Origin of the sequence: Acidovorax sp. GW101-3H11, assembly GCF_001633105.1 — a bacterium.
Classification (GTDB): Bacteria; Pseudomonadota; Gammaproteobacteria; order Burkholderiales; family Burkholderiaceae_C; genus Acidovorax.
Window position 1 is genome coordinate 1 of record NZ_LUKZ01000028.1, and the last position, 91,543, is coordinate 91,543.

Annotated in this window: 72 protein-coding genes and 1 pseudogene; 33 read left to right on the forward strand and 40 right to left on the reverse strand. The window is 66.7% G+C overall.

Features of this window, described 5'->3' with window-relative positions:
• Positions 1-368: 368 nt before the first annotated feature.
• From A1D30_RS19890 to A1D30_RS19900, 3 genes are all read right to left on the reverse strand, one after another.
• Positions 369-1,148, reverse strand: a complete 780-nt coding sequence (locus tag A1D30_RS19890) for a FadR/GntR family transcriptional regulator (protein ID WP_063462464.1) — start codon at positions 1,146-1,148, stop codon at positions 369-371.
• 108 nt (positions 1,149-1,256) lie between these two features.
• Positions 1,257-2,513, reverse strand: a complete 1,257-nt coding sequence (locus A1D30_RS19895) for an alpha/beta hydrolase (RefSeq protein WP_063462465.1) — start codon at positions 2,511-2,513, stop codon at positions 1,257-1,259.
• 153 nt (positions 2,514-2,666) lie between these two features.
• The gene (locus A1D30_RS19900) at positions 2,667-3,716 is read right to left on the reverse strand and encodes an SDR family oxidoreductase (RefSeq protein ID WP_063462466.1); all 1,050 of its coding nucleotides are present in this window, start codon (positions 3,714-3,716) and stop codon (positions 2,667-2,669) included.
• Between the two features lie 145 nt (positions 3,717-3,861).
• Here A1D30_RS19900 and A1D30_RS19905 point away from each other — a divergent pair, with 145 nt between their 5' ends.
• Positions 3,862-4,494, forward strand: coding sequence for a TetR/AcrR family transcriptional regulator (locus A1D30_RS19905; RefSeq protein WP_063462467.1), 633 nt, complete (start codon positions 3,862-3,864; stop codon positions 4,492-4,494).
• Positions 4,495-4,634: 140 nt separating this feature from the next.
• Here A1D30_RS19905 and A1D30_RS19910 read toward each other — a convergent pair whose 3' ends face one another.
• The 5 genes from A1D30_RS19910 to A1D30_RS19930 form a co-directional block, all read right to left on the reverse strand.
• Positions 4,635-5,693, reverse strand: coding sequence for a patatin-like phospholipase family protein (locus A1D30_RS19910; RefSeq protein WP_063462468.1), 1,059 nt, complete (start codon positions 5,691-5,693; stop codon positions 4,635-4,637).
• Between the two features lie 130 nt (positions 5,694-5,823).
• Positions 5,824-6,312: a nucleoside deaminase gene (locus A1D30_RS19915; protein ID WP_277922024.1), complete on the reverse strand. Its 489-nt coding sequence runs from the start codon at positions 6,310-6,312 to the stop codon at positions 5,824-5,826.
• Positions 6,305-7,072: an ABC transporter permease gene (locus A1D30_RS19920; RefSeq protein WP_063462470.1), complete on the reverse strand. Its 768-nt coding sequence runs from the start codon at positions 7,070-7,072 to the stop codon at positions 6,305-6,307. The genes A1D30_RS19915 and A1D30_RS19920 overlap by 8 nt, the downstream gene beginning before the upstream one ends.
• A gap of 20 nt (positions 7,073-7,092) precedes the next feature.
• The gene (locus tag A1D30_RS19925) at positions 7,093-7,917 is read right to left on the reverse strand and encodes an ABC transporter ATP-binding protein (protein ID WP_063462471.1); all 825 of its coding nucleotides are present in this window, start codon (positions 7,915-7,917) and stop codon (positions 7,093-7,095) included.
• Positions 7,918-8,136: 219 nt separating this feature from the next.
• Positions 8,137-9,168, reverse strand: coding sequence for an ABC transporter substrate-binding protein (locus A1D30_RS19930; RefSeq protein ID WP_063462546.1), 1,032 nt, complete (start codon positions 9,166-9,168; stop codon positions 8,137-8,139).
• Between the two features lie 391 nt (positions 9,169-9,559).
• Between A1D30_RS19930 and A1D30_RS19935 the strand changes: the two genes are divergently transcribed.
• Positions 9,560-10,378 (forward strand): HDOD domain-containing protein, encoded by an 819-nt coding sequence (locus A1D30_RS19935; RefSeq protein WP_063462472.1) that lies wholly within the window; start codon positions 9,560-9,562, stop codon positions 10,376-10,378.
• 80 nt (positions 10,379-10,458) lie between these two features.
• On the opposite strand, the gene A1D30_RS19940 is transcribed toward A1D30_RS19935, so the two are convergent.
• From A1D30_RS19940 to A1D30_RS19955, 4 genes are all read right to left on the reverse strand, one after another.
• On the reverse strand, positions 10,459-12,765 hold the full coding sequence (locus A1D30_RS19940) for an NADP-dependent malic enzyme (RefSeq protein ID WP_063462473.1): 2,307 nt from the start codon (positions 12,763-12,765) through the stop codon (positions 10,459-10,461).
• Between the two features lie 179 nt (positions 12,766-12,944).
• Positions 12,945-14,432, reverse strand: a complete 1,488-nt coding sequence (locus A1D30_RS19945; RefSeq protein ID WP_063462474.1) for a nucleobase:cation symporter-2 family protein — start codon at positions 14,430-14,432, stop codon at positions 12,945-12,947.
• 200 nt (positions 14,433-14,632) lie between these two features.
• Entirely contained in the window at positions 14,633-15,319 is a 687-nt protein-coding gene (locus tag A1D30_RS19950; RefSeq protein WP_063462475.1) for a GntR family transcriptional regulator, read from the reverse strand.
• Positions 15,316-16,647, reverse strand: a complete 1,332-nt coding sequence (locus A1D30_RS19955; protein WP_063462476.1) for a C4-dicarboxylate transporter DctA — start codon at positions 16,645-16,647, stop codon at positions 15,316-15,318. Before A1D30_RS19955 ends, A1D30_RS19950 begins: the two co-directional genes overlap by 4 nt.
• Positions 16,648-16,863: 216 nt before the next feature.
• Here A1D30_RS19955 and A1D30_RS19960 point away from each other — a divergent pair, with 216 nt between their 5' ends.
• The gene (locus A1D30_RS19960; RefSeq protein ID WP_063462477.1) at positions 16,864-18,204 is read left to right on the forward strand and encodes a glycerate kinase; all 1,341 of its coding nucleotides are present in this window, start codon (positions 16,864-16,866) and stop codon (positions 18,202-18,204) included.
• 319 nt (positions 18,205-18,523) lie between these two features.
• On the opposite strand, the gene A1D30_RS19965 is transcribed toward A1D30_RS19960, so the two are convergent.
• Entirely contained in the window at positions 18,524-19,453 is a 930-nt protein-coding gene (locus tag A1D30_RS19965) for a LysR family transcriptional regulator (protein WP_063462478.1), read from the reverse strand.
• A gap of 166 nt (positions 19,454-19,619) precedes the next feature.
• Between A1D30_RS19965 and gcl the strand changes: the two genes are divergently transcribed.
• The 4 genes from gcl to A1D30_RS19985 all read left to right on the forward strand — a co-directional run bounded on the left by gcl (position 19,620) and on the right by A1D30_RS19985 (position 23,800).
• Positions 19,620-21,410 carry a glyoxylate carboligase gene (gene gcl, locus A1D30_RS19970; protein WP_063462479.1) on the forward strand — a complete coding sequence of 597 codons (1,791 nt, stop codon included), beginning with the start codon at positions 19,620-19,622 and terminating at the stop codon, positions 21,408-21,410.
• 224 nt (positions 21,411-21,634) lie between these two features.
• A complete protein-coding gene (gene hyi, locus A1D30_RS19975) occupies positions 21,635-22,414 on the forward strand; it encodes a hydroxypyruvate isomerase (protein WP_063462480.1) in 780 nt (259 codons plus the stop codon).
• A 50-nt stretch (positions 22,415-22,464) separates the two neighbouring features.
• Positions 22,465-23,379: a 2-hydroxy-3-oxopropionate reductase gene (gene glxR, locus A1D30_RS19980; protein ID WP_063462547.1), complete on the forward strand. Its 915-nt coding sequence runs from the start codon at positions 22,465-22,467 to the stop codon at positions 23,377-23,379.
• Positions 23,380-23,452: 73 nt separating this feature from the next.
• Positions 23,453-23,800 (forward strand): hypothetical protein, encoded by a 348-nt coding sequence (locus A1D30_RS19985; protein WP_131798496.1) that lies wholly within the window; start codon positions 23,453-23,455, stop codon positions 23,798-23,800.
• Positions 23,801-23,954: 154 nt separating this feature from the next.
• Here A1D30_RS19985 and ggt read toward each other — a convergent pair whose 3' ends face one another.
• Together ggt and A1D30_RS19995 are read right to left on the reverse strand one after the other, a co-directional pair.
• On the reverse strand, positions 23,955-25,739 hold the full coding sequence (gene ggt / locus A1D30_RS19990) for a gamma-glutamyltransferase (RefSeq protein WP_063462482.1): 1,785 nt from the start codon (positions 25,737-25,739) through the stop codon (positions 23,955-23,957).
• A 203-nt stretch (positions 25,740-25,942) separates the two neighbouring features.
• Positions 25,943-26,650 (reverse strand): annotated as a pseudogene (locus tag A1D30_RS19995) (GNAT family protein); the annotation flags it as partial.
• A 139-nt stretch (positions 26,651-26,789) separates the two neighbouring features.
• On the opposite strand from A1D30_RS19995, the gene A1D30_RS20000 reads away from it, so the two are divergent.
• On the forward strand, positions 26,790-28,286 hold the full coding sequence (locus A1D30_RS20000; RefSeq protein WP_063462484.1) for a PLP-dependent aminotransferase family protein: 1,497 nt from the start codon (positions 26,790-26,792) through the stop codon (positions 28,284-28,286).
• Between the two features lie 13 nt (positions 28,287-28,299).
• Here A1D30_RS20000 and A1D30_RS20005 read toward each other — a convergent pair whose 3' ends face one another.
• Genes A1D30_RS20005 through A1D30_RS20020 form a run of 4 tightly spaced genes read right to left on the reverse strand, consistent with a single transcriptional unit; the run spans position 28,300 to position 32,963 of the window.
• Entirely contained in the window at positions 28,300-29,535 is a 1,236-nt protein-coding gene (locus A1D30_RS20005; RefSeq protein ID WP_063462485.1) for an ArgE/DapE family deacylase, read from the reverse strand.
• Positions 29,532-31,310, reverse strand: coding sequence for a 2-oxo-4-hydroxy-4-carboxy-5-ureidoimidazoline decarboxylase (gene uraD / locus A1D30_RS20010; protein WP_063462486.1), 1,779 nt, complete (start codon positions 31,308-31,310; stop codon positions 29,532-29,534). Before uraD ends, A1D30_RS20005 begins: the two co-directional genes overlap by 4 nt.
• A 3-nt stretch (positions 31,311-31,313) precedes the next feature.
• Positions 31,314-32,273, reverse strand: coding sequence for an allantoinase PuuE (gene puuE, locus A1D30_RS20015; protein WP_063462487.1), 960 nt, complete (start codon positions 32,271-32,273; stop codon positions 31,314-31,316).
• Positions 32,274-32,294: 21 nt separating this feature from the next.
• Positions 32,295-32,963 carry a GntR family transcriptional regulator gene (locus tag A1D30_RS20020; protein WP_063462488.1) on the reverse strand — a complete coding sequence of 223 codons (669 nt, stop codon included), beginning with the start codon at positions 32,961-32,963 and terminating at the stop codon, positions 32,295-32,297.
• Between the two features lie 108 nt (positions 32,964-33,071).
• Between A1D30_RS20020 and uraH the strand changes: the two genes are divergently transcribed.
• Positions 33,072-33,422, forward strand: coding sequence for a hydroxyisourate hydrolase (uraH, locus tag A1D30_RS20025; RefSeq protein ID WP_063462489.1), 351 nt, complete (start codon positions 33,072-33,074; stop codon positions 33,420-33,422).
• Between the two features lie 26 nt (positions 33,423-33,448).
• On the opposite strand, the gene A1D30_RS20030 is transcribed toward uraH, so the two are convergent.
• Complete coding sequence (locus A1D30_RS20030) at positions 33,449-33,994, reverse strand: hypothetical protein (RefSeq protein WP_082836547.1); 546 nt, start codon at positions 33,992-33,994, stop codon at positions 33,449-33,451.
• A 61-nt stretch (positions 33,995-34,055) separates the two neighbouring features.
• Between A1D30_RS20030 and xdhC the strand changes: the two genes are divergently transcribed.
• Both xdhC and A1D30_RS20040 read left to right on the forward strand, forming a co-directional pair.
• Entirely contained in the window at positions 34,056-34,874 is an 819-nt protein-coding gene (gene xdhC, locus A1D30_RS20035) for a xanthine dehydrogenase accessory protein XdhC (protein ID WP_199866020.1), read from the forward strand.
• Between the two features lie 265 nt (positions 34,875-35,139).
• Positions 35,140-36,402, forward strand: coding sequence for a urate hydroxylase PuuD (locus A1D30_RS20040; RefSeq protein WP_063462490.1), 1,263 nt, complete (start codon positions 35,140-35,142; stop codon positions 36,400-36,402).
• Positions 36,403-36,627: 225 nt separating this feature from the next.
• Here the strand turns inward: A1D30_RS20040 and A1D30_RS25620 are convergent, their stop codons facing one another.
• The 4 genes from A1D30_RS25620 to A1D30_RS20055 all read right to left on the reverse strand — a co-directional run bounded on the left by A1D30_RS25620 (position 36,628) and on the right by A1D30_RS20055 (position 41,307).
• Positions 36,628-36,990, reverse strand: a complete 363-nt coding sequence (locus tag A1D30_RS25620) for a hypothetical protein (RefSeq protein ID WP_131798497.1) — start codon at positions 36,988-36,990, stop codon at positions 36,628-36,630.
• Between the two features lie 61 nt (positions 36,991-37,051).
• On the reverse strand, positions 37,052-37,735 hold the full coding sequence (locus A1D30_RS25625) for a hypothetical protein (RefSeq protein ID WP_131798498.1): 684 nt from the start codon (positions 37,733-37,735) through the stop codon (positions 37,052-37,054).
• Between the two features lie 491 nt (positions 37,736-38,226).
• Positions 38,227-40,104: a phosphodiesterase gene (locus A1D30_RS20050; RefSeq protein WP_063462492.1), complete on the reverse strand. Its 1,878-nt coding sequence runs from the start codon at positions 40,102-40,104 to the stop codon at positions 38,227-38,229.
• Positions 40,105-40,257: 153 nt separating this feature from the next.
• Positions 40,258-41,307 (reverse strand): porin, encoded by a 1,050-nt coding sequence (locus tag A1D30_RS20055; protein WP_063462493.1) that lies wholly within the window; start codon positions 41,305-41,307, stop codon positions 40,258-40,260.
• A gap of 313 nt (positions 41,308-41,620) precedes the next feature.
• On the opposite strand from A1D30_RS20055, the gene A1D30_RS20060 reads away from it, so the two are divergent.
• Together A1D30_RS20060 and A1D30_RS20065 are read left to right on the forward strand one after the other, a co-directional pair.
• The gene (locus A1D30_RS20060; RefSeq protein WP_063462494.1) at positions 41,621-42,244 is read left to right on the forward strand and encodes a Crp/Fnr family transcriptional regulator; all 624 of its coding nucleotides are present in this window, start codon (positions 41,621-41,623) and stop codon (positions 42,242-42,244) included.
• A 266-nt stretch (positions 42,245-42,510) separates the two neighbouring features.
• Positions 42,511-44,637, forward strand: coding sequence for a diguanylate cyclase (locus A1D30_RS20065; RefSeq protein WP_063462495.1), 2,127 nt, complete (start codon positions 42,511-42,513; stop codon positions 44,635-44,637).
• 1,194 nt (positions 44,638-45,831) lie between these two features.
• Here the strand turns inward: A1D30_RS20065 and xdhB are convergent.
• Both xdhB and xdhA read right to left on the reverse strand, forming a co-directional pair.
• Entirely contained in the window at positions 45,832-48,180 is a 2,349-nt protein-coding gene (gene xdhB, locus A1D30_RS20070) for a xanthine dehydrogenase molybdopterin binding subunit (protein WP_063462496.1), read from the reverse strand.
• On the reverse strand, positions 48,177-49,685 hold the full coding sequence (xdhA, locus tag A1D30_RS20075; protein WP_063462497.1) for a xanthine dehydrogenase small subunit: 1,509 nt from the start codon (positions 49,683-49,685) through the stop codon (positions 48,177-48,179). Before xdhA ends, xdhB begins: the two co-directional genes overlap by 4 nt.
• A gap of 110 nt (positions 49,686-49,795) precedes the next feature.
• Here xdhA and A1D30_RS20080 point away from each other — a divergent pair, with 110 nt between their 5' ends.
• The 7 genes from A1D30_RS20080 (at position 49,796) to A1D30_RS20110 (ending at position 57,899) form a co-directional block, all read left to right on the forward strand.
• A complete protein-coding gene (locus A1D30_RS20080; protein WP_082836548.1) occupies positions 49,796-50,728 on the forward strand; it encodes a LysR family transcriptional regulator in 933 nt (310 codons plus the stop codon).
• A 79-nt stretch (positions 50,729-50,807) separates the two neighbouring features.
• Entirely contained in the window at positions 50,808-52,409 is a 1,602-nt protein-coding gene (locus A1D30_RS20085) for an ABC transporter ATP-binding protein (RefSeq protein WP_063462498.1), read from the forward strand.
• Positions 52,402-53,478, forward strand: a complete 1,077-nt coding sequence (locus tag A1D30_RS20090; RefSeq protein WP_063462499.1) for an ABC transporter permease — start codon at positions 52,402-52,404, stop codon at positions 53,476-53,478. The genes A1D30_RS20085 and A1D30_RS20090 overlap by 8 nt, the downstream gene beginning before the upstream one ends.
• 84 nt (positions 53,479-53,562) lie before the next feature.
• Positions 53,563-54,483: an ABC transporter permease gene (locus A1D30_RS20095; protein WP_063462500.1), complete on the forward strand. Its 921-nt coding sequence runs from the start codon at positions 53,563-53,565 to the stop codon at positions 54,481-54,483.
• A 109-nt stretch (positions 54,484-54,592) separates the two neighbouring features.
• The gene (locus A1D30_RS20100; RefSeq protein ID WP_063462501.1) at positions 54,593-55,759 is read left to right on the forward strand and encodes a BMP family ABC transporter substrate-binding protein; all 1,167 of its coding nucleotides are present in this window, start codon (positions 54,593-54,595) and stop codon (positions 55,757-55,759) included.
• A 107-nt stretch (positions 55,760-55,866) separates the two neighbouring features.
• The gene (locus A1D30_RS20105) at positions 55,867-56,847 is read left to right on the forward strand and encodes an aromatic ring-hydroxylating dioxygenase subunit alpha (RefSeq protein ID WP_063462502.1); all 981 of its coding nucleotides are present in this window, start codon (positions 55,867-55,869) and stop codon (positions 56,845-56,847) included.
• On the forward strand, positions 56,847-57,899 hold the full coding sequence (locus tag A1D30_RS20110) for an adenosine deaminase (protein WP_063462503.1): 1,053 nt from the start codon (positions 56,847-56,849) through the stop codon (positions 57,897-57,899). Before A1D30_RS20105 ends, A1D30_RS20110 begins: the two co-directional genes overlap by 1 nt.
• A gap of 3 nt (positions 57,900-57,902) precedes the next feature.
• Here the strand turns inward: A1D30_RS20110 and A1D30_RS20115 are convergent, their stop codons facing one another.
• Entirely contained in the window at positions 57,903-58,349 is a 447-nt protein-coding gene (locus A1D30_RS20115; RefSeq protein ID WP_063462504.1) for an HIT family protein, read from the reverse strand.
• A 122-nt stretch (positions 58,350-58,471) separates the two neighbouring features.
• Here A1D30_RS20115 and A1D30_RS20120 point away from each other — a divergent pair, with 122 nt between their 5' ends.
• The 4 genes from A1D30_RS20120 (at position 58,472) to A1D30_RS20135 (ending at position 62,170) form a co-directional block, all read left to right on the forward strand.
• On the forward strand, positions 58,472-59,584 hold the full coding sequence (locus A1D30_RS20120; RefSeq protein ID WP_063462505.1) for a BMP family ABC transporter substrate-binding protein: 1,113 nt from the start codon (positions 58,472-58,474) through the stop codon (positions 59,582-59,584).
• Between the two features lie 209 nt (positions 59,585-59,793).
• Positions 59,794-61,092 (forward strand): guanine deaminase, encoded by a 1,299-nt coding sequence (gene guaD, locus A1D30_RS20125; protein ID WP_063462506.1) that lies wholly within the window; start codon positions 59,794-59,796, stop codon positions 61,090-61,092.
• 85 nt (positions 61,093-61,177) lie between these two features.
• Positions 61,178-61,750 carry a dCTP deaminase gene (gene dcd, locus A1D30_RS20130; RefSeq protein ID WP_063462507.1) on the forward strand — a complete coding sequence of 191 codons (573 nt, stop codon included), beginning with the start codon at positions 61,178-61,180 and terminating at the stop codon, positions 61,748-61,750.
• Between the two features lie 138 nt (positions 61,751-61,888).
• Positions 61,889-62,170: a hypothetical protein gene (locus A1D30_RS20135; RefSeq protein ID WP_063462508.1), complete on the forward strand. Its 282-nt coding sequence runs from the start codon at positions 61,889-61,891 to the stop codon at positions 62,168-62,170.
• Positions 62,171-62,215: 45 nt separating this feature from the next.
• Here A1D30_RS20135 and A1D30_RS20140 read toward each other — a convergent pair whose 3' ends face one another.
• The 3 genes from A1D30_RS20140 to pcp form a co-directional block, all read right to left on the reverse strand.
• On the reverse strand, positions 62,216-63,916 hold the full coding sequence (locus A1D30_RS20140; RefSeq protein ID WP_063462509.1) for a sensor domain-containing diguanylate cyclase: 1,701 nt from the start codon (positions 63,914-63,916) through the stop codon (positions 62,216-62,218).
• A gap of 11 nt (positions 63,917-63,927) precedes the next feature.
• Positions 63,928-64,890, reverse strand: coding sequence for a delta(1)-pyrroline-2-carboxylate reductase family protein (locus tag A1D30_RS20145; RefSeq protein ID WP_063462510.1), 963 nt, complete (start codon positions 64,888-64,890; stop codon positions 63,928-63,930).
• Positions 64,891-65,101: 211 nt separating this feature from the next.
• Positions 65,102-65,776, reverse strand: coding sequence for a pyroglutamyl-peptidase I (pcp, locus tag A1D30_RS20150; RefSeq protein ID WP_063462511.1), 675 nt, complete (start codon positions 65,774-65,776; stop codon positions 65,102-65,104).
• A gap of 140 nt (positions 65,777-65,916) precedes the next feature.
• On the opposite strand from pcp, the gene A1D30_RS20155 reads away from it, so the two are divergent.
• The 3 genes from A1D30_RS20155 (at position 65,917) to A1D30_RS20165 (ending at position 70,908) form a co-directional block, all read left to right on the forward strand.
• Positions 65,917-66,801, forward strand: a complete 885-nt coding sequence (locus tag A1D30_RS20155; protein ID WP_063462512.1) for a neutral zinc metallopeptidase — start codon at positions 65,917-65,919, stop codon at positions 66,799-66,801.
• A 38-nt stretch (positions 66,802-66,839) separates the two neighbouring features.
• Positions 66,840-69,002 carry a SulP family inorganic anion transporter gene (locus A1D30_RS20160; protein ID WP_063462513.1) on the forward strand — a complete coding sequence of 721 codons (2,163 nt, stop codon included), beginning with the start codon at positions 66,840-66,842 and terminating at the stop codon, positions 69,000-69,002.
• A 403-nt stretch (positions 69,003-69,405) separates the two neighbouring features.
• Complete coding sequence (locus tag A1D30_RS20165) at positions 69,406-70,908, forward strand: DEAD/DEAH box helicase (protein ID WP_063462514.1); 1,503 nt, start codon at positions 69,406-69,408, stop codon at positions 70,906-70,908.
• 118 nt (positions 70,909-71,026) lie between these two features.
• On the opposite strand, the gene A1D30_RS20170 is transcribed toward A1D30_RS20165, so the two are convergent.
• The 8 genes from A1D30_RS20170 to A1D30_RS20205 form a co-directional block, all read right to left on the reverse strand.
• A complete protein-coding gene (locus A1D30_RS20170) occupies positions 71,027-71,707 on the reverse strand; it encodes a nitrous oxide reductase accessory protein NosL (RefSeq protein ID WP_199866021.1) in 681 nt (226 codons plus the stop codon).
• 7 nt (positions 71,708-71,714) lie between these two features.
• Positions 71,715-72,275 carry a nitrous oxide reductase accessory protein NosL gene (locus tag A1D30_RS20175; protein ID WP_063462515.1) on the reverse strand — a complete coding sequence of 187 codons (561 nt, stop codon included), beginning with the start codon at positions 72,273-72,275 and terminating at the stop codon, positions 71,715-71,717.
• Positions 72,272-73,087: an ABC transporter permease gene (locus A1D30_RS20180; RefSeq protein WP_063462516.1), complete on the reverse strand. Its 816-nt coding sequence runs from the start codon at positions 73,085-73,087 to the stop codon at positions 72,272-72,274. The genes A1D30_RS20175 and A1D30_RS20180 overlap by 4 nt, the downstream gene beginning before the upstream one ends.
• 168 nt (positions 73,088-73,255) lie before the next feature.
• Positions 73,256-74,200 carry an ABC transporter ATP-binding protein gene (locus A1D30_RS20185; RefSeq protein WP_082836549.1) on the reverse strand — a complete coding sequence of 315 codons (945 nt, stop codon included), beginning with the start codon at positions 74,198-74,200 and terminating at the stop codon, positions 73,256-73,258.
• Entirely contained in the window at positions 74,175-75,473 is a 1,299-nt protein-coding gene (locus A1D30_RS20190; protein WP_063462517.1) for a nitrous oxide reductase family maturation protein NosD, read from the reverse strand. The genes A1D30_RS20185 and A1D30_RS20190 overlap by 26 nt, the downstream gene beginning before the upstream one ends.
• The gene (locus A1D30_RS20195; RefSeq protein WP_063462518.1) at positions 75,473-78,076 is read right to left on the reverse strand and encodes a NosR/NirI family protein; all 2,604 of its coding nucleotides are present in this window, start codon (positions 78,074-78,076) and stop codon (positions 75,473-75,475) included. Before A1D30_RS20195 ends, A1D30_RS20190 begins: the two co-directional genes overlap by 1 nt.
• A gap of 220 nt (positions 78,077-78,296) precedes the next feature.
• Positions 78,297-80,228 (reverse strand): TAT-dependent nitrous-oxide reductase, encoded by a 1,932-nt coding sequence (gene nosZ / locus A1D30_RS20200; RefSeq protein WP_063462519.1) that lies wholly within the window; start codon positions 80,226-80,228, stop codon positions 78,297-78,299.
• 24 nt (positions 80,229-80,252) lie between these two features.
• Positions 80,253-80,615, reverse strand: a complete 363-nt coding sequence (locus A1D30_RS20205; protein WP_063462520.1) for a hypothetical protein — start codon at positions 80,613-80,615, stop codon at positions 80,253-80,255.
• 185 nt (positions 80,616-80,800) lie between these two features.
• Between A1D30_RS20205 and A1D30_RS20210 the strand changes: the two genes are divergently transcribed.
• Together A1D30_RS20210 and A1D30_RS20215 are read left to right on the forward strand one after the other, a co-directional pair.
• Positions 80,801-81,211, forward strand: coding sequence for a c-type cytochrome (locus A1D30_RS20210; protein WP_063462553.1), 411 nt, complete (start codon positions 80,801-80,803; stop codon positions 81,209-81,211).
• 11 nt (positions 81,212-81,222) lie between these two features.
• On the forward strand, positions 81,223-82,275 hold the full coding sequence (locus tag A1D30_RS20215) for an FAD:protein FMN transferase (RefSeq protein WP_063462521.1): 1,053 nt from the start codon (positions 81,223-81,225) through the stop codon (positions 82,273-82,275).
• A 20-nt stretch (positions 82,276-82,295) separates the two neighbouring features.
• Here the strand turns inward: A1D30_RS20215 and A1D30_RS20220 are convergent, their stop codons facing one another.
• Positions 82,296-83,138 (reverse strand): symmetrical bis(5'-nucleosyl)-tetraphosphatase, encoded by an 843-nt coding sequence (locus A1D30_RS20220; protein WP_063462522.1) that lies wholly within the window; start codon positions 83,136-83,138, stop codon positions 82,296-82,298.
• A gap of 333 nt (positions 83,139-83,471) precedes the next feature.
• On the opposite strand from A1D30_RS20220, the gene A1D30_RS20225 reads away from it, so the two are divergent.
• Positions 83,472-83,774, forward strand: coding sequence for an H-NS histone family protein (locus tag A1D30_RS20225; RefSeq protein ID WP_063462523.1), 303 nt, complete (start codon positions 83,472-83,474; stop codon positions 83,772-83,774).
• Between the two features lie 159 nt (positions 83,775-83,933).
• Here A1D30_RS20225 and A1D30_RS20230 read toward each other — a convergent pair whose 3' ends face one another.
• Complete coding sequence (locus A1D30_RS20230; protein WP_063462524.1) at positions 83,934-84,809, reverse strand: helix-turn-helix transcriptional regulator; 876 nt, start codon at positions 84,807-84,809, stop codon at positions 83,934-83,936.
• A 122-nt stretch (positions 84,810-84,931) separates the two neighbouring features.
• Here A1D30_RS20230 and A1D30_RS20235 point away from each other — a divergent pair, with 122 nt between their 5' ends.
• From A1D30_RS20235 to A1D30_RS20245, 3 genes are all read left to right on the forward strand, one after another.
• The gene (locus A1D30_RS20235; RefSeq protein ID WP_063462525.1) at positions 84,932-85,342 is read left to right on the forward strand and encodes a hypothetical protein; all 411 of its coding nucleotides are present in this window, start codon (positions 84,932-84,934) and stop codon (positions 85,340-85,342) included.
• Between the two features lie 198 nt (positions 85,343-85,540).
• Positions 85,541-88,483 carry an aconitate hydratase gene (locus A1D30_RS20240; protein ID WP_063462526.1) on the forward strand — a complete coding sequence of 981 codons (2,943 nt, stop codon included), beginning with the start codon at positions 85,541-85,543 and terminating at the stop codon, positions 88,481-88,483.
• Between the two features lie 324 nt (positions 88,484-88,807).
• Positions 88,808-91,543, forward strand: a 2,736-nt coding sequence (locus tag A1D30_RS20245; RefSeq protein WP_063462527.1) for a diguanylate cyclase, incomplete at its 3' end; no start/stop codon positions are given.

Genomic DNA, 91,543 nt, shown 5'->3' on the forward strand with positions numbered 1-91,543 from the left:
GAACTCGGCCACTTCCACCCAGTTGTCTGCGCCTGCGATGGTGGCGCACAGTGCCACGGCGAGGATGGATTGGAGTTCATGGCGGCGCGTGCGCGCAAGGCGTGGGTCGGGGATGAGTTGCAGGTGCTGCAGCAGGGTCATGGGACGTGGATCGGGTGATCGAACGCCACAGTTTCGCTCTGATTTGAGGAGGGGTTTAGATGCGATTGCCTTGGCAATATGCCTAAGTTGCTATCAAATATGTGGCATATCAACAATGTGGCGGGGGCTAATCCAGCCGTCACCCCGCCACAAGCCCACGCGGATGCGTGCTGCGCCACCAGCGCGACGCGTTCAAGCCAGTCGCACAGGCATCTCAGCGATGCATCTCAGAACACCAGCGGTGCGGATGCCGCCACCAGCGGCTGGGCCAGCCGAGCGCCGTCTTGCGCCCAGAAGGTGAGGTCGGCCTGCTCGATGCGGGCCAGCGCGTTTTTCATGTGCTGCGCGGCGGCGGCGCGTGCAGCCACCGGGTCGCCCGCCTCGATGGCGTGCACGATCTGCGTGTGTTCGTGGGTCACGGCGTCGGCAAAGTCCGCGCGCCGCGCTTCGTTGGCGCGGGTCACGCGGGTCGCGCCTTTCAGGAACTGGGCGAGGTAGTCCAGCGTGCTGATCATGAACGGGTTGCCCGCTGCCTGCGCAATGGCGCGGTGGAACAGCACGTCTTCCTCCACCCCGTCGCGGCCTGCGCGCACGGCGTCGGCAATGTGCTGCATGGCGGCGCGGATGGCGGCCATGTCTTCATCGGTGCGCCGCAGGGCTGCCAACTCGGCCACCTCGGCCTCCAGCGCACGGCGCACCTCCACGATCTGCATCACAGCCTCGCGCGATGCGGCGAGGGGTACATCAAACTGCAAGGGCTCGATGCCGGGGCTAAGCACATACACGCCGCTGCCCTGCCGCGAGTCCACCAGCCCCAACGACTTGAGGCGCGAGATGGCCTCGCGCACCACCGTGCGGCTCACCTGGAACTGCTGCGCCAGCACGGCCTCGGTAGGCAGCTTTTGCGCAGCCTGGATGCGGCCCGCGCGGATCTCGGCCTCCAGCGCGCTCGCCACCTGGTCGGAGAGCTTGGCGCTGGGTTTGACGGCGGAAAAAGGTGACGACATGGGCGAAGGGGGCAGAGGTGGCGGCAGCAGTCCCGAGGGACGGCCGACTGTACCCCAAGCGTCGGCGCAAGGCGCCGTACCGAAGGCCCCCCGTCGCGCCTAGTCAGATCAATTCGCCACCCTGAGGCGCTGCACCAGCCAGTTCGCCGTGAAATCAAAGTGCTCCCGCATGTGCAGCTCCGCTGTGTGTCCATCGTCCCCATAGACCAGCTGGGTCACGTTGAAACCGAGCGCGGCCAGAGAAGTAGGCTCCTCCCTGGACACCAGGTCTTCGTGGATCCCGTTCACCATCAGAATGGGTTTTTGCAACTGTCCCTTCGTCGGTGTCTTCAACTGGCGGGAGAGCTGGAAGGTTTCGTAGTAGTTGCACATCGTCTGCCGGGGCGTGGTCCGTGGATCCATGTTCGCAAACATGGTGTACGGCGCGACGATCCATGCCGGAGCCACCATGCAATGCGCGCTTCCAAAGCTGGAGTCGCTGGGGCCGCCGATGTTGACAACCGCTTTGTAGAGGTCGTTCTTCAGCCCGCCAAGCGTTGCCAGATAGCCGCCCATGCTCCAGCCATACACCGCCACCCGGCTGGCATCCAGATCACTGCGTTGCTGGATGTAGTCGGCAATCGCGTCGAACATCACATGGGCGTCGGGGTGGAACGCCAGCTGGTTCTCCCCGGTGTCCGGGTTCTCCACAACGATGGTTGCGAACCCCCGGCTTGCGAAGTAGTCGCTGTGCCGGATCATCTCCGTCTTCAGGTTGTCCAGGCCGCCAAGGATCACCAAGGTCGGCAGCTTGGCATCGCCGCTGGGCCGTGTGGAGGGGGCCCGGAAGTAGCCAATGAACTCTTTGCCGCCGGCCTTGAAGGCAATCCGCTGCAGCGGTTTGCCCAGGGCTGCATAGGCCTGTTCGGTCGCTTGCAGGTCCGCAGCCGGGAGTCGCTTGGGAATCCGGTTCATCCGCCAGTAGAAAGCCGCTTTTTTGTAGGCGGCCGATGCCGCCAGGTTGTCGCCTTGCTCGGCGGCAGTGCGTGCCCTTTCCGCGTACATCTGCGCGGGCTTGCTGAACGTTGCCTGCCAGACCGGCTGCGAGGGCCCCGCGTGTTCTGGCAACGCTCCAATGACCTCGTCAAAGGTCCGCGCTTCGATCCCGGCATCCTCCAGCCACCAGCAGATGTTGAATTTGAACGAGGGGTGCAGGCGGGCGATGCCGCCCGGGTACTCGGCCTGCCCCTTTGCGCAGAATTCGGCCATGCTGTTCGCCGCCCGGGCTGCAGGAATTCCCTGCGCGGCGGACTCTTGTGGTGCGACGGCTGCCAGCAAGGCAGCGCCGAAGGTCGTCCATAGTTTCCAAGCCAGTCTGTTCGTCACGGTCTCTCCTTCAGGGTGGTAATGCGGTGGGAGCGTGGCAAGGCACGGGACACGTGGCACAAGGCCGATGAACGGCTGCCGAAGGTGCGTTGCACGCGTTGGGGGTTGGCTGCTCGCGCTCTGTACCAGGGCGACACAGCCGTGCGCCGGGCGCTATCGGTTCGGCATGCTGGGCAGCCAGCCATGGCCGCGGTACCAGGCCAGCGTGTCGGCCACGGTTTGCTCAACCGGGCGAAACTTCAGCTGAAGCTGTTGCTCGCTCTTGGCATGATTGAAATGGCTGCGTCCCGCCTCCTTGCGCATCAGCCGCACCGTAGCCAGGCTGAGCAGGATGGGCTTGCCGGTGATGCGTGCGTAAAGCTCCTGGACGCTCGCCAGGAGATACAGGAGCGGAAAGGGCAGGTGGCGTGTCGGCGTCTTGATGCCCGCGATCTTTCCTACCAAAGGCACCAGTTCCTGCATCGTCATGTGGCGCCCGGCTGCCAGATAGCGTTCGCCCCGCAGCCCCTGTTCTGCAGCCGCAATCTGCGCATTCGCTACGTCGCGGGCATCCACAACGGAAAAGCTGCCGGGCACCAGCCCCGGCAGTTTTCCCAGCACCACGTCGTTGACAAACTGCCCGGAGGAGGTGGGGCCGATATCCGCCGGTCCCCACATCCATCCGGGCAAGACGAAGCTGGCATGCATGTTCGGGTGCGCCGCCAAAAAGGCCGACACGGCCTGGTCGGCCAGTATCTTGCTGCGGTAGTAGTCGTCCTCGGCATCCGCCAGGTCGCGCAGGCAGGTCTCGTCCATGGGCAAGCCGGGCTCGCCATTGAGCACTGCAATGGACGAGGTCTGGATGAAGCGCCGGATGCCCGCGTGATAGGCCTGCTCGATGAGGTCTTTCGTGCCGTCCACATTGATGCGCTTGAGTTCTGCCCAGTGGCTGCCACCCTTGAAGTTGTCCCGAAAGAACGCGGCGGTGTGGAACACCACGTCGCAGCCCTGGAGCGCCCGGGAGAAGGCGGGCACGTCCGCCATGTCGCCCAACACCAGTTCGACCCCTTCCACCCCTGCAAACTGCTGCTGGCCCTTGGCCTTGGAGCGGACGAGTGCCTTGACGCGGAAGCCGCGCTCGACCAGTTCGCGCACAAGGTTGTTTCCGAGGAGGCCGGTAGCGCCGGTGACAAAAGCGGCCCGCAAGCCCGTGGATTGTTTCATGTCGATTGAACTTCAAAAATCAAATGATCTTTCAGTTTATCGGTGTGCAAACTAAATATCAAGTGATATTTGAAATCTGGCCCAGCCTGGCTGCTGCAGCACGGGCCCAAGGTCCATCTCGAAAGTTCATGTGATATCTTTGGGCATGAGCCCCACGACAGCAAGAAAGCGCTTGAGCCGAGAGGAAAGCCAGGCGCAAACACGCGAACGCCTGATCGACACTGCGCAGCAGTTGTTTGTTGCGAACGGGTATGGGGGCGCGTCCATCCGAGACATTGCGAACAAGGCGGGCTACTCCCAGGGCGCGTTCTATTCCAACTTTGCGAGCAAGGAAGACGTGCTGCTGGAGCTGCTGCGGCGCCACATGACGGCGGAGGCAACGCACCTGTCCCGGGTCATGTCAGGTGACGGAGACGATTCCGAGCAGATATTTGCCGAGCTGGATGCCTGGGCTTCCACGCTCAATCACGACGCGGATTGGTGCATGCTTTCCATTGAACTGCAATTGCACGCCAACCGCAGTCAGACGTTCGCCGCCGAGTACCAGAAGGTATGGGATCGGCACCGCAGCGACCTGGGCCAGGTGATTGGCCAGCTGTTCCACAAGCTCGGAAGGATTCCTCCTGCCGAGCCTGCCGAGCTGGCCGCTGCCTTCATGGCCCTGTCGCATGGCCTGGCGTTGCAGCGGATGAGCACGTGTCCCGATCCCTCGGGGAGCCTCATCATGGCGTTCCTGCGCGGACTGATTGCCAATGCGGAGCGAGAGAAGGCCGGATAACGGCCGCAAACCCTGGCGGATTCACTCGATGATCCAAGACGTCTATCGGGCATCGGTGCTGGCGTGCCAATCTTGGACTTCTGGCCCGCCTTTCTAGCCTTTCCAGCCTCTCCAGCCTGCTTTGCGCTGCCGAATCGCTCCTACTTGGCGGCCGCTGACGCCGCGCATGCCTCGCCCATCCCTGCCATGCCCGCCAGCCGCTGCAAGCGGCTGCGCTTGTCCATGCAGTCCTTGTACTCCGCTTCCCGCACCTTCTCCTGCGCCAGTTGCGCAGCCCGTGCGCGCTCGGCCTGCAGCTGGGCCACACGCTCGCGGATCTGCGGCATCACGGCCAGGGCGGCCTTCTCGCCTTCCACGATGGCATTGGCGCGCTGGCTGAAGTCGGCTGCGCCGATGTCCAGCACCTGGGGGCGGACGATCACGTCGGCCCGCGCCAGCTCGGCCTGGCCCAGCTTCTGGCCCATGATGGCAATCGACTGGTTCAGCGCGCCCAGCATGTTGCCGGGCGTCTGGCCCCGGGCCTTGTTGGAGATGTCCACCGCGATCACGATGTCCGCGCCCAGCTGGCGCGCGGCATCCACCGGCACGGGGCTCACGATGCCGCCATCCACAAAGTGGTACTTGCCGATGGTGACGGGCTGGAACACACCCGGCACGCTGCTCGATGCGCGCACGGCCTGGCCGGTGTTGCCGCGTGCAAACACCGTGCGCTCGCCGTCTTCCAGCCGCGTGGCGACGACGGCAAAGGGCTTGGCCATCTGCTCCAGCGGCTTGCGGCGCACCTGCTCGTTCACATAGTCTTCCAGCTTCTGCCCCAGCACCAGGCCGCCAGACGAAAGCTGCAGGTCGCGGATCTTGGCTTCGTCCAGCGCCACGGCTTTTTCCTGCATCTCAAAGGCGTTCATGCCGCTGGCGTACAGCGCACCCACCACGCTGCCCGCGCTGGTGCCCGACACCACCGCAGGCGCAAAGCCATTGGCTTCCAGCATCTTGATCACGCCGATGTGCGCAAAGCCCTTGGCCGCGCCGCCGCCCAGGGCGATGCCGATGCGGATGGGGGTCGTTGCGGGCGTGGAGGGCGTGGCGAGGGGCGCGGCTTCGCTGCCCGCGCCCGCCTGGGTCGGGGCCGTGCCGCCACATGCGGCCAAACCTGCTGCAGCCCCGAGGGCCAGAAGTCGCAAAAGAATGGTCAAGCGCATGCCGGGTGATCCTGCTGTCGTCCAAACGGGGCGGGCAGTATAGCGGCAGGGTGCCTGCGGCCGGTGTTGTGGGGGTGATTGCTCCAAAAAAGAGAGCAACGTGCGCTTTGTGGGCGGGCGGTGGGGCCGTTTATTGCCAGAAATCGCGGTGCAGGGCGGTGATCTCGTCCTGCAGCGCAGGCACGGGGCCCATCACTTCGGTGGGGCGCTGGCCGCTCGCAAACACCGTGCGGCAGGGCAGGGCCAGCGTGGGGTTGTCGGGGTGGTCGCCCGTCAGGGCGAGCAGGGCGGCTTCCTCGGCGCCATACAACACGCGGCCGATGCCTGCCCAGTAGATGGTGCCTGCGCACATGGCGCAGGGCTCGAAGGTGGTGACCAGCGTGCACTGCGCCAGGTAGGCGCCCGGGTAATTGGCCGCTGCCGTGCGCGCAAGCGTGCTCTCGGCATGGTTCACGGTGTCGATGTTGCCCTGCTCGGCCAGCACGGTTTCGCCATCGGGCGCCACCAGCAGCGCGCCGAAGGGGTGGCGGCCCATGTCCATGGCGCGCTGGGCCACGGCGTTGGCGCGGCGCAGCAGCGTGGCCGCCTGGGCATCGCTCAATGCCGTCGCTTCATTCACCTTGCGAACCCCGGTGCGCCCAGCCAGTGGTGCGCTTTTCAATCCAGCTGAACAGCTCATACATCACCATGGCCATGGCGCCCACGACCATCAGGCCCGCAAACGCCAGGCCCATCTGCATGGACGAGCCTGCGCTGATCAGCAGGTAGCCGATGCCTTCGTTGGCGGCGGTCATTTCCGACACCGTGGTGCCGACAAAGGCCAGCGTGATGGCGACCTTGAGCGAGCCGTAGAAGTACGGCATGGAGCGGGGCAGGCCCACCTTGGTGAGCACGTCCCAGCGCTTGGCGCCCAGCACACGCAGCACGTCTTCCAGCTCGGGTTCCAGCGTGGCCAGGCCGGTGGCGATGTTGACCATGATGGGGAAGAAGCTGATGAGGAAGGCCGTGAGGATGGCCGGGCCCACGCCGATGCCGAACCACACCACGAGGATGGGAACAAAGGCGGCCTTGGGCAGGGCGTTGAAGGCGGTCATCAGCGGGTACACGGCGGCGTAGGCCAGGCGCGAGCTGCCGATGACGAAGCCCAGCAGCACCCCCACCACGATGGCAATGCCAAAGCCCGCCATGGTGACCCAGTAAGTGCGCCAGGCGTGGGCGGCAATCACGCCGCTGAACTCGACCAGTTGCGTGGCAATGACCCAGGGGCTGGGGAACAGGTATTCAGGGACGCTGAAGGCCGAGCAGACGATTTGCCACAGCAGGATGATGGCGACGAGCAGGATCCAGGGGGACCAGCGCTCCACGGTTTTCTTGTGCATGGTGATGACGGGCCTTGTTCTTATTGCTGGATGGGCGCGCCGGATTTGCGCAGGGCTCCGATGTGGCCGCGCAGCTCGTGCACGATGTCGGTGAACTCCTTGGTGTAGGTGATCTCCAGGTCGCGCGGGCGGGGCAGCTCGATCTCCTTCTTCACCACAAACCGGCCGGGGCTCTTGCTCATCACATACACCGTGTCGGCCAGGAAGACCGACTCGCGCAGGTCGTGGGTGACCAGGATCACGTTGAACTGCTGCTCGGTCCACAGGTCGCGCAGGATGCACCACAGCTCCTCGCGCGTGAAGGCGTCGAGCGCGCCGAAGGGCTCGTCCAGCAGCAGCATCTTGGGTTCGTGGATCAGCGCGCGGCAGATGCTGGCACGCTGCTGCATGCCGCCCGACAGCTGCCAGGGGAACTTGTCTTCGTAGCCCGCCAGCCCCACTTTTTGCAGCAGCCTGCGTGCGCGCTCTTCGTATTCCTTGCGCTTTTGCTTGAAGTTGCTGCGGTAGGGCTCGACGATTTCGAGCGGCAGCAGCACGTTGTCCACCGTGGTGCGCCAGGGCAGCAGCGAGGGCGCCTGGAAGGCCATGCCCGAGACCTTGAGCGGCCCCGTCACCGGCTGGCCGTCGATGAGGATCTTGCCCATGGAGGGCATCTTCAGTCCCGTGGCCAGCTTCATGAAGGTGGACTTGCCGCAGCCCGAAGGGCCAACGATGGCGATGAACTCGCCGCGCCGCACCTGCAGGTCGATGGCCTCCACCGCAAACTGGTTCTTCGCACGCAGCTCGTCGTTGTAGGCGAGCCAGACGTCACGGAAGTCCACAAAATAGGAATCAGCAGCCTGCATCAGGGGTCCGTTAAGAGAGTTTACGCATAGGGCCGCAGTGCGGCCCGTGCATTTGAGTTATCCACAGCGCTGCGCGCCACCCAACACCGCACGCAACTGGCGCGGCCTAAGCCAGCGCCCCCGTGCAAGGGCCGCCCCGCCGCACGGGGGGCGTCCCCCTCCCGACTCGCGCAGCGAGTTGAGAGAGGGGGAAGGCGCGAAGCGACTCAGGGGGGTGCTTCATTTTTTCGGCAGGATGTTCAGCTCGGCCGTGCTGGGCAGGAAGCTGGGGTTCCACACGTCGTCGGCGTTCACGCGGGTCTTGGTGTTGAACGCGTCGGACACCTGCGATGCCATCAGCGACAGGCGGCCGGGTACGGCCTTGCCGAAGCCTTCGGCGCGCGCATCGGGGCTGTTGATCACGGTGTCGATGGCCAGCTGCAGGCGGCGGGTTTCGAGCGGCACGTTCACGATGCCGTCGCGCGCTTTCACATGCTCGATGGCGGCGGCGGGGTTGGCGATCACTTCCTTGGCGCCCTTGGCAAAGGCCGACAGGAAGGCCTTGATGGCGGCCGGGTTCTCCTTGATGAGCTTGGGGCTGGCGATGATCACGTTGCCGTACAGCTTCACGCCAAAGTCGGCGTAGGGCAGCACCACCACGTCGGCGGCCTTGGCACCGCGCGCTTCCAGGTTCAGCAGGCTCGTGAAGGTGAAGCCGGTGATGGCGTCCACATCACCGCGCACCAGCATGGTTTCGCGCAATGGGGGGTCCATGGCGGTCCAGGTCACGGCGCCAATACCGTTGGCCTTCTGGAAGATGGGGAACGCGCGGCGGCCTGCGTCGAACACGGGGGCGCCCAGCTTCTTGCCTGCTAGGTCGGCGGGCTTGGTGATGCCGCTCTTCTTGAGCGCCATGACCGAGGCGGGCGTGTTGTTGTAGACCATCATCACCGCCACGGGCTTGTTCTGCGCGTCGGGGTTGTTGGCGTGGAACTCCATCACGGCGGCCAGGTCGGCAAAACCCATGTCGTAGGTGCCCGAGGCTACGCGCTGCACCGCACCGCCCGAACCGTTGCCTGCATCCACCGCCACATCCAGGCCCGCCGCCTTGAAGTAGCCCTTGGCCACAGGCTGCAGGAACAGGGCGGCAGGGCCCTCGAAGCGCCAGTCGAGCTGGAACTTGATGGGCGTGGTGGCCTGGGCCTGGGCCGTGCTGAAGGTGCTGGCGGTGGCGAGCAGGAGGGCGGCTTGCAGGAGGGTGCGTTTGTTCATCATGAAGAGGTTCCTGTCAAAAGACGGCGGGAGAAGGCGGTAGCACAACGGGGCACTGGGGCGGCCCCAGGGCTCGCCACCGTGCCATGGTGGGCCAGTCAGCAAAAACGATGCCTGGTTTCACCGGGGCGGGGAGGGGGTGCGGGCTATTGTTCGCCAGTTTGGTGCACGCGGTTCTACAGGCTTTCCCGAAATGGTGCAAAGGGGTTTTGGCGGTCCGAGGCCGGGGGCAACAAGCTTTGCGCCCATGGGGTCCGCTAAATCGGTGCCGGGGCGCACATTGGGGCAAACGCGCAGGCCGTGCCCGCCCGCCGGTGGTACAACAAAAGCCCTGCATCCACTTTGTGGTTCCCGATCTCCATATCCACACCAACACTTGGGAGGGTTTCTCATGGCAGACATCCAGGCTTTTTTCGAGAACGTGCAACTACCCACCATCCCCGACGTGGCGCGCGAGCTGATCGCCACCATGAAGGACGATGACATCCCTTTCGAGAAGGTGCGGGCGGCGATCTCCAAGGACCCGGCCCTCACGGCCAAGCTGATCCGCCTGGCCAACAGCGCGCGTTTTGGCCTGCCCCGCCAGGTGGCGTCGCTGGACGATGCCATCACCATGGTGGGGCTCAATCAGGTGCGCACGCTGGCGCTGGCGTCTTGCATGTCGGGCGTGTTCAAGGACGCGCCCGGGGTGGACGCCGATGCGTTCTGGAAGGAGAGCATGGCGATTGCGGGCTATTCGCAGTGGCTGGCCCGCACGCTGGGTTCCAACGTGCAGGAGTCGTGGCTCGCGGGCTTTCTGGTGCGGCTCGGTGAGTTGATCATTGCCCAGAAGGCGCCCGAGCAGATCCCGGCCATTGAGCAGCTGCCCCACCACGCGGGCGGCCGCTGGGAGCGCGAACGCACGCTGCTGGGCTTTACCGAAGCCCAGGTGACGGCCGAGCTGGCGCGGCGCTGGCGCTTCCCCGACACCATCACCCGCGCGCTGGAGACAGCCGAAGACCCCGTGGCCGCCACCCCGTTCTGCCGCCTGGGCGGCATCCTGCATGTGGCCACCCTGCTGGCCGAGATCGGGCTGGAAGAGCCCATGTCCCCCGTCGAAACCATTGCCAGCTTGCCCGCCGAGATCAAGAAGGCGCTGCAGCTCGACTCCCACTGGCTGGCCGAGCACCTGCCGCCGGTGGCGGACTACGTGGATGTCTCTGTTCGCTGAAGCCGTCTGACTCAAAAAAGAAAGGCCCCGAGGGGCCTTTCTTTTTGGCGTAGCGCGATCAGCGCTCTCCATTAGCGCCATCAGGCCGCGCGTGCCGCAGCGCTGGCCACGGCCAACGCGGTCATGTTGAACACCCGGCGCACTGTGGCCGCAGGCGTCAGGATGTAGGCCGTGGCGGCGCCGCCCATGAGGATGGGGCCCACGGTCACACCACCGCTGGTGGTGGTCTTGAGCACGTTGTAGAGGATGTTGGCCGCATCCAGGTTCGGGCAGATCAGCAGGTTGGCCGAGTCGGTGAGTGTGGAGTCCGCCATGTAGGCGTTGCGGATGTTGGGCTCCAGCGCGGCGTCGCCATGCAGCTCGCCGTCGCACTCGATCTCGGGGTGGGCGGCCACGAACAGGTCGCGTGCCTCGCGCATCTTGCGGGCCGAGGCGCGCTTGGACGAGCCGTAGCTGGAGTGCGACAGAAACGCCACCTTGGGCGGCAGGCCAAAGCGCTGCACCTCCTGCACCGACATCCAGGCGATGTCGGCCAGTTGCTGCGCCGTAGGGTCCTCGTTCACATAGGTGTCGGCAATGAACAGCGTGCCCCGGTTGGTCATCAGCGCGTTCAGGGCGGCATAGTCGCGCGCGCCCTCCTGGCGGCCGATGATGCTGTGGATGCGCTCCAGGTGCGTCTCATAGGTGCCCACCAGGCCGCAGATCATCGCGTCGGCGTCGCCCAGCTTCACCATCAGCGAGGCGATGATGGTGTTGGAGCGGCGCACGGCGGCTTTGGCCACTTCGGGCGTGGCGCCGTTGCGCTTCATGAGCTGGTGGTAGTGCTCCCAGTACTGGCGGAAGCGCGGGTCGTCCTCGGGGTTGCACACCTCCACGTCCTTGCCCAGCTGCATGCGCAGGCCCGCCTTGGCGATGCGCGCGGCAATCACGGCGGGGCGGCCAATAAGGATGGGCGTGGCGATCTTGTCGTCAATCGCCATCTGCGCAGCACGCAGCGCGCGCTCGTCTTCACCGTCGGCATAGGCCACGCGCTTTTTGGCATCGGGCAGGGCCTTGGCCGCGTTGATCACGGGGCGCATCAGCATGCCGGTCTGGTACACGAAGCGCGACAGCGTTTCCTTGTAGGCCTCCATGTCTTCGATGGGGCGCGTGGCCACGCCCGATTCGGCTGCAGCCTTGGCCACGGCGGGCGCGATCTTGAGGATCAGGCGCGAGTCGAACGGCGTGGGGATGAGGTAGTCGGGGCCGAAAGTCAGCTCTTTGCCTGCATAAGCGCTGGCCACTTCCTCGCTGATGTCGGCCTTGGCCAGGTCGGCGATCTGGCGCACGCAGGCCAGCTTCATGGCCTCGGTGATCTTGGTGGCGCCGCAGTCCAGCGCGCCCCGGAAGATGTATGGAAAGCACAGGACGTTGTTGACCTGGTTGGGGTAGTCCGAGCGGCCCGTGGCGATGATGCAGTCGGGGCGAATGGCCTTGGCCAGCTCGGGGCGGATTTCAGGCTCGGGGTTGGCCAGCGCCAGGATGATGGGCTTAGGGCCCATGGTCTTGACCATCTCGGCGGTGAGCACGCCGGGGGCCGAGCAGCCCAGGAACACGTCGGCGCCGTTGACCGCATCGGCCAGCGTGCGGGCGTCGGTCTTTTGCGCGTAGGCCGCCTTCGATTCGTCGTAGCCACCGGGGCGGCCCTCGTAGATCACGCCCTTGGAGTCGCACACGAAGATGTTCTCCACCTTCACGCCCAGGCCCACCATCACGTTCAGGCAGGCAATGGCCGCAGCCCCTGCGCCCGACACCGCAATCTTGACCTGGTCGATCTGCTTGCCCACGAGTTCCAGGCCATTGAGCAGCGCTGCGCTGCTGATGATGGCCGTGCCATGCTGGTCGTCATGGAACACCGGGATGTTCATGCGCTTGGAGAGTTCGCGCTCAATGTAGAAACACTCGGGTGCCTTGATGTCTTCGAGGTTGATGCCGCCCAGCGTGGGCTCCATGGCCGCGATGATCTCCACGAGCTTGTCCGGGTCGCGCTCGGCCAGTTCGATGTCGAACACATCGACGCCCGCGAACTTTTTGAACAAGCAGCCCTTGCCTTCCATCACCGGCTTGCCGGCCAGCGGGCCGATATCGCCCAGGCCCAGCACGGCCGTGCCATTGGTGATCACGCCCACCAGGTTGCCGCGCGAGGTGTAGTCGAATGCCTTGGACGGATCGGCCTGGATGTCCAGGCAGGGGTAAGCCACGCCGGGCGAGTAGGCCAGCGACAGGTCGCGCTGGTTGGACAAAGGTTTGGTGGGGGTCACCGCAATCTTGCCCCGGCCGGGGTTGCGGTGGTATTCGCGCGCAGCGTCGCGCAGCGATTCTTCGGCGGCGGAAAGTTTCTGGGTCATACGGAAATCCTGGAAGTCCTCGGCGGAATGCAAAACAAGCGTACCCGATGGTGGGGTGGGTGCGCATGCCTGTTTATGCGGATGCGGCATGAAGCCAAAACCCTCTTGCGGCAGGGCCGGCAAGAGGGCAGGGCCCCGGGGTGCGGGGCAGGGTTCTTCGGCAGCGGGCAGACGGGACGCTAGTGGGCGTCGGCCTGGCGTGCGGCGTTGACAGCGGCGGAGGTGTCGCGGCTGGCGCCATTGAAGAAAACGTTCAGGGCCACGGCCGTGATCGAGGCCAGCAGGATACCGGATTCGATCAGGGGGTGGATCGCATGCGGCATCCACTGGCGAAAGCTCGGCGCAATCAGCGGGATCATGCCCACGCCGATGGACACGGCCACGATCATCGCGTTGAAGCGGTTGTGCTTGAAGTCCACCCCGCCCAGGATGCGGATGCCGGTGGCGGCCACCATGCCGAACATCACCAGGCCCGCGCCGCCCAGCACCATGGTGGGCAGCGATTCGACCAGCGCCGCCATCTTGGGCAGCACACCGAGCACGATCAGGATCACGCCACCCGCCACACACACGAAGCGGCTCTTGACGCCGGTGACGGCGACCAGCCCGACGTTCTGCGAAAAGCTGGTGTACGGAAAGGTGTTGAAGATGCCGCCCAGCAGCGTGCCCAGGCCGTCGGTGCGCAGGCCGCGTGTGAGGTCGGCCTGCTCGATCTTGCGGTCGGTCATTTCGCCCAGGGCCAGGAACATGCCGGTGGATTCGATCATCACCACGATCATCACCAGCGTCATGGTCAGGATCAGGATGGGGTCGAACACCGGGCCGGCAATCTCGAACGGTAGCACCAGGTCAAACCACTGGGCCTTGGCCACTTTCTCGAACGACATCAGGCCCATGGCCACCGCAATCACGGCGCCGATGACGATGCCCAGCAGCACCGAAATGTTGGCGATGAAGCCCTTGGCAAACTTGGCGATCAGCAGGATGGACACCAGCACCACGGCCGAGATGCCCACGCCCGTGAGGTCGGCGTACTTGGGGTTGGGCACCGTGGGCACCACCGCAAAGCCCTTGGGCACGGGCGGCAGCGATGAGCCGGGTGCACCGGCGACGGACTGCATCTCGCTGAGCCACTTGATGTGCTCGGGGTTCACCACATTGGGCGCGGTCGGCCCCACGGGGTTGCCAAAAATCCAGTTGATGCCCACGCGCATCAGGCTGATGCCGATGACCGCAATGATGGTGCCGGTGACCACCGGCGGAAAGAACCGCAGCATGCGGCTGACCAGGGGCGCGATGAGGATGGAGATGACCCCCGCGCCAATCACCGAGCCAAAAATCAGCCCGGCCCCGGCCGTGCCCCCGGTGCTCTGCGCCATGGACACCATGGGTGCCACCGAGGCAAAGGTCACGCCCATCATCACCGGCAGCCGGATGCCGAACCACTGCGAGGCGCCCAGCGCCTGGATCAGCGTGACCAGGCCGCAAACGAACAGGTCGGCCGAGATCAGCTTGGCCACCTGGTCGGGCGTGAGGTTGAGCGCGCGGCCGACGATGAGCGGCACGGCCACCGCACCGGCATACATCACCAGCACATGCTGCAGGCCCAGCGCCGTGAGGCGCCCCAGGGGCAGGTGTTCGTCCACGGGATGCACGGGCGGGGTCATGGGAATTCCTTTTGTACGGGGCCTGACGGATGGGTGGCGAGCTGTGTGCAATACGGTGCACAGCAGTCCATACAAAAATCGTATACAAAATATGTGAAACGGCTTATCCCGGTAAACCCTAGGTGCAGCAGCAGCGCCCTCCAGCGCGCAAGGCGGTGGAGGGGGAGGAGACTGGGGCAGACGCGGTGCCTGCGGGTGGTTCAGGGCATGCCGCGTGGCGTCGCCAAGGGGGCCAGCGACTCGCGCAGGCGGTCACGCACCAGCGGCTGGCCGGGGTTGAGTGCGGCTTCCACATGGCCGATGTGGGCGAGCAGGCGTTCGCGGGCCAGGGCCGCGTTGCCCGCTTCCAGGGCCTCGACGATGGATGCGTGCTCCGCGCACGACTGGCTGGCCTCGTGCCGCGACTGGTAAAGCGATGCCGCCAGCGTGGTGCGCGCCGTGAGGTCGCGCAAGATATCGCTCAGGCTGCGGTGGCCCATGGCCTCGGCCAGGCACACATGAAAGTCGGCCAGCAGGAAGGCGCGCGTGGCGGCGTCGGCACCTTCGATGGCGCGCTGCTCGTCGGCAATGTGGGCGCGCAGGCGGGGGATGACTGCCTGCAGCGGGCGCCCGGCATCGGCCAGGATGCCTGATTCGATGATGCGCCGGGCCGAGAACGCATCGCGCGCGTCGTCCACCGAGGGCTCCACCACATACCAGCCCCGGCGCGGGCGCACTTCGACAAACCCGCGCGCCTGCAGCTGCATCAGCGCCTCGCGCACCAGGGTGCGGCTCACGCCGAAGAGGTCGGCCAGTTCCTGCTCGCCCAGGCGCTCGCCGGGTGAGAGCTTTTGCGCAAGGATGGATTCCACCACCTGCTGGGCGATCTGGGTCTGGTTGGTGCTCATGCGGCCGATTGTGGCGCGGGTTGTGGCTGCGCAGGCGATGGTTGCAGCGGGGGCTGCAAGGGGGGCAGGCTCTGCCCGTCCAGCACCGCATGGGCGCGGTCGCGGTCGATGTCGCCCTCCCACGCGGCAATGGCCACGGTGGCCACGCAGTTGCCAATCAGGTTGCCCAGGGCGCGGGCAATGCCCATGAACCAGTCCACCGACAGCACCAGCACCAGCCCGATGGCGGGGATGGCCGGAATGGCATGCAGCGTGGCCGCCAGCACCACAATGGCCGAGCCCGGCACGCCGTGCGCGCCCTTGGACGTGACCAGCGAGATCGCCAGGATGGTCAGCAGGTCGGTCATGGTGATGGGCGTGTTCGTGGCCTGGGCGATGAACACGGCCGCCAGCGTGATGTAGATCGAGAACGCGTCCAGGTTGAACGAGTAGCCGGTGGGGATCACCAGACCCACGGTCGAATCACGGATACCCATGTGCTTGAGCTTGGCCATGATCTGGGGCAGCACGCTGTCCGACGACGTGGTGGCGAACACCACCGCCAGCTCTTCGCGCAGGTAGCGCAGCAGCTTGAACAGGCTGAAGCCCGAGACCCGCATGATCAGGCCCAGCACCACCACCACGAAGATGAACACGGCCGCATAGAACAGCACCACCAGCATGCCCAGCTGCTTGAGCGAGCCGATGCCGTACTTTCCCACTGTGAACGCAATCGCACCCAGCACGCCCAGCGGCGCCAGCTTGATGATCAGGCCCATGGTCTTGAACAGTACGTGCGACAGGTCTTCAATGAGGCCCGTGACCCGCGCGCCGCGATCGCCCATCAGCGCCAGCGCGCAGCCGAACACGATGGAGAACAGCAGCACCTGCAGCACGTCGCCATTGGCAAAAGCGCTCACGGCCGTGGTGGGAATGAGCTTGAGCAAAAAGTCGCTGAAGCCGCCACCCGTGAGCTTGCTGGCGTTGTCTGCATAGGCGCCCATCGCCTTGGGGTCGAGCGCCTTCGGGTCCACATTCATGCCCACACCGGGTTCAAACCAGAACGCGAGCGCCAGGCCCAGCACCAGCGCGATGGTGGTGACCACCTCGAAGTAGATCAGCGACTTGATGCCCACGCGGCCCACACGCTTCAGGTCGCCCGTGCCTGCAATGCCGTGCACCACCACGCAGAACACGATGAGCGGGATCAGCATCTTGATGAGCTTGATGAAGCCGTCGCCCAGCGGCTTGAGCTGCACGGCCGTGTCGGGCCAGAGCAGCCCGATGGCCACACCGGCAATCAAGGCCAGGATCACCCGGCCAAACAAGGAGTTGAGGAAGCGGAGCATGGGAACCCTTTGCGGAGAAAAAGGACGGAGTGGTGCTGCAATCAATCTTGCATACAAGAACTGTAGACAACTGTTGAAAGCCAGAACATGGGGTTATCCCGCGCTGCGCACCGCTCTGGCGTGTTGCCATCCCCTGCCTGGGTTGAAGTAGTTTTGACTATGGCGCACTGCTGTGCGGGTGGCCATGGCCCCACAATCGCCCGCGGAGACAACCCCATGAACATCACCGACGCCGTGCCCGACCCCGTTCGCCAGAGCGGGGATTTCCTCGAATACCTCTACCGCGTGGCCGTGCGCCGCGCGCTACCGCTGCACAACACCGCTGCTTTTCTGCCCGCCCCCCCCAGTCGCGAGAGCGGCGGCCGCACCCTGGTGCTGGGCGCTGGCAAAGCCGGTGGCGCCATGGCCCAGGCGGTGGAGGCGCTGTGGCCGGCCGATGCGCCGCTGTCGGGCCTGGTCGTCACGCGCTACCACCACACACCGCCCCGGCCCGACGGGCTGCCCCAGCGGATCGAGGTGGTCGAGGCTGCGCACCCTGTGCCTGATGCGGCGGGGCTGGCGGCCGCAGAGCGCATCCTGGCGCTCACCGAGGGCCTCACCGAAAACGACCTGGTGCTGTGCCTGATCTCGGGCGGGGGCTCGGCCCTGCTCACGCTACCGGCGGATGGGCTCACGCTCGAAGACAAGCAGCGCATCAACAAGGCCTTGCTGGAGAGCGGCGCCGCCATCGACGAGATGAACTGCGTGCGCAAGCACCTCTCGCGCATCAAGGGCGGGCGACTGGCGGCGGCGTGCGCGCCCGCGCGCGTGGTCACGCTCACCATCAGCGACGTGCCGGGCGACGACCCCTCGGTGATCGCCAGCGGCCCCACGGTGCCCGATGCGACCACCTGCGCGGACGCGCTGGCCATCCTGGCGCGCTATGGCATCGAGGTGCCCCCCGCAGTGCGCGCTGCACTGGAAGCAGGCACGCTGGAAACCCCCAAGCCCGGCGACGCGGTGTTTGCGAACCATGTGGTGCACATGACGGCCACGCCCCAGCAGTCGCTGCAGGCCGCTGCCGAGGCCGCGCGGGCGGCGGATGTGGCTGCGTACATCCTGTCCGACGAGATCGAAGGCGAATCGCGCGAGGTGGGCAAGGTGCACGCTGCGCTGGCACGCGCCGTGGCGCGGCATGGCCAGCCGTTTGCGCGCCCCTGCGTGATCCTCTCGGGCGGCGAGACCACCGTCACCATCCGCCCGCGCGCACCCGGCGCCGCCAAGGGCCGGGGCGGCCGGGCGGGCGAGTTCTGCATGGGGCTCGCGCAGGCGCTGCAAGGCCAGGCGGGCGTGTGGGCGCTGGCGGCGGACACCGACGGCATCGACGGCGTGGAAGACAACGCCGGTGCCCGCGTGGCACCCGACACCCTGGCGCGCGCTGCGGCGCAGGGCCTGTCCATCGCAGACCACCTGGACCGCAACGATGCCTATGGCTACTTCGATGCGCTGGGCGACCTGGTCATCACCGGGCCCACGCACACCAACGTCAACGACTTCCGGGCGATCCTGATTTTGTAGCGGCTGGCGCTGGCTGGGTCTGGGCTGCAGGGGGGTAAAGGCAAGGGGTCGTGGCTGGCGCTGTGCCTGATCCTTCCCCCTCTCCCCAACCCTCTCCCGCGAGGGGAGAGGGAGCCAGACGGGCGCCAGGACGGCCAGGATGTTGTGAAGAGCGCGCCTCCCGCAGTGCTTGCATGGCTCCAGCGAAGCGGCTCATCCGGCCAAAGACCTCGCAACCACCAGCGGCGTCTCGGCCTTCACTCCCTCTCCCCTCGCGGGAGAGGGTTGGGGAGAGGGGGTCTCCCGCCAGGGCGAGGCGTTGTCATCCCCCCGCCCCCCCTCACTTCCTCGCCGCCCCCTCGCGCGGCAGCGAAGCCACCCAGTCCTTGCCAAACCGCCCCTGCAGAAACGCCACAAACGCCTGCACCTTCTGCGGCACCAGGCGCGGCGACGGGTACACCGCATGGATCTCCTGCTCGGGCAGGCGGCAGGTCTTGAGGACCTCCACCACGCGCCCGGCCGCCAGCGAATCCACCGCTACATAGTGCGGCAGCGCCGCGATGCCCATGTGCGCTCGCGCCGCCGCCAGCAGCGCGGAGAGGTTGTTGGACCGCAGCCGCCCGGTGACGGGCACCGACACCGCCTCGCCGCTCGCATTGCGCAGCCGCCACAGGTCGTTGCCCTGCACGCTGCTGTAGATCAGCGTGGCGTGGTCCTTCAGGTCCGACGGCCGGCGCGGCGTGCCGTGGCGGCGCAGGTAGGTGGGCGAAGCCACCAGCACCCAGGGGTTCATGCCCAGTGTGCGCGCGCCCAGGGCCGAGTCGGCCAGCTTGCCCAGGCGGATCGCCACGTCGATGCCATTGGCCACTAGGTCGGTGTAGCGGTCCTCAAAGCTCAGGTCCAGCTGCACCTGCGGGTTCTGCGCCATGAACTCCAGCGCCAGCGGCACCACCACGCGCCGCCCGAAGGCCACCGAGCTGCCCACGCGCAGCTGCCCGTGCACCTGCGTCTGGCGCACGCGCACCACGCTCTCGGCTTCGGCCACATCGGTCACGATGGCCTTGCACTTCTCGTAGTACAGCGCGCCGGGCTCGGTCAGGCTCACGCCGCGCGTGTTGCGGTTGAGCAGCCGCACCTTCAGGTGCGCCTCCATCGCTGCCACCTGCTTGGTTACCGTGGGCTGCGTGGTGGCGAACTCCTGCGCCACCTTGGTGAAGCTGCCCGTCTCCACCACGCGCACAAACATCTCCATGGCATCGAGCCGGTCCATCGTGGTTGTCTCCTGTGCTGGGCATGGTGGCGCGGGCGTGCGCCGTGGCTTATTCCTGTGTGGAATAAATTTTATGGTCTGCCGCCACCTTCCGCCACAAGGGGTGCTTGCCTAGAGTTGCTTCATCTAACCGATTCAACCGACCACAAACCAAAGGAGATGTGCAATGGCAAGAATGAAGGCCATCGAGGCCGCCGTGAAGGTGATGGAGAAAGAGGGCGTGAGCGTTGCGTTCGGCGTGCCCGGCGCGGCCATCAACCCGCTGTATGCGGCGCTCAAGGCGCATGGCGGCATTGGCCACATCCTGGCGCGCCATGTGGAGGGGGCCAGCCACATGGCCGAGGGCTACACGCGCGCCGTCGCCGGCAACATCGGCGTGTGCATCGGCACGAGCGGCCCGGCTGGCACCGACATGATCACCGGCCTGTACTCGGCCAGTGCGGACTCCATCCCCATCCTGTGCATCACCGGCCAGGCGCCGCGTGCCCGCCTGCACAAGGAGGACTTTCAGGCCGTGGACATTGCCAGCATTGCCAAGAGCGTGACCAAGTGGGCCACCACCGTGCTGGAGCCCGCGCAGGTGCCGGGTGCCTTCCAGCAGGCGTTCCACCTCATGCGCTCGGGCCGGCCCGGGCCCGTGCTCATCGACCTGCCCATCGACGTGCAGCTGGCCGAGATCGAGTTTGACCCCGACACCTACGAACCCCTGGTGCCCTACAAGCCCGCTGCCACGCGTGCGCAGATCGAGAAGGCATTGAGCATGTTGAATGCCGCCGAGCGCCCGCTCATCGTGGCGGGCGGCGGCATCATCAACGCCGATGCGTCGGACCTGCTGGTGCAGTTTGCCGAGGTGCTGGGCGTGCCGGTGATCCCCACACTCATGGGCTGGGGCAGCATCCCCGACGACCATCCGCTCATGGTCGGCATGTGTGGCCTGCAGACCAGCCAGCGCTATGGCAATGCCACCCTGCTGGCCAGCGACTTCGTGCTGGGCATCGGCAACCGCTGGGCCAACCGGCACACGGGTTCGGTCGATGTTTACACCAAGGGCCGCAAGTTCGTGCACGTGGACATAGAACCCACGCAGATCGGCCGCGTGTTTGCGCCCGACTTCGGCATCGTCTCCGACGCGGGCGCTGCGCTCAAGCTCTTTGTGGAGGTGGCGCGCGAATGGAAGGCGGTGGGCCAGTTGCGCGACCGCAGCACCTGGGCGGCCGAGTGCCAGGGCCGCAAGCACAGCGTGGACTATCTGCGCAAGACCCACTTCGACAGCGTGCCCATGAAGCCGCAGCGCGTGTACCAGTGCATGAACCGCGCGCTGGGTAAGGACGTGTGCTACGTCTCCACCATCGGCCTGTCGCAGATCGCGGGAGCGCAGTTTCTGCACGTGTACCAGCCGCGCCACTGGATCAACTGCGGCCAGGCCGGCCCGCTGGGCTGGACGGTGCCCGCCGCCCTGGGCGTGCGAGTGGCCGACCCGGCGCGCAAGATCGTGGCGCTGTCGGGGGACTACGACTTCCAGTTCATGATCGAAGAGCTGGCCGTGGGCGCGCAGTTCAAGCTGCCCTACCTCCACGTGCTGGTCAACAACAGCTACCTGGGCCTGATCCGCCAGGCGCAGCGCACGTTCAGCATCGACTACTGCGTGCAGCTCGCGTTCGACAACGTGAATATGGCCGAGGGCGAGGTGGCGCGCGGCTACGGCGTGGACCATGTGAAGGTGGTCGAAGGCCTGGGATGCAAGGCCATCCGCGTGCACCGCCCCGAGGAGTTCGCGCCCGCCCTTGCCCAGGCCGAGGCCTGGATGGCCGAGCACCGCACCCCCGTGGTCATTGAGGTGATCCTGGAGCGCGTGACCAACATCGCCATGGGCACCGAGATCGACAACATCGTCGAGTTCGAAGAGCTGGCGATGCAGGCAGCGGATGTGCCGAGTGCACTGGCGGTGCTGGATTGAGGCGGCGCCTGGTTGCTCTGATCTATCCAACCAGCCGTTCGGCCTGAGCTTGTCGAAGGCTCGCTCCCGCCGTTCCTATCCCATCCGTTCAGCTTGAGCCTGTCGAAGGCCTCCCCTGTGCCCTGGCTTCGACAAGCTCAGCCCGAACGGTGGATGGGGACGTGGACGGAGGGAGCGGGCCTCCCCTGTCCCTTGTTTTGATTCCTTGCCACCGGAGACTTTTCATGCCCCGTTTTGCTGCCAACCTCAGCATGCTGTTCACCGAGGTTCCTTTTCTCGACCGCTTTGAGCGCGCCGCGCGCACCGGCTTTGAGGCCGTGGAGTTCCTTTTCCCTTACGAATTTCCCGCAGAAGAAATCCGCGCGCGCATCGACAAACACCAGTTGCAGATCGTGCTGCACAACCTGCCCGCAGGCGACTGGGCCGCTGGCGAGCGCGGCATTGCCTGCGACCCGGCACGCATCGTGGAGTTTCGCGCCGGTGTGGCCCTGGCCATCACCTACGCCCAGGCACTGGGCGTGCCGCAGCTCAACTGCCTGGCGGGCAAGGCACCGGCAGGGGTGGATGCGGCGGTGCTGCGCCGCACCCTGGTCGATAACCTGCGCTTCGCGGCCACGGAGTTGAGGGCGGCCGGGCTGCGCCTGCTGATCGAGCCCATCAACCCCTTTGATATCCCGGGCTTCTACCTGACTCGCACGGACCAGGCGCTGGACATCCTGGACGAAGTGGATGCCAGCAATGCCTTTGTGCAATACGACATCTACCACGCGCAGCGCACCGAAGGCGAAATCGCGGCCACGCTGCAAAAGCACCTGCCACGCATCGGCCACGTGCAGCTGGCCGACAACCCCGGCCGCAACGAACCGGGCACGGGCGAGATCAACTACCGCTACCTGTTCGCGCACCTGGACCGCATCGGCTACGACGGCTGGGTGGGCTGTGAGTACCGGCCTGCACGCACAACCGAGATCGGCCTGGGGTGGCGCACGGCGCTGACCGCATGAGCCAGGACCCACGGATCGACGAATCACCACCACACAAGGAGAACAAGAACATGACCGACACCCCCCTCAAACTCGGTTTCATCGGCCTGGGCATCATGGGCGCGCCCATGTGCGGCCACCTCATCGCTGCGGGCCACCAGCTGTACGTGCACACCCGGGGCCGCGTGGCGCCGCAGATTGCACAGAGCAGCGCCACGCAATGCACCACCGCGCGTGGTGTGGCCGAGCGGGCCGACATCGTTTTTCTGATGCTGCCCGACACGCCCGATGTGGAGAAGGTGCTGTTCGGCGCCGACGGCGTAGCTCAAGGCTTGAAAGGCAGCGTGGGCAAGGTGGTGGTGGACATGAGTTCCATCTCGCCCGTGGCCACCAAGGACTTCGCGGCACGCATCGAGGCTGTGGGCGCGCAGTACCTGGACGCCCCCGTCTCGGGCGGCGAGCTGGGCGCGAAGAACGCCACGCTGTCCATCATGGTCGGTGGCCCCGAGGCAGTGTTCGAGCGCATCAGGCCCTTGTTCGAGCGCCTGGGCAAGAACATCACCCTGGTGGGTGGCAACGGCGACGGCCAGACCGCCAAGGTGGCCAACCAGATCATTGTGGCGCTCAACATCGAGGCCGTGGCCGAGGCGCTGCTGTTTGCCGCCCGCGCGGGCGCCGACCCGGCCCGTGTGCGCCAGGCGCTGCTGGGCGGTTTCGCTTCGTCCAAGATCCTGGAGGTGCATGCCGAGCGCATGATCAAGCGCACCTTCGACCCGGGCTTTCGCATCGGGCTGCACCAGAAGGACTTGAACCTCGCGCTGTCGAGTGCGCGGGCGCTGGGCGTGCCGCTGCCCAACACGGCGATGGCGCAGGAATTGTTCAATGCCTGCGTGGCCCATGGCGGGCAGGGCTGGGACCACTCGGCGATGGTGCGGGCGCTGGAGAAGATGGCGAATTTTGAGATGGGGCAAGCCGCAGCGGCTTGATTGATCGGGGCCTCGTGCCCACGGGCGGTGTGGCTTAAAGTCTGCGCAGTTCCAGACCACCCACATACCGTCGATGAAGCACGACTGCCCCTACTGCGGAGCCGCCCTTGGGTGGCGACTGGTGACATCCAAGCCACTCCCCGGCGAGCGAAAGATATTGCCTCAGCGCGCAGTGCCGGTGTGCCCGGCGTGCAAGGGGGCGCTGGCCACCAACATCCATTGGTCGGAAGGTGTGCTGGGTTGCGCTGCGGCGCTGCTGGCCTTTCTGGTGCAGCAGTTGCTATCCAGGGCCGTACAGCCAGGTGCAGGGTTTTTTGCGCTCACGGGCGCGGTGGTGACCACCATGGTCGCGCTGATGGTTTTTTTCCATTTCCACTACTGGCGGCACTGGCAAAGGTACAAGCCCTACGTGTCCCCGTAACTTTGCCGTGCGCCAAGCGGGGCAAAAGGGGATGCTTGGCAGGGCCAGAGGCACCAAAAAAATCCCGCACACCTTTCGGTGAGCGGGGTTTCTGATTCAAATTGGCAGCTATCGCGCGTGCATCAAGCGCTAGTAGCTATCAATTAGATAGCAATCAATATCCCAGCGTCTTCCCATCCGGGTTGCGCGGGTCTGAGTAGCCATACAGCGCGCCTCCCCGGATCTGGATGGTCTGCGTGCGGCCCATCGAGGGCTTCACGGCGATGTTGTGGCCGCGTTGCTTGAGCAGGGCCAGGGTGTCGGGCGAGAGGCCCTTTTCCACGCGCAGTTCGTCGGGCGTCCACTGGTGGTGCACGCGGGGTGCAGCAGCGGCTTCGGCGGGGTTCATGCCGAAGTCGATGGTGTTGACCACTGTCTGCAGCACCGTGGTGATGATGCGCGCGCCGCCAGGGCTGCCGGTCACCAGGGTGGGCTTGCCGTCCTTCAGGACCAGGGTGGGCGTCATGGACGACAGGGGGCGCTTCTTGGCTGCGACCGCGTTGGCGTCGCCGCCGACCAGGCCGTAGGCGTTGGCCACGCCGGGCTTGGCCGAGAAGTCGTCCATCTCGTTGTTGAGCAGGATGCCCGTGCCCTTGGCGACGATGCCGCTGCCGAAGTTGGTGTTCAGCGTGTACGTCACGGCCACGGCGTTGCCCGCCTTGTCCACCACCGAGTAGTGGGTGGTCTGGTCGCTTTCATACGGCTGGGGCTGGCCGGGCTTGATCTCCTTGGCCGGGCGTGCACGGTTGGCGTCGATGCCCTTGGCCAGCGACTCGGCATAGCGCTTGGAGGTCAGGCCCTTCAGGGGAATCTTCACGAAGTCTGGGTCGCCCAGGTATTCGGAGCGGTCGGCGTAGGCCAGCTTGCTGCTCTCGGCCATGTAGTGGATGGTCTGCGCGCTGTTGGGACCCCACTGGGCCAGGGGCAGGGGCTCCAGCATGTTCAGGATCTGCACCAGGTGCGGGCCGCCAGAGGAGGGTGGCGGCATGGTCACGATCTCATAGCCCCGGTAGGTGCCGCGTGTGGGCACACGCTCGGCCACCTTGTATTCGCGCAGGTCTTGCAGGCTGATGGCGCCCGCGTGCGGGGCCATCTCGGCGGCGATCTTCTGGGCGATTTCGCCTTCGTAGAACGCCTTGGCGCCCTGCTGGCCGATCAGGCGCATGGACTGGGCCAGGTCTTTCTGCACCAGCGGGTCGCCCACCTTCAGGGGCTCGCCGTTCTTCCAGAAGATGGCCTGGGTGGCGGGCCAGTTGCCCATGTTTTTCTTCTCTTGTTGCAGGATCTTGGCGAGTGTCTCGCTGACCGGGAAACCCTTGTCGGCCAGTTCGATGGCGGGGGCAATCACACGCGACAGGGGCAGGGTGCCCCAGGTCTTGAGTGCATGCTCCATGCCCGCCACGGTGCCGGGCACGCCCACGGCGTAGTGGGTGTAGAGCGACTTGCCGTCCACCACATTGCCCTTGGCGTCCAGGTACATGTCGCGTGTGGCCTTCGATGGAGCCACTTCGCGGAAGTCGAGCGCCACGCTCTTGCCGGTCTTGGCATCGTGCACCACCATGAACCCGCCACCACCCAGGTTGCCTGCATTGGGCAGGGCCACGGCCAGCGCAAAGCCAATGCCCACGGCCGCGTCCACCGCGTTGCCACCGGCCTTGAGGATGTCCAGGCCGATCTGCGAGGCCAGTTCCTGCTCGGTGGCGACCATGCCATTGCGTGCCACCACGGGGTGGAACACGTCCATGCTGAAGTCGTAGGCCGCGCTGGCGGCCTGGGCGGCTGCCGTCTGCTGCACGGCGGGTGCGGGCGCGGCTGCCGTGGTGGGGGCGCTGCCGCAGGCCGTGAGGCTGGCCAGGGCCAGCGCCAGGCTGGAGGCCAGCAGCGTGTGTCGGATGTTCATGGAAGCTGCTCCTTGGTTTTTTTGCTTCAGGGAAATGGAAGGGGATGCGGCCCCACAAAAGGGGCCGCAGCAAGTGTAGGGGGCGCCTGCCTCTCTGTGGGCGGCGGTGATGCCGTAGCGTACGCAGCCCATGCGCGTGTGTCATTGCTGCGCGGCGTCGCGGCGTGCACTGGCCCGGGCACACGCCCTGTTCAACGTCGCAGGGATTCGCGCACCTGCGTCAGCGAGCGCCGCTGGCGCCCCTGGGCGTCCTGGTTGTCATCCGACAGCCAGGCCTCGAAGGCCTGCCGGAGCAGCGGCCATTCGGTGTCGATGACCGAGAACCAGGCGGTGTCGCGGTTGCGGCCCTTGTAGACCACGGCCTGGCGGAAGATGCCCTCGAACTGGAAACCCAGGCGCGCGGCGGTGCGCCGCGAAGGGGCGTTGAGGCTGTCGCACTTCCACTCGTAGCGGCGGTAGCCCAGCGTGTCGAACACGTAGGCCATGAGCAGGAACTGCGCCTCGGTGGACGCGGGGGTCTGCTGCAGCAGGGGCGAGAGCATCACGTTGCCCACCTCAATCACGCCGTGGGTGGGATCGATGCGCATCAGCGCCAGCGTGCCCACGGCCTTGCCGGTGGTCCGGTCCACCACGGCGAAGTGGCGCGGGTCGGTGCTCTGCGCGGCGCCTTGGGCGTAGCGCAGGTAGTCCTGCGGCGTATCGAACGGGCCGGTGAACATGTAGGTCCAGGCGCGCGGGTCCGGCGCGAGCCGGTAGGCGGCATCCAGGTCAGCCGCGTGGCGTTCGGCCTGCAGGGGCTCCAGCAGGCAGTGGCGGCCCGCCAGGGTCACGCCGGTGGGTTGGGGGCGGGGCGTCCAGCCGGGCACGGGGGCGCCGATGGGCTGGGCCAAATCGTTGATCGAGGTGGACATGGGTGGTGCAGTCGAAGCGGAAAAAAGAGAAATGGAGTGTGTGACTTTAGGGATCTTGTGGATCATCAAAAAGATCCACTGGAGCACAATCTGATGGTGCCACTGTGTTTGCCAACCAGTGGCTTTTTACAGGCACCCCATGACCTCACTTACCCCTGTCACCGACTCCGTCCGCCATGTCCTGCTGGAAGCCCCGCTGGTGCGGGGGCGGCAGGGCGATTCGCTGCAGCGCCAGCTCCTGGGCCGCATCCGCGACGCCATCCTGGATGGTCGCTTCCCCTCGGGCTGCCGCTTGCCCGGGTCGCGGGACCTGGCGGCGGACCTGGGGGTGTCGCGCAACAGCGTGACGGCGGTGTACGAGCAGCTGGGGGCTGAGGGCTACATCGAGCTGAACCGCCGGGGCACCAAGGTGGCCGCGCTGGACCGCAGCCGCGCCCGGGGCCGTGCGGACGCAGCCCGCGTGGTGCCGCCGCGCCTGTCCGAACGCAGCGCGCAGGTGGTCAGCCGCTTTGCCGATGCGGCCGACACCCTGGCGTTCAAACCCGGTGTGCCTGCGCTGGCGCGGTTTCCGGTGAGTGCATGGAAGAGCTGTTTTGACCGCGCGTTCAAGACGGCGGGCGTGGCGGCCCTGGGCTATGGCCACCCCGCAGGCGAGGCAGCCTTGCGCAGCGCCATCCTGCGGCACTTGGCGGTGGCGCGGGGCGTGCGCTGCGACATCGGTCAAGTGGTCATTACCGAAGGCGCGCAGGAGGCCCTGAACCTGTGCGTGCGGCTGGCAACCAACCCGGGCGACACCGCCTGGCTGGAAGACCCGGGCTACCGGGGCGCACACACGGCGTTCCGGTGTGGGGACCTGCGGGTGGAGCCCGTGCGGGTCGATGATGCAGGCTTGCTGGTGCCCGCCCAGGCCTGGGCGGCAATGCCACCCCGGCTCATCTACACCACGCCGTCCCACCAGTACCCCACGGGCGCCGTGCTGCCGGTGGCGCGCAGGCTGGCGCTGATCCGCCAGGCCCAGGCCTGCGGCGCCTGGATTATTGAGGACGACTACGACAGCGAATTCCGCCACGCGGGCGAGCTGATCGGCGCCATGCAGGGCCTGGTGCCTGAAGCGCCGGTGATGTACGTGGGCACGTTCAGCAAGACGCTGTTCCCGTCGTTGCGGCTCGGCTTTGTGGTGCTGCCGCAGGCGCTGGTGGCCGTGGCCGCGCCCCTGCTCAAGGAGTCGCTGCGCGGCGGGCACCGCCACGAGCAGCTGGCGCTGGCAGAGTTCATCGAGAGCGGGCAGTTCAGCCGGCACCTGGGGCGCATGCGGCGCCTGTACCGCAGCCGACAGGCGCTGCTGCGCGATGCATTGGCGCAGCACCTGGCCGTGCCCCACACGGTGCTGGGGGGCGACAGCGGCATGCACCTCACGGTGCGCCTGCCGCCCGCATACCCCGACCAGGCCATTGCCGAGGCGGCCCGCGCCTACGACATGGCGCCCGCGCCGCTGTCACGCTTTGCCCTGCGCGCACAGCCCGAAGACAACGGCCTGGTGCTGGGCTACGGCAACACGTCAGAGTCGCAGTACCCGGCCCTGGTGCAGCGGCTTGCGCGGCTGGCGAAGGCGCAGCGGGCACACCGCAGCGCCTGAGCACGAAACCGCGTCAGGCGAGCAGGTCGCTGAGCGAGCGCGCAATCACCTTGGTGGCGCGGCGCAGGTCTTCCAGCTGCAGGCGCTCGTCGGCACGTTTGGCGTGCGACTCAAGCACGGTGCGCGGGCCCGCGCCGTAGATCACGCCGGGAATACCGCGCTCCACATACAGGCGCACGTCGGTGTACAGCGGCGTGCCCACGGCGGGCACGGGCTCACCGATCACGGCCTGCGCGTGTGTCTGGATGGCATCGACCAGGGGCTGGTTGCCCGCCAGCGGCGTCATTGCGTTGGCCAGCAGCAGGCGCTTGATCTCCACGCGAATACCGTCGCGCTCGCCCGCTGCCTGCTCAATGATGCGGCGGATGGCGGCTTCGACCTCCACCGGGTTCTCTTCGGGGATCATGCGGCGGTCGAGCTTGAACATCACCTTGCCCGGCACAACGTTGGTGTTGGTGCCGCCTTCGATGCGGCCGACGTTCAGGTACGGGTGCTTGATGCCCGCCACGTTGGACGTGACCTTCTTGTACTCATCGTTCTGCGCATACAGCGCGTTCAGGATGTGCACCGCGCCCTGCAGCGCGTCCACGCCCGTGTGGGGCACGGCGGCGTGGGCCATCTTGCCGTGCACAGTCACTTCCATCTGCAGGCAGCCGTTGTGGGCGGTGACCACTTCGTAGCTGAAGCCGGCGGCGATCATCAGGTCGGGTTGGGTCAGCCCCTTTTGCAGCAGCCAGCCGGGGCCGAGTTCGCCGCCGAATTCCTCGTCGTAGGTGAAGTGCAGCTCCACCGCGCCCCGGGCGGGCTTGGCGACGGCTTCCAGCGCGCGCACGGCGAAGGTGAAGCTCGCAAAGTCGCTTTTGCTCACGGCAGTGGCGCGGCCATACATGGCGCCACCCTCAATCTCGGCGCCGTAGGGGTCGTGTGTCCAGCCTTCGCCGGGCGGCACCACATCACCGTGGGCGTTCAGGGCAATGGTCTTGCCGCCGTTGCCGTAGGGTCTGCGCACGATGAGGTTGGTGATGGATTCCATGCCGTAGGCCAACACGTCGGCGGCGGGCACGGCATGTTTCTCGGCCTCGTAGCCAAATTCCTTCAGCAGCTCGGCCGTGCGTTCGGCGTGGGGGGCGTTGTTGCCGGGTGGCGTGTCGGTGGGCACGCGCACCAGGGCCTGCAAAAAGCGCACTTCCTCGTCAAAGTGCTGGTCGATCCAGGCGTCCAGCGCGGCGTAGTGGTTAGGGGTGGTCATGGTTGTTGTTCCTCTGCAAGTTGGCGCAGCACCTGGGTGAAGGCGTCCACGGCCAGCTGCATGTCGTTGTTGGTGGTGGATTCGAGCGGGTTGTGGCTGATGCCCGAGTTCAGCCCGCGCACAAAGAGCATGGCCTGGGGCATGATTTCGTGGAGCTTCATCGCGTCGTGTCCCGCGCCGCTGGGCATGCGGAACACGGGCACACCCAGGGCGTCCACGGCGCGCTCCCAGTGGTGCTGCCAGGCGGGCGCGCTGGGCGCAGCCGCGGCGCGCATGGATTCCTCCAGCGTGTAGCGCAGGCCGCGCCGGGCGGCAATTTTTGCAAGCTGCTCCTTCACGTCGCTCACCAATGCATTGCGCTGCGCATCGGTGGGCGCGCGCAGGTCCAGGCTGAATTGGCAGCGGCCGGGTACCACGTTGATGGAGCCTGCAGGCACCTGCAGCTGGCCGATGGTGCCGACCGAGTCGCCGTCCTGCGCGGCACGCTGCTCCACATACAGCGCCAGCTCTGCCACGGCCACGGCTGCGTCGCGGCGGCGGTCCATGGGGGTGGTGCCCGCGTGGCTGGCGGTGCCGATCATCTCGCACAGAAACCGCACGCTGCCGTTGATGGAGGTGACCACGCCCAGGGGCAGGTCCAGCTCGTTGAGCACGGGGCCCTGCTCGATGTGCACCTCGATGAAGCCCAGGTACTGCGCCGGGTCGCGCTGCAGCTTCGGGATGTCATCGATGCACAGGCCCGCATGCTGCATGGCCGCGCGCATGGTCACTCCGTCCACGTCCTTCTGGTCAAGCCAAGCGGGGTTGAAATCGCCAATGAGCGCGCCCGAGCCGAGGAAGGTGGCCTTGTAGCGCTGGCCTTCTTCTTCGGCAAAGCCCACCACCTCGATGCCGAAGGGCAGGCGCCTGCCAGCGCGGTGCAGCTCGCGCACACAGGCCATGGGCACAAAAATGCCCAAGCGGCCGTCGTACTTGCCGCCGTTGCGCACAGTGTCGTAGTGGCTGCCGGTCATGAGGTAACGCGCGCCTTCCGTGGCGGGGTGGTAGCGCCCCACCACGTTGCCCACGGCGTCGATCTCCACCTCGTCAAAGCCGCAGTCGCGCATCCAGTGGCTGATGCGCTGGGCGCAGGCGCGGTGCGCGTCGGTCAGATACGTGACGGTGAGCTGGCCTTTTTCGGCGAAACCGGGGTCGGAGTGTTCGGCGAGCTTTTCCTGCCAGTCCCACACGTCGTTGCCCAGCACGGGCTCGGTGGCGAACTTGTCGTTCAGGCGGATCTCGGCGATGCGGTAGATGTTGCGCAATGCCTCGGCCAGCTCGAACTCGGGGTGGTTGTCCAGGCGCCGGGCAAAGGTGTCGATGATCGCCTGCTTGGGCAGGCCCGTGCCGCGCGGCCCGCGCACCGCCAGGATGAACGGGAAGCCGAAGCGTTCGTTGTAGGCCGCGTTGAGCTGCTGGATGCGCTCGAACTCCTCGGGCGTGCACTGCGTGAGGCCCGCTTTGCTCTGCTCGTTGGTGGACTCGGCCGTGAGATTCTTGGCCACCATGGCCTTGCCCGCCAGTTCGGGGTGGGCGCGGATCAGCGCGAGCTGCGCGTCCTGCCCCGCCGTGCGCACGACCTGGGCCAGTGCGTGCTGCAGGTGGGCCTGCGAGCGGAAGGGGCGCTGCGCCAGCGCGCGCTCTGCAATCCAGGGCGAGTGTTCGTACAGGCCGTCCAGCAGCTGCAGGGCCTCGGCGGGGCTGGCGGCGTTGAGTTGTTCCAGGGTCAGGGCCATGGGTCAGCCTGCTTTCTGTGAAGGGTAGGGGTGCGCCTGTTTCCAGTGGCGCGCGATGTCGATGCGGCGGCACACCCACACGTCGCTGTGCTGCTGGATGTGGTCCAGAAAACGCTGCAGCGCCGTGATGCGGCCAGGGCGGCCCAGCAGGCGGCAGTGCATGCCGATGCTCATCATCTTGGGCGCGTTGTCGCCTGCCGGGTCGCCTTCGGCATAGAGTGCGTCGAAGGTGTCCTTCATGTACTGGAAGAACGGGTCGGCGTGCGAGTAGCCCTGGGGCAGCGCAAAGCGCATGTCGTTGCAGTCGAGTGTGTAGGGCACGATGAGCTGGGGCACGGTGGCTCCATTGCTTTTTTTCACGTCCATCCAGAACGGAAGGTCGTCGCCGTAGTAGTCGCTGTCGTACTCAAAGCCGCCGAAGTCGGCCACCAGTCGGTGGGTGTTGGGGCTGTCGCGGCCGGTGTACCAGCCCAAGGCTCTTTCTCCGGTCATGCGCTCGATGATGGCCATGGCCTCGGCCATGTGCGCGCCCTCGACGTCTTCGGGGATATGTTGGTAGTGAATCCACTTGAGGCCATGGCAGGCGATCTCGTGGCCCAGTTCCACAAAAGCCTGGGTCAGGTCAGGGTGGCGTTGCAGCGCGCTCGACACGCCGAACACCGTGAGCGGCAGCTGGCGCTTTTCAAACTCGCGCAGGATGCGCCAGACGCCAGCCCGCGAGCCGTATTCGTAGATACCCTCCATGCTCATGTGCCGCTCTGGGTAGCTGGCGGGGTTGAACATTTCCGACAGGAACTGTTCGCTGCCCGCATCGCCGTGCAGCACGGCGTTCTCGCCGCCTTCTTCGTAATTCAGCACAAACTGCACGGCAATGCGCGCACCCCCCGGCCACTGCGCGTGGGGCGGGGTCTTGCCGTAGCCGATGAGGTCGCGGGGGTAATGCTGGGTGGAGTCGTAGATCATGGGCGTCAGGGGTTCAAAGGGTCACGGCATCAGCGCGGCGGCCAGGTCGCTGGCCGGGCGTTTGCGGTCAAACGTCAGGCTGGCTTCCACATGTTCGAGGTGCGACTGCATGAGGGAGACGGCCAGCGCCTCGTCGCGTGCGGCCAGGGCGGCCACGATGTCGCCATGCTCCTCGTGGGAGTGTTCGGCGGCGCTGGCCGACTGGTACATCAACGTGATCAGCGCGCAGCGCGAGATCAGGTCGCCCAGCATTTGTGCCAGCACCTCGTTGCCCATGAGTTCGGCCATGCGCACATGGAAGTCGCCCAGCAACTCGGTGCGGCTGCTCGCGTCGGCCGTGCCCATGGCGGCCTTCTCGCTGGCCACATGGGCGCGCAGGGCCTTGATCTTGGCGGGGGTCACCGTTTGCACAAAGGCGCGCGTCATCTCGGTTTCGAGCATGCGGCGCACCGCAAATACTTGCCGGGCCTCTTCGACGGAAGGCGTGGAGACAAAAGCGCCACGCGCGGGCTCCAGCGTGACGAGGCGGTTTTGCGCGAGCTGGAACAGCGCCTGGCGCACCAGCGTGCGCGACACGCCGAAGTGGTCGGCCAGTTTCTGCTCGGCCAATTTGGTGCCTGGCTGCAGGCGGTGCTCCACGATGGCGCGGGTCAGCGCCTCGACAATCGCACTGGTGGATGAAGATTCCATGGTGGCATGATACGTTGGATGGCGAAAAGTGTATACACTTTTGGTCTACACGCTGCGATCTGGCAATCCTCGCCGATCGGCCGTGGTCCCCACTTCAGGAGATTCCCTATGGGATTGAGCACCCACGTTCTCGACACCATGAACGGCTGCCCCGCCGCCGGCATGGAGGTCGCCCTGTATGCCACCGACGGCGACAACGCCACCCTCATCAAACGTCTGGTGCTAAACCACGACGGCCGCACCGATGCACCGCTGTTTGACAACACCAGCCTGCGCACCGGCACCTACCGGCTGCGTTTTGATGTGGCGGGCTACTTCAAGGCCCGGGGCGTGCAGTTGCCCGAACCCAACTTTTTGAACCAGGTGAGCCTGGATTTCGGCATTGCGCATGCCGACCAGCACTACCACGTGCCCCTGCTGGTGAGCCCGTGGAGCTATTCGACCTACCGAGGTTCGTAGGCATTGCGGCCGCTCAGGGGATACCCCTAAAGCTGGCCTTCCGTGAGGGTATCCAGCTGAAAGTGCCCGCCCTTGTCCCACAGCCAGGTGTCGGTGTAGGTGACCTTGCCCATGCGCGTGGGCGCAGGGAAGGGCGCCGCAGCGCGCACGGTGCGCTCGATTTCGGCCACCACCTCGGGCGCGTGGCGCGGGGCGCGCATCCAGTGCAGGCGGGTGACCTTGCCGCTGCGGTCAATGTCCACCTGCAGCACGCCAATGGCGTACAACTGGGCGGGCAGCTTGCCTTTGAAGATGCGTTCGCGGTTCAGCCCATAAAGGTGCGTGGCCGCATCCTGCCGGTAGGCTTGGGGCGTGGCGGCGGCCGAGGGGCGTGCCGACCCGGCGGCAGCGGGCACCGGGCCCTTCACGCCACCGGGCTCTGCGCTGGTGGACGGCACGCTGTCAGGAGGCGCCGGGGCGGGTTCTGGCGGCGATTTGCAGGCCGATACCAGGGCGGCACCAAGGGCCATGATGCCTGCCAGCAGCCAGTGGCTGCGCGGGCCGGGGGAGCGGTGGGGGGGCGTGTCGGGCATGGTGTGGGTGTGGCAGGGGCCACCAGCGGTGCCAGTGGCCAGGGGCGTTAACGACAAAGGAATGGCGGTGACAAATTTGCGTTTGCTGTTGGACGGTTTGACCGCCGGGCCAGCATGCCTGGTAACCGTAGAGTCTACCCAAGGGTCGGTGCCCCGCGAGGCCGGGGCCTGGATGGCCGTGTTTGCCGACCGCCTGGTGGGCACCATCGGCGGGGGGCACCTGGAGCTGCAGGCCATTGCAGAAGCGCGCCTGCGGCTGGCAGGCACGGCGGCCAGCAACCCAGCGCCCGTGCGGTACGCGCTGGGCCCTGCGCTCGGCCAATGCTGTGGCGGCGTGGTGCACCTGGGCTTTGTGCTGCTCACGGCGGCCGATGCCCCGGGCCTGGGCGCTCGCCTGGTGCCCCGCCACCACCCCGTGGCGCTGTTTGGCGGCGGCCATGTGGGCCACGCGCTGGCCCGTGTGCTGGCGCCGCTGCCGTTTGCGCTGACGTGGATCGACAGCCGCGACGGCATCTTCCCCGAGCCGCCGCCCGACGGCGCAGTCTGCGAGCATTCCGACCCGGTGCAGGGGGCCGTGCCGGGCCTGGCGCCGGGCAGCCGCGTGCTGATCATGAGCTTCAGCCATGCCGAGGACCTGGATGTGGTGGCCGCCTGCCTGCAGCGCCAGCGGCAGCATCGGGACCTGCCCTTCATCGGGCTGATCGGCAGCCAGACCAAATGGGCCACCTTTGGCAGCCGCCTGCGCAGCCGGGGGTTCAGCCAGGACGAGCTGACCCAGGTGACCTGCCCCATCGGCATCCCCGGCATCGGGGGCAAGGAGCCCGAGGTGATCGCCGTGGCTGTGGCGGCGCAGCTGCTGCTCAGCCTGAAGTCAGCCTGAGGGACGATGGCTGGAACGATTCATGCACCTGCCGTCACAACAGCTTGAATGCGGGTAATTCCCGCCCCGCAGGCACCAGACTGGGGCTGGAAGCGGGAACAATTTCTGCATACACTTTGATTCACCGGTCGCAGCGGTGCCCAGCAGATTCTCTCTGCCCAGGTGCGCGACCCCCTTCTTCTGCTCAGAGCGCCCGCAGTGGTGAGCAGGTTGTACAAGCGGCATGCGCGGCACATTCGCCCGCACGCCGCCAAGGTTGAGAACTATGGAAAGCTACCTTCTCGACTGGGCCAACCTGCTCTTGCGCTGGGTCCACGTCATCACCGCCATCGCCTGGATTGGCTCGTCGTTCTACTTCGTCTTCCTCGACAGCAGCCTCACGCCGCCCGAGGACGACGACCTCAAGAAGCAGGGTGTGAGTGGCGAACTCTGGGCCGTGCACGGCGGCGGCTTCTACCACCCCGTCAAGTTCGCTGTATCGCCGCCCAAGCTGCCCGGGCACCTGCACTGGTTCTTCTGGGAGAGCTACAGCACCTGGATCAGCGGGTTTGCGCTGTTCACGGTGTCCTACCTGTTTAGCGCCAGCACCTACCTCATCGACAAGTCGCGCATGGACTGGGCGCCTGCCACAGCCATCGTCGTGGCGCTGGCGTTCTTCGTCGTGTTCTGGCTGCTGTACGACGCGATCTGCCGCATCTTTGGCCAGAGGAAAAACGGCGACGCCATTGTGGGCGCGCTGGTGCTGGTGCTGGTGTGCATTGCCTCGTGGCTGGCCTGCCACTGGTTTGCGGGCCGCGCGGCCTTCTTGCTGGTGGGCGCGATGATTGCCACGGCCATGAGCGCCAACGTGTTCTTCTGGATCATCCCCGGCCAGCGCACCGTCATCGCCCAGATCAAGGCGGGCGAGCCGGTGGACCCGATCCACGGCAAACGTGGCAAGCAGCGCAGCGTGCACAACACCTACTTCACGCTGCCCGTGCTGTTTGCCATGCTCAGCAACCACTACAGCTTTACCTGGAGCCACCCGCAGAACTGGCTGGTGCTGATCCTGATGATGTTCGCGGGCGCGGCCATCCGCCAGTTCTTTGTGATGCGCCACGGCTACAAGCTGGGCCGCAACGGCAACCCGCTGCCCTATGCGCTGGTGGGCGTGGTGGTGATTGTGGGCGCCATCGCCTGGATGCGCCCGGCACCCGTCGCGGCCGTGGCCACACCCATGCCTGCACCTGGTGTTGCTCCTGTTTCAGGAGCTGCTGGGGCAAGCGCAGCGGGCGCAGGCAGCCAAATTGACTTCAAATCGGTGCAGGCCGTGCTGGCGCAGCGCTGCTATATGTGCCACGGCGAGCAGGTGCAGATGAAAAACATGCGGCTCGATTCCCCCGCGCTGGTCCAGCAACATGCCCAGGCCGTCTACCAGCAGGTGGTGGTGCAAAAGCTCATGCCCATGAACAACGCCACGGGCATGACGGATGCGGAGCGCGCGCTGGTCAAGCGCTGGTTCGAGGCAGGGGCGCCTACGGGGCCTTGAGGGTTGCAGAGCGTGGCGGCAGGATTCGGTCAGGAGCTGCGGTGTAGTCAGCGGAGGCAGGCGCTCAACATAGAAGTAACCGGCGCCGAAGAGCGGATCGCCGTGTAGCGGCAGTCCGCTCCTCGGTGTCCGTGTTGACTGATATGTTCGACTGCATTGCTCAATCGGCGACGACGCCCACTGCCCGCTGAGCTAGACAACCGCCCTCCAAGCGGTTTCCATAATTTAGTCCAAAAAGAACGCGCTATGAGAGCCAAGAGTCACCGTCACAGAGGAGATATCCGTTCCACAGCAAGCCAGATAAGGATGATTTTCCTCAAGGTCGGCCAACTCAAAAACAACTCGATCATCTACAACACGCCACCAGCTCTGAGCGCGCAACACGTAGAGGACTTTCCCGCGAGAGTGAATCAGCACGAATTTGGGTTGCTCTTCATCTGCCCATTGCAAGAGTTCCGAGACTCCCTCCCACGCTTGGTAAGCGCAGTGATTACGCACTGGAGTGGGTAGCCCGTCTGGATACAGCACAGCATGGTTAGGGATTGAGATAGAGCAATTTGCGATCACGCAACGTTCGTCGATCTGCACGGGCAATAGCGACCTGAGATCTTGATCGCGTTGAGCATCGTGAGGTGGGCAAGCCATGCTCTTACGGCTTCCGACGGGTAGCTTCGATTTCACGCTCCATTCTTTTCATTCTTACGCAGAGCTTGACGTATTCAGCTGCTCCCCCCATGCGGTTTGCCGTGACGAAGTCGTTGTGAGCCTCCTTCTTACATTGGCTCTCATCACCCCCGGCGAACATGAACAAGCCGGCTACTACAACGAAGGCGGCACCACCGCCCATTACCCATATCAGCCGACCACCGACCCATGGAGTAGTCAAGGGTGCTGCACTAGGGGCAACAATAGCCGTTGCTTGAGGCAGAGGGGCCGCTCCGTTCGTATGTGCATCAAACGATGTAGCACTCACAGGCGCAGTCGCTGGAGCGAACGCAGGCGGAGGCATGTCTGGCACAGTCCAATTTCCTTGCACAACGGCCTCGATCAACTCTTTGGTGCGGGCTTTTCCCGACTCCCATATGTCGATGTTGTTGGGAAAGTCGCATTCAAAGTCGACCTGGATCATATTGGCCGCGACTGTTTTGAAGGTTACCGAGATGTCGAAAGAGTTCAGATAGAAGCGCCCCTTTCCTTGCAGCACGCCACTACTGGCGTTCACTGCAATGACCTTCCAACCCTTCTCTGAAATTGCCGACTTAACTCGATCAACGACAGCGGCGTACGACGCATAGGTCGTGACAGATAACTCTCCAACTTGGCTGAATTCCATCAATCGTCTCTCGTTACAGATCGTGAATTCGAGTCTAGCCTTGGTTGGGAGCCCAAGCAACTCGCTGCAGTCGAACGTGATGTATCCCGAAAATCGTGCGAAATAAGCCGGATTGTTCGGGATATTCTGGACACGGATTCCTCCTGGAAGTGGCTTGCAGTTTGGGATTGCGGTCGATGCGCTGTGGAGGTGTCCATGTATAGAAATTCCGAGAAACCCGGCACGCCTTAGCCGAAAAACTATAGTCTGCGAAGTTGAAAAGCCGGGTGACCGCGACTCCAATTTGAGCCGCGCACAGAATCAATGACCTGATGGGGGCGGGCGCTCACAGTCGCGCCTGGGGCTGAGGCTGACTGGCCCACCGCGTGAATCGTCCAGTCCCTATGGCTGACTGAAGCCATGTTGCGGGGAAAGGGTCTCTGCGTCATTCGCAGGTTCATTGCGGTTGTTCGCCTCACGAGCCCATCCACCTCCGCTGCTCCCTCCAGTCCTCAAGCCGCCAGCACATCCTGCAGCACCCGCGTGGCCGCCAGTGCGCCCAGGCTGGATTCGGTGAAGCCGCCGTGCAGAACCACGCCGGTGGCGGCGAGCTTGGCCTCATGTTTGGCCACGGCGGCCAGGTTGGCCACCTCTTCGGCGTGCCGGAAGCGCCCGGGCGTGATGCGCACGGCACCGATGGCCAAGGTGGTGCACGGAAAGAACCGCCGCACGCCATGCCGGTCTTCTGCGTGGATGCCGCCTGCCTGCCGGGCGCCGTCGTCGAACAGCGTGACGGCCTCGCGTGCAAACTCGTCCACGATGTTCTTGCAGCGCTGCAGCCAGTTGCTGCTCTGAAAGATCAGCATGAAATCGTCCCCGCCCACATGGCCCACAAAGTCGCGGCGCGCGTCGCAGTGGGCCGTGGCCAGGCGCGCCACCAGGCGGATCATCTGGTCGCCACGCCAGTAGCCGTAGTGGTCGTTGAAGGGCTTGAAGTTGTTCAGGTCGGCGTAGCAGGCCACAAACTCGGTGCCACTTTCCAGCAGGCGCTGCATGTGCAGGCTGATGGGGATGTTGCCGGGCAGAAAGGTCAGCGGGTTGGCGTGCCGCGCGGCCTCGATGCGGGTTTCGGTCACGGCGCGCACCAGCTGGTCGCCCGTGCCCAGGCCCAGGTAGCGGCCGTTGTCGGTCACGATGTAGCCGTCGCTCAGGTAGCGCTGGTCCTGCGAGGTGAGGATGCCCACCAGCTGGTCCACGTCGCAGTCCAGCTCCACCACACGCGGCGCCTGGTTGGCAAAGGCCAGGCAGGACTTGCGGCCATGCACCTCGCGGAAGTACAGCGTGGCGTAGTGGTTCATGAACTGCTGGCGGTTGATGAGCGCCACGGGGCGTGTGCCGTCCACCACGGCCAGCGCGTGCAGGTCTGTGTGCTGGTGGAAGATCACGGCCACCGCATCGTTGCTGGTGGCGGGCGATGCGGTGGGCGCCTGCACCACCAGCAGGCTGCGCAGGATGCCCGGGCGCGCGGTCTGGCCCAGGTGCGGCAGCACGGCCACGCGGCGGTCCTGCATCACCTCCAGCGCCGCGCCCTCCACCGCGTTGCGTGGCTCGCGCGCCGGGCGGCCCAGCAGCCAGCCCTGGCCGTAGGGGATGTCCAGGTCGCGCAGCGCGCGCAGGTCGTCGCGGGTCTCGATGCCCTCGGCAATCAGCTTGGTGCCAAACACGTCGGCAATGCCCTTGATGGCCTGCAGCATCTGCAGGTTCTCGGGGTGGTCGCTGATGTCGTGGATGAAGTACTTGTCGATCTTCACGAAGTCGGGCTTGACCTCGGACCACAGCCGCAGGCTGGAGCGGCCGTCGCCAAAATCGTCGAGCGCCACGCGCGCGCCGCAGGCGTGCACGGCCTTGATGGCCTGGCGCAGCACGGGCATGTCGCTCACGCGCTCGTGTTCGGTGATCTCCAGCACCAGCATGCGGGCGCTCAGGCCAAAGCTGCGCACGGTCTCGCCCAGCATCTCGGCGCCCACCAGCGCCACGCCGTGCACCAGCGCATCGGCGCTGATGTTGACGAACAGGCGCCCCGGCGCTTCGTGCTGGCCCCATTGGGCGAGTGCGGTGAACACGCACAGCAGCTCGAAGTCCTGCAGGATGCCCTCCTGCCGCGCCAGACTCAGCAGCACGTCGGGGGTGTGGAGGGGGGAGTCCTGGGGGCCCCGGATCAGGGCCTCATGGGCATGGATGTTGCCCTCGCGCAGATCGGCCAGGGGCTGGAAGACGCAGTGCAGCCCACCCCCCTGCATGAGCCGGGCCAGTGGGCCGGTGCCATGGCGAGCAGCGGGCGACAGCAGCGCCATCATCGCCTCCAGCCGACTCCATTGGGTGTTCTGCATCGCGTTGTGGGTCCCTGAGCAAGGACGCAAAGATACCCAGTCGCCGTGACAGTTTGGTTACAGAATCATGAATGCTACTTTTTTGATAGCTGGTACGGCATGTCTGTAGCGCGGAGCGGGCCTTTTTTGTTCACAAAGGCCCGCTCAAGAGCCTCAGAAGCGGTGGCGAACGCCCACGCCCACGCTGCTGCCCTTGGCCTGGCTGGTGATGCGGTCGGCCATGGCCATCACGTAGAGGTCGGTGCGTTTGGACAGGAAATGGTCGTAGCCTACGGTGAAGGTCTTGCGCGAGATATCGGTGGCGCTCAGCGTGGTCTGTGCCCACGATGCCAGCACCTTGCCGGTGGCGCCCACGGGCACCGACACGCCCAGTTGCGTGGTCTTGGCCTTGTTGGTGGTGTTGTCGGCCTTGGCCTGGCCATAGCTGGCAAAGGCCTTGACCACCGTGAAGTCGTAGGCGCCGCCCAGCATCCAGTCGGTCTTGGTGGTGCCCAGGTAGGTGCTGGGCACGGCGGGGTTGCTCATCTGGTCGCGCTCATAAAAGCCGGTGAGCGTGATGGGGCCGTTGAAGTACAGCGCGTTGATGCCCACGTTCTTCTTGCTGCTGTCGCCCGCGATCTCGCCAAACTGGTAATGCAGGTTGGCCGAGAGCCCGCCAAAGTTGGGCGTGCTGTAGATGATCTCGTTGGCCCAGCCTGTGTCCGACGGCGTGGTGGAACCCCAGCCGGTGCCGTTGAACAGCGGCACGTTCATGTGCAGGATTACGGGCGCGAAGGTGAACGAATCCCCCAGCGGGTTCGACACGATGGAGGGCAAAAAGTTGGGCGCCATGCCCCGGCCCACGGTGACGTTGCCGAAGCCACCCGACAGGCCCACGTTGGCATCGCGCGAGAAGAAGGTGTCGTTGGCGAAGCGGCCCTGCACGCCACTGTCCACCTTGATGAAGGAGGTGAGTGCGAAGTTGGCCTTGAGCCCGCCGCCCAGGTCCTCCGTGCCCTTGACGCCGAACCACGACGTGGTCATGCCACCGCTGCCCACCACTGCGCTGCGACCCGCGTCACCGGCGTTTTTCATGGAGCCCACATACACATCGGTCAGCCCCATCAGCTGGACCGAGCTTTGGGCCTGGGCCCCGATGGTGCACAACAGCAGTGCGCCGCCCAGCGAAAGAGACAGGGGCAGTGCGGACAGGTTTTTTTTCATGGATTTTCCTGGAGGTGAAATGCCGGATGCCCGGCGTTGGGAAGGGGTGCTTGCAGCCCGGTGTGCACCGTGGTGCAGCGGCGGGCCCGCACGCAGGAATTCGCAATTTCCGTGCCTCTGCTGACACAGGTTCTTACAGCTGCACATCCCATCGCAGTGCAGGCAGGGCCGGGTGCAGGCACGCGGCGATAGCAGGTCCGCACGCAGCTTTCTTGTGTTTTTGCGCAAACCCTTGCAGGACGCGGCTTGCGACGTGGTTTGGCTTTGATCTTGCTCAATGCCCCGGGCGCGGCGACGCGGCAAAGTGGCTTCCATGCTGCCCTCTACCCTTTTCTCCCTGCCCGCTGACACCGAGGTGATCGCCCCCGGCGAAGTGCTGCGCAGGCGCAATGAGGTCCTCACCTCCGTGTTGCACCTGGAAAGCGGCCGCGTGCTGCGCGGCGTGCTGGATGACGGCTTTCTGCGTCACCAGCTGGGCGCGGTGGAAGGGCCGTTCTGGCTCGATGCCGCATCGGCCCTGATGGGCCTGCCCTTCCCGGTGGACATGGTGGCTGACACGCGCCTGCAGGTGCGGCGCCTGCCCATTGAAGAGTTCCGCCGGAGCCTGGCCGCCATGACACCGGGTGCGCGCGGCCTGCTGCTGGACATGGCCCAGGGCTACCGGCAGCAGTCCGAACTGGCGGTAAGCCGCCTCGCGCAGGACGCGGAGTCGCGCTGTGCCCAATGGCTGCTCAAGCATGCCGAACCCGACCCCACGGGCGCCATGCAGGTCACGCTGCACCAGCGCAAGCGCCTGATTGCTGCGCAACTGGGCATTGCCCCCGAGACCTTCTCGCGCGTGCTGCGCCATTTGCGGGAGCTGGGGCTCATCCATGGCACCGGCAACGTGCTGAACCTGCCCCAGCCCCGGGCATTGCAGTCGATGGCGGGGTGTTAGGCATCACCCCCTGAGTCGCCTTCGGCGCCTTCCCCCTCTCCTGGGGGATGGGGACGCCAGCCGTGGCCTGGCGAAGCCAGCTCCACGGTGGCACTGGCTTGGGCTGCGCCAGTGCCGGGCTCAGGGTTTTTCCTTGCGTTTTTCCAAGGGTTCCACCCAAGCCCCCGGCCCCGGGGGCTGCGTATATTTGTTGGGACATGTCTGCTGTGACCCGTCCCCATGCCTAACCTTCCGCGTGCCTGCGACGTTCCTGTGCCGGGGTGCCCATGACGGCCCCTGCGCCATCGGCTGCGCCCGACGACGCTTCCGGCTGGCTGGTGCCGGGCACGCTGGTGCTGCGGCTCATGCTGGTGGCGGCGCTGGCTGTGGCCTTGTCGGGGGCGGTGGCAGCCTGGCTGGTCACCCGCGCATCGGGGCAAGAGGCCGTGCGCCGGGTGGTCAACCAGCAGACCGATGAGGTCGAAGTCGTGGCCCGCCTGCTGGCCAGCAAGATCGAACAAAGCCAGAAGGTGCTGCGCACCGTGGCCGCAGGCATCACGCCCGGCATGCTCGAATCCCCCTCGTCGCTCGAATGGCTGCTGCAGCAGGGCCTGCCCGCCGTGCAGTTCTTCGACACCATGCAGGTGGCCCGCGACAACGGCGAGCTGCGCCTGAACCTGCGCGCCGGGCAACAGCAAAAAGCCTCTGAGCTGGACCCGGCCGAGCGCGACGCCCTGCGCCGCACCCTGGTGGACGGCAAGCCGCTGGTGTCTGAGCTGATCACCGGGCGCGGTGGCGAGCCGCGTGTGATGTTCACCATGCCACTGCATCGCGAAGACGGCACCGTGCTGGGCGTGGTGGCCGGGGCCTTGCGCCTGCAGTCGCAAAGCCTGCTGCCCCCGTCCATGACGCTGCCCGCGCGCGAAGACTCGCAGCTCATCGTGTTCACACGCGACGGCACCATCCTCTCGCACTCCGACTCGTCCCGCATCCTGGGCCAGGTGCGCGACGAAGCCGGGCTGGCGCCCGTGTACACCCGCTGGCTGACCCAGGCCCAGCCCGTGGTGGGCCGGGGCATGAGCCATGTGCAGCCCGACCACATCGTGAGCATGGCGGGCATGCCCCTGCCGCAGTGGATCGTGGCGCGGGTCAGCACCTCGCAGGCATTGCTGGCGCCCTTGCGCGGCGCCCAGCGCGAAGCCTGGTGGCTGGCCGTGGCCAGCATGCTGCTGTGCATGCTGCTGGCCGTGGCCCTGATGGGCTGGATGGCGCAGCCCCTGGCGCAGCTCACCCACAAGGCGCGCCAGCTGCTCAAGACCAGCACCCGGCACCAGCAGCCCCCGGCCGACCAGGACTGGCCCCGCGCGGGCGGCGAGGTGGGCGAGCTGGTACGCGTGTTCCAGGGCCTGGTGCACCAGGGCCAGCAGCAACAGCAGCGCAAGGACACGCTCGATGGCCAGTTCCAGGCCGTGCTCGACAGCGCCTCGGTGGGCATCATCATCTCGCGTCACGGCATGCTGGACGTGGTGGGCCGCCAGGCCTGCGTGATGCTGGGCTACACCGCGCAGGAGCTGCAGGGCCGCCCCGCACGCACCGTGTACGCCAGCGACGCCGACTATGCCCAGGTGGGCGAGCGCGTGCGCTCCGAAATGGCCGCGCATGGCGCGTTCGACGGCGACATCTGCTTCATGCGCAAGGACGGCACGCCCGTGTGGGCCCGTGTGCAGGGGCGCGGCGTGCGGCCCGACGAGATGCATGGCGGCACCGTGTGGATCCTGGAAGACATCACCGCCGCCCGCGAAGCCCAGGTGCAGCACGCCTGGGAGCGCACGCACGATGCCCTGACCCAGCTCTACAACCGCGCTGCTTTCGACGAGCGTCTGGGCTTGCTGATGGCCGAGCGCTCCACGCGCCAGCGCAGCACCGCAGAGGATGAGGACGGCAATGAGCCGCAGGGCGACGGGGTGGTGCTGTTCCTCGATCTGGACCATTTCACCGTGGTCAACGACATTGCGGGCCACGACGCGGGTGACGATGTGCTGCGCCATGTGGCCCGCCTGCTGGCATCGCAGGTGCGCCAGATCGGCTGGGCGGCGCGCCTGGGGGGTGATGAGTTTGCGGTGGTGCTGCCCGGCTGCGCCCTGGCACGCGGCCAGGCGGTGGCCGAGCAGCTGCGCGTGGCGGTGCACGCCTGGGAGCCGTCGTACCAGGGGCGCAGTTTTACGCTGGGGGTGAGCATCGGGCTGGTGGTGCTGGATGCGAGCCTGCAGGATGTGCCGTCGGTGCTGTATGCGGCGGACATGGCTTGTTATGACGCCAAGCGGGCGGGGCGCAACCGGGTGGAGACGCGGCATGCGAGCCAGGCGACGGTGTCGGCTTCGGCGTCGGGGCGGATGGCGTTGGGGCCGGTTTGAGGGTTTTTGGGGTGCTGGCGCCTACTGGGTTTGCCTTGGTGGCTATTGTTTTTGTAGTGAATCATTCCTGCCTGTTTGGGCTGCGTTTGTCGTCGCTCGGGCGCTGCTTCCCTACCCGTTCGGGCTGAGCTTGTCGAAGCCTTGGCGCTACCTCGGAACCGATCGGGCTGAGGTTTTCGAAGCTGGAGCGTGTTGGTTTGAAAGGCGTGCTTGGGTTGAGTGCGGAGGCCGGGAGTCGCCCGGCGCGCGAGTAACTTTCTTTCGCGTCGCCGAAAGAAAGTCACCAAAGAAAGGGCGATCCCCAGTCTGCGTCCCCTGCGCTGCGCTCCGGGGCAAACCTGCGTCGGGGCGGTTGCGGGGTGCGCCGTGGAACTCGCTTTGCTGCTACGCAGCGCCGCTCGGACAACCACGGCGAGTCAGAGCACGAAGCACGCGCGCTCCGACGCGCGTGCCACCCCACAMCCGCCCCGCCGCAGGCGCAGCCAGCAGGGGGTGGGGAGCCGAACAGCCGAAAACCCAAACAGCCAAACAGCCAAACAGCCAAACAGCCAAACAGCCAAACAGCCAAACAGCCAAACAGCCAAACAGCCACTCGGGCCTTTGCTTCGCTCGGCCCCCTCTCGCGGGCGCAAGCGCCACGCGCTGCGCAGGCTGGGCCGAGCGCAGCGATGGCCCGTGTGGATGTCCGATTCGCGGGTTCCCTTCTGTATGCGCCTGGGGCGCGCAGGGCGCGGGGTGGCATGCGCGTCGGAGCGCGCATGCTTCGTGAACTGACTCACCGCAGTTGTTCGAGCGGAGCGCCGCAGGCGCGCAGCGAGTTCTGCGGTGCACCCCGTGACCGAGCACCCCAGGTTGCCCCGCAGCGAAGCGAAGGGGTCGCAGACAGCAGGGTCGCCCTTTCTTTGGTGACTTTCTTTCGGCGAGACGAAAGAAAGTTACTGCGCCGCCGGGCGCACACCCCGGCCTCAGCCCTGAACCCAGGCACGCCTTTCAAACCAGCACGCCAAGGCTTCGACAAGCTCAGCCCGAACGGCTCCTGGGTAGCGCCCAGGCTTCGACAGAAGCTCAGCCCGAACGGATGGGAGGCGTTGAACTGGTTTCGATCCACTCAATCCGAACGGTGAGTGGAAATTGAGACGCTATAAAAATAATAGCTTCAAAGACACAATCAGCAGGCGGTAGAGGCCAAAAACCTCAATCCCCCACCCGCCCCAACGCCCTCAACACATTCTCCGCAGTCGCCGGCGCCGTCAACACCACCGGCGCCGTAGCATCCACGCCACTGCGCCCAGCCGCCACCGCATTGCGCAGCGCCTCGTACACACTGATCGCCAGCATGAACGGCGGCTCGCCCACCGCCTTGCTGCCGCCCACGTTGTCCTCCCGGTTCGCTTCGGGCCACAAGTCCACCTTGAAGTGCGCCGGGATGTCCCCCGTGGCCGGGATCTTGTACGTGCTGGGCGCGTGGGTGGCTAGGTAGCCCTTGTCGTTCCACACCAACTGCTCGGTCGTGAGCCAGCCCATGCCCTGCACAAAGCCGCCCTCGATCTGGCCGATGTCGATGGCCGGGTTGATGCTGTGGCCCACGTCGTGCAGGATGTCCACCTTCAGCACGCGGCTCTCGCCCGTCAGGGTGTCGATGGCCACCTCGGTGCAGGCGGCGCCGTAGCTGAAGTAATAAAACGGCCGGCCCGTGAGCGTGGCCTTGTCGTAGTGGATCTTGGGCGTGCGATAAAAGCCATCGCTCCACAGCTGGATGCGGTTGGCGTACGCCTCCTTGACCACGGCGTCGAAGCTGCGCACGGCCTTGGGCGAGATCACCTGGCCACCCGCGAACCGGATAGCACCTGCGCCGCAGCCGTCCAGGCCGCACACGAACGAGGCCAGGTTGTCGCGCACGTTGCGCGCGGCGTACTGGGCGGCGCGGCCGTTCAGGTCGGTGCCGCTGCTGGCCGCCGTGGCGCTGGCGTTGGGCACCTTGCTGGTGTCGCTGGCCGTGACCAGCACGCGGGCGAGGGGCACGCCCAGCTCGTCGGCCACGATCTGCGCCACTTTGGTGTGCAGGCCCTGGCCCATTTCGGTGCCGCCGTGGTTCACCTGCACGCTGCCGTCGGTGTACACATGCACCAGCGCGCCCGCCTGGTTGAACAATGTGGCCGTGAAGCTGATGCCGAACTTGACGGGCGTGATGGCGATGCCGCGCTTGATGACCGGGTTGTGCGCGTTCCAGGCTGCAATTTCGGCCTGGCGCTGGCGGTAGCCCGAGGTTTGCTCCAGCGTGGGCAGCAGCTCGTGCAGGATGTTGTCTTCCACCGCCATCTGGTAGTGGGTGACGTTGCGGCCGCTGCTGGCGTCCTTGCCATACAGGTTGGCCAGGCGCACGTCCTGTGCGTCCAAACCCAGCGTGCGCGCGATGTCGCCCAGGATGGCCTCGATCACGATCACGCCTTGCGGGCCGCCAAAACCGCGGAACGCGGTGTGGCTCTGCGTGTGGGTCTTGCAGCGGTACGAGGCGATTTCGACATCGCTCAGGTAATAGGCGTTGTCGCTGTGGAACACGGCGCGGTCGGCCACGGGGCCCGACAGGTCAGCGCTGAAGCCGCAGTTGGCCGCCATGTGCAGCTTCAGGCCCGTGATGCGGCCGGAGTTGTCAAAGCCCACGTCGTACTCGTATGCAAACGGGTGGCGCTTGCCGGTGACCAAGAAGTCCTCGTCCCGGTCCAGCCGCAGCTTGATGGGGCGGCCGAACTTGTTGGCCGCCACAGCGGCCCACACAGCGAGGTGGCCGGCCTGGGTTTCCTTGCCGCCAAAGCCGCCACCCATGCGGCGGCATTCCACGCGCACCGCATGGTTGTCGATGCCCAAGGCGTGCGAGACCCAATGCTGCACCTCGCCCGGGTGCTGGGTGCTGGAGTAGACCCACCACTGTTTTTGCTCCAGCGGCATGGCGTAGGCGATCTGGCCTTCGAGGTAGAAATGCTCCTGCCCGCCCACCTCGAACGCGCCGCTCAGGCGGTGGGGAGATTGCGCCAGGCCCGTGGCCGCATCGCCCCGGCGCACAAACACCGGCGGCAGCACATAACTTTGCGCCTTCAAAGCGTCCTGCACCGTCAGCACGGCAGGCAGGGGGGTGATGTCGAGCTTGACGGCGCGCACCGCACGGCGTGCCTGCATGACCGAGTCGGCCACCACCAGGCCGATGACCTGGCCCACAAACTGCACGCTATCGATGGCAAACACCGGTTCGTCGTGCGCAAAGGCGGCCAGGATCTTGTCGCCGGGCACATCGCTGGCCAGCACTACGCCACGCACGCCGGGCAGCGCGAGGGCGGCGGTGGCATCCACCCCGTTCAGGCGGCCATGCGCCACCGTGGAGAGGATGGGTGCCGCATACAGCGTGCCCTTCACCTCGGGCAGGTCGTCGATGTAGTGGGCGGCGCCTGCCACCTGGGCGCGGGCGCTTTCGTGGATGTGCGAGTGGCCCATGGCGGCCCGCGTGGGCGAGGGCAGGGCCTGGGTGGGGATGTGTTCGGGGGCGTTCATACCGTGGCCTCCAGCGTCAAGGTGTCCAGGCTCACCGAGGGGTGGCCCTGGCTCTCCAGCCAGTAGCGTTGCAGCAGGCTGCCCAGCACCTGGCGGCGGTAGGCGCCACTGGCGCGCATGTCCGAGATGGGGCTGAACTCGGCCTGCAGCACGGCGGCGGCGCGCTGTGCAGTGGCCTCGGTCCAGGGCTGGCCGACCAGCGCAGCCTCTGTCTGCCGCGCACGGGCCGGGGTGGCGGCCACGCCGCCCGCGCCGATGCTGGCGCGCTGCACGGTGCCGTCCACGATGTCGAGGTTCAGCACCAAGCAGACGGCAGAGATGTCGTCGTCAAAGCGCTTTGAAATCTTGTATGCCCGGAGCTGTTCTTGCGGGGTGGGGCGGGGCACCACGATGCGCACCAGCAACTCATCCGCAGCCATCACGTTCTGCCGGTAGCCGGTGTACAGGTCTTCCAGCGGCAGCTGGCGCTCGCCCCGGGCCTGGCTGGCCAGCACCACCTGGGCGCGCAGCGCGATCAGGAGCGGCATGGAGTCGCCAATGGGCGAGCCGTTGGCCACGTTGCCGCCCAGCGTGCCGGAGTTGCGCACGGGCAGCCCCGCAAACCGCGTGGCAAAGCGGTGCAGTTGCGGCCACTGTGCGGTGAGGGCTGCAAATGCGTCGGTCAGGCTCACGGCCGCGCCGATGTGGATGGCCTCGGCGTGCTGCGCCACCTCGCGCAGCTCGGCTGCGCGGGTCACGTCGATCACCTGCGTGTATTGCTTGTGCTGCTTGGTCACCCACAGCCCCACGTCGGTACAGCCCGCCACGATCTGCGCAGCGGGGTGGGCGGCGCGTGCGGCCAGCAGGGCGGCCTGGCTGGTGGGGGCGATATAAGAAAAATTGGCTGCTTGCGCGCTCTGGTCTTGTGCCAGAAGCTTCAGTTTTTGTAGCACTTCGGCTTCATTGACTGCCATGCCGGGCAGCGATGCCATCTGCTGGGCGGCGTCGAGGATGGGGCGGTAGCCGGTGCAGCGGCACAGGTTGCCCGAGAGTTCTTCCTGCGCCAGCTCGCGGGTGATGGGCTCACCGTGGCAAACGTGGTTCTGGTACATGCCAAACAGGCTCATGACGAAGCCCGGTGTGCAGAAGCCGCACTGGGAGCCGTGGCACTGCACCATCGCTTCCTGCGCAGGATGGAGCGTGATCGTTTGTGGGGCAGCGGGGGCCTCACCCACCGGCTGGATCAGCGGGTCTTCGGCCAGGTCTTCCACCGTCCACAGCGCCATGCCATTCACCGAATGGGCCAGGCGGATGCAGCTGTTCACGGCGCTGTAGTGCAGCTGGCCGCCGCGTTCTTCGCCCAGCACCACGGTGCAGGCGCCGCAGTCGCCTTCGCCGCAGCCCTCCTTGGTGCCGGTGTTGCCCAGGTCTTCGCGCAGCACCTCCAGCAGGGTGCGGTCGGGTGGTACATTGCCCAGCGCCACGGGCTGGCCTCGGCGCAGGAATTGCAAGGGTCGGGTGGTCATGACGGATGCCGCTTCTTCGATTGCTATCAATTCTTCAATTCATCAGAGGGTAGGGCGCCCTGAGGCCTTCAGCATAAGTACAAGCTTATGACATCAATGCACGCACTGCTATGAGAGACCACGCCCTTTTCGACAAGATAGACCTCCATCTCATAAGGGTCTTGCACACCGTGCTCACAGAACGCAGCGTATCGAGGGCCGCCGTCCGCCTGGGCATGCACCAGCCGGCGGTGTCGGCTGCGCTCAAAAGGCTGCGCGACCTGTCGGGCGACCCGCTGCTGGTGCGCTCCGGCGCCAGCATGATGCCCACCGACGCCGCGCTGCGCATGGTGGAGCCCGCCGGGGCCATCCTGCGTGCGGCCGAGGCACTGTTTTCGGATGCACGCGGGTTTGACCCGCGCACGGCCACCCGCACCTTCCGCGTGGCGGCCAGCGACTACCTCGACCCGCTGTTCCTGCCCCAGCTCGTGGCTCGCATCAAGGTCGAAGCCCCTTTGTGCCCCATCGAGATCCTGCCCTTGTCGGCCGACGCACACTACCACGCGCACCTGGCCCAGGGCGATGTGGACGTGGTGATCGGCAACTGGCCGCAGCCGCCGGACGACCTGCACATGGGCCGCCTGTTTGGTGACGAGGTGGTGTGCCTGGTCGGCAAGGACCACCCCGCCGTGCGGCGCGGCTGGGACGTGGAGAGCTGGCTGGCCGCCGAGCACATCGCCCCCACGCCCACCCACCCTGGCGCGCGGGGCGTGATCGACGCCCACCTGGACAGCCTGGGCATGCAGCGCCACATCACGGCGCGCTGCGCGCATTTCAGCCTCATCCCCAGCATAGTGGCATCGAGCTTGCTTGTGCTGACCACCGGCCGCCAGTACTGCGAGCGGTATGTGGACCAGCTGCCGCTGGCCATCCTGCCCTGCCCGGTGCCGTTTCCCCGGCTCATGTACTACCAGCTGTGGCATGCGCGCACGCACCATTCGGCGGCCGCCGTGTGGCTGCGCGAATGTGTGAAGGCTGTCGCGTCTTCGCTACGAAAAGAATAGCTGCTTGGGTATGCTGAACAAGCGCAAGAAGGTGTTTTCGTTCCTATAACAAGTTGTAAAACTGAGAGACAATCCCCGCATGAGCTCACCTCCTATTCCCTCCGCCCCGGGGGCGTCGCCGCCGCCCCGGCTGCAGCTTGTGGGCATCACCAAGCGCTACCCGGCCGTGGTGGCCAACAGCGGTGTCTCGCTCACCGTGCTGCCGGGTGAAATTCATGCGGTGCTGGGCGAAAACGGCGCGGGCAAGTCCACGCTGATGAAGATCATCTACGGCTCGGTCAAGCCCGATGAAGGCAGCGTGTTCTTCAACGGCCAGGCTGTGCAGGTGCGCAACCCGCAAGAGGCGCGCGCCCTGGGCATCGCCATGGTGTTCCAGCACTTCAGCCTGTTCGACACGCTCACCGTTGCCGAGAACGTGTGGCTGGGCCTGGACAAGAGCCTGACGCTGGCCGAAGTCACGCAGCGCATCAGCGCCAAGGCGGCCGAATATGGCCTCGACATCGATCCGCTGCGCCCCGTGCACACCCTGAGCGTGGGCGAGATGCAGCGCGTGGAAATCATCCGCGCGCTGCTCACCAACCCCAAGGTGCTGATCCTGGACGAGCCCACCTCGGTGCTCACGCCCCAGGCGGTCGAAAAGCTGTTTGTGGTGTTGCGCAAGCTCGCCAGCGAGGGCTGCAGCATCCTCTACATCAGCCACAAGCTGCATGAGATTCGCGCGCTGTGCACCGCCTGTACCGTGCTGCGCGGCGGCAAAGTCACGGGCGTGTGCAACCCGTCCGAAGAGACCAATGCGTCCCTGTCGCGCCTGATGATCGGTGCCGAGCCGCCTGCGCTGGAACACCGCGCCGTGCAGACCGGCGCCACCGTGCTGCGCGTCAAGGGCCTGTCGCTGCCGCGTGCCGACCAGTTCGGTGTGGATTTGATCGACCTGCAGTTCGAGGTGAAGGCGGGCGAGGTGGTGGGCATTGCCGGGGTGTCGGGCAATGGGCAAAAAGAACTGCTCTACGCGCTGTCGGGCGAAGACCAGCGCGCGGAGCCTGCGAGCATCCAGGTGACGGGCCAGAACGCGGGCCGCATGGGCCCGGGCCAGCGCCGCGCGTTGGGCCTGCACTTTGTGCCCGAGGAGCGCCTGGGCCGGGGCGCCGTGCCCACCATGGGCCTGGCGCACAACCTGCTGCTCACGCGCAAGAACGCAGTTGGCGGCAGCGGCTGGATCAAGGTGGGAGCGCTGCAAAAGCATGCCGAGGACATCATCCAGCGCTTCAATGTGAAGGCGGGTGGCCCGCATTCGGCGGCCAAGTCGCTGTCGGGCGGCAACCTGCAGAAGTTCATCGTGGGGCGCGAGATCGACGCCAACCCGAAGCTGCTCATCGTCTCGCAACCCACCTGGGGTGTGGACGTGGGGGCGGCCGCGCAGATTCGCGGCTCCATCCTGGCGCTGCGCGATGCGGGCTGCGCCGTGCTGGTGGTGAGTGAGGAGCTGGACGAATTGTTTGAAATCTGCGACCGGCTGCATGTGGTGGCGAAGGGGCGCCTGTCGCCGTCGGTGCAGCGCGCCGAGGCCACGGTGGAGCGCATCGGTGAATGGATGAGCGGGCTGTGGCACGCCGACGTGCAGGCCCACCTGGCGCAGCAGCAACAACAACAGAATCGGGCCGGGGAGGTGCAGCATGCTTAAGCTGGAACCGCGCCCTCAGGCGTCGAAACTCTGGACCTATGGCTCTCCGCTACTGGCGCTGGCCTTCACGGTGCTGATTGGTGTGGTCCTGTTCATCGCACTGGGCAAAGACCCGGTGCGCGGGCTGCAGGTGTTCTTCTGGGAGCCCGTCAAGACGCAGTACGCCATTGGCGAACTCATGGTCAAGGCCACGCCGCTGCTGCTGATTGCGCTGGGGCTGGCCGTGTGCTTCCGCTCCAACGTGTGGAACATCGGTGCCGAGGGGCAGTTTGTCATTGGCGCCGTGGTGGCCGGTGGCGTGGCGCTGCTGGCCGACAAGACCACCGGCCCCTGGATCGTGCCCGCCATCCTGCTCGCCGGGGTGCTGGGCGGCATGGCCTGGGCGGGGCTCACGGCGCTGTTGCGTGACAAGTTCAACGCCAACGAAATCCTGGTCAGCCTGATGCTGGTCTATGTGGCCACGCTGGTGCTGGGCTACCTGGTCTATGGTCCGTGGAAGGACCCCATGGGCTACAACTTCCCGCAGACCAAGACCTTCGAGAAGGTCACGCAGATCCCGCGCCTGATGCAGGGCTCGCGCATGTCCATCGGCCTGCTGCTGGCCCTGGCCGGGGCGGCTGCGCTGTGGGTGTTTTTGTTCCGCACCCGTGCAGGTTTTGCCCAGCAGGTGGGCGGCCTGGCACCGGCGGCGGCACGCTATGCGGGCTTTTCGTCGCGCCGCGCGCTGTGGACAGCGCTGCTCATTTCGGGTGGTGCGGCGGGCCTGGCGGGCGCGCTGGAGGTGGCAGGGCCCATCGGCCAGCTCACGCCCTATGTGCCTGCGGGCTACGGCTTTGCGGCCATCATCGTGGCCTTTGTGGGGCGGCTGCACCCGGTGGGCATGATCCTCTCGGCCATCCTCATGAGCATGTTCTACATCGGCGGTGAACTCGCGCAGTCGCGCCTGGGCCTGCCCAAGTCGCTGACCGGCGTGTTCCAGGGCTTGCTGCTGTTCACGCTGCTGGCCTGTGACACATTGATTGCCTACCGCATCCGCTGGGTGGGCGCAAAGAAGGTGGTAAAGACATGAGCCCCCACACTCATCACTTCGTGTATTCGTTGCCCCCCGTGGGGGTGCAAGCCTCCCTTGGGGCGGCCCGGCGGGAGGCTTGATATGGAATCCTACGCACTCCTCATCGGCGCCACGCTCAGCGCGGGCACCGTGCTGGCCATCGCGGCCCTGGGCCTGCTCATCAACGAGAAGGCCGGCATCGTCAACTTGGGCGCCGAGGGCATGATGCTCTGCGCCGCCATTGCGGGCTTTGCCACTGTGGTGCACACGGGCAACACCTGGCTGGGCTTTGCCGCAGGCATGGCCGCAGGTGCCGTGCTGGCCGCCATCTTTGGTGTGCTGGTGATCTGGCTCAACACCAACCAGTACGCCACGGGGTTGGCGCTCAGCCTGTTCGGCGTGGGCTTCTCGGCCTTTGCGGGCATCAGCTATGTGCAGGCCAAGCTGCCCGAGCTGCCCAAGTACGCGATTCCTGTGCTGGGCGATGTGCCGCTGCTGGGCCCGGCGCTGTTCCAGCAGCACCCGCTGGTGTACCTCACCATGCTGCTGGTGGCGGGGCTGATCTGGTTCCTGTACCGCTCGCGCGCCGGGCTGGTGCTGCGGTCGGTGGGCGAATCGCCCGAGTCGGCCCACGCGCTGGGTTACCCGGTGCGCCGCATCCGGCTGCTGGCCGTGGTGGTGGGCGGCGCCCTGTGCGGGCTGGCGGGGGCTTACATCTCCACCGTCTACACCCCGCTGTGGGTCGAGGGCATGGTGGCCGGGCGCGGCTGGATCGCGCTGGCGCTCACCACCTTTGCCACCTGGCGCCCGGCACGGGTGTTGCTTGGGGCTTATCTGTTTGGTGGCGTGACCATGCTGCAGTTCCATTTGCAGGCCACGGGCGTGCAGGTGGCCAGCCAGTTGCTGAGCATGTTGCCGTATGTGGCCACCATCGTGGTGCTGGCGCTGATATCGCGCAACCCGACATGGATCCGCATCAACATGCCGGCATCGCTGGGCAAGCCGTTTTATCCGGGCTCCTGAAAGGGGTTGTCCGCGTGAAAATCTGGTTACCCTGCGGTAGATCGCACCATAATCACCGTTTTCGTCCCTCAACCTTTGCAAGTCTTACTTCTTCGATAAGGAAACCGACATGACTGATCTGCAGAAACGCTCCATGCTCAAGGTGGCAGCGCTCTCCGCCGTGGCCGCTGCTGCCCTCGTGGGCTGTGGCAAGAAGGAAGAACCGGCACCGGCCCCCGCGCCTGCACCGGCACCCGTTGCAGAAGCACCGGCCCCCAAGCCCGAGCCACTGAAGATCGCGTTTGCCTATGTCGGCCCGGTGGGCGACGGCGGCTGGTCGTTTGCGCACGACAACGGTCGCAAGGCCATCGAGAAGGAATTCGGCGACAAGGTCGTGACGAGCTTTGTGGAAAGCGTGCCCGAGTCTGCCGACGCCGAGCGCGTGCTGCGCGACCTGGCTGGTCAGGGCAACAAGCTGATCTTCGGCACCACCTTTGGCTACATGGAATCCATGCTCAAGGTCGCTGAAGACAACAAGGGCATCAAGTTCGAGCATGCCACCGGCTACAAGACCGCCGAGAACATGCGCACCTACGACAGCCGCACCTACGAAGGTGCGTACATGGCGGGCGTGATCGCCGGTGCCATGACCAAGTCCAACACGCTGGGCGTGGTCGGCTCGGTGCCAATCCCTGAAGTGATCCGCAACATCAACAGCTTCACGCTGGGTGCGCAGTCGGTCAACCCCAAGATCAAGACCAAGGTGGTCTGGGTGAACGAATGGTTCAGCCCACCGAAGGAAACCGAAGCCGCCACCAGCCTGATCAACGGCGGTGCCGACGTGCTGTTCCAGAACACCGACTCGCCCGCCGTGCTGAAGACGGCGCAGGAGAAGGGCAAGCGCGCCTTCGGCTGGGATTCGGACATGACCGCCTACGGCCCCAAGGCCCACCTGGCATCGGCCATCATTAACTGGGGCCCGTACTACATCAAGGCCACCAAGGACGCACTGGAAGGCCAGTGGGCTTCGGGCCAAAGCTGGTGGGGTGTGAAGGAAGGCGCGATCGACATCGTCTCCATCGCCGAAGACGTGCCTGCCGACACCAAGGCCAAGGTCGAGTCCATCAAGAAGGGCCTGGCCGACGGCAGCTTCGTGATCTGGAAGGGTCCGATCGTGGGCCAGGACGGCAAGGAAGTGCTGGCCAAGGACGCCGTGGCCGATGACAAGTTCCTGGGCGGCGTGAACTTCTACGTCAAGGGCGTGGAAGGCAAGATCCCTGGCGGCGAGAAGAAGTAAGCACTTCTCACCCGTCACCGGGCGGCCTCTTGGGGCTGCCCGTTCAAAAGGGCTACCTTCCTGGGTGGCCCTTTTTCATTGGTTCAGTGCATTTTGGAGCAGGGACGATGGTTGAATCGACGTTGTGGCACCCCGTGGCACTGGCGGGTGATGTGGGGAACAGCCCATTGGCCGTGCAGTTGCTGGATCAGCCGCTGGTGCTGTGGCGTGATGGCCTGGGTGGGGTGCAGGCCTTGGCTGATCGGTGTCCGCACCGGGGTGCGCGCTTGTCGTTGGGCCGGGTCACGGTGCAGGGGCGGCTGGAGTGCCCCTACCATGGCTGGCAGTTCGAGGGCTCGGGCCAGTGCATGCATGTGCCCGCACTGCCCACGTTTGTGCCGCCCGCCACGCACTGCGCCCGGCACCACGAGGCCTGTGAGGCCTATGGCCTGGTGTGGGTGCGCATTGCGCCAGGCAGTGCAGCGTTGCCCCCATTTGCCGCCGAGCACGACGCACGCCTGCGCAAGCTCAACTGCGGCCCCTACGACGTGGCAGCGAGCGCGCCGCGCATCATCGAGAACTTTCTCGACATGGCGCACTTTGGTTTTGTGCATGAAGGCTGGCTGGGAAGCCGCGAAGCCACCGCCATCGACGACTACCGCGTGGAACCCACGCCCACCGGCATGCTGGCCACGGGCTGCAAGGCCTGGCAACCCCAGTCCAACCTGCATTCCACCGCAGCCGCCCAGGTCGAATACACCTACGAAGTCACGGCCCCCTACGCGGCCGTGCTGACCAAGGTGCCCGAGGCGGGCACCACGGCGGTGGACGGCTGGCGCGAGTCCATCGCGCTGTTCATCTGCCCCATGACGCCGGTGCGCAGCCGGGTGTGGTTCCGGCTGGCGGTGGCGGATTTCGATTCGCCCCACGAGAAGCTGCAGGCCTTCCAGCACACTATCTTCACGCAGGACCAGCCCGTGCTGGAGTCGCAAATGCCACAGTGCCTGCCACTGGACTTGCGCGCGGAGTTGCATACCGCCGCCGACAAGGCATCATCTGCCTACCGCCGCTTCTTGCGCCAGAGCGGCATCACCTTTGGAGTCTGCTGATGTTCAAGATCCCCCCCATCTCCGCCGAGCGCCTGCCCGGGCTGCTGCGTGCCATGCCCAAGGCCGAGCTGCACATCCACATCGAAGGTTCGCTGGAGCCCGAGCTGATCTTTGCCCTGGCGCAGCGCAATGAAATGACGCTGCCTTATGCCAGCGTGGAGGCCCTGCGCAGCGCCTATGCGTTCACCAACCTGCAGAGTTTTCTCGACATCTACTACGCGGGCGCCAGCGTGCTGATTCATGAGCAGGATTTTTATGACATGGCGCGCGCCTACCTGGGCCGCGCGGCGCGCGACAACGTGCTGCATGCTGAACTCTTTTTTGACCCGCAGACCCACACCGCACGCGGCGTGGCCATGGAGACCGTGATCAACGGCCTGCACCGGGCCTGCGAAGACGCACGCACCGAGCTGGGCATCAGCGCCACGCTGATCCTGTGTTTCCTGCGCCACCTGAGCGAGGAGTCTGCGTTTGAAACGCTGGAGCAGGCCATGCCGCTCATCGACAAGATCGTGGGCGTGGGGCTCGATTCCAGCGAATTGGGCCACCCGCCCGAGAAGTTTGCCCGTGTGTTTGCCCGCTGCCGTGAGCTGGGCCTGCACCTGGTCGCCCATGCGGGCGAGGAGGGGCCCCCCGCCTACATCTGGAGCGCGCTCGATGTGCTCAAGGTCGAGCGCATCGACCATGGTGTGCAGGCCGTGCACGACGCCGCACTGATGCAGCGCCTGGCGCAGGAGCGCATTGCACTCACGGTGTGCCCGCTGTCCAACCAGAAGCTGTGCGTGTTTCCCAACCTGGCCGACCACAACCTGGGCCAGCTGCTTGATGCGGGGCTGGCCGCCACGGTCAACTCCGACGACCCGGCCTACTTTGGTGGCTACATCAACGAAAACTTCACCCAGGTGTTTGCGGCCACGGGCCTCACGGCCAAACATGCCTACCAGCTGGCGTTCAACAGCTTCGAGGCGAGTTTTGCGGGCAATGCCGACAAGCGGGTGTGGGAACACAAGCTCAAGGAAACCTTTGAGCGGTGTGTGGAGCACGACTATTGATTTTCAGGCGCCTTTCAGCGCGGTGCGCACCCGGTCTGCATAGGCTTGCAGCACGGCGGGCCCCGGCTCCTTGCGGGGCCAGGTCAGCGCAATGCCGTCCTGCGCGTGGCGCGGCACCACGTGCAGGTGGAAGTGGAACACCGTCTGGTCGCCCTCGCGCCCATTGGCTTGCAGCAGGGTGAGCCCCGGTGGGTCGAACGCCCGGCGCACGGCCTGCGCCACACGCTGTGCGGTCTGCATGACGGCGGCCGCTTCTTCGGGCGTGATGTCGAACAAGGTGGCTGCGTGGCGCTTGGTGGCCACGAGCACATGGCCCGGGTTGACCTGGCCGATGTCCATGAAGGCGATGGTCAGGCGGTCTTCGTACACCGTGGCGGCCGGGATCTCGCCCGCCACCAGGCGGCAGAAGATGCATTGGCCGGGTGGCGAGGTGTCAACAAACATGGGCATGGGGCGGGTCTCCGAACGGTGGCAAAAGGCATGGTAGTGCCCCTCACTTAAAATACGCCGCAAAGGCTGCTGTCCCGGCAGCCTTTTGTTTTTTCTGTTTCGGGACCATGTAGAGGACCACCATGTACAAAAACCTCGCAGCCACACTCGTGGCCGCCTGTTTTTTCTCCCCCGTTTTTTCCCAGACCGCACCCGCGACCGTACCCACAAAAGGCAGCGCCGCCGAGCCCGTCAAGGCCGGTTTTGTCTATGTTTCGCCCATCACCGAGGCAGGCTGGACGCGCCAACACGAAGAAGGCCGCATAGCCGTCGAGGCAGCGCTCGGCCCGCAGGTGAAAACCACCTTTGTCGAGAACGTGGCCGAGGGTGCTGATGCCGAGCGTGTGATCCGCGACCTGGCTGCCACCGGCCACCAGATCATCTTCACGCCCAGCTTTGGCTACATGGAGCCCACGCTCAAGGTGGCGCAGGACTTCCCCAACGTGAAGTTCGAGTCCATCACCGGCTACAAGCAGGCCGCCAACGTGGCCACGGCCAACGCGCGCTACTACGAAGGCCGCTACCTCGCAGGCATTGCGGCAGGCCGCATGAGCAAGACCGGCGTGGCCGGGTTTGTGGCCGGGTTCCCCATCCCCGAGGTGCTGCAGGGCATCAATGCCTTCACCCTGGGCATGCGCTCGGCCAACCCCCAGGCCACCGTCAAGGTGGTGTGGCTCAACGTGTGGTTCGATCCGCCCAAGGAGCGCGACGCCGCCATGGCACTGTTCAACCAGGACGTGGATGTGATCGCGTTCCACACCGGCTCCACCGCCGTGATGGCGGCCGCGCAGGAGCGCGGCAAGATGGCGGTGGCCTACCACTCGGACATGCGCAAGACCGGGCCGGACGCCCAAATCGTGGCCGTGACGCACCAGTGGGGCGCCTACTACACCGAGCGCGTGCGTGCCGTGCAAAACGGCAGCTGGAAAAGCGCCAATGTCTGGGGCGGCGTGCGCGAGGGCATGATCCGCGTCGGCGATTTCGGCACCAAGGTGCCTGCCGCCGTGCAGCAGGAGGTGCTCAAGGCGCAGAAAGCTGTGGGAGCGGGCCAGCTCCAGCCTTTCCGCGCAGGCAAGGCGCCGGTGCGCGACAACGAAGGTCAGGAGCGCATTGCCCCCGGCCAGGCGCTGGCGGACGCGCAGATCCTGCAAATGAACTGGCTGGTGGAGGGCGTGGTGGGCAAGCTGGCGCGCTAGGAGCGGCTAACAAAACTCTTCTGGCGTCGTTGCAGCGTCTTGTCGTACTACTCGTACTGCCTGCGACGCAGCGCCTAGCCAGAACCGCTTCGCTGAGTTTTGTTCGCCGCTCTAAGTGGCCATCAGCACCACGCGTTTGCCGCCAACCCCATAGCCACTATGGGGCGCGCCGTATACAAGCGGCGCCCCCTGCCGCTAAGCTCGCCCCCATGCCTGTATACCGATCTGCCCTTTTGCGCTTTGCCGACGATGGCCGCGCCCTGTATGACGAAGATGGCCTGCTGGCCGTGGGCCCCGACGCCCAGGGACGCCAGCGTGTGCTGGCGGCGGGTGCCTGGCAGGCCCTGGCGCCGCAATTTGCGGGCGAGCCCGTGGTGCACCTGCCGGGGCGCATCCTGGCGCCGGGGTTTGTGGACATGCACATCCATTTCCCGCAGACCGATGTGATCGGCTCGCCTGCCGACGGCCTGCTGCCCTGGCTGGAGAACTACACCTTCCCCCACGAGTCGCGGTTTGTGGACCCGGGCTACAGCCAGCAGGTGGCCGAATTTTTTGTGGCCGAGCTGCTGCGCAACGGCGTGACCACGGCACTGGCGTTTTCGACCTCGCACCCCGCGTCGGCCGATGCCCTGTTTGCCGAGGCGCAGCGCCAGCAGATGCGCCTGATCACCGGCAAGGTGCTGCAGGACCGCCACTCGCCCGACGGCGTGCGTGACAACACCGAGCAGAGCCTGATCGACACCGAGGCGCTGATCCAGCGCTGGCACGGCGTGGACCGCCTGGGCTATGCCATCACCCCGCGTTTTGCGCCCACCAGCACCCCCGAGCAGCTGCGCGGCGCGGGCGAGCTGGCTGCGCGTTATCCCGATGTGTGGATCCAGTCGCATGTGGCCGAGAACCTTCATGAAATCCGTTGGGCGCGCGAGCTGTTCCCGGCCTCGCGCAGCTACCTGGGCGTGTACGACGACTTCGGCCTGATGCGCGAGCGGGCGGTGTACGCCCACTGCATCCACTTTGACGACGACGACCGGGCGCTGATGCGCGACACCGGCGCCACGGCGGCCGTCAGCCCTACCAGCAACCTGTTCCTGGGCAGCGGTTTTTTTGACTACGCTGGGGCCGACCGCGTGGGTTTTGGCTACGGCCTGGCCAGCGACGTGGGCGGCGGCACCAGCTTCAGCCCTTTCCACACCATGCTGGCGGCCTACTACGTGGGGCGAGAGGGCCAGACCAAGCAGGGCCTGAGCCTGTCGCCCCAGCAGTTATGGTGGCAGCACACGGCGGGCGCCGCCCGGGCGCTGGGCCTGGAGGGCGTGGTGGGCAACCTGCAGCCCGGCTGCGAGGCCGATTTTGTGGTGCTCAACCCGGCGGCCACGCCGCTGCTGGCGCGCAAGACACAGCAGGCGCGCAACCTGGAAGAGCTGCTCTTTGCGCTGATCGTGCTCGGCGACGACCGGGTGGTGGAGCAAACCGTGATTTCTCAAGCAAAATACGGCTCCCGCGCCTGATCATCAAGCGCTGTCAGCTACACATTTAATAGCGCCCGGCGGTTTTCATGAAAAGCAGCCAGGCCACTGCGCAGGGAGTTCTGCTATGAGCATCAAGAGCGACAAATGGATCCGCCGCATGGCGGCCGAGCACGGCATGATCGAGCCCTTCGAGCCCGGCCAGGTGCGCGAGGTCGAAGGCCGCAGGATCATCAGCTACGGCACCAGCAGCTACGGCTACGACATCCGCTGTGCGCCCGAATTCAAGGTGTTCACCAACATCCACAGCACCGTGGTGGACCCGAAGAACTTCGACGAGAAGAGTTTTGTGGATTTCGAAGGCGAGAGCTGCATCATCCCGCCCAACAGCTTTGCACTGGCGCGTACGGTCGAATACTTCCGCATCCCGCGCAACGTGCTCACCATCTGCCTGGGCAAAAGCACCTACGCACGCTGCGGCATCATCGTCAACGTGACCCCGTTTGAGCCCGAATGGGAAGGTTATGTGACACTGGAGTTCAGCAACACCACGCCCCTGCCCGCGCGCATCTATGCGGGCGAGGGCTGTGCCCAGGTGCTGTTCTTCGAGAGCGACAAGGACGACGTCTGCGAGGTCAGCTACCGTGACCGGGGCGGCAAGTACCAGGGCCAGGTGGGCGTGACGCTGCCCAAGGCCTGATTCGGCAGGGTGCACGGTGTGTCCCCCGGGCTTTCGTCCTACGTGGCCTCAGCCGCTTGGCTGAATGGCAGGCCCCGGCAGTTTTTTTAGCATGAACCCATGCCGCCGCGTGGTCTGGCGGCTGGATGGAGCCTTGCCATGCTGACCTTTGCTGCACCTTCTGCGCCTACTACCCAGGCCGAGGCGCCCCCGGGGCTGGCTGCCGGGGGCCCACCGGCCACCTACTGGCCTTGCGAGCTGCTCAATGCGTTTGTGCTGAAGATGGCGGCCAGCGGCCACTGCGTGAACATGTCCATGATGCTGGGCCACCGCCCCTATGCGCTGGAGCAGCTGGCGCTGGCGCGCGGTGCTGCAGATGGGGAACTGCACCACCTGGCCGCCCAGCTGCAGGCCTATTTCGAGACACCATCGTCCAGATAGCCAACGCGCCGTCTGCACTGCTGCACCCAGCGCTTTTCCAGGCCCTCAGGCCTCCACACACACCCGGTTGCGGCCCTGGCCCTTGGCTTCGTAGAGCGCGATGTCGCTGCGCCGCAGGATGGCGGCGCCGGTGTCGTCGGCACCCCGCATGCTGGCCACGCCAGCGCTCACGGTGATGGTGCCCACCACCGGGTCCTGCTGTTGGGCCATGGCGGTGACCAGGGTCTGGGCAATCGCACGCGCGCCTTCCAGGTCGGTGTCGGGCAGCAGCGCCACAAACTCCTCCCCTCCCAGCCGGGCGATCACGTCCGAGCCACGCAGCCGGGTTTCGAGCGTGCGCGCCAGCCGGCGCAGAACCTCGTCCCCGGCCTCGTGGCCGTAGGTGTCGTTCACGCGCTTGAAATGGTCCACGTCCACGGCGATCACGCTCAACGGCCGGGTGCTGCGCCGGGCCAGCGCCATGGCAAACGCCATCTGCGTCTCAAAACCGCGCCGGTTCAGCAGCCCGGTGAGGGCGTCGGTGCGCGCCTGCAGGTCGAGGGCGCGGTTGGCGGCCTCCAGCTCCAGGGTGCGCAGGCGCACTTTTTCTTCCATGGCCTCGCGGGCAGCCAGCAGCCGGTGCGTCATCCGGCCCAGCGCCTGCGAAAGCTGGTGCACCTCACGGTTGCTGTGCACGGCCGGGATGTTGCTGCCGGGCTGGCCCGCCTCCACCGCGCTGGCGGCTGCGGCCAGCGCATACAGGTCTTCGCTCAGGCGGCGTGCGGCCATCCAGGCCAGCGCCGAGGCCAGCAGGGCCGCCGTGAGGCCAATGGCCAGGGCCATGCGCACGGTGTGGTCGGCCTCGGCAAACGCCAGCTCGACCGGCTGGCGCGCCACGATGCGCCAGCCCAGGTCGCTGGCGGCATTGCGGGGTTGCAGCTGCGTGGCGGCCGTGAGGTAGCGCTTGCCGTCGAGCCAGGGCACCACGGCGGTTTGCAGATTTCCACCATCGCGGTTGTTGTTGATGTAGGTGCCCTCGGGCAGGCGCTGGCCAGCGGCTTGCAGCATGGTGCCGTGCCGCCGGGGCGCCAGGATCATCTGGCCCTGGCGGTCAAAGATGAACAGCTCCACCGCGTCTTCGACCGACGTGGCGGGCGTGAGGCCTTCGAGCACCTCGCGCGACCATTCCCAGCTGCCGTGGATGCCCAGCACGCCCACGGTGGTAGGGCCGATGCGGATGGGGGCGGCGAAGTCCACAAACCGGTGGGGCTCGCCAGATGCCGTGGGGGGCAACAGGCTCTCCAGCAGCTGGGCGGGGTGCACGTCGCCCACGTGCACCTCTTGCAGGCCGCGCTGGAACCAGGGGCGCTGCGCCACGCTGTGCCCCAGCAGCAGGCCGCCCGTGGCGTTGCGCACCACCCCTTGCGCGTCGGCCACACCGATCCAGAGGTTGTTGGGTTGCATGGCCTGGCTGCGGGCCAGCATGTGCTGGGCTTCGGGCGAATCCAGCCCCTCGGACCAGATCATGGCGGCGCTGGCCAGCACCTCGGCCTCCAGGCTGCGCTGCATCAGCCCGGCGGCCAGCAGCTTGCCTGCGTTTTCGGCCACGGCCTGGAGGGTCTCCCCTGCGTCACGTTGAATGCGGTGCTTGAGCAGCTCGCCAAAACCCAGCGACAGCAGCACGGCCAGTGCGATGACCAGCGTGCCGAACACCAGCGCAATCTGCATGCGCAGGCTGTGGTCGGAAAAGCGTGCGAGCCAGGCCATGGGCGGGCCAGTCAGGTGGAGGAGGGGGGCTGTGCGGCGCCCTGGCGCAGGGCCAGGCGCGCGGCGGCCAGGTCCCAGCCGGCCCAGCCACAGCTCTTGAACAACACCGGCCCGGCGGGGGCGCGGGGCGTCCACGGGCCGCAGACCACGTCCCGCAGCACGGGCAGCGCGGCCACGTCCAGCCCGGCTTGCAGCAGATCGCCCGCCTCGTGGCTGGCGTCGGCCGTGTCCACCACGATGCGGCCGTGCTCTGCCACATGCTGGCACAGCGCGGGCGCCAGCTCGGCCATGGCGGGGGTGAAGGCACCCACGGCGGTGATGAACGCATCGGCCCGGGGTGTGGCGTGCAGCACCAGGCTGCTGGCCGTGGTGCAGGCGGCCACCAGGGGGCAGTGGGCCAGGGCCGCGTCGGCATCGGCCACCACCCGCACCTGGGCGCCCAGTGCACGCACCTGTGTGGCCAGGGCTTCGGCGCTGGCGGCGCTGCGTGAACTGATCCAGACCTCCTGCACGCCCAGCCCGAGCACAAATGCCTCGGCATGCGCCAGGCCCTGCACCCCGGCGCCCACGATGAGCAAGGGGCCTTGCGGCGCCGGCGCCAGGTGCCGCGCCGCCAGCAGAGAGACCGCAGCCGTGCGCCGGGCCGTGACCGTGGGGCCGTCCAGCACCAGCTGGCGTGCGCCGGTGGCGATGTCGAACACCACCACGTCGCCCTGGATCGAGGGGCGTCCGGTGCCCGCGTTGGCGGGCGTGAAGGTGATGAGCTTGGTCATGGCCACGCTGCGGTCGGTGGCGGGCATCAGGAACAGGCTGCCGCCCTGGGCCAGCGGCAGCACGCTGCGGGCGGGCACCGAGACGGTGCTGTCGTGCAGCAGCTGGGCGATTTCGTCGGCCAGCGCGGACCAGGGCAGGCGCTGTGCGGTGGCGGCGGCATCCAGCGTGCCTGCGGCCAGGGTGGAGGGTGCAAAAGACATGGCTTGACTGTACACAGCGGCCAGCGTTTCCGGGCTGTTTGGCGGGGGCAATCCCCCGTTTCTCAGGGCATTCCCGGGCTTGCCCCACAGACTGGCTTAGAGCGGATAACAAAACCCAGCGCAGCGGTTCTGGCTAGGCGCCGCGTCGCAGGCAGTACGAGTAGTACGACAAGACGCGGCAACGACGCCAGAAGGGGTTTGTTAGCCGCTCTCAGTGCGTGGCCCCGGCCTGCAAGGTGATGTCCTGGGGCGCCAGCACAGCGGCCCACAGCGCAGCGTGGATGCCGCGCACCATGTCGCGCAGCGGCAGGTGGGGGGCGCCCTGCCCGGTGAGCCAGGGCACATGCACAAAGCCGCCCCGCGCCCCGGCCGGGCCCGCACCCTGGGCCAGCAGGTGCATCAGGCCATAAAGCACATGGTTGCAGACGAAGGTGCCTGCTGTCTGCGACACCTCGCAGGGCAGGCCTGCGCGTTGCACGGCGCGCAGCATGGCCTTGATGGGCAGGCTGGCAAAGTAGGCGGCGGGCCCCTCGGTCGCCACAGGGGTGTCGATGGGCTGGGCACCGGTGTTGTCGGGGATGCGGGCGTCGTTGATGTTGATGCCGATGCGCTCCAGCGACAGCGCGCTGCGCCCGCCCGCCAGGCCCAGGCACACCGTCAGCGCAGGCTGGTGCGCGTGCACCAGCGCCGCCAGCCGCTGCAGCGACTGCCCGAACACTGTGGGCAACTGCGCGGCCACCACGCGGTGGCCGCCAACGTGCTGGCCGTGCAGCGCCTGGGCGATGAGCCAGCTGGGGTTGAGCGGGTCGCCGCCGAACGGGTCAAAGCCCGTGAGCAGGATCACCCGGTCGGGTGCGGGCGTGAGGTGGCGGGTGTCGTTGATCATGGCGGGGGGCAACCAGAAAAGGGGCGGTCGTGGTGCGGTCAGTGCGGCAGGTGCACATCGTAATTCGCTGCACCGCGATCAGTGCGGCGCGTAATATCCGGCATGGCCTTCCACCCGCAGGAGGGCGCAGGAGAACCGGAATGAAATGGGAAGGCAATCGCGAATCCGACAACGTGGAAGACCGCCGCAGTGGCGGCGGCGGCGGGGGCGGATCACCGGTGTTCGGGGGACGCAGCATTGGCATCGGCACCATCGTCATCGCACTGCTGGGGGGATGGGTGCTGGGCATCAATCCGTTGACAATTCTGGGGCTGCTCAGCGGTGGTGGGCCACCGGCCCATGTGCAGCAGCAGCCGGGGCCCGCGCACCGTCCGCCCGCAGACGACACCATGGCGCGCTTCGTGTCCACCGTGCTGGCCGACACCGAGGACGTGTGGGGCCAGGTGTTCCGCCAGGGAGGCGGCCGCTACCAGGAGCCGCGCCTGGTGCTGTTCCGGGGCGCCACGCCCACGGCCTGTGGCACGGGCCAGGCGGCGATGGGCCCGTTTTACTGCCCGGCCGACCAGAAGGTCTATATCGACCTGGGCTTCTATGAAACCCTCAAAAACCGCCTGGGCGCCCCGGGCGACTTTGCCCAGGCCTATGTGATTGCCCACGAGGTGGGCCACCATGTGCAGAACCAGCTGGGCATCAGCGGCAAGGTGGACCAGATGCGCGGCCGCGTGAGCAAGGCCGAATACAACGCACTGTCGGTGCGGCTGGAGCTGCAGGCCGACTGTTTTGCGGGCGTGTGGGCCCACCATGCGCAGAACGCCCGCCAGATCCTGGAGCAAGGCGATGTGGAGGAAGCCATGAACGCGGCCGCCAAGATTGGCGACGACGCGCTGCAGCGTTCCAGCGGCGGTGCGGTGGTGCCCGAAAGCTTCACCCACGGCACCAGTGCCCAGCGCCAGCGCTGGTTCCACAACGGCCTGCAGAACGGCAGTGTGAAGGCCTGCGACACCTTCGCTGCGCGCAGCCTGTAAGCCGCCGCAGCCCGCACGGGTTTTGAAGGCCACGGCCCATGTCCTCCGCAGCACCCCTGGCGGCCCCGTCCCACCGGGCGCCTGACCCCGCCACGCAGCCCTCGGGCACGGCGGCGGCGTGGTCTGCGGCGGCGGTCACCGTGCCCCATGCCGTGGGCCTGGGGCTGCTGGCGTTTGCGCCCCTGGCGGGCGACTACTCGTTGGCGGCGCTGGCCCTGTGGTCGGCCGCGCTGCCGGGCCTGCTGCTCACCCTGCTGGCGCCCCGCGCGGGCGTGGTGTATGCGCCCACCACGGTGGTGGCACTGCTGTTTGCGGCCGTGCTGGCCACGGCCCATGGCGCGGCACCCGCGCTGGGGCTGAGCGCGCGGCAGGTGCTGGCCGTGAGCGGGGCCACGGTGGCCCTGGCGTTTGTCTTCCAGTGGCTGCTGGGCGTGCTGCGGCTGGCGTCGGTGGCGCGGTTCTTGCCGATTTCGGTCACCCACGGGTTTGCGGCGGGCGTGGGCCTGTCGATGGTGCTGGGCCAGGTGCGCAACGGCTTTGGCGCCGGGGCGGCCGCACCCTGGGATGCCCTGCTGGGCTGGCATGCGCTGGCGGCCGGGGCTGTGGTGGGGCTGGCCTGGTGGCTGCGCGGTCGCTGGCCCCGCATGCCGGGGTTGCTGACGGCGGTGGCCGTGGTGGCACTGGCCGTGGCCCTGGCGGGGTTCTGGGGCGCCGGGCTGGGGGCCGTGTTTGTGCCCGCTGTGCAGCCCAGCGCATTTGCCTGGCCGCCGCTGCCCGACTGGACCGGCATCCCCTGGATGGCCCTGGCGCAGCAGCAGGGCGCGGCCCTGGTGGTGCTGGCGCTCTTGATGGCGCTGGTCAACAGCCTGGAAATCCTGGTGTTCAACCAGGAACTGGAGCTGGACCACGGCCTGCGCGGCGACGCCAACCAGGCCCTGCGCCGCGAAAGCCTGCTGGGCGCGCTGTGTGGCCTGGCGGGCATGATCCCGGCATCGACCAGCGCGTCGCGCTCGCGCATCGTGCTGGCGCAGGCGGGCGCATCGCGCGATGCCCCGCGCTGGCACGCCGCCATCATGCTGGGCGTGGCCCTCACGGGGCCGTGGTGGCTGCACTGGGTGCCCATGGCCTGCCTTGCGGGCGGGCTGGTGCTGGCCGGGCTGATGCAGGTGCCGGGGCTGATGTGGTCGCTGGGTTATGCGCGCCGCTCGCGCGTGACCTGGGCACAGAGCTGGCTGGTGGCCCTTGTGTTTGCCGTGATGGGCGGTGTGGGCGCGCTGGTGGCGGGCCTGGTGGTGGCCACCTTTGTGCTGCTGCACGACTCGGCCGCCACCGTGCTGCGCCATGTGCGGCTGGATGGCGAGCTGCGCTCGCGGCGCCTGCGCCGCGCGGGCTCGGACACCTGGCTCGCGCCCCGCATGAACCAGGTGGCCGTGTTCGAGCTGCAGGGTGTGATGTCGTTTGGCGTGGCGGCCCACCTGGCCGAGCAGGTGCGCATGCTGCTGCAGCCGCGCCACCGCTGGGTGATTCTGGACGCGGGCCGTGTGCCCGCCTGGGACAGCACGGCGCTGGCCCAGCTGCGCGCGCTGGTGCGCGACCTGGGCCAGCAGGGCATTGCCGCCGCCGTGGCAGCGCTCGACCCCCTGGCCGCCGAACACGCGGGCGAGCATGTGCGCGCTTTTGCAGACCTGGACCGCGCACTGGAATGGGCCGAGGCCGGCATCCTGTCCCAGCGCCCCATCGAGCAGCGCCCGGCGCGCCCCGAGCGCGACCTGCTGGGCGAAATCGGCGAAGGCGTGCCCCGTGCCGCCGCCGACGCGCTCATGGCCCTGCTGGAGCCACTGGACGTGCCCGCCCACGGCGTGGTCTTCCGTGCGGGCGACACAGACCACGACCTGCTGGTGGTCAAGTCGGGCCACATCACCCTGGTGACCCTGTGGCCGCCGGACAAGGGCTTGCGCCTGGCCACCGTGGGGCCCGGTATGGCCTTTGGCGAGATGGCGTTCCTCAATGGCGCGGCCCGCAGCGCCTGCGCCGGGGCCGAGCGCGGGCCTGCGCACCTGGTGCGGCTGTCGCGCGCGCATTTCGACGCCTGGGCCCGGCAATACCCCGAGGCCGCGCTCACGGTGATGAATAACCTCGCTCAGATCGGGGCGAGGCGGCTGGCGGTCACCACGCGCCAGCTGCGGGCCGTGCTGGAATGATTTTCACAAGCAAAAATCGGCCTCTGCGCTCAATGGGTAAGCTTTTTGAGCTATCAAAAGAGTAGTAAATATGTGCCCCGCGCCGCCTGTGGGCCGGTGCCGCATGTCGCTGCGTACCGCAAAAAATCGCTTTTTGGGCCACCGGTGCGACAATAGAGGGCTGCGAGCCTGTTCATGACCTCGCGCGGCCCCGGGGCCGTGGGAGATCGTGAGCAGGTTCTAGCGCAACGCCCCAACAGTCCCCGGCGCACGGCACATTGCCCGCTGAGGCCCTCTCTGCGGCGTTGCACTCCTCGCCGGGCCACCAGCCCGGCTGCGGTTTGCGCCTTGCAGCCAGCCCCCTCCCAAGGGCGTGCCACATTGCTCAGACATAAATTCAGCGTCGCCTACAAACACGCTTTTAATGACTAGTTCCTTTTCCAATCTATCGCTGGCCGAGCCGCTGGCACGTGCCGTGGCCGAAATGGGCTACGAGTCCATGACGCCCATCCAGGAGCAGGCCATTCCGGTCGTGCTCACCGGCCAGGACGTGATGGGTGCCGCCCAGACCGGCACCGGCAAGACCGCCGCCTTCTCGCTGCCCCTGCTGCAGCGCCTGCTCAAGCACGAAAACAGTTCCACCTCGCCCGCCCGCCACCCGGTGCGCGCCCTGGTGCTGCTGCCCACGCGCGAGCTGGCCGACCAGGTGGCCCAGCAGATCGCGCTGTACGCCAAGCACACCAAGCTGCGCAGCACCGTGGTGTTTGGCGGCATGGACATGAAGCCCCAGACCATCGAGCTGAAAAAAGGCGTCGAGGTGCTGGTGGCCACGCCGGGCCGCCTGCTGGACCACATCGAGGCCAAGAATGCGGTGCTCAACCAGGTCGAGTACGTGGTGCTCGACGAGGCCGACCGCATGCTGGACATCGGCTTCCTGCCCGACCTGCAGCGCATCCTGAGCTACCTGCCCAAGCAGCGCACCACGCTGCTCTTCAGCGCCACGTTCTCGCCCGAGATCAAGCGCCTGGCCAGCAGCTACCTGCAGAACCCCATCACCATCGAGGTGGCCCGCCCGAACGAGACGGCCTCCACGGTGGAGCAGCGCTTCTACAGCGCCAATGACGACGACAAGCGCCGCGCCATCCACCAGGTGCTCAAGACGCGCGGCATCAAGCAGGCCTTCATCTTCGTGAACAGCAAGCTCGGCTGCGCCCGCCTGGCGCGCAGCCTGGAGCGCGAAGGTCTCAAGACGGCGGCGCTGCACGGTGACAAGAGCCAGGACGAGCGCCTCAAGGCGCTCGAAGCCTTCAAGAAGGGCGAAGTGGACCTGCTGGTGTGTACCGACGTGGCCGCGCGCGGCCTGGACATCAAGGACGTGCCCGCTGTGTTCAACTTCGACGTGCCTTTCAACGCCGAAGACTATGTGCACCGCATCGGCCGCACGGGCCGTGCAGGCGCCTCCGGCCTGGCCGTCACGCTGGTGTCGGGCAGCGATGCGCGCTTGGTGGCCGACATCGAGAAGCTCATCAAGAAGAAGATCGAGCTGGAAGCCGTTGAATACGACGAAGACCAGCCCCGGGGCCGCATCAACGACGGCCGCCGCGCCTGGCGCGAAGCGGGTGAGACGGGCGATGGCCGCGATGCCTTGGGTGCATCGGCTCCCCGCCGCGAACGTGATCGTGACTACCGGGGGGGGCGTGAGTCCCGCGATCCGCGCGATCAGCACCGGGGCTTCCGTCCCGCCGCAATCTCGCGCGACCCGTTCTTCGAGAAACCCTACGAGGCCAGCCCAGCCTCGGACGCCGCCCCCGCCTGGGAGGCCGCGACCAAGGCCGCGCCGCGCAGCAGCATCTCGGCCAACATCAAGCCCAAGCGCAAGGTGGCTGCACTGTTCAAGGCCGCCCAGCCCGAAACCTCGGCGCAGTAAACGCCGGCTTGAAGGTTTTTTGGCATCTACCGCTTGTCCAGTAAGCGTCAATAGCTATATTTTTAATAGCTAGTGCGCAGCGAGCCCCTGCCATGGGGCCTGCACCATGTGGCCCGCTTCACGGGGCCTCCCTGTGTTGGTGGTAGCCGGCCCGCAGGTGGGGCGCCAGTCCGCGCAGCAGGGGCGCGTCGATGGCGCTGAATGCGCGCAGGCTGCCGCCCTGCACCTGCACAAACCGCTGCGCTGCTGCAGCCCCCGCAAACGCTGGCAGATTGCCCGCCCGCATGGGCCCCAGGGCCGAAGAGCCTGTCACATACACCGCCTGGCGTGCGTCCACCCAGGCGCCGGTGTCGGCATCGCTCACATAGCGGGCCACGATGGCCTCGGGCACGCGGCCCCGCGTGTAGTGCGCCACATTGCCCAGGTACAGCATCAGGCTCAGCGGCGAGTCGAAAAAATACGCATCCCCATCCGCAAAGATCACCTGGGCCGCCCAGGCGCGTGCGCGCGCCGGGTACATGCCACACACGGGGCAGCGGGCGTCCTGGGGCACTTCGCGCGCAGCCGCTAGCGGCTGGCCGGACGCCGGGTTGTATGGCGTGGGCGGCGCAACAATGCACACGTCGTCGCCCGGCCCGAACGGAGCGGTGGACGATGCGTTGCCGCTGCCCCGCCGCCAGGGCCACGCCGCCCCACCGGCCGCGATCGCGCCTGTGCCCAGCACCAGCAGGGCTGCCAGCGCAGCCCGCCGGGTGGGCGGGCGGGTGCGGTCGGGGGCAGGGTGAGGCAGCAGGCGCATGGCTGGCTCACATGCGGGTGTCGTGCAGCGCGCCGCCGCTCAGGTCCACCATGGCGGGCCGGATCTCGACAAACCGCAGCACCTTGCCACCGTATTCGGCCGCGAACTTCTGCGCATCGGCCTCTTGCGCAAAGCTGCCGATGGTCGAGCCCATGGAGCCGTGGCGCTTGCCACCCACCACGTAGAGGGCGGTCTTGCCGTCAATCCAGTGGCCTTGCGGGGCGTTCCAGTCGGCCTTGCCCATGTCCTGCACGTACACGGCCTGCGCGGCGCGCACCTGCTCGCCCGCGAGCAGCGTGCTGAAGAGCTCCACGGTGTCGCAGAAGAACGAGGGCTTGCTCTGCCCCGCAAAGTGCACCTGGGCCTTGGGGCCGGGGTAGTCGGCCAGCAGCATGCCGTCCAGCTCGCAGCTGGTGGTGCGGTCGATTTCCACCGGGGCGAGGGATTGCGCACCGGTGTCTGCCTGGCTGCAGCCAGCGATGCCGGTGAGCGCGCCCAGCGATGCGAGCGCAGCCCAGCCCAGCAGTTGGCGCCGCGTGGCGCAGGTGCATTGGTAATGGTGTGTCATGGTTTGAATCTCCAGCCCGCCAGCGCCAGCGGCACCACGATCCAGCCGCCCATCACCGCGCCCATGAGCCATGGCTTGGCCAGGGCTGGGGGCACGATGCTGGTCAGGCCGTACAGGGTGCGCACGTCTTCCAGCGAGAACACGTTGAGGATGCGGAACACGTCCGCGGGGTTGAGCAGCAGCAGGTAGGCCATGGCCTCGCCGCCGTGGCTGCCGCCCGTGGCCACCAGGGCGCCGAGCAGCAGCAGGTCGAACACCAGCACGAAGAAGAACCACGCGGCAATCGCCAGCCCCGAGGCGCGCGTGCGCTCGCGCACCAGCACCGACAGCAGCAGGGCCAGGCTCAGGAACGCCAGGCCCAGCAGCACGGCGCTGGCCATGAAACCGCCATAGTGAAACAGCCCGCCCCAGCCGAACTGGCGGTACAGCAGCACGGCCACCAGTGCAAAACCCGCCAGCGTGGACACCGTGAGCGCTCCCGCCAGCCCCAGGTACTTGCCCAGCAGCAGCTCCAGCCGGGTGAGTGGCAGCGACAGCAGCAGGTCGAGCGAGCCGCGCTCGCGTTCGCCCACGATGGCATCGAAGCCCAGCAGCAGCGCGATCAGCGGGATCAGGTAGATCACCAGGCTGACCAGACTCGCGATGGTGAACTCGATGGAGCGCAGGCCCACCGTGCCCTGCTGCGCACCGCCGAAGTAGGTGATGGCCAGAGAGAACACAGTGAACACCAGGGCCACCGCCAGCACCCAGCGGTTGCGCATGCGGTCGCGGAATTCCTTGGCGGCGATGGTGAGGATTTGGGTGAATTCCATATCAGTGACCCATAACGCATTCAACGGGCGGTATTGCTCCCTCTCCCCTTGCGGGAGAGGGCTGGGGAGAGGGGGCGCAACGGGCGCGGTGCTGGATCAGACCCCCTCTCCCCCACCCCTCTCCCGCGAGGGGAGAGGGGCTTGCGCAGTGTGCAAACAGACAATGTTTCATAGCTCGCGCAGCCCGAAATACACGTCTTCGAGGGATGGCTCATGGATCTGCACGTCCGCGAGCCGCGTGCCCAGCGGCGCCAGGGCCGCGAGCGTGGCGACCTTCAGCTCGCGGGGGCAGGTCAGGCGCAGGCCCTCGGGCGTTGGCAGCGGGGTGATGCCCAGCAGCCGGGCCACGGCCTGCTGCGCGGCCGGAACATCGGCCGGGGCGAGCACGAGGTCGATGGCCAGCGGCATGTGTGTGCGCTCGCGCAACGCCTGCACGCTGCCCAGAGCCTGCAGCCGCCCCGACGCCAGGATGGCCAGCCGGTCCACGCGCTCCTGCAGCTCAGCCAGGATGTGGGAGGTGATGACGATGGTCACGCCCTGGGCCTGCAAACGCCGCAGCGTGGCATAGAAGTCGCGGATGGCCTGCGGGTCCAGGCCGTTGGTGGGTTCGTCCAGCAGCAGCACCTGGGGCGATCCCAGCAGCGCCTGCGCGAAGCCCAGGCGCTGGCGCATGCCTTTGGAGTATTCGCGCACCGGGCGGTTGCCGGCCGATGCCAGGCCCACCTGGTCGAGCAGCGCGGCGCATTGGGCCAGCGGCGCGGCCTTGAGGCGGGCGAAGAAGCGCAGCGTCTCCAGCCCGCTCAGGTTGTCGTAGAGCACCACGTTTTCAGGCAGGTAGCCCAGGTGGCGCCGCGCGGTGCGGAAGTCGCGGCCCGACACGCTGGTGCCGCCCACGCGGATCTCGCCGGAGGTGGCGGGCGTGAGGCCCAGGATCATCTTGAACAGCGTGCTCTTGCCCGCGCCGTTGTGGCCGATGAGGCCCAGGATTTCGCCGCGCTCGATGCGCAGGTCGATGCCGTCCACGGCGTGGTGCGCGCCGTAGTGCTTGTGGGCGCCCAGCACCTCGATGGCGGGGTCGGCGCGCAGGTCAATGGGGGGAGGATTGCGGGTCACGCTGAAGATTCCGTTCGGGTGTGTCTGGCTGCACGGGCGATTGCGCAAGGGGCTGCATGCGGGGCTTCGGATCGACCACGGTGGGCACGCGCAGCACGGGGAACTGCTGGCCCACCAGGCGCAGGGCCTGCACGGCGGGGCTGGCCAGCAGCAGCTTGATGGTGGGGTGGCGCCAGGTGAGGCGGTCCACCATGTCGTTGGCTTCGTAGGGCACGTCGCCCACGCCGTTGCCGTCGCGGTCCCAGCCCAGGTAGTTGCTCCAGTAGTTGCCCAGCGGGCCGCCCCAACGCTCGTCGCGGGCGCCCACATAGCGCACCTGTTCGCGGTTGCCGATGAAGTCGTTGCCGTCCACCACGTTGCGGGTGGAGCCGGCCGACAGGTGCACGCCCACGGTGTTGCGCACCACCCGGTTGCCGCGCAGCGTGGCGTATTCCACGTCGTAGATGAAGAAGCCGCGCTGGTTGTCGGCCACCAGGTTGTTCTCGATGACCGAGTCCTGCAGCGTGCGCAGCATGATGCCGTGGTCGCTGTTGCTCCACGCCCGGTTGTTGCGCACCACCTGGTCGCGCACTTCCATCAGCGCGAGGCCCCCCCGGTTGTTGTAGGTGTCGTTGTCCTCCCACAGGTTGTAGTAGGAGTTCATGTAGTGCGTGCCGTAGCGGCTGTGGTGCAGCCGGTTGCCCTTGAAGACCGCGTGGTGCGACACGTCCACATACAGCGCGTCGCGCACGAAGCTGATGTGGTTGCCCTCGATGCGGGCGCCCTGGGTGTTGTACAGCTGCACGCCGTTGCCGCGCTGCGAGGAGTTCACGTCGCGCAGGCCGGTGATGGTGTTGTGCAGCACCTGCACGCCGTCGGCCTTCTCGATCCACAGGCCGAACAGGTTGTAGGTGAGGTCGCTTTTGCGCACCACCGCGCGGTGCGCGCCGGGCTGGATGTAGATGCCCGCGTTCTGGTCCTTGAGGCTGGTGCCGGAGTCGCGCACGATCAGGCCGTCGATCACCACGTCGGGTGCGGCCACGCGGATGGTGTCGCCTTGCTGGCCGCCGCTCACCGTGGGGCGGCCGATGCCGCGCAGGGTCAGCGCCTTGTCGATGCGCAGCGTGTTCACGCGGTAGACGCCGCGCAGCACCTCCACCGTGTCGCCCGGCGCGGCGGCGTTGACGGCGGCCTGCAGGTCCTGCCCGGGGGTGACCTGCACCGTGGCGGCGCAGGCGGGCAAAGCCAGCATCAGCGCCAGGGCTGGGGCAGAGAGGGCCAGGGGCAGCTTCATCACGCCAGCCCCACCAGCGCCTTGATGGCCAGGAACAGTGCCGCACCGATCAGCAGGTTCTTGAAGCCTACGTAGCTCAGCATGTCCATCACGCCCGCCACGCGGTAGCGGCCCTGCCACCAGGGCCCGTCCTTCACGTAGCGCTTGCCCGACAGGCGGATCAGCACCTCGTACACGCTCCAGCCGAACCACCAGCCGATGATGGCGCCCGAGGACAGCGTGCCCAGGGCCGCCATCACCCAGGCCACGCTGGCGGCGACGGCCAGCGAGAAGCCCGCGATGTGCAGCGCGCGCCGCGATGCCCAGCCTTCGCGGCTCCAGGGCCACAGGTGGTCCACCAGTTCTGCCCAGATCCAGCGCAGGCCATGGACATCGGCCTTGTGCGCAGGCTGTGCCTGTGCGGTGGGCATGCGCGGGTCCGGCCCCTGCGCGGCCTTGGCCGAAATCTGATCGGCCACGGTGGCGGGGTGGATGGGGATGAAGTAGCCGTTGGCGCCGATGGGCGTGATCGCGAGGCCGTCCTTCTCGCGGCGCTTGCGCTCCTTGGCCAGCGGCGGGCAGCCCTTTGTGTCGGTATAGAGCACCATGCAATCGAGGCAGTGCAGGCACTCCCGGTGGTCGATGCGGCCGTCGGCATCGATGGCCTGCGCGCCGCAGCCCACGGCGCAGGCCTTGCAGCTGTTGCAGTCCTGCTTGCGCTTGAGGCCAAACCAGCGGAACGTGCTGGGCATGGCGAGCGACGCGCCCAGCGGGCAGATGTACTTGCAGTACGGCCGCTCGATGAAGATCGACACGCCCAGGATGGCCGCCACGAACAGGCCATAGGGCCAGGCGCGGTTGAGCACGCCCACCAGGAAGGTGGTCTTGAACGGCTCCACCTCGGCCAGTTTCTCGGCCAGACCCATGGAGAACATCGACACTGCCAGCAGCCCGAAGAACACCGCGTACTTGACCCACTTGAGCCGGTCGTGCCACTTCTGCGGCAGCTGGGTCTGAAAGCGCTTGAGACCCAGGACGCGCGCGATCTTGTAGATGCCCTCCTGCAGCGACCCGAACGGGCACATCCAGCCGCAGAACAACCCGCGTCCGAACAGGAACACCGTGGCGATGATGAAGATCCAGAACAGGAAGATGAACGGGTCGGACAGGAACAGCGACCAGGTCCACTGAAAGAGCAGCGCGTGGAACCAGGTCAGCACCTGCGTGATGGAGGGCTGGGCCATCTGGCCGAAGCCGATCCAGCCGATGCTGATGGCCCAGAAGCTGTACTTGAACGCGTTCACCGGCCACTTGTTCTTGTGGGTGGAGCGGCGCGTGAGTGTTTCGCGCAGCGCATAGACCACGGTGACGCCCACCAGCAGCAGCGCGAACAGCGCGATGGGCAAGGCCTGCGACTTCCAGATGCGCACCCAGGGCGCATCGGGCTCCTTCACCTTGGGGCGGCCGCCGTCGAGCAGCGCGGCAGGCAGCCAGTATTTGGATTCGAACACCGCAAAGCTGCGGTGGCCGGTGGCGCGGTCCACGCGGTTACCCAGGAAGGCGAACTTCCAAGGGTACGCGGCCGAGAAGGCCTGCGAGCGGATGATGAAGATGGCCGATTCGTTGTACCCGGGTGCACCTGCGGCCTCCAGCCCGTAGAGGTTGAGCGCGTCCAGGTCGCGGAAGGTGAAGGAGTCCGCCCCCTGCTTGACCTGCACCCGGTCGAAGATGCCGCCGCGCACGAAGCCCGAGCCCTTGAACGACTCCTGCCCGGCGGTCTTGATGACGAACAGCGCGCTCTCGCTGTCCTTCAGGCGGGAGCGCAGGCTTTCGAAGCCGTTCCTGCCCAGCAGGCTCTGGCCCACGTCGGGGTGGTTCAGGTCGCCGAACCACAGCTCGATGAAGGGCTCGGGGCCGCGTGGCAGGCCCACCTGCTCGGGCTTGACCAGCAGTTGCTGCACGGCGCCCATCTGCACCAGCTGGGCCCAGCTGTAGGCCGGGCTGGTGCGGGCAAAGCGCGCGGCCTCGCGCACCGTGGGCGCGATGATGCCCGTCTGCCGTGCCACGGCCGAGCCCGAGGCCATGACCACCTGGTTCTGGGCCACCACGGTGACGGTGGCGCCGGAGATGGCATCGACGCCGAGCACGTTCTCCTCGGGGCGCGAGGGGCCGACCTCGATGGTGTCGGTGACCGACTTGCCCAGGTACTGGTTGTTGAAGTTCGTCAACGCCGATTCCGGAATGCCCAAGAGCAGGATGGGCTCGGAATGCTTGAGCACCTTGATGCCCACGAAGCGGCCCTGCGCATCCATGCCGATGAGCGTGACCACCGGCTTGCCCGAGTACGCGGGCGTGTCGGTGATGTCCGTGGACAGCATCACGTAGCCCAGCAGCTTGCCGCCATCGCCATAGGCCTCGACATACGGCGGCTGCCCCTTGCGCTCGGAAAACCGCACGGCCCCGGGGAACGCATCGGCGCATGGCAGCAGCGCACACAGGTCGCTCGCCGTGGCCAGATTGGCGGGCAGCTCGGCCTCGTACGCACCCGCATGGGCGCGGGGCGCGAGCAGCGCCAGCAGCAGGGCCATGCAGCAGGCAGCGATCCGGGGGGCGAGGGACATCATGGGACTATTGTTTTGATAGCTACTAGCACATGCTGAATGCGCGGTAGAGGCTCATTTGATTCAAAGAAGGGGCGCAATCTGCGCAACTGGCGTGCCCCAAAAGACCAGGGCAGCCAAGCAAGGGCCGCCCCGCAGCGAGGGCTGCGTCCCCCTTCCCGAATGGCGCAGCCATTCGAGAGAAGGGGTGAAGGCGCGCAGCGCCTCAGGGGGATCGCCCCATTCAAGCTTCCACAATCATCCGAGTGCGCATCTCCAGATGCAGCGCATGGCAGAAGTGCGTGCAGTAGCACCAGAACACGCCGGGCTTGTCGGCCACGAAGCTCACGGACGCGGTCTCCAGCGGGTTCACGATGAAGTTCACGTTGTAGTTCGGGATGGCGAAGCCGTGCGTCAGGTCCTCGATCTTGTCCAGGTTGGTCAGGATCAGCGTGACCTCGTCGCCCTTCTTGAGCTTGAACTCGCGCAGGCTGAAGGCCGGTGCCTGCGATGTCAGCTTCACCGTGACCTTCTTGCCATTGCGGAACACGCCGGATTCCTTCGGGTCCTTCACGGCCAGCGGGAACTCGTCGAGCGTGTAGACCTGCTTGGGCTTGACCAGGTCGCGCTTGAAGATGATGAAGTCATGCGGCTCGCCGCGCACGGGGTGGTCGGCCATCAGCACCATCTTCTCGCCCGAGATGTCGATGAGCTGCTCGTTCTCGGGGTGCAGCGGCCCCACGGGCAGGAAGCGGTCCTTGGAGAACTTGCAGCCCACGGCCAGGAACTTGCCGTCGGCGGCCTTGGTTTCGGACTGCGAGGCGTTCAAGTGGCCCGGCTGGTATTGCACATCGAGGCGGTCCACCACGTACTTGGCGGTCTTGTCGCCCGCGTGGAACTTGATGGCGGCCTCCACGTTCCACTTCACGACCTGGCTGTCCAGGAAGAGCGTGGTGTAGGCGTTGCCCCGGCCGTCAAACGCGGTGTGCAGCGGGCCCAGGCCCAGTTCCACCTCGGCCACGATGGCGGAATCGAGCTTTTCAAGCTTGCCGTCGAAGTAGTCGAGCACCTTGGCCAGTTCGATCACGGTGCCGGTGGGCGAGAGCTTGCCCGCGCAGATGAAGTACTTGCCGTCGGGGCTGGCGTTCACGCCGTGCGGGTTCTTGGGCACCGACACGTAGGCCGTGAGAGCGGTCTTGGGGTCCTTGTTGGCTTCGTGCGTGCCGTCCACCACGGGCACCTTGCTGCTGCCGATGGTCTTGAACTTGCCTGCCTTCACGGCGGCCTCGATGCGGGCCACGTTGAAGAACAGGCAGGCGTCGCGTTCGGCGGACATCATGTCCTCGTACTTCGCGCCCATCTCCACGTTGTACTGGTTGGTGGCGGCCAGCTTGCCGTCGTACGACGTGGCGACCAGATCGCAGTTGCCGTCGATCAGCACCTGCCAGCGCACTTCCATGGTCTCGGCATCCACGCAGCTGAACATCGAACGGTATTTGCCCGAGTCTTCCGTGCCCGTGTTGGGCAGAGGAATGGCGAATTCACCGCCGCAGAACACACGCGTGGTGTAGTTGATGGCCGGGTCCACCGGGTCGGCCTTGTCCGGGAAGATGCCGTGAAAGCCCTGCACGTTGGGCAGCTCGGTGATCTTGTCGCAGATGAAGTAGTCGAGGCGGATGCGCGCGATGCGGCTGTTGATCTTGTCGTTGATCCAGGCGTAGCGGCCGTCGTAGTTGCCGTCCTTGTACGAGGCGTGCGTGTGGTGGGTGTCTGCCACCGTGTACTTCAGGCTGCCGTCGGGCTTGGTGCCCATGACCTTCTTGCTCTCGTTGGTGATACCCCAGCCCACCAGTGCGTCGGGCACGAAGCAGGGGATGCGGGTGATCTCGCGGCCCGAAGGCAGGCCCAGCACGCGCATGTCGCCCGTGTGGCCACCGCTCCACAGGCCGTAGTAGGTGTCCAGCTCGCCGGGCTTGAGGTGCACGCTGGCGCCAGCGCTGGCGTGGCCACCTGCCGGTGCGGCGGCGGGTGCAGCGGGTGCAGCGGGTGTGGCGGCACTGGGCTTCTCGGTGCAGGCGGCCACGCCAGCGGTCAACCCCACCAGGGCGGCAGTGTTGATGAAGCTGCGTCGGCCCAGGCCGGCGGTGGGAAGGGGGGCGTCTTTTCTTTCGGTCATGCTTGGTTCCTCTTGGGGATGGGCTCAGTTGAAAAACGGGGGTGCACGCGCCGGGGGGCTGAGCGCCGCCCTGGCCTGTGCGAAGAAAGGGGTGCCCATGTGGGGCGCACACACCGAGGCGTGTGCCGTGGGCTGTGCTGCGTGTGGGGCGGTGGGCGGCGTGTCGGCCGCCAGGCACAGGGGGCAGTCCAGCGTCGATGTGTCCAGCACTGCCAGGCCGTCGGCGGTCTTGATCACCAGCTGCGCCGCGCCGTTGCCCGCGCCGGAGCAGACCAGCTCCATGCTGCGGGGTGACACCAGCGGAGCCGCCACCGCCACCCCCAGCGCCAACACAAACCACGCCAGTACCCACAGGCGCAGGGTTCGCAGGGAGTGGTGGCTTTGCATGGGCTGGATAATAGATTCACGTAATATGAATCTAATTGATCTGAATCATCCTTTGGCGCCGCACCCCTCTGCCCCACAGCGGCCCCAGCGCCTACAGTTCCTGCACCCCTTCAAGAAAGGCCCGCGCAGTGCTTGCCAGGCCCTTCGGGATGGATGTTTCAACCCCCAAGAACAGGATGTATGCGATGCAAAAGAACACCATGATGGTCGCCGCAGCGATCGTGGCCGCGCTGCTGGCGGGCTGTGGCGACAAGAAGCCGGAACCTGCCGCAGCGGCGTCGGCGCCTGCCGCCGTCAGTGCAGCCGCCGCACCCGCCCCGGCGGCTGCCCCGGCCCCGGAGAACGAGCTGGGCAAGAGCGTGTTTGGCAAGACCTGCGCCATGTGCCACGCCGCTGGCGTGGCCGGTGCCCCCAAGCCCGGTGACAAGGCCGACTGGGGCCCGCGCATTGCCCAGGGCAAGGACACCTTGTACAAGCACGCGATCGACGGCTTTACCGGAGCCAAGGGCATGATGCCCGCCAAGGGCGGTGCCGCCAACCTGAGCGACGCCGAAGTGAAGGCGGCCGTGGATTACATGGCCGACAAGTCGCTCTGAGCGGAGGCCGCATGCAGCAAGCGTCTGTGCGCCCCCACGGCCTGTCACGCCGCCGCGTGGCCATGGCGCTGCCTTTGCTGGGCAGCGTGCTCTGGCACACCGGGGCAGCCGCAGCGGGTGGGCGCCTGCAACCCTGCCGCGCCACCCGGCCCCTGATGGGCACGCAGGTGGACATCGTCGCCGAGGGCCCCGATGGCCCGCTGCTGCGCCACGCGATCGGCCGCGCCTATGCCGAGATGCAGCGGCTGGAGGCGCTGATGAGCCGCTACCAGCCGCAGAGTGTGGTCAGCCGCATTCATCTGGCGGCAGGCATCACGCCCGTGGCCGTGCCGCCCGAAGTCATGGCCGTGCTGCAGAGTGCACAGCGCGTGTCGGCCCTGAGCCGGGGCGCTTTTGATGTGACCGTGGGCGCCTTCAAATCGTGGAACTTTGGCCCGGACAGCAACAAGCTGGTGCCGGGAGCGGCCGAGCTGGCGCGCCAGCGGCCGCTGGTGGATGCCCGGGGCCTGGTGCTCGACGCGCGGGCGGGCACGGCCTTTCTGGTGCGCCAGGGCATGGCGCTGGACCTGGGTGGGATCGCCAAGCTCCCGATCCTCGAAGCAGGCATGAAGGTGCTGCGCTCGGAGGGGGTCGAGAACGCCCTGATCAACGGCGGTGGCGATGTGCTGACCCACGGGCTGTGGCAAGGCAGGCCCTGGCGTGTGGGGCTGCGCGACCCGCGTGCGCCCGAACGCCTGCTGGGCGTGGTGCCGGTGGCGGGCACCGGCGTGGTGGCATCGTCGGGCGACTACGAACGTTTCTTTTTCCACGCGGGCCAGCGGCAGCACCATGTGCTCAACCCGCGAACGGGCCGCCCCAGTTCTGGCGTGCATGGCGTGAGCCTGGTGGCGCGCGATGTGGCGGCCGTCAACGGCCTGGGCGCTGCGCTGATGGTGCAGGGCCCGCAGGCGGGCAGGGCGCTGCCGCAGCGTGTGCCCGGGCTGGCGGTGCTGGTGGCCGGGCAGGACGGCAGCGTGTGGCAGTCCACCGCCATGGCGGCGCTGCTGGAGGCGGTGGCGTCTTGATGTCCTGACGCTTCTGCGGCTCAGCCGGGCGCCTGGGCCTGCTCGCAGTGCACCTGCAGCAGTTCTCGGTCGGCCAGCGTGGCGCCGAACCGCACGGCGCTCAGGCAGCCGCCCCACACGCAGCCGGTGTCCAGCCCCAGCAGGTCGCTGCGGTTGAGCCAGCCCAGGGTGGACCAGTGCCCAAAGGCCATCACGGTGCCCGCCGTGCGGCGGCCCGGCACATCGAACCAGGGCATGAGCCCGGGCGGCGCGGCGCTGGCGCTTTCGGTGCTCTCAAAATCCATCACCCCGTCGGCCGAGCAAAAGCGCAGCCGGGTGAGGGCGTTCACGATCACGCGCAGGCGGTCGGTGCCGGTGAGCGAGTCGCTCCAGCGGTCGGGGGTGTTGCCATACATGGCCTGCAAGAAGGCGGGCAGCTCGGGGCTGCGCAACACGGCCTGCACTTCGTCGGCATAGGCCAGCGTGTCGGCCGCCGACCAGGCGGGCAGCACACCGGCATGCACCATCAGCAAGGTCTGCCCGGCATGCTCGTGCGCGCGGGCCAGGGGCTGCTGGCGCACCCAGGCGAGCAGGGCCTCGCGGTCGGGGGCGTCCAGCACCGAGGCCAGCGTGTCGCGCCGCGAAGGCTTGCGCGCCCCTGCGGCGGCGGCCAGCAGGTGCAGGTCGTGGTTGCCCAGCAGGCAGCGGATCGCGTCGCCATGGCGCATGCTGCGGCGCAGCACGGCGGCCGAATCGGGCCCCCGGTTGACCAGGTCGCCCAGCAGGTAAACGGTGTCGCGGCTGGCAGAAAAGCCGATGGTGTCCAGCAGGCGACCCAGGGCGCTGTCGCAGCCCTGGATATCGCCGATGCAATAAATAGCCATGGTGTCGTGGGGAGGGGATGGAGTGTGGATTTTCTGCCGAGATGGTGGTGGATTACACCAGGGGTGCAGCAGGGTGCTCAACAAGCCGCCTCGTCCGTGCGGGGCCCCAGTTGGGTGCCGGAGATATTCATGAAAAGGCGCTGAAGTACCCCTCCCGGGGGGCTTGAAAAAAGCAAACACTCCCCAATGCAAGGCCTCGGTATTCGCACTGAATGAATATAGACCCCTGTTATTTGTGGTTTTCTCGGAGAAATTTGCAGGCCGTGCTTCCCTGTTGAGGGATTATTCCTATAATCGCGTTGTCACCAACCTCACACTTCTTATTCAGACACCATGACCAGCTACAAAGAACTTTTGAAGCAGCGGGAAGCCCTTGAGCAACAAATCAGCGAAGCACGGCGCCGCGAGTTGTCGGATGCTGTTTCCCAGGTTCGGGCACTGGTCGCCGAATATGGCCTGACCGCCCAGGATGTATTCCCTGCTGGCAAGGCCGCAGGCAAAACCGGCCGCAGCTCCACGGCAGGCTCCAAGGTGGCACCCAAGTACCGCGACCCCGCCACCGGCCAGACCTGGACCGGCCGTGGCAAGGCGCCCAAGTGGATTCAAAACGAAAACCGCGAGAAGTTCGCCATTTGATGGGCTACAACTCCCACCACAAAAAAGCCCGCTGATGCGGGCTTTTTTTATGGGTGCGCGCAGGGGGTTTAAGCGTGGCTGCAAGCAGCCTTCCCCCCAAGACCGACATGCTGCGGATCTGTCTGTATCCGCAGATCTGTATCAGCGGGTTGGTAGGCTTCAGCCGCCGGTATTTTGCTGCCGGGCCAGTTCGCGCAGTGCGTTGGCGGTGAAATCGTCGGCCGGAAAGAACGACTCCACAGCCAGCTCCTGCAATGTCACATCCACCGGGGTGCCGAATATCGTGGTGGTGCTGATAAGCGACAACATGCCGTGCACGCTCTCGAAACAAAACGGCATGACCACGCCCAGCATTTCTCCGGCCAAAACCAGTGGCGTGGTTTCTTCGGGGGCGGGGTATTCCTGCAACTCGGCCTGCAAGGCGATCAGGGTGGGGTCGGCCGTGGCCTGGATTTGCTGGCGCAGGCGCTCGAACAGGTGCGCGCGCCATTGCGCCAGGTTTGCAATGCGGGGTGCCAGGCCCTGGGGGTGCAGGCTCAGGCGAAACACATTGATGGGCGGCGCCAGCAGCTCGGGGCTGACATGGGCAGACAACAGGGCCAGCGCGGCGCGGTTGGTGGCCACCACGTTCCAGCAGCGGTCGAGCGCAATCGCGGGGCAGGGCTCGTGGCCCTTGAGCACCAGCTCCACCGCCTGGCGGGCGGCGGCCAGGGCGGGGTCGTCCAGCGCGCGTTCGCGGTACATGGGTGCATAGCCCGCCGCCACCAGCAGGGCGTTGCGCTCGCGCAGCGGGATGGCCAGGCGCTCGCACAGGCGCAGCACCATGTCGCGGCTGGGGTTGGTGCGGCCGGTTTCCATGAAGCTCACGTGGCGTGTGGAGATGTCCGCCTCGTCGGCCAGTTCCAGCTGGCTCAGGTGGCGCTGCTGGCGCCAGGTGCGCAGGTGGTCGCCAAACGAGGCGGGCCCCGCAGCTGCCACGCGGTGCGGCAGGGGATGGCGCGGGGGACGGTGCGGTGCGGAGTTGGTGGAGGTCATGGCCGCATCCTAGGTGCAAACCGCGCACGGGCCATTACCTGCCAGGTCATCGACGGCATGCGCCGGGGCGGGAACGATGGAGGCCTCTTTCATCCGTTGTTTCATCCACCAAGGAGCTTTCCATGTTCGCCAACCTGATGTCTTCTCCCCGATTCCTGCGTGCCGTGGTCTGGTTCGATGCCTCGACGGGCGTCTTGCTGGGCGCGCTGCACCTGCTGCTTACCGCACCGCTGGCCGAGTGGCTGGGTTTGCCTGCAGGGCTGCTGCAGGCCACGGGCGTGATGCTGCTGGGCTACGCCGCGCTGGCCATCGCGATTGCCCGGTCCGAACCCATGCCCCGGGGCTGGCTGTGGGTGCTGATCGGGGGCAACCTGGCCTGGGCGGCGGCCAGCCTGGTGCTGCTGCTGGGCTCCACGCTCACGCCCACGCTGCTGGGCCAGGCCTATCTGCTGGTGCATGTGGTGTCGGTGGCGCTGCTGGCCGAGCTGCAGTGGTGGGGCGTGCGCCGCCTGCGTGTGTGGGCAGCGGCGTGATGGTGCATAACTGTTTGCTATACAAAATATAGCTAACTTTGCTTGTCTATCAGGCGGAAACGGCCATTTTTGTTGGATAAATGCCACCCTCCCCATGGCGGGGGGCCGCCGCCACACCCCGGGGTGGTAAGGCCCCACGATTGCACCGCCATGCAGGACTGCCAGAATAGGTCGTGTTGCCTTTCACAGGAGTCCGCCATGGCCACTTCACGCAAGTCGTCGCCCCAGCCCGCCCGCCACGCGTTTGCCAACACCCTCAAGAGCTTCAGGACAGCGTCTGGCAAAGACGGCCAGTTCTACTCGCTGCCCGCGTTGGCCAAACAGTTTCCAGAAATCAAGCGCCTGCCGGTGTCGATCCGCATCGTGCTCGAATCGGTGCTGCGCAACTGCGATGGCCGCAAGGTGACGCCGGAGCATGTGGAGCAGCTGGCCCGCTGGGCGCCGAATGCCGAGCGCAAGGACGAGATCCCCTTTGTTGTCTCGCGCGTGGTGCTGCAGGACTTCACCGGTGTGCCGCTGCTGGCCGACCTGGCCGCCATGCGCAGCGTGGCTGCCAAGCTGGGCAAGAACCCCAAGAAGATCGAACCCCTGGTGCCCGTGGACCTGGTGGTGGACCACTCCATCATGATCGACCACTACGGCAAGAAGAACTCGCTCGACCTCAACATGAAGCTCGAATTCCAGCGCAACCGCGAGCGCTACGAGTTCATGAAATGGGGCATGCAGGCCTTTGACACCTTTGGCGTGGTGCCGCCGGGCTTTGGCATCGTGCACCAGGTCAACCTCGAATACCTGGCGCGTGGGGTGCACAAGCGCAAGGACGGCGTTTTCTACCCCGACACCCTGGTGGGCACCGACAGCCACACCACCATGATCAACGGCATCGGCGTGGTGGGCTGGGGCGTGGGCGGCATCGAGGCCGAGGCCGCCATGCTGGGCCAGCCGGTGTATTTCCTCACGCCCGATGTGGTGGGCTTTGAGATGACCGGGCGGCTGCGCGAAGGCGTGACGGCCACCGACCTGGTGCTCACGGTGACCGAGCTGCTGCGCAAGCACAAGGTGGTGGGCAAGTTTGTCGAATTTTTTGGCGAAGGCACGCGCACCCTGGCGCTGCCCGACCGCGCCACCATCGGCAACATGGCGCCGGAGTACGGCGCCACCATGGGCTTCTTCCCGGTCGATGAAAAGACCATCGACTACTTCCAGGGCACGGGCCGCACCAAGGCCGAGATCGAAGCCTTCGAGGCCTACTTCAAGGCCCAAGGGCTGTTCGGCGTGCCGCTGGCGGGCGAGGTGGACTACTCGCAGGTGGTGACGCTGGATCTGGGCAGCGTCACCCCCAGCCTGGCCGGCCCCAAGCGCCCGCAAGACCGCATCGAGCTGGGCCAGGTCAGCCGCCAGTTTGCCGACCTGTTCAGCCAGCCCGCCGCACACAACGGCTTCAACCGCCCGGCCGAGCTGCTGCACACGCGGTTCCACATCCACCGCGCGGCCGAGGTGGTGGCCGACGTGACGCCGGACGGCAAACCCACCCCGGCGGGCGCACCGCGTTCGGTGGTGGAGATGGAGGCCAACAAACCGGCCCTGGCCACCGCGCATGCCGAGGCCCGCAGCGCCACGCTGCCCGCCAGGGGCGCCGACCCCACTGTGGGCAATGGCGATGTGCTGATTGCCGCCATCACCAGCTGCACCAACACCAGCAACCCCAGCGTGCTGCTGGCGGCAGGCCTTTTGGCCAAGAAGGCGGTGGAGGCAGGGCTCAAGGTGCAGCCGCACATCAAGACCTCGCTCGCGCCCGGCTCGCGCATCGTGACCGAGTACCTCAGCGAAACCGGCCTGCTGCCGTACCTGGAAAAACTGGGTTTCTCGATTGCGGGCTACGGCTGCACCACCTGCATCGGCAACGCGGGCGACCTCACGCCCGAGCTGAACGAGGCCATCACCCAGAACGACCTGGTGTGCGCGGCCGTGCTGTCGGGCAACCGCAACTTCGAGGCGCGCATCCACCCCAACCTCAAGGCCAACTTTCTGGCCAGCCCGCCGCTGGTGGTGGCCTACGCCATTGCGGGCACGGTGCTCAAGGACCTGATGACCGAGCCCGTGGGCCAAGGCAAGGGCGGCAAAGACATCTACCTGGGCGACATCTGGCCCAGCAGCGACGAGGTGCATGCGCTGCTGAAGTTCGCGATGAAGGGCAAGGCCTTCCGCGACAACTACGCCAAGGTGGCGACCGACCCCGGCAAGCTGTGGGAGAAGATCCAGGGCGTGAGCGGCACGGCCTACACCTGGCCCGCCAGCACCTACATTGCCGAGCCGCCGTTTTTTGCCCAGTTTGCTCTTGAAAAAGGAGCTAATAAGGCAAGCGGGACGCGCGGAGAAGGCCAAAAAGATGCCCAACTTCCGTCGGTGATGGGCGCGCGCATCATGGCGCTGTTTGGCGACTCCATCACCACCGACCACATCTCGCCCGCAGGCTCCATCAAGGAAAGCTCGCCCGCAGGCCAGTGGCTGCTGCAGCACGGCGTGCAAAAGGCCGACTTCAACAGCTACGGCGCGCGGCGCGGCAACCACGACGTGATGGTGCGCGGCACCTTTGCCAATGTGCGCATCAAGAACCTGATGATTCCGCCCACGGCCGACGGCTCGCGCGAAGAGGGCGGGGTGACGGTGTTCCAGAACGAGGGGGCGTTGCAGGGCGAGAAGATGTTCATCTTCGACGCTGCCATGCAGTACATGGCCCAGGGCACGCCCACCGTGGTGTTTGCGGGCGAGGAATATGGCACCGGCTCCAGCCGCGACTGGGCCGCCAAGGGTACGCAGCTGCTGGGCATCAAGGCCGTGGTGGCGCGCAGCTTCGAGCGCATCCACCGCTCCAACCTGGTGGGCATGGGCGTGCTGCCGCTGCAATTCAAGGCGGGCGACTCGTGGGAGACGCTGGGCCTCACGGGCAACGAGGTCATCGACGTGCTGCCCGACCCCGCGCTCACCCCGCAGAGCGATGCCCGGCTGGTCATCCGCCGCGCCGATGGCACAGTGCGCGAAGTGGTGGTCACGCTGCGCATCGACACCCCCATCGAGGTGGACTACTACCGTGCCGGGGGCATCCTGCCCTTTGTACTGCGGCAATTGCTGGAGGGCTGAGAAGGTGTGAACGAACCCGCCATGCCCGCTCATCCCGCCAAAACACACCCGCTCGTCGTTGCCAATGCTCGCCATAGCCCGCGCTATGGCTGCGCTTTGCGCCTAGATCGGGCGCGTTTTGGCGGCCTGCTCGGGCACGCCGGGTTCATTCACACCTTCTGAGCGGTTGCTCAACGGGGCTTCGGCCCCGTTTTTCTTGGGGTGGCCCAGGAGGTTGCGACCGGTGGCGGCGGTCTGGTCATTTCCTTACGCCTCGATACACTTGTGGCGTACTTCCGGAATCACACCCCGCCCCGCTTCTGCACCGCTCTCCCCACGCTGCCCATGGCCCCTTCCCCACCCCCTCTGACCGCGCGCTCCTACCTGTCGGACGCGCCCGCTGTCACGGTGGTGCTGGTGGTGGTGGTGCTGGCCCTGGTGGTCTTGCCGCTGGTGCAGCTGCTGGGGGACGGCGCTGGGGCGCAGCACGGGCTGGAGCCACTGTTGGAGATGGCGGCGGTGTTGCTGGGGCTGCTGGTGGTGTCGGTGTCGCTGCACGCGCTCGAAGCGCACGAACAGGCGAGGGCCAACGTGCTGGTGGTGGGGGTGGGGGTCGCAGCGGCCTGCAATTTTCTGCATGGCGTGCTGGTGCACTCCGGCCCGGTGCACATGCCGGTGGGCACTGCCCATATCTCCCTGTGGCTCAGCAGCTGGGCGCGTCTGGCCGAGGTGCTCACCCTGGGGCTCATGGCCAAGCGGCTGGCGGCGCCGGGGGCGCCCCAGGCCTGGCTGGCGGTTTCCGGGGGGATCACGTTGCTGGTGGTGGGGTCGGCCATGGGCCCCTTGCCGGGCTGGTTTGCCCAGGCCGCTGGCGGTGTGCTGCGCCAGGCGCTCGCAGCGGGGTTGGTGCTGGCGCTGGCCGTGATTGCCGGGGTGCTCTACCGCCGGGGCCGCCGCGATGCGCAAGCGGGCACGGAGGGCGAAAGCCAGCCCCGCGACCGCCTGTTTGCCTGGGCGGCCATGGCGTTTGTGTGCGGCGAAATCACCGTGGGGGTGCTGGGCGGCCATTCCCCCGTCGGCGGGCCGCTGGCGCATGGCCTGCGGGTGGTGGCCTACGCGTTGCTGTATCAGGCAGTGTTCGATGCAGGCATCCGCCGGCCCTTTGCGCGCATCCAGACGGCCGAGAGCCGCCTGCGCGAGAGCGAAGGCCGCCTGTCGCTGCTGGGCCGCAATTTGCCCCACAGCGTGCTGTTCCAGGTGGTGCGCGAACTCGACGGCCGCGTGCACTTTGTGCACATGGGGGATGCGATCGAACGCCTCAATGGCTTGCGTGTGCAAGAGGTGCTGGACGACCCCGGCGTGCTCTACCGGCAGATCCTGGACGAAGACATGGAGCGCCTGCGTACGGCGGAGCGGAACTCCTTTCTGTCCATGACCAGCCTGGAGGCGGTTTTTCGCGTGCGCCGCACCGATGGCCAGGTGCGCTGGATGCACCTGAACTCCTCGCCCCGCCTGCTCGACGATGGCCGCGTGTTGTGGGACGGGGTGCAGACCGACATCACGGCGCACCACCAGGCCGAAGAGGCCGCGCGCGCCAAGGATGCGCTCATGGCCAACATGCTGCGCCTGGTGCCGGGCGGGGTGGCCCGGCTCGACCGCGACCTGCGGGTCCTGTATGTCAACGAGCAACAGGCGCGCTGGCTGTACAAGACGCCGCAGGACCTGCTGGGCCGGTTGTTGCAGGACGTGATCCCGCCCGAGGTGTTTGTGCGCATGCAGCCCCACCTCGACAAGGCCTTTGCGGGCGAGACGGCGGTGTTTGAAAACCGCATCGACGGGCCCGACGGCATGCAGTACCGCCACACTACCCTCGCGCCCGAGGCCGTCACGGAGCAGGGGGCATCGGCCGTGGTGGTTTTCGCCTACGACCTCACGGCGCTCAAGCGCATCGAGCAGGAGCTGGCGCACCAGAAGGCACATCTGGCGCGGGTGGTCAACGCCATGCCCGACATGGTGTTCCTCAAGGATGCCGAAGGCGTGTACCTGTCGGTCAACCCCGTGTTCGAGCGGTTTGCGGGACGGCCCGAGCGCGATGTGGTGGGCCGCAACGACTATGACCTGACCACCCCGGCCGAGGCCGAGCGCTTTCGCAAGTACGACCAGCGCGCCATGCAGGCCTGGCAGCCGCTGGTGTATGAGGAAACGCTTACCTTTGCCGAAGACGGCTACCAGGGCCAGTTCGAGACCATCAAGACCCCCATCCGCGACCTGCACGGCCGCGTGACCGGTGTGCTGGGTGTGTGCCGCGACATCACCGACCGCAAACGCGCAGAGCAGGAAATCGAACGCCTGGCCTTCTACGACGCCTTGACCGGCCTGCCCAACCGCCGCCTCTTGCTGGACCGCCTGCAGCGCTCCATCGCCGCCTGCCAGCGCACCAAAAGCCTGGGCGCGCTGCTGTTCATCGACCTCGATAACTTCAAAGACCTCAACGACACCCTGGGCCACGACATGGGCGACCGGCTCCTGTCGCAAGTCGCCGCCCGCCTGGTGGGCAGCGTGCGCGAAGCCGACACCGTGGCCCGTTTTGGCGGCGACGAATTCGTCGTCATGCTCGAAGCCCTGGCCCCCGAACTGCAAAGCGCCGCCACCCAGGCAGAAACCGTGGCCGAGAAACTCCTGGCCAACCTGAACCAGCCCTTTGACCTGGACGGCGCCCAGCACTACAGCACCCCCAGCATCGGCATCACCCTGTTTGGCGACGAACGCCTCACGGTGGACGAACTCTTGAAGCGCGCCGACCTGGCCATGTACCAGGCCAAAGCCGCAGGGCGCAACACCCAGAGATTCTTCGACCCCGACATGCAGGCGGCCGTGAACGCCCGCTCCAACCTCGAAGCCGACCTGCGCCAGGGCCTGGCCCGCAACGAGCTGCTCGTGCACTACCAGCCCGTGGTAGACCACCACGCCCGCCTCATGGGAGCCGAAGCCCTGGTGCGCTGGCGCCACCCCCAGCGCGGCATGATCAGCCCCGGCGACTTCATCCCCCTGGCCGAACAGACCGGCCTCATCCTCCCTTTA

Excerpts from the sequence above, each read along its gene's own strand:
- A1D30_RS20215 (WP_063462521.1), top strand. The coding sequence starts at position 81,223 with ATGCAGCAAGCGTCTGTGCGCCCCCACGGCCTGTCACGCCGCCGCGTG.
- A1D30_RS20235 (WP_063462525.1), top strand. The coding sequence starts at position 84,932 with ATGTTCGCCAACCTGATGTCTTCTCCCCGATTCCTGCGTGCCGTGGTC.
- xdhC (WP_199866020.1), top strand. The coding sequence starts at position 34,056 with ATGGCGGTGACAAATTTGCGTTTGCTGTTGGACGGTTTGACCGCCGGG.
- A1D30_RS20205 (WP_063462520.1), bottom strand. The coding sequence starts at position 80,615 with ATGCAAAGCCACCACTCCCTGCGAACCCTGCGCCTGTGGGTACTGGCG.
- A1D30_RS20105 (WP_063462502.1), top strand. The coding sequence starts at position 55,867 with ATGGTTGAATCGACGTTGTGGCACCCCGTGGCACTGGCGGGTGATGTG.
- A1D30_RS20145 (WP_063462510.1), bottom strand. The coding sequence starts at position 64,890 with ATGTCTTTTGCACCCTCCACCCTGGCCGCAGGCACGCTGGATGCCGCC.
- xdhA (WP_063462497.1), bottom strand. The coding sequence starts at position 49,685 with ATGACCACCCGACCCTTGCAATTCCTGCGCCGAGGCCAGCCCGTGGCG.
- ggt (WP_063462482.1), bottom strand. The coding sequence starts at position 25,739 with ATGAACATCCGACACACGCTGCTGGCCTCCAGCCTGGCGCTGGCCCTG.
- A1D30_RS20000 (WP_063462484.1), top strand. The coding sequence starts at position 26,790 with ATGACCTCACTTACCCCTGTCACCGACTCCGTCCGCCATGTCCTGCTG.
- A1D30_RS19925 (WP_063462471.1), bottom strand. The coding sequence starts at position 7,917 with ATGCAGGCTGCTGATTCCTATTTTGTGGACTTCCGTGACGTCTGGCTC.
- A1D30_RS20085 (WP_063462498.1), top strand. The coding sequence starts at position 50,808 with ATGAGCTCACCTCCTATTCCCTCCGCCCCGGGGGCGTCGCCGCCGCCC.
- A1D30_RS20225 (WP_063462523.1), top strand. The coding sequence starts at position 83,472 with ATGACCAGCTACAAAGAACTTTTGAAGCAGCGGGAAGCCCTTGAGCAA.
- A1D30_RS20190 (WP_063462517.1), bottom strand. The coding sequence starts at position 75,473 with ATGAAGCTGCCCCTGGCCCTCTCTGCCCCAGCCCTGGCGCTGATGCTG.
- nosZ (WP_063462519.1), bottom strand. The coding sequence starts at position 80,228 with ATGACCGAAAGAAAAGACGCCCCCCTTCCCACCGCCGGCCTGGGCCGA.
- A1D30_RS20165 (WP_063462514.1), top strand. The coding sequence starts at position 69,406 with ATGACTAGTTCCTTTTCCAATCTATCGCTGGCCGAGCCGCTGGCACGT.
- pcp (WP_063462511.1), bottom strand. The coding sequence starts at position 65,776 with ATGATCAACGACACCCGCCACCTCACGCCCGCACCCGACCGGGTGATC.
- A1D30_RS19965 (WP_063462478.1), bottom strand. The coding sequence starts at position 19,453 with ATGGACCGGCTCGATGCCATGGAGATGTTTGTGCGCGTGGTGGAGACG.
- A1D30_RS19945 (WP_063462474.1), bottom strand. The coding sequence starts at position 14,432 with ATGACCCCGCCCGTGCATCCCGTGGACGAACACCTGCCCCTGGGGCGC.
- A1D30_RS20100 (WP_063462501.1), top strand. The coding sequence starts at position 54,593 with ATGACTGATCTGCAGAAACGCTCCATGCTCAAGGTGGCAGCGCTCTCC.
- A1D30_RS20135 (WP_063462508.1), top strand. The coding sequence starts at position 61,889 with ATGCTGACCTTTGCTGCACCTTCTGCGCCTACTACCCAGGCCGAGGCG.
- A1D30_RS20195 (WP_063462518.1), bottom strand. The coding sequence starts at position 78,076 with ATGATGTCCCTCGCCCCCCGGATCGCTGCCTGCTGCATGGCCCTGCTG.
- A1D30_RS19910 (WP_063462468.1), bottom strand. The coding sequence starts at position 5,693 with ATGCGCTTGACCATTCTTTTGCGACTTCTGGCCCTCGGGGCTGCAGCA.
- A1D30_RS20220 (WP_063462522.1), bottom strand. The coding sequence starts at position 83,138 with ATGGCTATTTATTGCATCGGCGATATCCAGGGCTGCGACAGCGCCCTG.
- A1D30_RS20155 (WP_063462512.1), top strand. The coding sequence starts at position 65,917 with ATGAAATGGGAAGGCAATCGCGAATCCGACAACGTGGAAGACCGCCGC.
- A1D30_RS20030 (WP_082836547.1), bottom strand. The coding sequence starts at position 33,994 with ATGCCCGACACGCCCCCCCACCGCTCCCCCGGCCCGCGCAGCCACTGG.
- xdhB (WP_063462496.1), bottom strand. The coding sequence starts at position 48,180 with ATGAACGCCCCCGAACACATCCCCACCCAGGCCCTGCCCTCGCCCACG.
- A1D30_RS19900 (WP_063462466.1), bottom strand. The coding sequence starts at position 3,716 with ATGAAACAATCCACGGGCTTGCGGGCCGCTTTTGTCACCGGCGCTACC.
- A1D30_RS19960 (WP_063462477.1), top strand. The coding sequence starts at position 16,864 with ATGAACATCACCGACGCCGTGCCCGACCCCGTTCGCCAGAGCGGGGAT.
- A1D30_RS19985 (WP_131798496.1), top strand. The coding sequence starts at position 23,453 with ATGAAGCACGACTGCCCCTACTGCGGAGCCGCCCTTGGGTGGCGACTG.
- A1D30_RS20120 (WP_063462505.1), top strand. The coding sequence starts at position 58,472 with ATGTACAAAAACCTCGCAGCCACACTCGTGGCCGCCTGTTTTTTCTCC.
- A1D30_RS20160 (WP_063462513.1), top strand. The coding sequence starts at position 66,840 with ATGTCCTCCGCAGCACCCCTGGCGGCCCCGTCCCACCGGGCGCCTGAC.
- A1D30_RS19930 (WP_063462546.1), bottom strand. The coding sequence starts at position 9,168 with ATGAACAAACGCACCCTCCTGCAAGCCGCCCTCCTGCTCGCCACCGCC.
- A1D30_RS20080 (WP_082836548.1), top strand. The coding sequence starts at position 49,796 with ATGAGAGACCACGCCCTTTTCGACAAGATAGACCTCCATCTCATAAGG.
- A1D30_RS19905 (WP_063462467.1), top strand. The coding sequence starts at position 3,862 with ATGAGCCCCACGACAGCAAGAAAGCGCTTGAGCCGAGAGGAAAGCCAG.
- A1D30_RS19890 (WP_063462464.1), bottom strand. The coding sequence starts at position 1,148 with ATGTCGTCACCTTTTTCCGCCGTCAAACCCAGCGCCAAGCTCTCCGAC.
- glxR (WP_063462547.1), top strand. The coding sequence starts at position 22,465 with ATGACCGACACCCCCCTCAAACTCGGTTTCATCGGCCTGGGCATCATG.
- A1D30_RS20230 (WP_063462524.1), bottom strand. The coding sequence starts at position 84,809 with ATGACCTCCACCAACTCCGCACCGCACCGTCCCCCGCGCCATCCCCTG.
- A1D30_RS19955 (WP_063462476.1), bottom strand. The coding sequence starts at position 16,647 with ATGCTCCGCTTCCTCAACTCCTTGTTTGGCCGGGTGATCCTGGCCTTG.
- A1D30_RS20090 (WP_063462499.1), top strand. The coding sequence starts at position 52,402 with ATGCTTAAGCTGGAACCGCGCCCTCAGGCGTCGAAACTCTGGACCTAT.
- A1D30_RS20240 (WP_063462526.1), top strand. The coding sequence starts at position 85,541 with ATGGCCACTTCACGCAAGTCGTCGCCCCAGCCCGCCCGCCACGCGTTT.
- A1D30_RS20020 (WP_063462488.1), bottom strand. The coding sequence starts at position 32,963 with ATGGAATCTTCATCCACCAGTGCGATTGTCGAGGCGCTGACCCGCGCC.
- A1D30_RS20065 (WP_063462495.1), top strand. The coding sequence starts at position 42,511 with ATGACGGCCCCTGCGCCATCGGCTGCGCCCGACGACGCTTCCGGCTGG.
- puuE (WP_063462487.1), bottom strand. The coding sequence starts at position 32,273 with ATGATCTACGACTCCACCCAGCATTACCCCCGCGACCTCATCGGCTAC.
- A1D30_RS20115 (WP_063462504.1), bottom strand. The coding sequence starts at position 58,349 with ATGCCCATGTTTGTTGACACCTCGCCACCCGGCCAATGCATCTTCTGC.
- A1D30_RS20055 (WP_063462493.1), bottom strand. The coding sequence starts at position 41,307 with ATGAAAAAAAACCTGTCCGCACTGCCCCTGTCTCTTTCGCTGGGCGGC.
- A1D30_RS20210 (WP_063462553.1), top strand. The coding sequence starts at position 80,801 with ATGCAAAAGAACACCATGATGGTCGCCGCAGCGATCGTGGCCGCGCTG.
- A1D30_RS25625 (WP_131798498.1), bottom strand. The coding sequence starts at position 37,735 with ATGGAATTCAGCCAAGTTGGAGAGTTATCTGTCACGACCTATGCGTCG.
- A1D30_RS20050 (WP_063462492.1), bottom strand. The coding sequence starts at position 40,104 with ATGCAGAACACCCAATGGAGTCGGCTGGAGGCGATGATGGCGCTGCTG.
- A1D30_RS20040 (WP_063462490.1), top strand. The coding sequence starts at position 35,140 with ATGGAAAGCTACCTTCTCGACTGGGCCAACCTGCTCTTGCGCTGGGTC.
- A1D30_RS20095 (WP_063462500.1), top strand. The coding sequence starts at position 53,563 with ATGGAATCCTACGCACTCCTCATCGGCGCCACGCTCAGCGCGGGCACC.
- A1D30_RS19940 (WP_063462473.1), bottom strand. The coding sequence starts at position 12,765 with ATGACCCAGAAACTTTCCGCCGCCGAAGAATCGCTGCGCGACGCTGCG.
- uraD (WP_063462486.1), bottom strand. The coding sequence starts at position 31,310 with ATGGCCCTGACCCTGGAACAACTCAACGCCGCCAGCCCCGCCGAGGCC.
- A1D30_RS19935 (WP_063462472.1), top strand. The coding sequence starts at position 9,560 with ATGGCAGACATCCAGGCTTTTTTCGAGAACGTGCAACTACCCACCATC.
- dcd (WP_063462507.1), top strand. The coding sequence starts at position 61,178 with ATGAGCATCAAGAGCGACAAATGGATCCGCCGCATGGCGGCCGAGCAC.
- A1D30_RS19950 (WP_063462475.1), bottom strand. The coding sequence starts at position 15,319 with ATGAGCACCAACCAGACCCAGATCGCCCAGCAGGTGGTGGAATCCATC.
- A1D30_RS20110 (WP_063462503.1), top strand. The coding sequence starts at position 56,847 with ATGTTCAAGATCCCCCCCATCTCCGCCGAGCGCCTGCCCGGGCTGCTG.
- uraH (WP_063462489.1), top strand. The coding sequence starts at position 33,072 with ATGGGATTGAGCACCCACGTTCTCGACACCATGAACGGCTGCCCCGCC.
- A1D30_RS19920 (WP_063462470.1), bottom strand. The coding sequence starts at position 7,072 with ATGCACAAGAAAACCGTGGAGCGCTGGTCCCCCTGGATCCTGCTCGTC.
- A1D30_RS20060 (WP_063462494.1), top strand. The coding sequence starts at position 41,621 with ATGCTGCCCTCTACCCTTTTCTCCCTGCCCGCTGACACCGAGGTGATC.
- A1D30_RS20170 (WP_199866021.1), bottom strand. The coding sequence starts at position 71,707 with ATGCGCCTGCTGCCTCACCCTGCCCCCGACCGCACCCGCCCGCCCACC.
- gcl (WP_063462479.1), top strand. The coding sequence starts at position 19,620 with ATGGCAAGAATGAAGGCCATCGAGGCCGCCGTGAAGGTGATGGAGAAA.
- A1D30_RS20180 (WP_063462516.1), bottom strand. The coding sequence starts at position 73,087 with ATGGAATTCACCCAAATCCTCACCATCGCCGCCAAGGAATTCCGCGAC.
- A1D30_RS20175 (WP_063462515.1), bottom strand. The coding sequence starts at position 72,275 with ATGACACACCATTACCAATGCACCTGCGCCACGCGGCGCCAACTGCTG.
- A1D30_RS20005 (WP_063462485.1), bottom strand. The coding sequence starts at position 29,535 with ATGACCACCCCTAACCACTACGCCGCGCTGGACGCCTGGATCGACCAG.
- hyi (WP_063462480.1), top strand. The coding sequence starts at position 21,635 with ATGCCCCGTTTTGCTGCCAACCTCAGCATGCTGTTCACCGAGGTTCCT.
- A1D30_RS20140 (WP_063462509.1), bottom strand. The coding sequence starts at position 63,916 with ATGGCCTGGCTCGCACGCTTTTCCGACCACAGCCTGCGCATGCAGATT.
- guaD (WP_063462506.1), top strand. The coding sequence starts at position 59,794 with ATGCCTGTATACCGATCTGCCCTTTTGCGCTTTGCCGACGATGGCCGC.